Origin of the sequence: Rahnella sp. BCC 1045 (assembly GCF_019049615.1) — a bacterium.
GTDB lineage: Bacteria > Pseudomonadota > Gammaproteobacteria > Enterobacterales > Enterobacteriaceae > Rahnella > Rahnella contaminans.
Window position 1 is genome coordinate 1 of sequence record NZ_JAFMOZ010000135.1, and the last position, 115343, is coordinate 115343.

At 50.8% G+C, this 115343-nt stretch carries 103 protein-coding genes, 2 tRNA genes, 1 other RNA gene and 1 other annotated feature (1 of these 107 running past the window's edge); of the genes, 59 read left to right on the forward strand and 47 right to left on the reverse strand.

The features are described 5' to 3' along the window. Nucleotides 1–607: 607 nt before the first annotated feature. Nucleotides 608–1216, reverse strand: a complete 609-nt coding sequence (locus tag J1782_RS17420) for a phosphatase PAP2 family protein (RefSeq protein WP_217153640.1) — start codon at nucleotides 1214–1216, stop codon at nucleotides 608–610. Between the two features lie 262 nt (nucleotides 1217–1478). Here J1782_RS17420 and adhP point away from each other — a divergent pair, with 262 nt between their 5' ends. Then, nucleotides 1479–2492: an alcohol dehydrogenase AdhP gene (gene adhP / locus J1782_RS17425; RefSeq protein WP_217153610.1), complete on the forward strand. Its 1014-nt coding sequence runs from the start codon at nucleotides 1479–1481 to the stop codon at nucleotides 2490–2492. A gap of 361 nt (nucleotides 2493–2853) precedes the next feature. Further along, nucleotides 2854–3552 (forward strand): extensin family protein, encoded by a 699-nt coding sequence (locus tag J1782_RS17430; protein WP_217153611.1) that lies wholly within the window; start codon nucleotides 2854–2856, stop codon nucleotides 3550–3552. Here the strand turns inward: J1782_RS17430 and J1782_RS17435 are convergent, their stop codons facing one another. Together J1782_RS17435 and J1782_RS17440 are read right to left on the reverse strand one after the other, a co-directional pair. Continuing rightward, on the reverse strand, nucleotides 3553–4734 hold the full coding sequence (locus J1782_RS17435; protein ID WP_217153612.1) for a M20 aminoacylase family protein: 1182 nt from the start codon (nucleotides 4732–4734) through the stop codon (nucleotides 3553–3555). A gap of 362 nt (nucleotides 4735–5096) precedes the next feature. After that, entirely contained in the window at nucleotides 5097–5354 is a 258-nt protein-coding gene (locus J1782_RS17440) for a DUF1883 domain-containing protein (protein ID WP_152325668.1), read from the reverse strand. Between the two features lie 516 nt (nucleotides 5355–5870). Between J1782_RS17440 and J1782_RS17445 the strand changes: the two genes are divergently transcribed. From J1782_RS17445 to J1782_RS17460, 4 genes are all read left to right on the forward strand, one after another. Beyond that, nucleotides 5871–8633: a WG repeat-containing protein gene (locus tag J1782_RS17445; RefSeq protein ID WP_217153613.1), complete on the forward strand. Its 2763-nt coding sequence runs from the start codon at nucleotides 5871–5873 to the stop codon at nucleotides 8631–8633. Next, nucleotides 8633–11473: a WG repeat-containing protein gene (locus J1782_RS17450; protein ID WP_217153614.1), complete on the forward strand. Its 2841-nt coding sequence runs from the start codon at nucleotides 8633–8635 to the stop codon at nucleotides 11471–11473. Before J1782_RS17445 ends, J1782_RS17450 begins: the two co-directional genes overlap by 1 nt. A 96-nt stretch (nucleotides 11474–11569) precedes the next feature. Next, nucleotides 11570–11962 carry an ASCH domain-containing protein gene (locus tag J1782_RS17455; protein WP_165056871.1) on the forward strand — a complete coding sequence of 131 codons (393 nt, stop codon included), beginning with the start codon at nucleotides 11570–11572 and terminating at the stop codon, nucleotides 11960–11962. A 93-nt stretch (nucleotides 11963–12055) separates the two neighbouring features. Beyond that, nucleotides 12056–12706 (forward strand): C39 family peptidase, encoded by a 651-nt coding sequence (locus J1782_RS17460; protein ID WP_152325672.1) that lies wholly within the window; start codon nucleotides 12056–12058, stop codon nucleotides 12704–12706. Nucleotides 12707–12749: 43 nt separating this feature from the next. On the opposite strand, the gene J1782_RS17465 is transcribed toward J1782_RS17460, so the two are convergent. The 5 genes from J1782_RS17465 to yebS all read right to left on the reverse strand — a co-directional run bounded on the left by J1782_RS17465 (nucleotide 12750) and on the right by yebS (nucleotide 20749). Beyond that, nucleotides 12750–12992 (reverse strand): YebV family protein, encoded by a 243-nt coding sequence (locus tag J1782_RS17465; protein WP_152325673.1) that lies wholly within the window; start codon nucleotides 12990–12992, stop codon nucleotides 12750–12752. A gap of 216 nt (nucleotides 12993–13208) precedes the next feature. Further along, nucleotides 13209–14930: a diguanylate cyclase gene (locus J1782_RS17470; RefSeq protein ID WP_152325674.1), complete on the reverse strand. Its 1722-nt coding sequence runs from the start codon at nucleotides 14928–14930 to the stop codon at nucleotides 13209–13211. 362 nt (nucleotides 14931–15292) lie between these two features. Continuing rightward, a complete protein-coding gene (gene rsmF / locus J1782_RS17475; RefSeq protein ID WP_165056873.1) occupies nucleotides 15293–16819 on the reverse strand; it encodes a 16S rRNA (cytosine(1407)-C(5))-methyltransferase RsmF in 1527 nt (508 codons plus the stop codon). 83 nt (nucleotides 16820–16902) lie between these two features. Next, entirely contained in the window at nucleotides 16903–19533 is a 2631-nt protein-coding gene (locus J1782_RS17480) for a PqiB family protein (RefSeq protein ID WP_217153615.1), read from the reverse strand. Next, entirely contained in the window at nucleotides 19502–20749 is a 1248-nt protein-coding gene (gene yebS / locus J1782_RS17485; protein WP_152325677.1) for a membrane integrity lipid transport subunit YebS, read from the reverse strand. The genes J1782_RS17480 and yebS overlap by 32 nt, the downstream gene beginning before the upstream one ends. Nucleotides 20750–21006: 257 nt before the next feature. On the opposite strand from yebS, the gene J1782_RS17490 reads away from it, so the two are divergent. The 4 genes from J1782_RS17490 (at nucleotide 21007) to htpX (ending at nucleotide 25544) form a co-directional block, all read left to right on the forward strand. Next, nucleotides 21007–21504: a GAF domain-containing protein gene (locus tag J1782_RS17490; protein WP_152325678.1), complete on the forward strand. Its 498-nt coding sequence runs from the start codon at nucleotides 21007–21009 to the stop codon at nucleotides 21502–21504. A gap of 95 nt (nucleotides 21505–21599) precedes the next feature. Next, the gene (proQ, locus tag J1782_RS17495) at nucleotides 21600–22289 is read left to right on the forward strand and encodes an RNA chaperone ProQ (RefSeq protein ID WP_152325679.1); all 690 of its coding nucleotides are present in this window, start codon (nucleotides 21600–21602) and stop codon (nucleotides 22287–22289) included. 19 nt (nucleotides 22290–22308) lie between these two features. Further along, entirely contained in the window at nucleotides 22309–24381 is a 2073-nt protein-coding gene (gene prc, locus J1782_RS17500; RefSeq protein ID WP_165056876.1) for a carboxy terminal-processing peptidase, read from the forward strand. Nucleotides 24382–24665: 284 nt separating this feature from the next. Then, on the forward strand, nucleotides 24666–25544 hold the full coding sequence (gene htpX, locus J1782_RS17505; protein ID WP_152325681.1) for a protease HtpX: 879 nt from the start codon (nucleotides 24666–24668) through the stop codon (nucleotides 25542–25544). Nucleotides 25545–25607: 63 nt separating this feature from the next. Here the strand turns inward: htpX and J1782_RS17510 are convergent, their stop codons facing one another. Then, nucleotides 25608–27005 (reverse strand): MFS transporter, encoded by a 1398-nt coding sequence (locus J1782_RS17510; protein WP_217153616.1) that lies wholly within the window; start codon nucleotides 27003–27005, stop codon nucleotides 25608–25610. Between the two features lie 239 nt (nucleotides 27006–27244). Between J1782_RS17510 and kdgR the strand changes: the two genes are divergently transcribed. Further along, a complete protein-coding gene (gene kdgR, locus J1782_RS17515; protein WP_152325683.1) occupies nucleotides 27245–28036 on the forward strand; it encodes a DNA-binding transcriptional regulator KdgR in 792 nt (263 codons plus the stop codon). A 75-nt stretch (nucleotides 28037–28111) separates the two neighbouring features. Here kdgR and J1782_RS17520 read toward each other — a convergent pair whose 3' ends face one another. The 5 genes from J1782_RS17520 to hxpB all read right to left on the reverse strand — a co-directional run bounded on the left by J1782_RS17520 (nucleotide 28112) and on the right by hxpB (nucleotide 33048). After that, nucleotides 28112–29503 carry an L-cystine transporter gene (locus J1782_RS17520; RefSeq protein ID WP_217153617.1) on the reverse strand — a complete coding sequence of 464 codons (1392 nt, stop codon included), beginning with the start codon at nucleotides 29501–29503 and terminating at the stop codon, nucleotides 28112–28114. A 187-nt stretch (nucleotides 29504–29690) separates the two neighbouring features. After that, nucleotides 29691–30248 (reverse strand): metal-dependent hydrolase, encoded by a 558-nt coding sequence (locus J1782_RS17525; protein WP_104922575.1) that lies wholly within the window; start codon nucleotides 30246–30248, stop codon nucleotides 29691–29693. A gap of 152 nt (nucleotides 30249–30400) precedes the next feature. Then, nucleotides 30401–31162, reverse strand: coding sequence for a 2-dehydro-3-deoxy-D-gluconate 5-dehydrogenase KduD (gene kduD / locus J1782_RS17530; RefSeq protein WP_217153618.1), 762 nt, complete (start codon nucleotides 31160–31162; stop codon nucleotides 30401–30403). Nucleotides 31163–31239: 77 nt separating this feature from the next. After that, nucleotides 31240–32076, reverse strand: a complete 837-nt coding sequence (gene kduI, locus J1782_RS17535; RefSeq protein WP_152325686.1) for a 5-dehydro-4-deoxy-D-glucuronate isomerase — start codon at nucleotides 32074–32076, stop codon at nucleotides 31240–31242. Between the two features lie 306 nt (nucleotides 32077–32382). Beyond that, nucleotides 32383–33048 carry a hexitol phosphatase HxpB gene (gene hxpB, locus J1782_RS17540; protein ID WP_217153619.1) on the reverse strand — a complete coding sequence of 222 codons (666 nt, stop codon included), beginning with the start codon at nucleotides 33046–33048 and terminating at the stop codon, nucleotides 32383–32385. A 206-nt stretch (nucleotides 33049–33254) separates the two neighbouring features. On the opposite strand from hxpB, the gene J1782_RS17545 reads away from it, so the two are divergent. Then, a complete protein-coding gene (locus J1782_RS17545; RefSeq protein ID WP_152325688.1) occupies nucleotides 33255–33806 on the forward strand; it encodes a YniB family protein in 552 nt (183 codons plus the stop codon). 106 nt (nucleotides 33807–33912) lie between these two features. Here J1782_RS17545 and J1782_RS17550 read toward each other — a convergent pair whose 3' ends face one another. Further along, entirely contained in the window at nucleotides 33913–34782 is an 870-nt protein-coding gene (locus J1782_RS17550) for a fructosamine kinase family protein (protein ID WP_217153620.1), read from the reverse strand. 322 nt (nucleotides 34783–35104) lie between these two features. Here J1782_RS17550 and J1782_RS17555 point away from each other — a divergent pair, with 322 nt between their 5' ends. Continuing rightward, nucleotides 35105–35740, forward strand: a complete 636-nt coding sequence (locus J1782_RS17555) for a transglycosylase SLT domain-containing protein (RefSeq protein ID WP_152326331.1) — start codon at nucleotides 35105–35107, stop codon at nucleotides 35738–35740. 24 nt (nucleotides 35741–35764) lie between these two features. Here J1782_RS17555 and J1782_RS17560 read toward each other — a convergent pair whose 3' ends face one another. Beyond that, entirely contained in the window at nucleotides 35765–36448 is a 684-nt protein-coding gene (locus J1782_RS17560; protein WP_152325690.1) for a MarC family NAAT transporter, read from the reverse strand. A 289-nt stretch (nucleotides 36449–36737) separates the two neighbouring features. On the opposite strand from J1782_RS17560, the gene thrS reads away from it, so the two are divergent. From thrS to ihfA, 8 genes are all read left to right on the forward strand, one after another. Continuing rightward, the gene (gene thrS / locus J1782_RS17565; protein WP_101077102.1) at nucleotides 36738–38666 is read left to right on the forward strand and encodes a threonine--tRNA ligase; all 1929 of its coding nucleotides are present in this window, start codon (nucleotides 36738–36740) and stop codon (nucleotides 38664–38666) included. Nucleotides 38667–38669: 3 nt separating this feature from the next. Next, a complete protein-coding gene (infC, locus tag J1782_RS17570; protein WP_013576136.1) occupies nucleotides 38670–39221 on the forward strand; it encodes a translation initiation factor IF-3 in 552 nt (183 codons plus the stop codon). Between the two features lie 95 nt (nucleotides 39222–39316). After that, nucleotides 39317–39514 carry a 50S ribosomal protein L35 gene (gene rpmI / locus J1782_RS17575; protein ID WP_013576135.1) on the forward strand — a complete coding sequence of 66 codons (198 nt, stop codon included), beginning with the start codon at nucleotides 39317–39319 and terminating at the stop codon, nucleotides 39512–39514. 42 nt (nucleotides 39515–39556) lie between these two features. Continuing rightward, nucleotides 39557–39913 carry a 50S ribosomal protein L20 gene (gene rplT / locus J1782_RS17580; RefSeq protein ID WP_056773451.1) on the forward strand — a complete coding sequence of 119 codons (357 nt, stop codon included), beginning with the start codon at nucleotides 39557–39559 and terminating at the stop codon, nucleotides 39911–39913. A gap of 125 nt (nucleotides 39914–40038) precedes the next feature. Beyond that, nucleotides 40039–40163 (forward strand) — a sequence feature (Phe leader region). Beyond that, a complete protein-coding gene (gene pheM, locus J1782_RS17585) occupies nucleotides 40044–40088 on the forward strand; it encodes a pheST operon leader peptide PheM (RefSeq protein ID WP_106120997.1) in 45 nt (14 codons plus the stop codon). (Overlaps the previous feature by 45 nt.) 99 nt (nucleotides 40164–40262) lie before the next feature. Then, the gene (gene pheS, locus J1782_RS17590) at nucleotides 40263–41246 is read left to right on the forward strand and encodes a phenylalanine--tRNA ligase subunit alpha (RefSeq protein WP_152325692.1); all 984 of its coding nucleotides are present in this window, start codon (nucleotides 40263–40265) and stop codon (nucleotides 41244–41246) included. A 14-nt stretch (nucleotides 41247–41260) separates the two neighbouring features. Further along, nucleotides 41261–43648: a phenylalanine--tRNA ligase subunit beta gene (gene pheT / locus J1782_RS17595; RefSeq protein ID WP_217153621.1), complete on the forward strand. Its 2388-nt coding sequence runs from the start codon at nucleotides 41261–41263 to the stop codon at nucleotides 43646–43648. 4 nt (nucleotides 43649–43652) lie between these two features. After that, entirely contained in the window at nucleotides 43653–43949 is a 297-nt protein-coding gene (gene ihfA, locus J1782_RS17600; RefSeq protein WP_004089944.1) for an integration host factor subunit alpha, read from the forward strand. Between the two features lie 339 nt (nucleotides 43950–44288). Here ihfA and J1782_RS17605 read toward each other — a convergent pair whose 3' ends face one another. Continuing rightward, the gene (locus J1782_RS17605) at nucleotides 44289–44444 is read right to left on the reverse strand and encodes a hypothetical protein (protein WP_165056879.1); all 156 of its coding nucleotides are present in this window, start codon (nucleotides 44442–44444) and stop codon (nucleotides 44289–44291) included. A gap of 271 nt (nucleotides 44445–44715) precedes the next feature. Here J1782_RS17605 and J1782_RS17610 point away from each other — a divergent pair, with 271 nt between their 5' ends. The 15 genes from J1782_RS17610 (at nucleotide 44716) to J1782_RS17680 (ending at nucleotide 60135) form a co-directional block, all read left to right on the forward strand. Further along, nucleotides 44716–45159 (forward strand): DUF2502 domain-containing protein, encoded by a 444-nt coding sequence (locus J1782_RS17610; protein ID WP_152325694.1) that lies wholly within the window; start codon nucleotides 44716–44718, stop codon nucleotides 45157–45159. Nucleotides 45160–45308: 149 nt separating this feature from the next. After that, nucleotides 45309–46316: a vitamin B12 ABC transporter permease BtuC gene (gene btuC, locus J1782_RS17615; protein WP_152325695.1), complete on the forward strand. Its 1008-nt coding sequence runs from the start codon at nucleotides 45309–45311 to the stop codon at nucleotides 46314–46316. Between the two features lie 62 nt (nucleotides 46317–46378). Next, nucleotides 46379–46930, forward strand: coding sequence for a glutathione peroxidase (locus J1782_RS17620; protein ID WP_152325696.1), 552 nt, complete (start codon nucleotides 46379–46381; stop codon nucleotides 46928–46930). 31 nt (nucleotides 46931–46961) lie between these two features. Then, entirely contained in the window at nucleotides 46962–47723 is a 762-nt protein-coding gene (btuD, locus tag J1782_RS17625) for a vitamin B12 ABC transporter ATP-binding protein BtuD (RefSeq protein WP_217153622.1), read from the forward strand. A 348-nt stretch (nucleotides 47724–48071) separates the two neighbouring features. Continuing rightward, nucleotides 48072–49214, forward strand: a complete 1143-nt coding sequence (arnB, locus tag J1782_RS17630) for a UDP-4-amino-4-deoxy-L-arabinose aminotransferase (protein WP_165056881.1) — start codon at nucleotides 48072–48074, stop codon at nucleotides 49212–49214. After that, nucleotides 49214–50194, forward strand: a complete 981-nt coding sequence (arnC, locus tag J1782_RS17635) for an undecaprenyl-phosphate 4-deoxy-4-formamido-L-arabinose transferase (RefSeq protein ID WP_152325699.1) — start codon at nucleotides 49214–49216, stop codon at nucleotides 50192–50194. The genes arnB and arnC overlap by 1 nt, the downstream gene beginning before the upstream one ends. Further along, nucleotides 50194–52176: a bifunctional UDP-4-amino-4-deoxy-L-arabinose formyltransferase/UDP-glucuronic acid oxidase ArnA gene (arnA, locus tag J1782_RS17640; protein WP_217153623.1), complete on the forward strand. Its 1983-nt coding sequence runs from the start codon at nucleotides 50194–50196 to the stop codon at nucleotides 52174–52176. Before arnC ends, arnA begins: the two co-directional genes overlap by 1 nt. A gap of 13 nt (nucleotides 52177–52189) precedes the next feature. Then, nucleotides 52190–53089 carry a 4-deoxy-4-formamido-L-arabinose-phosphoundecaprenol deformylase gene (arnD, locus tag J1782_RS17645; protein ID WP_152325701.1) on the forward strand — a complete coding sequence of 300 codons (900 nt, stop codon included), beginning with the start codon at nucleotides 52190–52192 and terminating at the stop codon, nucleotides 53087–53089. Then, nucleotides 53089–54759: a lipid IV(A) 4-amino-4-deoxy-L-arabinosyltransferase gene (gene arnT / locus J1782_RS17650; protein ID WP_152325702.1), complete on the forward strand. Its 1671-nt coding sequence runs from the start codon at nucleotides 53089–53091 to the stop codon at nucleotides 54757–54759. Before arnD ends, arnT begins: the two co-directional genes overlap by 1 nt. Continuing rightward, complete coding sequence (arnE, locus tag J1782_RS17655; protein ID WP_152325703.1) at nucleotides 54756–55088, forward strand: 4-amino-4-deoxy-L-arabinose-phosphoundecaprenol flippase subunit ArnE; 333 nt, start codon at nucleotides 54756–54758, stop codon at nucleotides 55086–55088. The genes arnT and arnE overlap by 4 nt, the downstream gene beginning before the upstream one ends. After that, nucleotides 55085–55474: a 4-amino-4-deoxy-L-arabinose-phosphoundecaprenol flippase subunit ArnF gene (arnF, locus tag J1782_RS17660; RefSeq protein WP_165056884.1), complete on the forward strand. Its 390-nt coding sequence runs from the start codon at nucleotides 55085–55087 to the stop codon at nucleotides 55472–55474. The genes arnE and arnF overlap by 4 nt, the downstream gene beginning before the upstream one ends. Before the next feature lie 153 nt (nucleotides 55475–55627). Then, the gene (locus J1782_RS17665) at nucleotides 55628–56107 is read left to right on the forward strand and encodes an NlpC/P60 family protein (RefSeq protein ID WP_082465713.1); all 480 of its coding nucleotides are present in this window, start codon (nucleotides 55628–55630) and stop codon (nucleotides 56105–56107) included. 98 nt (nucleotides 56108–56205) lie between these two features. After that, the gene (locus J1782_RS17670) at nucleotides 56206–57219 is read left to right on the forward strand and encodes a lipoate--protein ligase A (RefSeq protein ID WP_217153624.1); all 1014 of its coding nucleotides are present in this window, start codon (nucleotides 56206–56208) and stop codon (nucleotides 57217–57219) included. Between the two features lie 533 nt (nucleotides 57220–57752). After that, nucleotides 57753–58538 carry an EAL domain-containing protein gene (locus J1782_RS17675; protein WP_244370549.1) on the forward strand — a complete coding sequence of 262 codons (786 nt, stop codon included), beginning with the start codon at nucleotides 57753–57755 and terminating at the stop codon, nucleotides 58536–58538. A gap of 142 nt (nucleotides 58539–58680) precedes the next feature. Further along, complete coding sequence (locus J1782_RS17680) at nucleotides 58681–60135, forward strand: YdiU family protein (RefSeq protein ID WP_208951068.1); 1455 nt, start codon at nucleotides 58681–58683, stop codon at nucleotides 60133–60135. Nucleotides 60136–60199: 64 nt separating this feature from the next. Here J1782_RS17680 and J1782_RS17685 read toward each other — a convergent pair whose 3' ends face one another. The 6 genes from J1782_RS17685 to J1782_RS17710 form a co-directional block, all read right to left on the reverse strand. After that, the gene (locus J1782_RS17685) at nucleotides 60200–60988 is read right to left on the reverse strand and encodes a heme ABC transporter ATP-binding protein (protein ID WP_152325707.1); all 789 of its coding nucleotides are present in this window, start codon (nucleotides 60986–60988) and stop codon (nucleotides 60200–60202) included. Beyond that, entirely contained in the window at nucleotides 60981–62009 is a 1029-nt protein-coding gene (locus tag J1782_RS17690) for an iron ABC transporter permease (protein WP_165056888.1), read from the reverse strand. Before J1782_RS17690 ends, J1782_RS17685 begins: the two co-directional genes overlap by 8 nt. Next, nucleotides 62006–62836, reverse strand: coding sequence for a hemin ABC transporter substrate-binding protein (locus tag J1782_RS17695; protein ID WP_217153625.1), 831 nt, complete (start codon nucleotides 62834–62836; stop codon nucleotides 62006–62008). Before J1782_RS17695 ends, J1782_RS17690 begins: the two co-directional genes overlap by 4 nt. Beyond that, a complete protein-coding gene (locus tag J1782_RS17700) occupies nucleotides 62833–63867 on the reverse strand; it encodes a hemin-degrading factor (RefSeq protein WP_217153626.1) in 1035 nt (344 codons plus the stop codon). Before J1782_RS17700 ends, J1782_RS17695 begins: the two co-directional genes overlap by 4 nt. Nucleotides 63868–64208: 341 nt before the next feature. Further along, on the reverse strand, nucleotides 64209–65255 hold the full coding sequence (locus tag J1782_RS17705; protein WP_152325710.1) for a 3-deoxy-7-phosphoheptulonate synthase: 1047 nt from the start codon (nucleotides 65253–65255) through the stop codon (nucleotides 64209–64211). 127 nt (nucleotides 65256–65382) lie between these two features. Continuing rightward, nucleotides 65383–66204, reverse strand: a complete 822-nt coding sequence (locus tag J1782_RS17710; RefSeq protein WP_101077080.1) for a pyruvate, water dikinase regulatory protein — start codon at nucleotides 66202–66204, stop codon at nucleotides 65383–65385. A gap of 508 nt (nucleotides 66205–66712) precedes the next feature. Between J1782_RS17710 and ppsA the strand changes: the two genes are divergently transcribed. Continuing rightward, nucleotides 66713–69088: a phosphoenolpyruvate synthase gene (gene ppsA, locus J1782_RS17715; RefSeq protein WP_217153627.1), complete on the forward strand. Its 2376-nt coding sequence runs from the start codon at nucleotides 66713–66715 to the stop codon at nucleotides 69086–69088. Between the two features lie 122 nt (nucleotides 69089–69210). Here ppsA and rprA read toward each other — a convergent pair. Together rprA and ydiK are read right to left on the reverse strand one after the other, a co-directional pair. Then, nucleotides 69211–69321, reverse strand: an RNA gene (gene rprA / locus J1782_RS17720) — antisense sRNA RprA. Nucleotides 69322–69509: 188 nt separating this feature from the next. Continuing rightward, nucleotides 69510–70607 carry an AI-2E family transporter YdiK gene (gene ydiK / locus J1782_RS17725; RefSeq protein WP_152325712.1) on the reverse strand — a complete coding sequence of 366 codons (1098 nt, stop codon included), beginning with the start codon at nucleotides 70605–70607 and terminating at the stop codon, nucleotides 69510–69512. A 326-nt stretch (nucleotides 70608–70933) separates the two neighbouring features. Here ydiK and J1782_RS17730 point away from each other — a divergent pair, with 326 nt between their 5' ends. Together J1782_RS17730 and J1782_RS17735 are read left to right on the forward strand one after the other, a co-directional pair. After that, nucleotides 70934–73990: an FAD-binding and (Fe-S)-binding domain-containing protein gene (locus tag J1782_RS17730; RefSeq protein ID WP_217153628.1), complete on the forward strand. Its 3057-nt coding sequence runs from the start codon at nucleotides 70934–70936 to the stop codon at nucleotides 73988–73990. Between the two features lie 16 nt (nucleotides 73991–74006). After that, nucleotides 74007–74426 carry a hotdog fold thioesterase gene (locus tag J1782_RS17735; RefSeq protein WP_165056894.1) on the forward strand — a complete coding sequence of 140 codons (420 nt, stop codon included), beginning with the start codon at nucleotides 74007–74009 and terminating at the stop codon, nucleotides 74424–74426. A 129-nt stretch (nucleotides 74427–74555) separates the two neighbouring features. Here the strand turns inward: J1782_RS17735 and J1782_RS17740 are convergent, their stop codons facing one another. Beyond that, entirely contained in the window at nucleotides 74556–74960 is a 405-nt protein-coding gene (locus J1782_RS17740; RefSeq protein ID WP_152325715.1) for a hypothetical protein, read from the reverse strand. 458 nt (nucleotides 74961–75418) lie between these two features. Here J1782_RS17740 and sufA point away from each other — a divergent pair, with 458 nt between their 5' ends. The 7 genes from sufA to J1782_RS17775 all read left to right on the forward strand — a co-directional run bounded on the left by sufA (nucleotide 75419) and on the right by J1782_RS17775 (nucleotide 82450). Then, nucleotides 75419–75790, forward strand: coding sequence for a Fe-S cluster assembly scaffold SufA (sufA, locus tag J1782_RS17745; RefSeq protein WP_217153629.1), 372 nt, complete (start codon nucleotides 75419–75421; stop codon nucleotides 75788–75790). A 54-nt stretch (nucleotides 75791–75844) separates the two neighbouring features. Then, nucleotides 75845–77368 carry a Fe-S cluster assembly protein SufB gene (sufB, locus tag J1782_RS17750; protein WP_152325716.1) on the forward strand — a complete coding sequence of 508 codons (1524 nt, stop codon included), beginning with the start codon at nucleotides 75845–75847 and terminating at the stop codon, nucleotides 77366–77368. Nucleotides 77369–77491: 123 nt separating this feature from the next. Then, nucleotides 77492–78238: a Fe-S cluster assembly ATPase SufC gene (sufC, locus tag J1782_RS17755; RefSeq protein ID WP_165056895.1), complete on the forward strand. Its 747-nt coding sequence runs from the start codon at nucleotides 77492–77494 to the stop codon at nucleotides 78236–78238. After that, entirely contained in the window at nucleotides 78213–79514 is a 1302-nt protein-coding gene (gene sufD, locus J1782_RS17760) for a Fe-S cluster assembly protein SufD (RefSeq protein WP_152325718.1), read from the forward strand. Before sufC ends, sufD begins: the two co-directional genes overlap by 26 nt. After that, nucleotides 79514–80734 (forward strand): cysteine desulfurase SufS, encoded by a 1221-nt coding sequence (gene sufS / locus J1782_RS17765; RefSeq protein WP_165056898.1) that lies wholly within the window; start codon nucleotides 79514–79516, stop codon nucleotides 80732–80734. Before sufD ends, sufS begins: the two co-directional genes overlap by 1 nt. A 28-nt stretch (nucleotides 80735–80762) precedes the next feature. Further along, nucleotides 80763–81176 carry a cysteine desulfuration protein SufE gene (gene sufE / locus J1782_RS17770; protein ID WP_217153630.1) on the forward strand — a complete coding sequence of 138 codons (414 nt, stop codon included), beginning with the start codon at nucleotides 80763–80765 and terminating at the stop codon, nucleotides 81174–81176. 260 nt (nucleotides 81177–81436) lie between these two features. Further along, nucleotides 81437–82450 (forward strand): L,D-transpeptidase family protein, encoded by a 1014-nt coding sequence (locus J1782_RS17775; protein ID WP_152325721.1) that lies wholly within the window; start codon nucleotides 81437–81439, stop codon nucleotides 82448–82450. 218 nt (nucleotides 82451–82668) lie between these two features. Here J1782_RS17775 and J1782_RS17780 read toward each other — a convergent pair whose 3' ends face one another. From J1782_RS17780 to J1782_RS17800, 5 genes are all read right to left on the reverse strand, one after another. Further along, entirely contained in the window at nucleotides 82669–82905 is a 237-nt protein-coding gene (locus tag J1782_RS17780) for a major outer membrane lipoprotein (protein ID WP_013576093.1), read from the reverse strand. 293 nt (nucleotides 82906–83198) lie between these two features. Then, on the reverse strand, nucleotides 83199–84611 hold the full coding sequence (pykF, locus tag J1782_RS17785) for a pyruvate kinase PykF (RefSeq protein WP_015697801.1): 1413 nt from the start codon (nucleotides 84609–84611) through the stop codon (nucleotides 83199–83201). A gap of 569 nt (nucleotides 84612–85180) precedes the next feature. Next, a tRNA-Val gene (locus J1782_RS17790) sits at nucleotides 85181–85257 on the reverse strand. Nucleotides 85258–85289: 32 nt separating this feature from the next. Continuing rightward, nucleotides 85290–85366: transfer RNA gene (locus J1782_RS17795), tRNA-Val, on the reverse strand. A gap of 232 nt (nucleotides 85367–85598) precedes the next feature. Beyond that, a complete protein-coding gene (locus J1782_RS17800; protein WP_208951306.1) occupies nucleotides 85599–86972 on the reverse strand; it encodes an MATE family efflux transporter in 1374 nt (457 codons plus the stop codon). 254 nt (nucleotides 86973–87226) lie between these two features. On the opposite strand from J1782_RS17800, the gene J1782_RS17805 reads away from it, so the two are divergent. Beyond that, the gene (locus J1782_RS17805) at nucleotides 87227–87880 is read left to right on the forward strand and encodes a riboflavin synthase subunit alpha (RefSeq protein WP_152325723.1); all 654 of its coding nucleotides are present in this window, start codon (nucleotides 87227–87229) and stop codon (nucleotides 87878–87880) included. Nucleotides 87881–87988: 108 nt separating this feature from the next. Here J1782_RS17805 and cfa read toward each other — a convergent pair whose 3' ends face one another. Then, complete coding sequence (gene cfa / locus J1782_RS17810; RefSeq protein WP_165056904.1) at nucleotides 87989–89140, reverse strand: cyclopropane fatty acyl phospholipid synthase; 1152 nt, start codon at nucleotides 89138–89140, stop codon at nucleotides 87989–87991. A gap of 360 nt (nucleotides 89141–89500) precedes the next feature. Continuing rightward, on the reverse strand, nucleotides 89501–90712 hold the full coding sequence (gene punC / locus J1782_RS17815; RefSeq protein ID WP_217153631.1) for a purine nucleoside transporter PunC: 1212 nt from the start codon (nucleotides 90710–90712) through the stop codon (nucleotides 89501–89503). Between the two features lie 136 nt (nucleotides 90713–90848). On the opposite strand from punC, the gene punR reads away from it, so the two are divergent. Continuing rightward, nucleotides 90849–91754, forward strand: a complete 906-nt coding sequence (gene punR / locus J1782_RS17820) for a DNA-binding transcriptional activator PunR (protein ID WP_165056908.1) — start codon at nucleotides 90849–90851, stop codon at nucleotides 91752–91754. A gap of 36 nt (nucleotides 91755–91790) precedes the next feature. Here the strand turns inward: punR and purR are convergent, their stop codons facing one another. Continuing rightward, nucleotides 91791–92816, reverse strand: coding sequence for an HTH-type transcriptional repressor PurR (purR, locus tag J1782_RS17825; RefSeq protein WP_104922527.1), 1026 nt, complete (start codon nucleotides 92814–92816; stop codon nucleotides 91791–91793). 333 nt (nucleotides 92817–93149) lie between these two features. On the opposite strand from purR, the gene J1782_RS26565 reads away from it, so the two are divergent. Further along, complete coding sequence (locus J1782_RS26565; RefSeq protein ID WP_104922526.1) at nucleotides 93150–93239, forward strand: YnhF family membrane protein; 90 nt, start codon at nucleotides 93150–93152, stop codon at nucleotides 93237–93239. A 164-nt stretch (nucleotides 93240–93403) separates the two neighbouring features. Here J1782_RS26565 and J1782_RS17835 read toward each other — a convergent pair whose 3' ends face one another. Further along, nucleotides 93404–94306 (reverse strand): C40 family peptidase, encoded by a 903-nt coding sequence (locus J1782_RS17835; protein ID WP_165058649.1) that lies wholly within the window; start codon nucleotides 94304–94306, stop codon nucleotides 93404–93406. 463 nt (nucleotides 94307–94769) lie between these two features. Between J1782_RS17835 and J1782_RS17840 the strand changes: the two genes are divergently transcribed. Beyond that, on the forward strand, nucleotides 94770–95111 hold the full coding sequence (locus J1782_RS17840; protein ID WP_015697793.1) for a Grx4 family monothiol glutaredoxin: 342 nt from the start codon (nucleotides 94770–94772) through the stop codon (nucleotides 95109–95111). 112 nt (nucleotides 95112–95223) lie between these two features. Here the strand turns inward: J1782_RS17840 and rnt are convergent, their stop codons facing one another. The 3 genes from rnt to J1782_RS17855 all read right to left on the reverse strand — a co-directional run bounded on the left by rnt (nucleotide 95224) and on the right by J1782_RS17855 (nucleotide 97705). Beyond that, nucleotides 95224–95907, reverse strand: a complete 684-nt coding sequence (rnt, locus tag J1782_RS17845) for a ribonuclease T (RefSeq protein ID WP_152325727.1) — start codon at nucleotides 95905–95907, stop codon at nucleotides 95224–95226. Nucleotides 95908–96043: 136 nt separating this feature from the next. Then, on the reverse strand, nucleotides 96044–96451 hold the full coding sequence (gene gloA / locus J1782_RS17850; RefSeq protein ID WP_152325728.1) for a lactoylglutathione lyase: 408 nt from the start codon (nucleotides 96449–96451) through the stop codon (nucleotides 96044–96046). 162 nt (nucleotides 96452–96613) lie between these two features. Then, entirely contained in the window at nucleotides 96614–97705 is a 1092-nt protein-coding gene (locus tag J1782_RS17855; RefSeq protein ID WP_217153632.1) for an alkene reductase, read from the reverse strand. Nucleotides 97706–98107: 402 nt separating this feature from the next. Between J1782_RS17855 and J1782_RS17860 the strand changes: the two genes are divergently transcribed. Both J1782_RS17860 and J1782_RS17865 read left to right on the forward strand, forming a co-directional pair. Continuing rightward, a complete protein-coding gene (locus tag J1782_RS17860) occupies nucleotides 98108–98347 on the forward strand; it encodes a DUF1289 domain-containing protein (RefSeq protein WP_152325730.1) in 240 nt (79 codons plus the stop codon). Nucleotides 98348–98479: 132 nt separating this feature from the next. Next, the gene (locus J1782_RS17865; RefSeq protein ID WP_165056910.1) at nucleotides 98480–99376 is read left to right on the forward strand and encodes an aldo/keto reductase family oxidoreductase; all 897 of its coding nucleotides are present in this window, start codon (nucleotides 98480–98482) and stop codon (nucleotides 99374–99376) included. Between the two features lie 20 nt (nucleotides 99377–99396). On the opposite strand, the gene J1782_RS17870 is transcribed toward J1782_RS17865, so the two are convergent. From J1782_RS17870 to J1782_RS17880, 3 genes are read right to left on the reverse strand one after another with little or no spacing between them, the layout of a single operon-like run. After that, nucleotides 99397–101448 carry an FUSC family protein gene (locus J1782_RS17870; protein ID WP_152325732.1) on the reverse strand — a complete coding sequence of 684 codons (2052 nt, stop codon included), beginning with the start codon at nucleotides 101446–101448 and terminating at the stop codon, nucleotides 99397–99399. A gap of 9 nt (nucleotides 101449–101457) precedes the next feature. Continuing rightward, a complete protein-coding gene (locus J1782_RS17875) occupies nucleotides 101458–102315 on the reverse strand; it encodes an HlyD family secretion protein (RefSeq protein ID WP_165056914.1) in 858 nt (285 codons plus the stop codon). A gap of 2 nt (nucleotides 102316–102317) precedes the next feature. Next, nucleotides 102318–102542, reverse strand: coding sequence for a DUF1656 domain-containing protein (locus J1782_RS17880; RefSeq protein WP_152326335.1), 225 nt, complete (start codon nucleotides 102540–102542; stop codon nucleotides 102318–102320). A gap of 194 nt (nucleotides 102543–102736) precedes the next feature. Here J1782_RS17880 and slyA point away from each other — a divergent pair, with 194 nt between their 5' ends. After that, nucleotides 102737–103171, forward strand: a complete 435-nt coding sequence (slyA, locus tag J1782_RS17885; RefSeq protein WP_152325734.1) for a transcriptional regulator SlyA — start codon at nucleotides 102737–102739, stop codon at nucleotides 103169–103171. Between the two features lie 112 nt (nucleotides 103172–103283). On the opposite strand, the gene J1782_RS17890 is transcribed toward slyA, so the two are convergent. Continuing rightward, the gene (locus tag J1782_RS17890) at nucleotides 103284–103754 is read right to left on the reverse strand and encodes a glycine zipper 2TM domain-containing protein (RefSeq protein ID WP_152325735.1); all 471 of its coding nucleotides are present in this window, start codon (nucleotides 103752–103754) and stop codon (nucleotides 103284–103286) included. 396 nt (nucleotides 103755–104150) lie between these two features. Here J1782_RS17890 and anmK point away from each other — a divergent pair, with 396 nt between their 5' ends. From anmK to pdxY, 5 genes are all read left to right on the forward strand, one after another. Further along, a complete protein-coding gene (gene anmK / locus J1782_RS17895; RefSeq protein ID WP_165058651.1) occupies nucleotides 104151–105269 on the forward strand; it encodes an anhydro-N-acetylmuramic acid kinase in 1119 nt (372 codons plus the stop codon). Between the two features lie 84 nt (nucleotides 105270–105353). Then, entirely contained in the window at nucleotides 105354–105665 is a 312-nt protein-coding gene (locus J1782_RS17900; protein ID WP_152325736.1) for an MliC family protein, read from the forward strand. 103 nt (nucleotides 105666–105768) lie between these two features. Continuing rightward, nucleotides 105769–106434, forward strand: coding sequence for a pyridoxamine 5'-phosphate oxidase (gene pdxH, locus J1782_RS17905; protein WP_217153633.1), 666 nt, complete (start codon nucleotides 105769–105771; stop codon nucleotides 106432–106434). A 162-nt stretch (nucleotides 106435–106596) separates the two neighbouring features. Then, on the forward strand, nucleotides 106597–107871 hold the full coding sequence (gene tyrS, locus J1782_RS17910; protein WP_152325738.1) for a tyrosine--tRNA ligase: 1275 nt from the start codon (nucleotides 106597–106599) through the stop codon (nucleotides 107869–107871). A gap of 101 nt (nucleotides 107872–107972) precedes the next feature. Then, a complete protein-coding gene (gene pdxY, locus J1782_RS17915; RefSeq protein ID WP_152325739.1) occupies nucleotides 107973–108833 on the forward strand; it encodes a pyridoxal kinase PdxY in 861 nt (286 codons plus the stop codon). Between the two features lie 101 nt (nucleotides 108834–108934). Here the strand turns inward: pdxY and gstA are convergent, their stop codons facing one another. The 5 genes from gstA to J1782_RS17940 form a co-directional block, all read right to left on the reverse strand. After that, the gene (gstA, locus tag J1782_RS17920) at nucleotides 108935–109540 is read right to left on the reverse strand and encodes a glutathione transferase GstA (protein ID WP_152325740.1); all 606 of its coding nucleotides are present in this window, start codon (nucleotides 109538–109540) and stop codon (nucleotides 108935–108937) included. A gap of 199 nt (nucleotides 109541–109739) precedes the next feature. After that, the gene (gene dapA / locus J1782_RS17925; protein ID WP_165056918.1) at nucleotides 109740–110606 is read right to left on the reverse strand and encodes a 4-hydroxy-tetrahydrodipicolinate synthase; all 867 of its coding nucleotides are present in this window, start codon (nucleotides 110604–110606) and stop codon (nucleotides 109740–109742) included. 124 nt (nucleotides 110607–110730) lie between these two features. Continuing rightward, on the reverse strand, nucleotides 110731–112404 hold the full coding sequence (locus tag J1782_RS17930; RefSeq protein WP_217153634.1) for a bifunctional diguanylate cyclase/phosphodiesterase: 1674 nt from the start codon (nucleotides 112402–112404) through the stop codon (nucleotides 110731–110733). Nucleotides 112405–112594: 190 nt separating this feature from the next. Next, nucleotides 112595–113728: a diguanylate cyclase gene (locus J1782_RS17935; RefSeq protein WP_152325743.1), complete on the reverse strand. Its 1134-nt coding sequence runs from the start codon at nucleotides 113726–113728 to the stop codon at nucleotides 112595–112597. A 142-nt stretch (nucleotides 113729–113870) separates the two neighbouring features. Further along, entirely contained in the window at nucleotides 113871–114140 is a 270-nt protein-coding gene (locus tag J1782_RS17940) for a hypothetical protein (protein WP_152325744.1), read from the reverse strand. Between the two features lie 305 nt (nucleotides 114141–114445). Between J1782_RS17940 and J1782_RS17945 the strand changes: the two genes are divergently transcribed. Further along, nucleotides 114446–115343, forward strand: partial view of an AraC family transcriptional regulator gene (locus J1782_RS17945; protein WP_152325745.1) — the 5' portion only. The gene runs 134 nt beyond the window's last position; only the first 898 of its 1032 coding nucleotides appear in the window; its start codon is at nucleotides 114446–114448; its stop codon lies beyond the right edge, outside the window.

Sequence of the window (115343 nt, forward strand, 5' to 3'; positions counted from 1 at the left end):
ATTGGAGTAAGTCAAGGAGTTCGTCATTTTTCTTAGCAGTATTTTTGTATAGTAGCTGTGTTTACTACCGACCAAATAATCTACAAAATCGGAATTATTCCATACACCACATTAATAGAGCAGACTGGAAGAATTTCAGATTTGCTGTTGTGAGAACAGGCAAAGATTGTCAACTGCAGAGCTTTACCGACCTAATCCTTGAACTTAAAGATGAATCCGTGTTGTTTTGGGAAAATATTCAGCTTTAACGTGCTTTCTCTCGAAATCATATCTCGGATTGAGAGCGTTACTATCTAAATCGAATGCCCTAAATGCTGCCCATCACTTTGATCTGATTTCTTCGGAATTGGTACGAATTGAACAGGCTTCTTTCTATTCAACTATTTGCGAAATAGGTATCAATTTGAATATTCTTACTACTTATTAGCTTTGAATCGCCAATTCATAGCCAATTTTGTATGTAACTCATTGATAATATGTTACTTAAAAAGTATTCGGTCTTTTTTTTGCCTGTTTTTTAAATCAGTAAGTTACACCTCTTCCTGCTTTTTCCATAACTGCAAATGAGCTCTTTTAGCCGTAGCCTATTCCCAGTGGATTTCGCCAGTCATTCAAGCAGTTTTGCACGCGTCCAGGGTTGTTTACCTGTGATTTGCGTGGCGATATGTTCGATGAATTGCTGCGTGGATGCTTTCTTGCCAAAGCTCATCAGGGACAGAGGAAGAATAAGAAGAATAACTAATGGAGTGAATGTGAAATAGTGCATGTCACGGCTGCGTTGTGTATACAAAAAGATTCCGCTGCAAAGACTGCCGAGGATTAACCCTGAGATCACTTCACTGACGGAATGAGCATGCAGTGCGATCCGGCTGATACCCACCATAATGGCAATGAAATACCCAACAGCAATCATCAGCCTGCGTCTGTCAGATTGAAAACGTTGGCTTATCAGCCAGAACATCACCGGCCATAAAGTGGCAGACATCGTGGTATGTCCGCTGAAGCCTGTAAAATTAAATGTACTGCTGCCAATGCCCCAGGCGAGAAACAGTAGTTTTGAAATGCTCACTGCAAGACCCGAAATCCCCAGAGTAATCAGCCAAATTAATGCCGTGGCCGGGCCATCAGCTTTCCACAGCATAAATAAAGCGAGGGTTATTCCGGTCGGTAAAATGAGCATACTGTCGCCAAAATAGGTCAGGATATTCCAAAGCAAGACGTAGCCCTCGACGATAAATAATAAATTCTTCAAAAGAATCAATCGGAAAGTGTATCAGCAGAGGGTTTTTAACCAAAAGGGATTAGCTTCTCTCACTCCATTTTCAGACTGCAACCCGATTTTTACAGGATTACACACTTTGTAAACCTGGTAATACAGTCCTAATTTATTGTATTACTTGAAATAATTATTGTTTATATTGCAGTTAGGGAGTGACAGTTTTAACTTTGATATTCCACCACAATGAGAGGAAAGGAAAATGAAAGCTGCTGTTGTCAATAAAGACCATTCTGTTGATGTCGTTGAGAAAACTCTGCGTGCATTGGAGCATGGTGAAGCACTTTTACAGATGGAGTGCTGTGGTGTTTGTCATACGGATTTACATGTAAAAAATGGGGATTTTGGTGACAAGACTGGCGTGATCCTTGGCCATGAAGGCATTGGTATCGTTAAGAAAATTGGTCCGGGTGTGACTGCGCTGAAAGTGGGTGATCGCGCGAGCGTCGCCTGGTTCTTTAAAGGCTGCGGACATTGCGAGTACTGTACCACCGGCAATGAAACACTCTGTCGTGAGGCTGTGAATGCGGGTTATACCGCGGACGGTGGCATGGCTGAAGAATGTATCGTTTCAGCAGATTATGCAGTGAAAGTGCCGGATGGTCTGGAATCCGCTGCAGCCAGCAGTGTGACTTGCGCAGGCGTAACAACGTATAAAGCTGTGAAAGTTTCAGGTATCCAACCGGGTAAATGGATTGCCATTTATGGATTGGGTGGCCTGGGAAATCTGGCGTTGCAATATGCTAAGAATGTGTTTAATGCAAAAGTTATTGCAATTGATGTGAACGATCTGCAATTAGAGTTTGCTGCCGAAATGGGCGCAGATTTGACCATCAATATGCTAAAAGACGATGCTGCAAAAATCATTCAGGAAAAAGTGGGGGGTGCTCACGCCGCAGTTGTCACGGCTACAGCGAAATCGGCATTCAATTCTGCCGTTGATGCCATGCGTGCCGGTGGACGTATCGTCGCAGTGGGGTTGCCTCCTGAATCCATGAGTCTGAACATTCCGCGTCTGGTTCTGGACGGTATTCAGGTTGTCGGTTCGCTGGTTGGCACACGTGAGGATTTGGCGGAAGCATTCCAGTTTGCCGCAGAAGGTAAAGTCGTACCAAAAGTCACTAAACGTCCATTGGGTGATATCAATGCTATTTTCCGCGAAATGGAACAAGGCAAAATTAAAGGCAGAATGGTGATCGATTTTACGCATAAGTAAAATTTCCATCATGTGAGTGGCGCTGCTGGAAATACTACGGCGTCACTCATGGCATATCATCGTGATAATGTCAGTGATTCAGCAGATAAAAAAAAGCCCGCTCGGGGCGGGCTGAAAGGGGTATTACGAGGGTCTTACACACTATGAAGGACAGTTCATAGTGGACACAGGAGAAGGAATGTCTTCCTCGGGAATAAAGGTAACAAACCTAATGTCGATTTATGTCAAACCAGAGTAAGTTTACTCTGCAACATGTAACTCCCACCAATACAGGTTTACATAAAACGTTATACTCAACCCTGACATTTCTGCGCCATCAAGCGAGATACAGCCACCAGAGCCCTGCATGACAAGGAGCTTTATGAAATATTGGTTAGGTTCTGTCGTCATTATGCTGATTATTGTAATCAACGGTCCGTGGATAAACCGTCATATTCCCGCTGAATATAATCCGTTCGCGCCAATTGCCCTTAATGACCCACCAACGTTAATTACCCGCTATAAAATGTGGAAACTGGACAAGAACCCGCAGGCTTGTATGGCGGTACTGGAGAGGGTTCAGCAAGATGGCGGATTAATATTCAGTAATCCAGGCAAGATGAGCGGTAAATGCCCTTTGGATAATCCAGTAAGAGTTAGGGCATTGGGTGGTGTCGCTTTAAGTTCGAGCTTTCTGGCGAGTTGTCGCCTTGCGCTGAGTAGCGCGATGTTTGTCTCGCAGGTCGCAAAACCGCTGGCGCAGCAAAAACTGGGAACGCTGTTAATTCGTATCGAGCATCTGGGCAGCTATGCCTGTCGTAACATGTATAACAAACCGGATGCCCGTTTGAGCGAACACGCTACGGCAGAAGCACTGGATGTTTCCGGATTCCAGCTGATGGATGGACGGCATTTGACTGTGCTGAAACAGTGGCCTCAGGAGGGCGCGGAAGCGGACTATATGCATACCATATTTGCTGAAAGCTGCGGATATTTTGGCAATTCCATCGGACCCGAATATAACGCAGCGCATGCCAATCACTTTCACTTTGGCATGCGCTTGTTTGGTTTTTGCCGCTAGTTATTCATCGGCTAAATAACGTTCGGCGAGACGTGCCCAGTACGCAGCACCGAAACTCAAGCTTTCATCATTAAAGTTGTAGGCAGGGTTATGGAGAACGGCGCTGTCGCCATTCCCAAGGCGCAGGAAGCAGCCGGGTTTTTGTTGAAGGAAATACGCAAAATCTTCACTGCCGGAAATAGGGGCCAGATTTTCGACCACATTCTCTTCACCGACCAGCTCTTTTGCGACCTCCAGTGCGAACGCCGTTTCTTTATCATGATTAACCAGCACCGGATATCCTGGTACATATTCAATCTCAGCACGTGCTCCATAGGCTGCGGCATGGTTAGATACCAGGGTGCGAATACGTTCCTCCAGTATTTTTCGTACACCTGCATCAAATGAACGAACGCTCATTTCAAGGCGAGCTGTTTCTGGGATCACGTTGGCCGCATGCCCTGAATGTAAAGAGCCGATGGTGACAACGGCTGTTTCATTGGGATCTATGTTCCGGGAAATAATGGATTGGAGCGTCACAACCAGGCTGCTGGCGACTAGAATCGGGTCGACGGTCATATGAGGGCGCGCAGCATGACCGCCTTTGCCGTGGATCGTGATATTTACCGTATCGCAGGCCGCCATAAACGAGCCTGAACGGAACATCATTTTTCCAACCGGATAACCGGGGTGATTGTGCAGGCCGTATACCGCGTCACAGGGAAAACGCTCGAACAATTGCTCGGCCAGCATGCGTTCTGCGCCACTGTTAAAACCAATTTCTTCAGCGGGTTGGAAAATCAGGTTCACAGTGCCTGAGAAATTTTTGCTGCGCGCCAGTTGCTCGGCGGCTCCCAGCAGCATGGCGGTATGGCCATCGTGGCCGCAGGCGTGCATTTTCCCCGGTGACTTACTCGCATAACTGACACCTGTCAGTTCAGTGATAGGCAGGGCGTCCATATCAGCACGGATACCGATACTGCGTTTACCCGTCCCCAGAGTCATTGAACCGATAACCCCGTGACCACCGACGCCGGACGTGACTTTAAACCCCAGAGACTGCAGCTTCTCAGCGACTAAAGCAGCAGTGTCGGATTCTTCATTAGAAAGCTCAGGATTCTGATGCAGGTGTTGACGAACTTCGCGCAGCCCCGGAACAAGGTCGGCCACGTCAGCGATGGTGCAAAATGATTTATTATTCATTATGAGGATCTGTTTTTGCCAGGAAGATATCCGGCCTTAAGACCGGTGCCGCGTCATTACAGGGAACAGAATGCAATGCGAGAACCCGGCTGGCAATCAATTAATCAGTGAGAAAACTGGATTTTTGAAATTATGGAATGTTCAATTCAATCACGGTATGTAATTGATGTAAAAAGCTAAAGTTTTTACGAGATGTTGCGCAATTAATGATTTTGACTCTGGACGCTCCGACGCCACATCTATACCGTTGTATTTGTTTGTACCGGCACAGACAGATTTTAAAAAATATCAGGCAAATGCTATGCATCCGCCTGATATGACGTCTCAAGATAATGAAGGTGTCTGAGAGGAGATAAAGAGGATTAAGCGGGCATATAGCTAATGGAATGCTCCAGAGAATCGCACTGGGAATCGATAAGTACATTCCAGATCCCTTTATAAGGGATGCCAACATAGGCCGTATTTTGATCGTTAACCGTCAAAATATCGCCGAAACCTGAGTGGCGTCCATTTCGCTCAATATCATTTTCACACATCAGATGGATGTGGCATTTTTCTGAACAACGAATGACGACTGTGTCGCCACCAAACAGACTGAGTCTGGCTCGAACGATAGGCATGACTTTCCCCCAATGAAGATAAAGCACCTGAAATACGCTGTAACCGAACACTGCCAGGTTTTACGTCACCCAGACCAGGAGTGATTTTGGTCACATAACGCTCTTTAACCTATAAAACCAGAGTAAAGCAGGGGGAATAATGACTTTAATCAAAACTTGTAAGACTCTTCTGAAGATTAATTATTCGTCAGTCATGCAGCTGTAAATGAAAATGACCATACTTTTAACAATGCAGGGTGAATGTAGGTACGCGGTTAATGTCCGGTGAGAAATTCAATTGGATGCTAACATCCAGAGATTATCTTTCTATGCAGTGATGAAGTGTATTCATTCGTTACAGGGTAATAAATTAGCTGCTTTTTCTTTCACAAGCTGACACCCTATAGGTGTATAGCATGTGCGTGCGCTTGAAATTGATTATTATCGGATTTTTTACCGTCTCACACGCGCACAATGCGGGTGATGAAAAAAACGTGCGCTACACTTTCTTATTTTCTCCAGTTATAAGGGCATCGGATGATTTGCTCCGAAAAATTCAAATATTTCAGAAACTTCAGCGCATTAGCCCTGGTTCTGAATGCGACTTTTAGCCTGCCGGTACACGCGGATGACTCGCAGTTACGGGCATGTGGCAATGCAAAAACGGCCAAAGACTGCCAGTTACCTTTTCAACAGGGGTTTTCGGCTGTTCAGGTAGGCTTATCACGTGAGCCACTATGGGGCTATCTTGATACCACCGGGCACATGGCAATCAAACCTGATTTCAGCGACGCGCGCGGATTTGTTCATGATCTCGCCGTTGTTAAAAAAGGTGATCAATACGGTTACATCGATAAGAAAGGCCACTGGGTCATTGAGCCGCGTTTTACCCGCGCAACCGATTTCAATGCACAGGGTACTGCGCTGGTCGTCACGGATAACCGTCTGGCATTAATTGACCGCAAAGGTGCCATTGTGAAAACTCTGCCGTTTGCTGTTTCTCTCGACACCCATGGTTTTGCGGGCGGACAGGCGCTGGCAAGCGTCCAAACTCAGGTTTCCCCTACGCTGTGGAATGCTGCAACCGATCGCTCCCTTTCTCTGCCTGACGATGTGATGGCGCTCGATCTGCCGCAGTCCGGGCTTATCCCCGCTAAAAAGCGTGATTCCGCAAATGACGGTTACTGGGGGTATCTGGACGAAAACGGTGAATGGGCAATTGACCCGATGATCCTGAAAGCGCGCGATGAGCCTCAGCTTAGCGGCGACGTGGTTGCTGTCAAAATCAAAAACGGGTGGAGTTTCGTTGATCGTCAGGGCGTTTCATTAAATAAAGAACAGTATAAATCTGTACGTCCTCTCTCTTCCGGTAACTGGCTGGTTACCGGCAACGATAATTCCAGGCAGTTGCTCAGCAGCAAACTGGAAAAAGTGCAGGATATTCCTGCCGATCAGTCCGAAAATATTATCGTCTGGGGTAAGGCAACGCTGGCTACGGGCAGCAAAGGTATTGTCATCGTTGGGGCCGATAACCAGGTTGTTTCCCTGAAAGTGAATAAACCTCAGTTCCTGCAACAGGGCAACCGCCTTTGGGTCATGCAAACTGAAGGGAAAGCACCGCAGGTAGTACAGGTTTATGACAACAATGGCGTTGCATTACTCAATGATGCCACACTCGCTGCGCTGAAAGATTATCAGGTGAAGCCATTGGGTACGTCTGTACTGACCGATGATATCGCCACATTGCCGGAAGTCACTGCGGATGTAGCGCACACACTGCCATGGGCGGCTCTGGCGCCTGCAGACACCACAAAACCACCGGCAATCCTGACCTCGCAGGGCAACGTTCTTTCGGATCCTCAGTGGGCTGCTATCGATGGCGATGCGTCTCAGGCTCCGCTGATTGTCCATACGCAAACCCAAAAAGTGGGTGCGGTAGACGGCGCGGGCAAATGGGTTATTCAGCCGGTTTATCAGCAGATCAGCGCGTTTTCCGGTGACTACACCTGGGCTGTCGAAAACAGTAATAATACCGATACCAAACGCTTAATAGACCGCAATGGCAGCGTAACGGATGTGCCATCGGATATCTTGCAAAACGCCCAGCGTCTTTCCGGCGGTTTGTTGTATTACACCGAAGGCGTTAATGATGCCCGTCGCTGGGGCTTATGGGATATTGCGAGCAAGAGCGTTAAAGCAGCCCCTCAGTTTACTCAAATCGAATCCTTCAATGAGGGGTTCGCTCTGGCGAAAGCCGATGCCGGATGGGGTGTTATCGGCACCAACGGTGTATGGGCAATTGCGCCGGATCCAAGCCGTAGCGGGAAATTCCAGTATATTGGCCAGGGCGTTTTCACCCTGTCTGATAACGATCAGCCGGGCGAACGCAGTGATCTTTCGAGTCATTTCAGCCTGTACAGCGCAAACAGCGGTCAGGCTATTGCCGAAGACCTGCTGGCAAGACCACAATCAGTCGGGCAGGGGCACTGGCTGGTCCAGCCTTCCGAAGGGGGCGTCGCGCTGTTAGACAGCGCTGGCCGCTATCCAGTCAGCAAAGCCATTGCAGCTTCATCAAGCTCAGTGCAGGGCGACTGGGTAATGCTCAGTTTCTCTCCTCACTTTGGTGCCATTAATGCGCAGGGTAATTGGCAGATTCAGCCTTTTTACACCGAAGAATTCAATTTCATTTCGCCTTTGAACTGGAGCCGTGCCGTCAGTGACGGGCATACCACGCTAATAAACGATCACGGTGCTGTTCCGCTGGATGGTTTCGAGCAAGCTCAACCACTGAATTCACTGATGCGACTGACTATGAATGATGATGTAACCGGCGAAACGGTGCTGTATGACAATGACGGCAATGAGATCCAACGTTTCGCCGGGCTCGACAGCTTGCAGGCAGATAAAGCCAGTGCCGGTGTAATCCCGTTACGCGACAGCAAAGGGCTTTATGGTTTCGTTGATCAACAAGGTAAGAAACTGATCGGTTCTTATTTTGATCAGGTTGGCGCAATGAATAATAACTTTGCCACAGCCATGAAGAAATCGACTTACGGCAACCTCTTTGGTTATATCAGCACGACCGGCCGTTTCGCTATCTTGCCTAAATTCGATTGGGCCGATAATTTCAGCGAAAAACACGCATGGGCGGGCGGCAAAGGTGTCGTCAGCTTGCTGAACGCGGAAGGTGCCGTTCAGGCGAAAATTCAGGTGCGTTGTAATCAGCGCGTAATCGTGGACGCAAAAGGCGCTTATCTCTGGCCTGCAAAAGCGCCTTCATGCGGTACCGGGAGTAACTAATGATTGTCAGCAAACCTTCAAGGCTACGGAAAGCACTTCTTTGCGCATTGAACACCAGCAGCGCACTGGCCTTATTGACGCTGACAGCTTCTGCAAATGCGGCTGAACCTTCCGGTTGTTTTGCTCCGTTGCCAGCTTCGCAAAACGATGTACAACGGCGTAACGCGTTGCCAGCTGTTCAAAACTTGTGTATCCGTGATGTTCATGAAGGGCGCGCGGCTGTGCTTTTACCGGCTGCTGACGCAGCCAGAGAGCGCTGGGGCTTTCTGGATAATCAAGGGCAACTGGTTATAAAACCTGTCTTTGAAGATGTCGGTGATTATCATTACGGCGTTGCAGCCGCTAAACAACAGGGGAAGTGGGGGTTTATTGATACTACCGGGAACTGGCTGATTCAGCCTGGTTTCGATGCGGTACAACCTTTTACTGAATCCGGTTTAGCCGTTGTGACAGTGGCCGGGAAGTCGCAGATTATCGATCGCAAAGGCGCGCAGGTTGGAAAAGCGCTGGATGATTTAGTGGACGAGGCCATTCTGAGTAATGGCCTCCCCGCCCGTTTGCAGCTGTCGTTTAACAGCGTGCTGCTTTCCCCAGATGGTGTTCGCCATGTAGCAACAGACAAAATGGAAGTTGCGGAACCTTTTGGGACTCAGGGATTGTTCATCGCCTTCGATGCCAGCAAAGGTTATGGCATCGTGGATGAAAATCTGGGCTGGCGCATTGCACCACAGTATGCCGCCATTACGCTTGATCCGCGTAATCCGGCAGTGGCACTCGCGAAAAATTCCGACGGAATTACGTTAATTCGTGCAGACGGCGTTCAGGATGAGCAAAAGTACTTGTCAGTCAGTGAAGAAACCGGTGCTTTCTGGCTGGCGAAAACGGCTGATGGTGTGAAGTTACTGGATAACTCCGCCGTTGTGATTGCAACGTTTAGCGATTCTGATGCCGCCGCTCTGCGGGTTTCGGGGGACTATGTCCTTAACCCGACTTCGAAAGAAAATCTCATCGTATTTGTTCCCGGCCGTAAACAACCTCTGACATTGCCTGCCGCCAGCGAGCCGTGGGGGCAGACTACCGGTGAGTTTCTGGTGACCACCCGCGGTGAGCAGAAAAAAGTGAACGCGATAATTGCACCTTCAGGCGGAATGATTGGTGGTGCTCAGAATGTCGGCTGGCTGGCGCAAATTTCCAGTGCGGAAGTGATCAATCACCGTCTGTGGCTGCGTAATGATCAGGGCGATGTCGTGAATGTTGTTGATTCGACCGGAAAGGCGTTGCTGAACCCGAAGACGATCAGTGCGCTTGAAAATAGCCGGATTGAACCGCTCAATGCTGGCGATGACCACGTTACCACGCAGTCGCCATTGGCTCTTATCCGCCCTGAGGCAGGAACCAGCAAAACAGGTGCTGGTTTCCTGAAACCGGACGGTTCTCTGCAAATTGATAACAAATGGCAGGATATTGAATCAGCGGACAGCAGCGAAGATATCGGGCAATTTATTGTCAGAACGGCTGATGGCACCGGCGTGATTGATGCGCAAGGGAAAGTGGTTATTCCTCTGACAGAAGACAACATATCTCCGTTTGTAAAAGGCTATGCGCTGGATTATCTGGATGGAAAGCTGACGGCGCTCGACCACGCCGGCAAGCATTATAATTTGCCGGATGTGTTTGATCTGGAGTCGGTCGGTAACGGCTGGTTCCGTTACCACGAAACGGCAGCTGAAGGGGCATTGTGGGGAATTTACGATGCCATTAACCAGAAAATGGTCATTCAGCCTTCCTACCAGGATGTGGGTGATTATGCCAACAATCAGGTTGCCGTTCAGACGCCAAAAGGCCTTTGGGGGATCCTCGACGGTCAGGGTAAAACGATGGTGGAAGCTAAATACGCCAAAGTTAAGCGCATCAATTCTGCTTTATGGCTGCTGACACAACCGGCAACGGACGATCAGCCAGAGTCCCGTGTGATTGCAGAAATCATTGGCAATGATACGAAAACCCGGATTGCGCCGACGGCCGGTCTGGCGGTAAATCAGTTTAGTGATGGGCGCATTCTGGCAACGTCTGCCGCCGGGCAATCCTGGCTTCTGGACGCCAAAGGCAATATTCAGCTTCACGAGCAGCAAACCCGAATCAGCGCACTGGGCGACTGGGTGAAACTATCCCGCCAGCCGCAGGAAGGTTATTTGTCGGCGCAGGGTGACTGGCAGATCCAACCCGCTATCGATACCCGGGGCTCCGCCTTTGCACAGGGTCGCGCATTACGTTCTACAACTGCAGGATTTGAGCTGATTGACGACAAAGGGACGCGTGTCGCCGCGATGCCTGAAGGGACATGGAACCTGCCTTTGGGGAGTACGTTGTCTGTTTCTTATGATCCGCAAAACAGTGAGGTCGCAACCCGCTATGTCGATAATACCGGCAAACTGGTTCTGACTGTGGCAGGTTTCGCCAGCCGTATGGTTGACGGACATGCTGTTCTGACACGTGCTGATGGTACAAAAACCTGGATTGACGGGCAGGGGAAAGCCGCTGATGCTGTCTCTTACGCCGATCTCGGTTTGCCTCATGACGGTCTGGCGTTCGCTAAAACGGATACTACCTACGGTTTTGTAGATGCGCAGGGTAACTACGTGATCGCGCCTGTTTATAGCGCAGTTTCACCGTTTGACGGGGGGGTTGCGATTGTCTCGACGCCCGCAATGTCGATGATGATCGATAAGACAGGCAAGCCACTCGCGCGGTTGAATAAAGAGTGCGGCATTTCTGTTTTATACGGCGCGGGCAGTTCGCGCCAGTGGCCACAGAAAATGCCGGATAATTGCAAACCCTGAGCCTGATGCTTGCGTTCAAAACCCGCTGCGGCGGGTTTTTTTGTGCTAATGTTTAACTGTAATGGCAGTGAACTATCTCAATTGAAAGGATAAATTATGATCCCGCAGATCCCGCTTAAATACAGGGACGCAGAACGCTGGTCTTTTGGTGATACTGAATCGTCAGCAGATGAACTGGCCAAACGTGTCATGGCCGGTACCAAAACAGCGACCTGCTCAAATCTCGATGATGATCCTGAACCTGAGCCGGGCGAAGTGTTCGTTGTGGTCGACGGCCGCAACAACCCGGTTTGTGCGGTACAACTGACCGAAGTGAAACAGGTTCCGTTTGATCAGGTAACAGAGCAGCATGCCTGGGAAGAAGGTGAAGGTGACCGCACGCTGGCTTACTGGCGTAAGGAACACCAGCGTTTCTTCGAAGAGTATGAAATGTTTGAACCGACGATGCCTCTGTTGCTCATGAAGTTCCGGATGATCGAAAAGTTCTAACTTTATCATGTGGCCTGAGAAGGAAAATCAGGCCAAAAACCTCAAGGCATAAGATCTACCTGATGTTGTTGATCTGTCGTTCGGGAATGAGTCATGTCCGCCAATTCAGTAAATCCTCATACGTTTTCACCCCTTTCCCGAATACCGTATTTCAGCCAGTGGGAAGATCCGTCCTGCGCTGCGGGCATTATCGCCGGTGATATTGCGCTCAGCGATATCCGCCTCTGGCGTCAGTCTGGCGCGGCTTCTCAGGAAGAATTTATCGAATGGGCCAATCATGTCTGCGGAATGTGTTGCCTGAAAATGGTGCTGGCGGCAGTTTCCGGAACTGTCGTACCCATTCTCGAACTGACCCGGCGCAGCCAGACGTACGGCGCTTATGTCCGTGAAGGGAATAATATTAAAGGGCTGATTTACGCGCCGTTTGTAGAGTACGTCCGTCAGGAGTTAGGGCTGAGCGCACAGGTCAAAGTGAATATTTCTGCGCAAGATATTGCTTCACAGCTCGATGTTCACCGGTTTTTCATTGCTTCGGTGCATCCGTCGATTCGTATCCCTGAATCTGTTCCGCCGGCTAAGGGCGGACATCTGGTTCTGGTCACGCGCGCTGATGTCGGATCTGTGACCTTCCATAACCCGTCGGGTCACGATATTTCCTCGCAGCAGGATGTCACTCTGCCGGTTGAAACTTTTGCCCGCTTTTTTGCCGGGCGCGGAATAGCTCTGGTGTCTGACAGTAACTGACCGCAAGCGGCATGGCGAACACAATTCCGTTCGCCATGCAGTGTTACTCCAGTCGCATGATCCACTCATCTTTCTGCTTATCGTACTTCTCTTTATACAACACAGAATGACGGCCATCGACAACCGCCGGGACGCTGGTGTGATCATCCCACGCATCAAGTTGCATACACAAATCAGGGTCTGATTTGCACGGAATATGCACTTTATCGCCGCCTTTTGCCTCAGGCGTAGAGAGATGTGCATCGTCAATTTCATAACTGCCAATTCTGATACTCGATTTTCCCATCAGGTACTCCTTGCCAGGATGACGCCAGTGATTTCAGTAACATCAGGTACGACCAGTTGGTCGCCCTGATCTCAGAATAGTCGACAGCACAAAAAGTGCCACTGGATTTTTTTCATGGCAGCGAAGAAACGAATTTTTAGAGGGAAAACCAAAGTTCGGAAGGAAAGGAATAAGGAGCCGGTGTTTGATAATCGAATTGGCCCCTTTGATTTGCTTTCAGAGTGGATTAAATCTGATGGAAACCGGCATTGCGTTGATCTGATTACGGCCATTATTTTTGGAAAGATACAACGCTTCGTCCGCCGCGCTGACAATGTCTGACTGATCTTCGATATCCGGGTCCTGATCTGGCCGGTAAGTTGCAATGCCCTGGCTGATGGTCACGCGGTTAAACTCGCTGAAGCTGTGTTTGATGCCCAGCGTTTCGATCGATTCCATAATGTGCTGGGCGACAATCCATGCACCTTTCAAATCAGTATCCGGTAAAATAGCGGCAAATTCTTCACCGCCAAAACGGGTGACCACATCGGTGCTGCGTTTCAGCGATTTCCGCAATGTTCTTGCCACAAGACGCAGGCAGGCATCGCCCGAAAGATGGCCGTAGTGGTCGTTGAAATGTTTGAAATAATCGATGTCGATCATAACGACCGTCAGCGGTGTACGGTTACGTTTGGCGCGCATATATTCGTGACTGAGCACTTTTTTAAATTCGCGACGGTTTGGCAGTTTGGTCAGTGAATCGGTACGGGCCTGAATTTCCAGGCGACGGTTGGCCTTAACCAGTTTCAGTTCCAGCAATTTGCGTTCGTGAACGTCTTCAGCGGTGCCGTACCAGCGCTGAATTGAGCCGTCCGTCGCATAACTGGCCGCCGCGCGGATACGCATCCAGTTCCAGCCGCGGTCAACGTGGCAGAAGCGAACTTCGATATCCAGAGGCGCGCCGGTTTTAAGGCATTGTTCCCAGGTCTGAACCGCGGCCCGGCGGTCTTCAACATGCATACTCTGGATCCATTTATCTGCCAGAATATCCTGACGCGTCATGCCGGTGATACGTTGAAAACGCGAGCTGACGTCATTGAGCATGCCGCGCGGGTCAGCGGTCCATGGGATTTGCGGGTTCAGCTCCACCATGTTGCGGTAATGCTCCTGGCTTTCGCGCAGTGCCCGTTCCATACGCTTGAGGCTGGTGATATCTGTCATTGCCACAGAAAGCCCGTTCAGCTGATTTTGTGCGTCGTAAGCCGCTTTTATGCGTACGAAGAAAACCTGATTTTTACCGGGAACTGAAAATTCACGGTCGGGCGTCGTTTCGTTACGCTGCGCCATCTCCAGTGCGTTATTGAGCAAAGGTGAAAGGCCGGGCAGGAAAACCCCGATTTTGCGGCCAATCGCTTCGTACGGTTGCAGACCAATGATATTGGCCATCGCATCATTAACGGTGACATAACGCATTTGCAGATCGATAAAGCACAGGCCAACAGGGGCGTTGGAATAAATGGTTTCGAGCTGGAAAAGACGCTGTCCGGGAGCCTGATCCAGACTGGTCAGATTACGGTCGATGCCACGATAGCCACGGAAATTGCCGTCGTTATCAAACAGCGGAACACCGCTGGTTTCGAGAATAACTTCGCTGCCATCCGGGCGGATATTACGGTTAAGTAATCCGCCAAAAGGGGCGCGGCGTTCAACAATCGCAGCGAACTGCTCACCCACGCGTTTGGCTTCGTCAGGCGGCATGAAGTCAAAAGGCGTTTTGCCTAAAACTTGTTCGGGCGGAATGCCAAGAAACTCGATGCATTTATTTGAGGAAAAGACGTAACGTCCTTGTGCATCGACTTCCCAGATCCAGTCAGAATTGTTATCGATAATATCCCGCAGACTGGCCATTTGCTGTAACAGCAGGCCATCTGCTGATTCGAGTTTCATTTCATCCGACATGATACTTCTCCGACTGGCAGGTCTTTACTCAACATCAGGCACTATGATTTATATCTAAAAATGATATATCACTGGCAATGTTATCTTGAGGGCAATAATACATGTCAGGCTAGGATTATTCCTACTTATAATTCCATTAACCTATATGGATAAAATAAAAGGATATCCAATATATGTAGCACAAAATTTTTCACAGTCATTTGTTCCATGCAGTTTGTCACCTTGATTTCACCTAAAAATGTACCGGAGCAGAATCGGGTTAAAAGCATAGCAGACTTATTTTTTATCGAATTTAAGAAAGGATTATTAGAATTTTCTGCGCCAACAGGAGGATCCTGTGGCACAGAAAATTACGAAAAGAGTTAAATTAATTTATCGTTCGAAAACGTCTGGTGCCGCGTTGCCCCGTCCCTGACCAGTTCGCGGGGCAGGCTATTTTTAATCCGGCTGCCGATTTTTTTTGCCAGCCCTAGCGGCTGATTTGACCAGGTCACCAGACATTCATCCGTCACCGGCGTGTTTTCAGGATAAATATCGACGCCGCGCAACCAGTTCTGTGCCAGTTCATCATTAATTTCAAACCGGTTGCTGGCGTCATTAACGCTGAAAGCAACAACGGCTTCATGCTGCCAGCGGAAACCTTTTGGAAAGCGTTCAGCCAGGCGGACGCCAATACGCGAAAATCTGACCTTGCCGAATAAGTGTTCCAGCACGGCAGGGAAGATCCAGATTTCTTTGTCGCGCTGCCACAATGTGTATTGTTTTTCAGGCCATGAAAGCCCGGAGCTGGCGGCGGCTTTGATTATTTCCGCGCTGTCCTGACGTGAAAGTGGCGTGAACGGGAAGCGGCCAACTTTATATCCGGGAACCGGCAAACGCGGTACAGAGTCTGTTTTACGAAAACGAGCAACGAAGAAACCTTCGCTGTCATAAATCTGCGGGAATACGTGGAGATAACCTTCCTGTGTCACCGCTTTTTGCGCACCATCGAATAAATCTTCCAGAGATTCTGTTTCCACCGCACCGGCGTAGGTCTCCAGCAGCCACTGGCAAACCTGCTGATTTTCCTGCGCATTGAGCGTGCAGGTGGAATACACCAGAACGCCGCCTGGCTTTAAGGCGTGAAATGCGCTGTCGATAAGCTCGCGTTGCGTGGTGGCAATTTCAGCCACGCTGGCTTCTGACCAGTTGCTCATGGCATCGGGATCTTTTCGAATCACGCCTTCACCGGAGCAGGGCGCATCCAGCAGAATTGCATCGAACGTTTCGGGTAACGCGGCACCGAACACGCGCCCGTCGAAATGGGTCAGTGCGGTATTGCTCACGCCGCAGCGGCTGATGTTGGCATGCAGCACTTTCACGCGGCTGGCGGAATATTCATTGGCAACGATGCCCCCGCGGTTTTCCATCTGTGCGGCAATCTGCGTCGTTTTTGAGCCCGGTGCAGCAGCAACGTCCATCACCAGCGCAGGTTGTGTGTCGTGTGCAAACAGGGCTGTGACGGGGAGCATGGAACTGGCTTCCTGAATGTAAAAAAGCCCGGCGAGATGGGCCAGCGCGTTACCTAAGCGTGAATCATCCAGGGCGTGACGGTTGATCCAAAAGCCTTCTGCGCACCAGGGCACTGGCTCTAAATCCCACTGAAATCCTGACGCCATTTCGAGAAAATCAGTCACGCTGATTTTCAGGGTATTGACCCGCAGACTTGGGCGCAGAGGGCGCTGGCATATCGCAATAAAATCTTCCATGGTCAGGCTGGCTGGCATGATTGCGCGCGTCGCATCCAGAAAGGCGGCAGGTAATTTATCAGCGAAATCGCTGGCAGTGGTGAGCTTTGACAAGAGTTGGGTTCCAGTACTGAAGGTATTTTCTGCCGCGGAGTTTAGCATATTTGCCGGCAGATGAAGGCGTGGGTGTTGGCCGAATGCAATGAAAAGGCCACCTGAAGGTGGCCTCTGAAAGCGCGGGATAGTTAATTCCTTGGGATCGCCGTTCCCCATTTTTGCCAGTCTTTCGGCGCTTCCGGATTGAGCAGGAAGTGGTTGCCGTTGGCGGCTTTTGGTGCCAGCGGTGTGGTCGGCGGCGTTGCGAAGGCAATACCGCCGCGGATGAACTGCTGGAATGTTCCGCTTTTAAATACACCCCCGGTAAGACCGAACTGTAAATCATAGCCGGAGGCCAGCCAGAACACGGAGTTTTCACGTACCAGATACTGGTACTTTTTACTGACGCGCAATGTCACGTTCACGCGGTCAGCCATCGCGCCCAGATAGAAGCCTGAAACCGTACCCACTTCAATGCCGCGGAACAGCACCGGCGTGCCGATTTGCAGTGAGCCGACTTCTGCTGCATCAACCACAATGCCCAGACCGTCGGTGTAACGCGAATCGGTAATCGTGGATTCCTGCAAATCAAAGTTACGCGCAGGAACGCCTTTACCGGCTTCAACGTTGATGTACGGCTGAAGTAAGGTATCAAGATTGCTGACACCACCGGCCGAAATCTCCGGCGAAACGATTGAGAAACGTGTGCCACGGCGGGCAAAATTGTCGACGTATTCCGGATACAGCACGGCTTTGGCGGAAACCTGATTGAGCTGAGGATCCAGTTTCAGGGATTCTACCTGGCCGATGGTAATCCCCAGATAACGGATTGGCATGCCCGCGGAAAGTTTGCTGGCATCGTAGGTATTGAGCGTGATCTGGCTGCCCACGGCGCGTGCGGAGGTTTCGGAATCATAAAGAATACGCTTGGTGCCTTTGCTGGTCAGCACGCCTTCAAAGTTATCGAAGCTGATCGCTCCTTTCAGTGCGCGATCCAGCGGCGATGCCTGAACGGTCAGCCCGCTGCCGTTCAGCTGAACTTTGGCTCCGCCTTCTGCCCAGAAAATAGTTTTTTCGGTCAGCAGGTTGCGGTATTGGGGCAGGATGTAGACATCCACGTCAAACTCGTTGGCTTTCGGGCGCACGTTAACAATCTGGCCCACCTGGAATTTACGGTAAAGCACCACGGAACCGGCTTGAATGTCTGGCAGGCTTTTTGCCGTCAGCGTCAGCGTCGCACCTGGTTGATCACCCTGAATGCCTTCAGCGGCTTTTTCCGCATTGCTGTACAGCGGATATTTTTGCGCGGGTTCGCCTTTTCCGCCCGGAATAATGCGGATGCCGCCATCTACCCATTCCTGCGCGCTGGCGCCCAGCACTTCCATACCATCGATACCCAGCTTCACATCAACGCGGCTGTTCACCACAAACTTGCTGTCTTTATGCAGTAAGTTTTTGTATTCCGGCTTGATAGCGGCATTAAACAAGATGCCTTCATCAGTCAGTGTGCGGTCGATGATCTGACCAACAGTAATGCCATACAGTTTGATTGGCTGGCCCGCATCAATGCCATAACTTTGCGGCGCGACCAGCTGAATTCTGCTGGTGGCCGGATCCTGAAGCAGACGCTGGTTGCTGTCGAGGACGGTAAAACGCTTCTGCGCATCGCCGTCGCCCGGGATCAGTTCCAGCGTATTGCCGGTCAGCAACTGGCTGATATTGGCATTATTCAGGCTGAGTTTCGGGCTGTTCATTTCGATGCGCGTCCCGGTGCGCATCATATCCAGCACAGAAGGGTCGACGGTCAGTTTGCCGGTGACTTTGTTATCGGGCTGCAAGGTGATTTTTGTCAGCGTCCCGACCTGCAAACCCTGATACATCAGCGGTGTCTGGCCTTCGGACAGTCCATTGCCATTTGGCAAATCCAGGTCGATTTCAACGCCGCGCTGGCTTTGCGCCAGATCAGGGTAAAGCACGTAAGACTGGTCGGCCTTGGCGGGTTTTCCGTCGTCCGGAGAATCCATCGAGATCGCACCGTTAACCAGCGCTGCCAGACTTTCCATCTGAACTTTTGCACCGCTCAGGCTGAAATCGCCTTTAAAGCCGGAAACATTCCAGAACCGGGTGTTGTCTTTGACCAGACTGGCAAAGCGTTTGTCGATCAGTAAATCAATCGTCACACCGTTGTTGCCGCTTTCGATGTCGTAATCGTAAACTTTGCCGATCGGGATTTTACGGTAATACACCAGTGAACCGGTGCTCAGAGAGCCCAGGTCTTTGGCGTGCAGATGCACCATTAGTTCGCCGGTATTGAGGCGGAATTTAGGTTGCGTATCCAGCGCGACAAAGTGGTCTTTTTCTTTTCCGGGCCCTGGCATCATGCCAATGTAGTTACCGCCAACCAGGGCATCAAGGCCGGACACGCCCGCCAGCGATGCTTTCGGCGTCACCAGCCAGAACTGAGTGCCTTCGCGCAACGCGTCAGACAGATCGCTTTTAATGCTGACTTTTACCTGAATGGTGCGCAGATCTTTGCTCAGGCTGATGGATTCGACCGACCCGACTTCAACGCCCTGATAACGCACAGGCGTACGGCCCGCAACGATGCCCGCTGCTGACTGGAAATCGATTGTGACAGTCGTCCCGCGCTCCTCGTAGTTGCTGTAAATGAGCCATCCGGCAATCAGTAAAGCAATAAACGGCAGAAGCCAGAAGGGTGAAATCCGGCGCCTGTGTTTTATCCGTGCTTCAGTCGGTGTATTCGGCGTTTCCTGTTGCATGTGCATCCCAAATCAAGCGGCTATCAAGCCATTCAACGGCAAGAATGGTGAGGATCACGGCAGAGCCAAAGTAAAAGGCAGCCGGTCCCATTGTAAATGACAAAAGCTGGTCACGATTTACCAGCGACATCATCAATGAAATTACAAACAAATCGAGCATAGACCAGCGTCCGATCCAGGTCACCAGCCGTAAGAGGCGAATACGCGTTTTCAATCCCTGAATCGCTTTGAAATGGATGCTGATCAGTAACGTCAGCATCACGATAACTTTTGTGAAAGGTACCAGAACGCTGGCGATAAACACGATGGCGGCAATCGGTACGTTGCCTGACGTGGCTAGCGACACGACGCCGGAGAAAATGGTGTCTTTGAGCTGTTGTCCGTTGGCATAAATAATCGAAATCGGCAGCAGGTTCGCAGGGATCAGGAAGATGATTGCTGCAATAAGCGCCGCCCAGGTTTTTTGCAAACTGTGTTTATAACGCAGCCGCATTGGTACATGACAACGTGGGCAACGGCCCCGTTCATCCGGTTGTCCGGTAAATTTGCAGGCCAGACACAAGCGCAGCGAAGAGGGCACGCCTTTGGGCTGACGCTGCGGATAAAACTCTTCCCACAGCTGTTCGATATTCAGGTTAATCATCGTCAGCGTGACCATGACGGTCATCATCAGGTACGCCGCCAGCGCAATGCCGACATTGATGTCGGCATACTCTTTGACCTTAATACTGGCGACGGCCATGCCAATCAGATAGATATCGAGCATTACCCAGTCTTTCAGGCGGTCGAGCATCAGCAGCACGGGTTTCAGGTTCATGCCCAGTTTGCTGCCAAAATGCAGGTAAAGAATGGAGAGCGCCAGCGTCAGCGGCGCACCGATAGTGCAAAACGCGACCATACTGGCGGTGACCGGATCACCCTGACGCGACATTTGCCAGATTCCTTCCAGCAGACTGGCGTCAATACGCGTGCCCAGAAGGCGGATGCTGATAAGGGGCTCGGTATAGGCAAACGGCATCAGCAGCAAAATGCTGATGGCAATCGTGATCAGACGCGGCAGGGAACAAACCCGACCCTTTTCGACTTTGGCGTTACAACGCGGACAGTGCGCCGTTTGCGTCCGCAACAGTGCGGGAAGCGCAAAAAGGTAGTCACATTCACTGCACCGCTGGTAGCGAATATGCGGTAGCTGGGCTGAAATTGTGTGTATTTTCATAGTACCTGGAATAGTAAAGAATACCTGTTGTTACAATTACGCATCCCCCTTAGGGGTCAGGCGAGGCCATTGAGCCAATATCAGCCAGGTTTTTTTGACAAAATAACGTATTATGCGGTCGGCAAACAGTTATTGTAGGTGAGTCTTTTTGATGTCACACAGGATTAACCTTGTTCATATGGGCATTTAATGCTTATTTTATAGAGGTTAAGCACACCAGAACGGCTCAGTGCCCTTAGGTTATTATTGGTTACTACATGAATAAAGAAGCATTCTACACGGAATTAAAACGTGATTTGAGCGCGTTGATCGCCGGAGAAAACAATTTTATTGCGACTCTGTCGAACGCCAGTGCCTTACTTTTTGAGCGTCTTGACGGCGTGAATTGGGTAGGTTTTTATCTGATGGATGGCACATCACTGGTGCTGGGGCCATTCCAGGGTAAAATTGCCTGCGTGCGTATTCCGGTAGGGAAAGGCGTCTGCGGTACCGCTGTTGCAGAAAATGCCGTACAGCGTGTTGGTGATGTTCATGCCTTCCCGGGCCACATCGCCTGTGACGCTGCAAGTAATGCCGAAATTGTCCTTCCCATCACGGTGAAAGGCACAGTTATTGGCGTATTAGACATTGATAGCACCGTTTATCAGCGCTTCGATGAAGCCGATGAACAGGGGCTGACAGAGTTAGTCAGCGGGCTTTGCCAGCATCTCGAAAACTGCGATGCTGAAAAATATGTCAATCTGATCGTAAGTTGATCGTCGGATAACGTGGCATTTAATAATGGCGTCATTATAATGGCGCCTGTTCATGCCTGCGCCGGTTGGCAAACCCGTTGTAATCAGGAAATTTCATGGAAAATCAACCTAAGTTGAACAGTAGTAAAGAAGTCATCGCCTTTTTGGCTGAGCGGTTCCCGCTCTGTTTTACCGCCGAAGGCGAAGCACGCCCATTAAAGATCGGTATCTTTGCGGATTTGGTCGAGCGCGTGCAAGGTGAAGAGAATCTGAGCAAAACTCAGTTACGCTCTGCTCTGCGTCTGTATACCTCAAGCTGGCGCTATCTGTATGGCGTTAAAGTTGGCGCAGAACGCGTTGACCTTGATGGTAATTCATGTGGCGTTCTCGAAGAGCAGCACGTCGAACATGCCCGTAAACAGTTGGAAGAAGCAAAAGCCCGCGTTCAGGCACAACGTGCAGAACAACAGGCTAAACGTCGTGAAGCCGGTGAAACCACTGAGCCACGTCGTCCACGTCCGGCCGCTAAAAAACCTGCGCCGCGTCGTGAAAATGCGCCCGCAGCTGTGGCTGGTCAGGAAAATCGCAAACCACGTTCACCTCGCCCACCGCGTGAGGAAAAACGTGAACCGCGTCAGGTGCCAGTAACAGACATTTCAAAACTGCAAATTGGCCAGGAAATCAAAGTCAGAGCAGGACAGAGTGCGATGGATGCAACCGTTTTGGAAATTGCCAAAGACGGTGTTCGCGTTCAGCTCTCTTCGGGTCTGGCGATGATTGTGCGCGCAGAACACTTGCAGTTCTGATACGGAGGCCAACTCAGGCATGAACAAATTTGTCAGATTAAGCGTTATCGCGGGTCTGTTAATGGCAGGGGCAGGGCTGGTGAATACCAGCTTTGCAGCGAACGAGAGTGCACCGGTGACTCTCGCTCAACTCCCTAATTTGACTCAAGATCCGCAAGATGCAACGGTAAGCGAGCGTGTGACCGCACGCTTTACCCGTTCACATTATCGTCAGTTCGACCTTAATGCAGATTTCTCAGCGAAAATCTTCGACCGTTACCTCAACATGCTCGATTATGGCCATAACGTACTCATGGCTTCCGACGTGGCGCAGTTTACTGACAAACGTGCCACTTTGGGTGAGGAACTGAAATCCGGTCAGTTAACTACGCCTTATGCCTTATTTAATCTGGCGCAAAAACGTCGCTTTGAACGCTATGACTACGCGTTGAAAGTGCTTGAGCGTCCGATGGATTTCACTGGCAACGACACTATTGAGCTTGATCGCAGTAAAGCACCGTGGCCGAAAGACCGCGCTGAGCTGGATAAGTTGTGGGATGCGAAAGTCAAATATGACGAGCTGAACCTTAAACTGACCGGCAAAAACGATCAGGAAATCCGCGATGTGCTCTCCAAACGTTATCATTTTGCGATGAAACGTCTGACGCAGAGCAACAGCGAAGATGTGTTCCAGCTGGTGATGAATGCCTTTGCGCATGAAATTGACCCGCACACCAATTATCTCTCTCCCCGCAGCACCGAGCAGTTCAATACCGAAATGAGCTTGTCTCTGGAAGGTATAGGCGCCGTCTTGCAGGGTGACGATGATTATACCGTCATCAATTCAATGGTAGCTGGAGGCCCGGCGGCCAAGAGTAAAGCCATTGCGGTTGGCGACCGTATTGTGGGTGTGGGCCAGGTTCAGGCCGGCAAACAAACCCCAATTGTTGATGTGATCGGCTGGCGTCTTGATGACGTCGTTGCGCTCATCAAAGGGCCTAAAGGCAGCAAAGTGCGCCTGCAGATCCTGCCTGCGGGCAAAAATGCTAAAAACCATGTTATTACCCTGACACGCGAAAAAATCCGTCTGGAAGATCGCGCAGTCAAAATGACCATCAAAAATGTCGGCAATCAGAAAGTGGCCGTGATGGACATTCCGGGTTTCTATGTGGGGCTTACGGACGATGTTAAAGTCCAGCTACAGAAAATGGCGAAGCAAAACGTCAACAGCCTGGTTATCGATCTTCGTACCAACGGCGGCGGTGCCCTGACTGAAGCGGTTTCTCTGTCAGGTCTGTTTATCCCAAGTGGCCCTGTTGTGCAGGTTCGCGATAACAACGGTCGTATCCGTCAGGACAGCGATACCGATGGCGTCGTGTACTACAAAGGTCCGCTGGTGGTTCTGGTTGACCGCTTCAGTGCGTCAGCATCAGAAATCTTTGCAGCCGCAATGCAGGATTATGGCCGTGCGCTGATTGTCGGTGAGCCGACCTTCGGTAAAGGGACCGTGCAGCAATACCGTTCACTGAACCGCATCTATGATCAGATGCTGCGTCCGGAATGGCCTGCGCTAGGCTCCGTACAGTACACAATCCAGAAATTCTATCGTATCAACGGCGGCAGCACTCAGCGTAAAGGGGTTACCCCGGATATTCTGATGCCAACCGGTATTGAATCGATTGAGACGGGTGAGAAGTTCGAAGATAACGCGCTTCCGTGGGATAGCATCAACGCGGCGACTTACACCAAAATGGGCGACATGAAACCGTTCCTGCCTGACTTGCTGAAAGATCATGAAGCACGTATTGCGAAGGATCCTGAGTTCCAGTACATCCAGCAGGATATCGCCCGTTATAAAGCACTGAAGGACAAACGTGATACCGCCTCCCTTAATTACGCACAGCGTGATAAAGAGGACAAAGAGGACGATGCATTACGTCTGAGCCGTCTGAACGAACGCTTCAAACGTGAAGGTAAGAAACCGCTGAAATCTCTCGACGACTTGCCGAAAGATTATGTGGCACCGGACCCTTATCTCGATGAAGCTGACCACATTGCCGTTGACCTGGGCAATCTGGAAAAAGCTCAGGGCGACCAGACCGCGGCGAAATAATTCCTCACCCGGTGGTCAGATGAAAAAGCGCACTCCGGTGCGCTTTTTTTATGCGCTAAACCGGGCATGAAAGCTCGCGGGGGCATGTGAACTCCATAGATTTCAGCGACGGATGTGAAATAAAACGCTTCAAAATGTAAAGTATTGTGATTTTAGGTCTTTAGCGGGCAGGGACTCTTGAATCTGTGCTAGAAGCCCATAGGATCAGTACAGCCGGGCAGGCTATGTGCCGGTGGTGTGACTCAATCAATAACAACGAAGTAACAATGAGGAAGTAAAATTTTATGATGCGTATAGCGTTGTTCCTGCTGACTAACCTGGCGGTTATGCTGGTCTTTGGGCTGGTGTTAAGCCTGACGGGCATTCAGTCCAGCAGCGTGCCGGGGCTGATGATCATGGCCGGGCTGTTTGGCTTCGGTGGTGCTTTTGTCTCGTTGCTGATGTCTAAGTGGATGGCGTTGCGTTCGGTGGGTGGTGAAGTTATTGAGCAGCCACGAAATGAAACTGAGCGCTGGTTGATGGAAACGGTTCGTCGCCAGTCTCAGCAGGCAGGCATTGCCATGCCGCAGGTCGCGATTTATCACGCGCCAGATATTAATGCTTTCGCAACCGGAGCGCGCCGTGATGCCTCGCTGGTAGCGGTGAGCACAGGTTTGCTGCAAAGTATGAATCAGGATGAAGCCGAAGCGGTTATTGCCCATGAAATCAGCCACATTGCGAATGGTGATATGGTGACCATGACGCTGATTCAGGGGATCGTGAACACCTTCGTGATTTTCATTTCGCGTCTGATTGCGCAGGTGGCTTCTGGTTTCCTTTCCGGAAACCGTGATGGCGAAGAAAGTAACGGCAATCCGATGATTTATTTTGCCGTGGCGACGGTGCTTGAACTGGTCTTTGGTATTCTGGCGAGCATTATCACCATGTGGTTCTCGCGTCACCGCGAGTTCTACGCAGATGCCGGTTCAGCGAAACTGGTAGGGCGTGAAAAAATGATTGCAGCGTTGCAACGTCTGAAAACCAGCCATGAACCGCAGGAAGCGGGCAGCATGATGGCGTTTTGTATAAACGGCAAATCGAAGTCTTTCAGCGAGCTGTTTATGTCTCACCCGCCGCTGGACAAACGTATCGAAGCGCTGCGCAGCGGTCAGTACATCAAATAAATGTCCGTTCGTTTATGTGTAAAAAAATGCCTGGCTTATGCCAGGCATTTTGCTTTCCGAAACTTACGGTTTAGTACTCTCAGCGGCTTGCTGGCTGCTGGTTTTTTGCGTCATTCTCATCAGACTGACCAGCGCGCCTGCACCGGCGAGTGTCCCGGCCATAATTAACGAAGCATGCGTCCCGTGTGACGGGAACAGGTTAAACATCAGGGCAACCATTGCTGCACCGGTCGTCTGGCCTAAAAGACGGGCAGTTCCCAGCAAGCCACTGGCGCCACCGCTGCGGTTACGCGGTGCGGAACTGATGATTGTGTGATTGTTCGGTGACTGGAATAAACCAAAGCCCGCACCGCACAGAAGCATGCGCCAGATAATGTTCAGATGTGAAGGTTCTGGCGGCAGCAGTGAGAGCGAAAACAGCCCGAATGAAAAGATAATCAACCCGATCCCGCCCAGCATTCCGGGATGGAAACGCTCGACCAGACGGCCGGCGATTGGTGCCATCACCATCGTTGCCAGTGGCCACGGCGTCAGCAGCAGGCCGGTATCTACAGAGTTCAGCCCCAGCGTATTTTGCAGGAAGAAGGGCAGTGAAACGAATGCCAGCATTTGGGCACTGAAAGAGCACAACGACGTACCCAGCGACAGGCTGAAAATCGGGATGCGCAGCAAATCCACCGGCAGCAACGGGAAAGGTTTCGATAACTGGCGGCGGACAAAGAACCAGCCAATAATCAGCAGCGCGATCACTTCGCCCAAAATTAGCAGATGGTTCAGACCCTGCGCGAAACCGCTGATTGCACTGATGAGCAGGCCAAACGTCAGCGCATTCATCACGCTGCTGGTGATATCAAAACGCTGCCCCTGACTGCGTGTTGAGTTGGCCGGAAGAAATTTCAGGCCCAGAATCAGCGCGACAATACCAATCGGAACATTCACCGCAAACAACCACTGCCACGACGCGACGGACAAAATCCCTGCTGCAATAGTCGGCCCTGCGGCGGACGAAACGGCAACAATCAGCGCATTAATCCCGACGCCCCGACCCAGAAAACGTTGCGGATAAATAATGCGTATCAGCGCGGTATTGACGCTCATGATCGCCGCAGCCCCGAACCCCTGCAATACGCGCGCGACGGTCAGCGTCAGCAGCGAATCGGAAAGGGCGCAGAAGAGCGACGTAATGCTGAATACCAGCAGGCCGGTCTGATAGATGCGGCGATAGCCAAAAATATCACCGAGAGACGCCAGAGAGAGCAATGAAATGGTTATTGCCAGTTGGTAGGCATTCACGACCCAGATTGAGGCCGCCGGGCTGGCATGAAAATCATTGGCAATAGTGGGTAACGCCACATTCGCGATTGCGCCATCAAGCACCGAAACGGTAATACCCAGAGCGATTGCAAGGATCGCACCGTAGCGCTGTGGAACGGGAAGCCCGTCGTTGGGTGTAGGTGTCATGAGTTATGTCAGTGCGTAGTCATCAGAGAGGGGAATATTACTACGCTAATGAAGCTAAAGTGACAATTGTCACATGATGTAATGAATTTTTTACTGTTCTCTCAGTTCTGAAACTGGCTTAACAGTTCTTACATTCTCACGCATCGGGTAGATTGCTTCTCGTCGATGCTTACCACTATAATAAAAACTACGTTCTATTTTTTTTGAAACAAAACTCACGCGAGCAGGTAATTCATCCTATGGCTATCGCAGATCTTGATAAGCAACCCGATTCTGTTTCTTCCGTTCTGAAAGTTTTTGGCATTTTGCAGGCCCTGGGCGAAGAGCGGGAGATTGGTATTACTGAACTTTCTCAGCGCGTTATGATGTCCAAAAGTACCGTCTACCGTTTTTTACAGACGATGAAATCTTTGGGATACGTGGCGCAGGAAGGGGAATCTGAGAAGTATTCGCTCACTTTGAAGTTATTCGAGTTAGGGGCGAAAGCACTGCAAAATGTGGATCTGATCCGCAGTGCTGATATTCAAATGCGTGAACTGTCCCGTCTGACCCGCGAAACGATCCACCTTGGCGCACTGGATGAAGACGGTATTGTCTATATCCATAAAATCGATTCGATGTACAACCTGCGCATGCATTCACGTATTGGCCGCCGTAATCCGCTGCACACTACGGCGATCGGTAAAGTGCTTCTGGCCTGGGGCGATAAAGCGGAAGTCAGCGCCCTGTTGCAGGAAATCGAATTTACCCGCAGCACTGAAAACACCATTATGAATGCCGCCGATTTGCAGACTGCGCTTAATCAGGTGCGCGTGCAGGGTTATGGCGAAGATAACGAAGAGCAGGAACAGGGGCTTCGTTGCATAGCGGTTCCTGTGTTTGACCGCTTTGGTGTGGTGATTGCTGGCCTGAGTATTTCGTTCCCGACTATCCGTTTCTCAGAAGAAAGCAAAGCGCACTACGTTGAAATGCTGCATACCGCCGCGCGCAACATTTCTGAGCAGATTGGTTTTCACGACTACCCGTTCTGAGTCTTTGCATAAGTAATGCAGATATAAAAAAACCGAAGCCATTGGCTTCGGTTTTTTGTTTTCAGCGAACCGGGATCAGCGATGAGCCAGTTCAGCGGCTTCTTCAGAATCCATCACTGCTTTGTCTGTCTGTTTTAAAAGCTGGCTGGTGATTGTACCGGCAGTCATTGAACCACTTACGTTCAGGGCAGTACGGCCCATATCAATCAGCGGCTCGACGGAGATCAACAGCGCGACCAGCGTGACAGGCAGACCCATCGCCGGTAATACGATAAGAGCCGCGAAAGTCGCACCGCCGCCCACACCGGCAACACCGGCGGAGCTCAGTGTGACAATGCCGACCAGCGTGGCAATCCAGACCGGATCAAACGGGTTGATGCCCACGGTTGGCGCAACCATGACGGCCAGCATTGTCGGATACAAACCGGCACAACCATTCTGGCCGATAGTGGCCCCAAAGGATGCTGCGAAGCTGGCAATCGATTCCGGGATACCGAGACGACGAGTTTGTACTTCAACGCTCAGCGGAATAGTGGCAGCGCTGGAACGGCTGGTGAACGCGAAGGTTAGCACTGGCCAGACTTTACGGAAGAATTTCGCCGGGTTAACGCCGGTGAAAGACAACAGCACAGCGTGAATTACGAACATGATGGCCAGACCGAGATAAGATGCCACCACGAAACTGCCCAGTTTAATGATGTCCTGAATGTTGGAACCGGCAACCACTTTGGTCATTAGTGCCAGAACACCGTATGGAGTCAGTTTCATGACCAAACGAACCAGTTTCATCACCCAGGCTTGCAGGGTATCGATAAAGGCCAGAACGCGCGGGCCTTTATCAGCATCATCTTTAACCAGCTGAAGTGCCGCAACGCCAACGAAAGCTGCGAAAATTACCACGCTGATGATGGACGTCGGACTTGCACCTGTCAGGTCAGCAAACGGGTTCTTAGGAATAAAGGAAAGGATCAGCTGAGGCACGCTCAGGTCAGCCACTTTGCCCACGTAGTTGGACTGGATAGCGGTCAGACGCGCGGTTTCCTGCGTCCCCTGAACCAGCCCATCAGCGGTCAGACCAAACAGACCGGTCACAAAGATACCTACCAGCGAGGCAATCAGCGTGGTGAACAACAGGGTACCGATAGTCAGGAAACTGATTTTGCCCAGCGATGACGCGTTGTGCAGTTTCGCTACCGCGCTCAGAATCGAGACGAAAACCAGCGGCATGACTATCATTTGCAGTAACTGGACGTAGCCGTTACCGACAATATTAAACCAGGTAATAGAGGTTTTCAGTACCGGATCATCGGAACCGTAGATCAGCTGCAAAGCCAGGCCAAACACCACACCCATGGCCAGACCAAGTAAGACTTTTTTTGCCAGACTCCATTGCTTATGGCGGGTTTGCGCCAGCAGCAAAAGGAGGACAACGAAAACCACTACGTTAAGAACGAGCGGAAGATTCATACCGAACTCCAGACTTATAGTTTTGATATTTAAAACGGGTGTTCCCGACAGGGATTGCACCATCCCAAAGCAATGGTGAGCAGGATATCAGTTTGGCACCTGAACATTTATATCCAAAAAGAATGCTTTATAACTTTTAGGTTTGATTCGTACCAAATATCACCAAAATGGCGGTATTTTATGCTTGTCATATGAATAATTTCAGAATGTGATTAAAAATATCCGGATTTATTGCACCAATAATGGGCGTCCAGTCAGGCCAGAATAGCGTCAGACCGACTAGCATCAGACATAACGTACGTTCGAGCTGATTGCCTTTTTGACTGTTGATTAGCGGCAGGCGAAAACGCCAGCGGCATGGCCACAATAATGGAACACCGGCTGGCGTCAGCATATCGGCCAGAATATGGCTCAGATAACCAATTATCATGGCATGAAAGGCATCGATGGGGATCACCCAGTCATGAGGGAAATGGGTGCGTAGCAGGAAAATACCCCCCGCGACGGCAAGCAAGCTGTGTGTGAATCCACGGTGCCCGAATGCCCGCGCGATCGGAGCGGAAATCCATTTCAGGCGCTGGCCAATCAGTGATTTGGGATGATCGATGTCGGGCAGCAGGCACGTCAGCAGCGACCCCGGAATAATATGCCACCAGTCACCGTGCGCCAGTTCCGGAGAGAGCTGTGCCTTTTTCGCAAACACTGCACAGGCAATTGAAAAAATGAGGTGGCCTTCCGCCGTCATGACGCGTCCGAACTGGATAACTGTTATTTTATCCAGTATAAGTGAAACTGTCACAATCTTGGAAGAGACACCCTGTAACTAATTGTCAACGATATGATAAAAAAGAAAAAGGCGTATAAAAATACGCCTTTTTATTGTCACTTATTGGGTTGCTATCGCGCCAGCCATCCACCATCAACGGCAATGGTATAGCCGTTAACGTAATCCGAGGCTTTCGACGCCAGAAATACCACGGGGCCCATGACATCTTCCGGCAAGCCCCAGCGCCCGGCGGGGATGCGATCAAGAATTTCTTTGCTGCGATCTTCATCCGCACGAAGTTGTTCAGTATTGTTGGTCGCCATATAGCCCGGTGCAATGGCGTTAACATTAACATTGTGCTTCGCCCATTCATTAGCCATCAGCCGGGTGATGCCCATGACGGCACTTTTTGATGCCGTATAAGAAGGAACGCGAATGCCGCCCTGATAGGAAAGCATGGACGCAATGTTAATAATTTTACCGCCAGTACCTTGCGTAATGAACTGCTTAGCCACGGCCTGAGACATGAAGAACAGTGTTTTGCTGTTCACGTTCATCACGTCGTCCCAATTCTTCTCGCTGAACTCGATAGCATCTTCCCGGCGAATGATACCGGCGTTGTTTACCAGAATATCGATATGACCAAACTCGCTGACCGCTTTTTGGATGAGTTTGGGAATGCCCGTAATGCTACTCAGGTCAGCGCGAAGGTCGAGGAAACGGCGGCCGGTTGCCGTGATTTTTTCGGCCGTTTCGTTTGGCGCTGAAACGTTAATACCTACGATATCGCAACCGGCTTGTGCCAGTCCCAGCGCCATACCCTGGCCCAGTCCGGTGTTACAACCGGTCACGATTGCGACTTTGCCGCTTAATTCAAACGCATTGAGGATCATATTCAAAGTCTCTTTTGCACGGCACGTTCGCCATTAATGGATGATTTGCTCCGCTGCCGTGCAACAGAGCACAAGGGTTAGCGCAGTTCGCTGACTTTGACGTGATCCATGTCGTCAAATACCTGGTTTTCGCCAACCATTCCCCAGATGAAGGTGTAGTTTTTCGTGCCTACACCGGAATGAATTGACCAGCTCGGTGAGATGACCGCCTGTTCGTTATGAACGAGCAAATGGCGCGTTTCCTGTGGTTGCCCCATCATGTGAAACACGGCGGTTTCTTCCTCCATATTGAAGTAGAAATACACTTCCATACGACGCTCGTGGGTATGGCAAGGCATGGTGTTCCACAGGCTGCCTTCTTCGAGTTTCGTCAAGCCCATCGTCAGCTGGCAGGTTTCTAAAACGTCAGGAACGATGAATTTATTGATGGTGCGGCGGTTGCTGGTGGCCGCGTCGCCAATAGTTTGAGGAGACGCTTCGGCCAGCGTGATTTTTTTGTTAGGGAACGTCGTGTGCGCAGGGGCGCTGTTGTAGTAGAATTTGGCGGGTTTTGCGGCATCAACGCTGCTGAATTCAACGTGCTTCCCGCCTTTGCCGACGTACAGCGCTTCTTCATGACCAATCTCATAAGTTGTTCCGTCAACCACAATAAGCCCCGGCCCGCCGATGTTGATCACGCCAAGCTCGCGGCGTTCGAGGAAATAACTCACGCCGAGTTGTTTACCAACGTCATCACCTATCGAAACTGATTTTTCAGCGGGCATAACACCGCCGACGATAATGCGATCGATGTGGCTGTAGGTCATGGTGCAGGCGTTTTTCTCGAAGATTTTCTCGATGAGGAATTCGCGGCGTAATTGTGCGGTATCCAGCGTTTTGGCGTGGTCGCTGTGGATGCTTTGACGAACTTGCATGTCGGTGCCTCTCATAGGATTGCAATAAAGGGGGACGTGCCGGGCGAGTCTGACCGTTGCGTGGCAGTGACAGCGTACAGAAGCAGGAGAGTTCCCGGCTCGTCCTTGTTAAACGCAGCATAGGTTCATTGGCATATGAATTCAATAAAAATGAAATAACGTTTTATTTATTTTATGAGGCAGTTCATGGTTCGCGAAATTAAACGCTGTCCGGGGAAATGTGGCAGGGAAAATGCGAAGTCAGGTTGAAGCAGGGAACGGCACAGAAGCGGGGTGGCTTTGCGCCGGTTTACCCAGGAATAGGTCTCAGAGGATATGTGCTGGCTCTAAAGCTTCAAGGGTCGCGAGTTTCGTGTCGGCAAGCGCCCAACGCGGATCTTCGCGATACTCACTGGCGGGAACAACAATCGAGCGCATGCGTGCGGCTTTCGTGGCAATCATCCCGTTAAAGGAATCTTCCAGCGTGACGCAGTTCAGAGGGTCAACCTGCAATTCACCGGCTGCGAGCAGATAAACTTCCGGGTGCGGTTTACTGAAAGGCAGGTTTTCTGCCGAAGTGATCACCTGAAAATAGGATTGCAGGCTGAACATCTCAAGAACCGCCCTGAGCATAAATAAAGGAGAAGCGGACGCGAGGCCAATTTTCAGACCGCTGTCACGACACAGCTCAAGTGCCTGGTTCACACCCGGCAGCAAAGGGCGTGTTTGTTCCACCAGTTCGACGGTGCGCGTGATGATCATTTTAGACACTTCGTCCTGCGTCGGCCCTTGCCATGGCAGCGTTTGATACCACATTCTGACCACCTGATCGACGCGCAAGCCCAGCGTATCCTGCAGTAAATGTCGCTGAGAAATATCGACGCCGAGGCTACCAAAAACGTCCAGTTCTGCCTGAACCCAAAGTGGTTCAGAATCAATTAACAGACCATCCATATCGAAAATTGCTGCATTAACAGGGCGAACATAAGCCATGAAAGCGGACTCCGTAAAAGTGAATTAAGGCTTTACTCTAACACCGCCGGTTCTGAGGGTGAAATGCGATATAGGGACGGTCAGGAAAACCGTCAGGAACGCTGTTTCAGGCAGGCAACGCCAGTAACTGATTAAAACATTGGGCGCAAAATACTTTCTGTGGGTAAACTTACGTGTTGCTTTAGGTGTCCTAACAAGGGGAATTCATGACGTATCAACAAGCCGGACGCGTGGCAGTGATTAAACGGATTGCAGGATGGATTATTTTTATCCCTGCGCTGCTTTCAACACTGATTTCATTGCTTAATTTTATTAATGAACACACTAAAACTGAGCAGGGCATCAATGCCGTTATGCTGGATTTCGTCCACGTGATGGTCGATATGGTGAAGTTCAACACCTCGTTTCTTAACGTTTTCTGGTACAACTCCCCCGTACCCGCTTTGGGGCAGGGCGTGACCACCGCCAACATCGTATTCTTTATTATCTACTGGCTGATTTTTGTCGGTCTTGCGTTACAGGCATCCGGCGCAAGAATGTCCCGTCAGGTGAAACATATCCGTGAAGGGATCCAGGATCAACTGATCCTTGAGCAGGCGAAAGGTGCAGAAGGGCGTACACGACCACAGATTGAAGAACGGATTGTCATCCCGAGACATACGATTCTGGTGCAGTATTTTCCGCTCTATATTCTGCCCATCGTTATTGCAGTCGTTGCGTATTTCATTTTGAAATTATTAGGTTTAATTGCAGGTTGATCTGAGATTACTTTCTGTAAGATCTGATTTATCATTCTCATAAATAAGGCCTGAATATCTTCATTATTCAGGCCTTATTTGTTTATGCAGTAAAACATTTACCAGGCTAATTAATATCGTCGTGGAGAAGTCTTTCAATAGCGCGCTGAGCAACAACGAGGTGCTGCCCTCCGAATAAATTACTGCGATTTAGCAGGTAATATAACTGGTAGATTGGCTGTCTTGAAATGAAGTCATCCGGAAGCGGCGTTCTGCTTTGATAACCGTCATATAATTGTGGCGGAACATTAGGATACAGCGGAAGCATAGCCAGATCGCATTCCCTGTCGCCCCAGTAACAGGCGGGGTCGAAAATGACCGGTCCGTGTTCGGAAAGGCCACAGTTGTGCGGCCATAAATCGCCGTGTAATAAAGAAGGCTGAGGCTGATGGTTCTGTAAGCGGGCATGAACCATTGCTGTGATATCTTCGATATTGCCGAACGTCATTCCTTTTTCCGCCGCCAGTTGCAACTGCCACCCGATACGCTGTTCGGCAAAGAATGTCGCCCAGCGCCGCTGCCAGCTGTTGGGTTGCGGTAGGGTCGCCAGCTCATTATCGAAATCAAGACCGAATTGCAGTTGCTCGCTCCACTGATGTAACGCGGCAAGTTGCTGCCCTAAAATGTAGGCGTTATGGGCATCCAGAGGCTTTTGCGGGATATATTCCAGCAGCAGGAAACTGTAGTCACGATCGCTGCCAACACCATAAACCTCTGGCACGCGAACCGTCTGACTTCGGGCAAGCAGTGCGAGCTGATCGGCTTCAGCCGCGAAAATAGGGAGCATTTCGCGCGCATTGCACTTCACGAATACATCCCTGTCACCGTAGCTCAACCGCCAGGCCGAGTGAATTTCTCCTCCCGGCAGTTCAACACGTTCGCGGATTTCAGCACTGCCCAGGTGTTCACTCAACAAACGATTGACGGCTTGCCACATGGTATCACCCCTTCTGACTGGCCCGATAATTCATTAAGTTAGCGTTTTTTGTGGTTCAAAAACCCGATCCCGCGCACGGCTGAATCAGATGATGCTGTTAATTTATGCGAATTGTGTCGTGACTGAACTGAGAGTGTAATCAATGAATCTGTTAATTTCAGAATATGTGACGCAAAAGAGGTTTTATATGCAGAATTGTCTTATCGACATGTGTCTAACCCCCTTGTTTAACAAAACAATAATAATAATAGACTAAAAATATATTCAGGTGTGGGAAGAAGATGTATATGCTAGCCCTCGTCCCAGTCGCGAGAGAGAAAACGTGAAACCAAAAATTCTTTATTTGATGGCCGCGCTTTTACTGGCGGGTTGCGCTAAAGAAACACCGGTTAAAACCACGCATTTTTTGAATCCATCGCCACCCATACAAAGCGAAACTTCATTAATGCATCCGGGGCCTTATGGTGATGTTATTCACCAGGCGGCAAATACTTACGGCGTCGACGAAACACTTGTTAAAGCAATCATTCAGGTTGAATCTGGATATAACCCAACCGTTGTCAGTAAATCGAATGCGATTGGGTTAATGCAGCTAAAGGCCTCAACGGCAGGACGCGATGCCTACCGGATGAAAGGACGTTACGGGCAGCCCAGCGCTCATGAACTGAAAGATCCCGCGATGAATATCGACTTGGGCACGGCGTATCTGAGTATCCTCCAGCAGCAGCTGGCGGGGATCAGTAATCCGGAAACCCGTCGTTATGCAACGACGGTGGCCTACGTTAACGGGGCTGGAGCATTACTGAGAACTTTCGCGAAAGATAAAACATACGCAATTGCGAAAATTAATCAGATGTCTCCGCAAGAGTTTTACCAGCATGTGCAGCAGAAACATCCGGCGCCTCAGGCTCCGCGTTATCTGTGGAAAGTGAACAGCGCCTATCTGGCGATGCGTTAAGTTCCGTTTCCCGTCAGTAGCGAATCAGGCTGCTGGCGGGAAATGAGAAATAATTTCAGTCACGCCGTTAATCACAAACTGCACGCCCATACAGACCAGCAAGAATCCCATCAGCCGCGAAATTGCTTCAATCCCGCTTTTCCCAACCAGACGCATAATGCCGCCCGCACTGCGCAATGTGAGCCATAAAATCAGGCTGACCAGAAAGAAAATCAGCACCGGCGCCACTAAAATTACCCAGTGAGGAAAATCTGAACCTTCTCTTATGGTTGATGCGCTGCTGATAATCATCGCAATAGTACCCGGACCCGCGGTGCTGGGCATCGCCAGCGGCACAAACGCGATATTCGGTGAATCCTGTCGTTTCATCTCCTCGGTTTTATTCTCCATCAGTACTTTCTCTTCAACGTGTTGCTGAGGGAAAAGCATTCGGAAACCGATAAATGTGACAATCAGACCGCCCGCAATACGCAAGCCGGGAATTGAAATCCCGAAGGTATTCATCACCAGTTGTCCGGCGTAGTAGGCGACCATCATGATAATGAAAACATATACCGAGGCCATCAGTGACTGCTGATTTCGCTCCTGAGCTGTCATGTTTCCGGATAGCCCAAGCAAAAGGGCAACGGTGGTTAACGGATTTGCCAGCGGAAGAATCACCACTAAACCCAATCCGATGGCCTGGAATAACAGGCTGACTTCTGACATAAATTTCCCTTTAAAAAGCGTTTATGTTTACCTTAGCGTGTCCGGAGGGGATTACACGAAAAATATCCATCTTAAGCAACACAGGTTGCTGGAAATTCGCACTTTACGGGTGGTAAACTCGCTGTCTGTTTTCACGTCGCATCCCGATACAATTACGTGATGTATTCCAGGGTGCCTATATTTGGCAAAGTAAAGCTGAATAGCGTGAATAACTACATGAAATTAAACTCAAATATTTTTCTAGATGTGCTCTGTCGTGTGGGGCACCACTGTAGATTAAGGAATTAACATGCCTGTCATTACTCTTCCTGATGGAAGCCAGCGCGTTTTTGATCGCCCCGTTTCACCTCTTGATGTTGCTCTCGATATCGGTCCTGGTCTGGCGAAAGCCTGTATCGCTGGTCGTGTTAACGGCGAACTGGTTGATGCAACCGATCTGATTGAAACCGACGCGCAACTGGCGATCATCACCGCTAAAGACGAAGCCGGTCTTGAAATTTTGCGTCACTCCTGTGCGCACCTTTTGGGTCATGCCATCAAACAATTGTGGCCAGACACCAAAATGGCTATCGGCCCGGTTATCGATAATGGCTTCTATTATGACGTCGATTTAGATCGTACGCTCACTCAGGAAGACATTGAACTGCTTGAAAAGCGCATGCACGAACTGGCTGAAAAGAATTACGACGTTATTAAAAAGAAAGTCAGCTGGCAGGAAGCGCGCGATACCTTTGCAAGCCGTGGTGAAGAATATAAAGTCGCGATTCTGGATGAAAACATCAGCCATGATGATCGTCCGGGCCTGTATCATCATGAAGAATACGTCGATATGTGCCGCGGCCCGCACGTACCGAACATGCGTTTCTGCCATCATTTCAAACTGCAGAAAACATCCGGTGCTTACTGGCGTGGCAACAGCGACAATAAAATGTTGCAACGTATCTACGGCACTGCCTGGGCAGACAAAAAGCAACTTAATGCCTACATTCAGCGTCTGGAAGAAGCCGGCAAGCGCGATCACCGTAAAATCGGTAAGCAACTCGACCTGTATCACATGCAGGAAGAAGCGCCGGGCATGGTGTTCTGGCACAACGACGGCTGGACTATTTTCCGTGAGCTCGAAGCCTTCGTACGTATGAAACTGAAGTCTTATGACTATCAGGAAGTCAAAGGTCCGTTCATGATGGACCGCGTACTGTGGGAAAAAACAGGTCACTGGGAAAACTACAAAGAAGCGATGTTCACCACGTCTTCTGAAAACCGTGAATACTGCATCAAACCGATGAACTGTCCGGGTCACGTTCAGATCTTCAACCAGGGTCTGAAGTCCTACCGAGACCTGCCGCTGCGTATGGCCGAGTTCGGCAGCTGTCACCGTAATGAGCCATCGGGCGCATTGCATGGCCTGATGCGTGTTCGTGGTTTCACTCAGGACGACGCCCACATCTTCTGTACTGAAGAGCAGGTTCGTGACGAAGTGAACAGCTGTATTCGCATGGTCTACGACATGTACAGCACTTTTGGTTTCGAAAAGATCGTGGTGAAACTGTCCACCCGTCCTGAGAAGCGCATTGGTACTGACGAAATGTGGACTAAGGCAGAAGATGACCTGGCCGCAGCACTGACCGAAAACAAGATTGAATTCGAATATCAGCCGGGTGAAGGTGCGTTCTACGGTCCGAAAATTGAATTTACCTTGCACGATTGTTTGGATCGTGCGTGGCAGTGTGGTACCGTGCAGCTCGACTTTTCATTACCAGGTCGCTTGAACGCCTCCTATATTGGCGAAAGCAACGACCGTCAGGTCCCGGTAATGATTCACCGTGCTATTCTGGGTTCCATGGAGCGCTTCATCGGTATTCTGACCGAAGAATACGCCGGGTTCTTCCCGACCTGGATGGCGCCGGTGCAAGTTGTGATCATGAACATTACTGATTCACAAGCGCCGTATGTCGAAGAATTAACTAAAAAACTGCAAGATGCAGGCATTCGCGTTAAAGCCGACTTGAGAAATGAGAAGATTGGCTTTAAAATCCGCGAACACACGCTGCGCCGTGTTCCTTACATGTTAGTTTGTGGCGATAAAGAGGTCGAATCAGGCAAAGTTGCTGTTCGTACCCGCCGCGGCAAAGACTTAGGAAGCATGGATGTTAGCGAAGTCGTTGACAAACTGCTGGCGGAAATCCGCAGCAGAAGTCTTCATCAACTGGAGGAATAAAGTATTAAAGGCGGAAAACGAGTTCAACCGGCGCGTCCTAATCGCATTAACAAAGAGATTCGCGCGCAAGAAGTTCGCCTCACCGGCGTCGATGGCGAGCAGATTGGTATTGTCAGTCTGAATGAAGCTCTTGAAAAAGCTGAGGAAGCGGGCGTCGATTTAGTAGAAATCAGTCCGAATGCCGAGCCGCCAGTTTGTCGAATCATGGATTACGGCAAATTCCTCTACGAGAAGAGCAAGTCGACCAAAGAGCAGAAAAAGAAACAAAAAGTTATTCAGGTTAAGGAAATCAAATTCCGACCTGGTACCGATGATGGCGACTATCAGGTCAAACTACGCAACCTGATTCGCTTTCTGGAAGATGGCGATAAAGCTAAAATCACCCTGCGTTTCCGTGGGCGTGAAATGGCGCACCAACAGATCGGTATGGAAGTGCTTAACCGCGTCCGTAAAGACCTGTGTGAAGATTCTGAACTGGCCGTTGTCGAATCCTTCCCTACGAAGATCGAAGGTCGTCAGATGATCATGGTGCTCGCACCTAAGAAGAAACAGTAAGGCTTCCAAGTAATCCTGCTACGCGGTGTTCGCACCGCGTATGCTGGATTCGCCTTTCTGATTCATGTTAATAACAATGCGAAGTGGAATTTAAAATGCCAAAGATCAAAACAGTACGCGGCGCCGCTAAACGCTTCAAAAAAACCGCCAACGGTGGTTTTAAGCGTAAGCACGCAAACCTGCGTCATATTCTGACCAAAAAAGCTACTAAGCGTAAACGTCACTTGCGTCCAAAAGGCCTGGTATCCAAGAACGATTTGGGTCTGGTCTCTGCATGTCTGCCGTACGCATAAATACACTTTTTTTAATCTAGAATATAAAACTCAGGAGAGCATATGGCTCGCGTAAAACGTGGTGTGATTGCACGTGCACGTCACAAGAAAATCTTAAAACAGGCGAAAGGTTACTACGGTGCCCGTTCTCGCGTATATCGTGTTGCATTCCAGGCTGTTATCAAAGCTGGTCAATACGCTTACCGTGACCGTCGTCAAAAGAAACGTCAGTTCCGTCAGCTGTGGATCGCGCGTATCAACGCAGCAGCTCGTCAGAACGACATGTCTTACAGCAAATTCATTAACGGCTTGAAAAAAGCTTCTATTGAAATTGACCGTAAGATCTTGGCTGACATCGCAGTATTCGACAAAGTGGTATTTGCCGCTCTGGTCGAAAAAGCGAAAGCAGCACTGGCGTAAGTCAGGTGAAAGAGGGAGCTTGCTCCCTCTTTTATATTTTGTGTTTAAAAACAGGCTGATTCGTTGTTTAATACTGACAGTCCCGTTTACGTCCATGCACAAGAAAGACAATCATTAAGGTAACGCAAGCATGAATGCTGCTATTTTCCGTTTCTTTTTTTACTTTAGCGCCTGACTCAGGAAGGCTTTCGCGCGTAAGAGAAGAAACGAAAAGTAGCGCCTAAGCCTCCCTTGTGGAGGCTTTTTTGTATCTGTGCTTTATACACTAAGGTTCAGGGTCAAAATCGCGCCCCTGATTAATAACGGTTATTTTACATCGGGCCATATTGGCCAGAAGAAGAGGAAAGCAATGCCACATCTCGCAGAGCTGGTTGCCAATGCCAAGGCAGCCGTAGAGAGTGCTCAGGATATCGCCGCGCTGGATAACGTGCGTGTCGAATATCTGGGTAAGAAAGGCCACCTGACACTCCAGATGACGACCCTCCGTGAATTGCCAGCGGAAGAACGTCCGGCAGCAGGCGCAGTGATCAACGAAGCGAAAACGCAGGTTCAGGAAGCCCTGAATGCGCGGAAAAATACGCTGGAATCCGCTGTGCTGAATGCGCGTCTTGCAGAAGAAACGATTGATGTTTCCCTGCCAGGCCGTCGTATCGAAAACGGCGGTTTGCATCCGGTGACCCGTACTATCGACCGCATTGAAACTTTCTTCGGCGAACTCGGCTTTACCGTGGAAACCGGTCCGGAAATTGAAGATGACTATCATAACTTCGATGCTCTGAATATCCCCGGCCACCACCCGGCCCGTGCTGACCACGACACTTTCTGGTTTGACGCTAAGCGCCTGCTGCGTACTCAGACGTCCGGCGTTCAGATCCGCACGATGAAAGATCAGCAACCGCCAATCCGTATTATCGCGCCGGGCCGCGTTTATCGTAACGATTACGACCAGACTCACACCCCGATGTTCCATCAGATGGAAGGCCTGATTGTTGATAAAGACATCAGCTTCTCCAACCTGAAAGGCACGCTGCACGATTTCCTTAACAACTTCTTTGAAGCTGATTTGCAGATCCGTTTCCGTCCTTCTTATTTCCCGTTCACCGAGCCTTCTGCGGAAGTTGACGTTATGGGCAAAAACGGGAAATGGCTGGAAGTGCTGGGTTGCGGCATGGTGCACCCGAACGTATTGCGTAACGTCGGTATTGATCCGGAAGTGTATTCTGGTTTTGCCTTCGGTATGGGGATGGAGCGTCTGACCATGCTGCGTTATGGCGTGACCGATCTGCGTGCATTCTTCGAAAACGATCTGCGTTTCCTCAAACAGTTTAAGTAAGGCGGGAATATCACATGAAATTCAGTGAACTCTGGTTGCGTGAGTGGGTAAACCCAGCCATCAGCAGCGAAGCATTATCAGACCAGATCACCATGGCTGGCCTGGAAGTCGATGGCGTTGAACCTGTCGCGGGCGCTTTTAACGGCGTCGTAGTGGGTGAAGTGGTCGAATGTGGTCAGCATCCGAATGCAGACAAACTGCGCGTAACAAAAGTAAACGTCGGCGGCGACCGTCTGCTGGACATCGTTTGTGGTGCACCAAACTGCCGTCAGGGCCTTAAAGTTGCTGTCGCCACCGTGGGCGCGGTATTGCCGGGTGATTTCAAAATCAAGGCAGCCAAACTGCGTGGCGAACCGTCTGAAGGCATGCTGTGTTCATTCTCTGAACTGGCGATTTCAGATGATCACGATGGCATCATCGAGTTACCGCTGGATGCGCCTGTTGGCACCGATATTCGTGAATTCCTGAAACTGGACGACACGACTATTGAAATCAGCGTGACGCCAAACCGTGCGGATTGCCTGGGTATTCTGGGCGTGGCGCGTGACGTTGCGGTGATTAACCAGCTCCCGCTGGTTGAGCCGGAAATGAATCCGGTTAAAGCCACTATTGATACTGCTATTTCTATCGATGTTCAGGCTCCTCAGGCTTGTCCGCGTTATCTGGGCCGCGTAGTCAAAGGCATCAACGTTAAGGCGCCTACGCCATTGTGGATGCGTGAAAAACTGCGCCGCTGTGGGACGCGTTCAATCGATGCCGTCGTCGATATCACAAACTATGTGCTGCTTGAACTCGGTCAGCCAATGCACGCCTTCGACCTGAACCGTATCGACGGTGGTATCGTTGTGCGTATGGCGAAAAAAGATGAAGCGCTGACTCTGCTTGATGGCACTGAAGCTAAACTGAACGAAGACACGTTGGTGATCGCCGATCACGGTAAAGCACTGGCGATGGCTGGGATTTTCGGTGGTGAACATTCTGGTGTGAACGATGAAACTCAGGACGTGCTGCTGGAATCTGCATTCTTTGCTCCGCTGTCTGTCACCGGCCGCGCGCGCCGTCAGGGTCTGCACACCGACGCTTCGCACCGTTATGAACGTGGCGTTGACCCACAACTGCAATTCAAAGCCATCGAACGTGCAACCGCGTTACTGCTGAGCATTTGTGGTGGCGAAGCGGGTCCGGTTATCGACGTAACGTCAGAAGCTGACTTGCCGAAAGCTGCAACCATTACCCTGCGTCGCGAAAAATTGGATCGCCTGATTGGGCATCACGTTGAAGATGCGCAGGTAACGGACATTCTGACCCGTCTGGGCTGTCAGGTTCAGCATCATGGCGATCACTGGGTCGCTGTCGCGCCAAGCTGGCGTTTCGATATGCAAATTGAAGAAGACCTGGTGGAAGAAGTGGCGCGTGTTTACGGCTACAACAACATTCCAGATGTCCCGGTGAAAGCCAGCCTGGTGATGACTAAACACCGTGAAGCGAATTTGTCACTCAAACGTGTGAAAAATCTGCTGGTTGACCGTGGTTTCCAGGAAGCGATCACCTATAGTTTTGTTGATCCAAAAGTTCAGGCTCTGCTGCATCCGGGTGAAGACGCGCTGATTCTGCCAAGCCCGATCTCGGTAGAAATGTCGGCAATGCGTCTTTCTCTGTGGTCTGGTCTGCTGAGTGCGGTAGTCAATAACCAAAATCGTCAGCAAAGTCGCGTGCGCTTATTTGAAAGCGGCCTGCGCTTTGTGCCTGATACACAAGCCGATTTGGGTATCCGTCAGGACGTCATGCTGTCCGGTGTGATCTCCGGTACGAAAAATGAAGAGCATTGGGATCTGGCGCGTCAGGCAGTTGACTACTACGATTTGAAAGGTGATCTTGAGGCTATTCTTGAGCTTACCGGCAAAATGAACGATGTACAGTTCAAGGTTGAAGCAAATCCTGCACTGCACCCTGGGCAGAGCGCAGCGATTTATTTACACGGCGAACGTATTGGTTTCATTGGTGTAGTACACCCGGAACTGGAACGTAAACTCGATCTCAATGGCCGTACTGTTGTCTTCGAACTGTTATGGAATAAGGTCGCAGACCGCGTACTGCCTGATGCGAAAGAGATTTCCCGCTTCCCGGCGAACCGTCGTGACATCGCTGTTGTTGTGGCTGAAAACGTGCCCGCAGACGATATTTTGGCAGAGTGCAAGAAAGTTGGCGCAAATCAGGTAGTTGGCGTAAACTTGTTTGATGTGTACCGTGGCAAGGGCGTAGCTGAGGGTTATAAGAGCCTGGCTATCAGTCTGGTGTTGCAGGATACCGCCCGTACACTGGAAGAAGAGGAGATCGCCGCTACCGTTGCAAAATGCGTAGAGGCTCTAAAACAGCGATTCCAAGCATCCTTGAGGGATTGAACCTATGGCGCTTACTAAAGCTGAAATGTCAGAACACCTGTTTGAGAAGCTCGGGCTGAGCAAACGGGATGCCAAAGACCTTGTTGAAATATTTTTCGAAGAAGTCCGTCGTGCTTTGGAAAATGGCGAGCAAGTAAAACTGTCTGGCTTTGGCAACTTTGATCTGCGTGACAAAAACCAACGTCCGGGACGTAACCCGAAAACCGGCGAAGATATTCCGATCACGGCGCGTCGTGTGGTGACTTTCCGTCCGGGACAGAAATTGAAAAGTCGTGTTGAGAATGCCACTCCGAAAGAATAAGTAAAATCATCAAAAAGGTCGCGAAAGCGGCCTTTTTTTTACCTATTTTTTGTGATCATCCTCACGTAAGTTCGGCGGGGGATTTTACGCTTTTAAGTTATTAGCACAGAAAGTGAAAAGATAGTGTTAAAGGGGTGGGCGCTTCAGGATTAGTCTGATAGATTAAATTTCAAGTCTGGAATGGAACGTAATTATCAATTGATGTGTAAGTGATGATAATTAAAAAAGGAGCCGAAGCCCCTTAAGTTAAATAGCTCAATATGTTCAGGTTAAAATGCGCACGCATTTATTCTCCCGACGAGTGACCTGAAAATATACGAGTCAGATTAGAAAGTTAAATTAATGGTTGTAGAACATACGCGGTCCACCAGGGCCACCGCCGCCATGACCACCACCGTGACCGCCACCACCAGGGCCCCAGAACGGCGGGAATAAACAGCCACTGAGGCTGACGACGACCAGAGCTACGCTAAATAAAGCTAAAATACGACGCATATGAGACATCCTTTATTTGAATAAACAAGGCGAGTATAAAGAGATCGCAACAACGTTGTTGTCAGACTTACGTTAAGATTTGTTAGAGTCGTAATAAGATTTGAATAGATAATAATCTTCATCCTGTTGAGTTATTTCAATCAGGATATATTTGTATTTTTATTGTAAGGGCTCGGCAAGTTATCCGAAAATACGCTTATTTCTCATGTTCACTTCTTTTGCCTGCTGATATAAAAAACACGTCATAAAAAATAAAGAAGGCGTGACCATCGTGAAAAAATCTCTCTTATTGCTTTGTTGTGCACTGGCATTGCCTGTGATCGCGCAGGCAAATGTTTCTATTGACGTTAATGTCCCTGGCGTAACGCTCCACCTCGGGGATCAGGATCAGCGCGGCTACTACTGGGATGGCTATGACTGGCGTCCGCCGCAGTGGTGGCACGAGCATCAGGGCCATCATTACGGTGACCGTAATGAGCATGGCATGTACTGGCATGGCGATCGCTGGGATTCCAAGCCGCCACAGCGCAGGCATTCGAATCCACCGCCAAGACCGCAGCCACATGATCAGGGCCGTCCAAACGGCGGCGATCACCATGGCAACAACAACGGTCATCCTGGCGGCAACGGCCAGCAGGGCGGTCATAACGATCAACATAATGATCAACACGGGAACGGTCAGCCGATCCCGCCGGACGGTCATCAGGGGCATTAATCGCCCGGTGAACGAAAAATACTTCCTAAGCCGGTGCTCAGTCACCGGCTTTTTTCATTTCTGCTTCCCTGTTGTGGAGCTAACTGCCTAATATCGGTAGGATAGTAAAATTCCAGCCACCGGAATTCAGCCTCAGGAATCCGATATTCATGCCTATCCCGCAGACTTTTTCTGCTCTCGAACACCAACAAAAATCACGCGACCGTCTCTGGCTCTCCGGGCTGAGCGTATTGCTGCTGCTGATTGGTGTGCTCAGCCTGAGTGCGGGTGAGCGCTGGCTCTGGCCGGATCAATGGCTGAGCAGCGAGGCGCGTCTTTTCGTCTGGCAGTTGCGTCTGCCCCGGGCGATTGCGGTGATTCTGGTCGGCGCAAGCCTGGCTGTTGCCGGATCGGTTATGCAGTCGCTGTTTGAAAACCCGCTTGCAGAACCCGGTTTGCTTGGTGTTGCAAACGGCGCTGGCGTGGCGCTGGTTTTTTGTGTGATGCTCAGTCACGGATTTATGCCGGTCTGGGCCATGAGTATCGCAGCCGTCGCGGGCGCGCTGATTGTGACGGCTTTTCTTTTGTATGTTGCGCGAAAACGCCTGTTGACCAATGCGCGGATGCTGCTGGTTGGTGTTGCGATTGGGATTGTGTGCAGTGCGCTCATGACGTGGGCGATTTATTTCAGCGACAACCTCGATCTGCGCCAGCTGATGTACTGGATGATGGGCGGATTTGGCGGCGTGGACTGGAATCAGATCTGGCTGGGCGCGATGCTGCTGCCGGTTCTCCTGTGGCTTATCTTTCAGGGAAAGTCGCTCAATTTACTTTCCCTGGGTACGCAACAGGCACAGCAACTGGGGATATCCCTCCGCGCCTGGCGGTTTATTCTGGTACTTTCGGTCGGCTGGATGGTGGGCATCAGCGTGGCGCTGGCCGGAGTGATCGGTTTTATCGGGCTGGTTATTCCACATATTCTCCGGCTTTGCGGGATCACCGATCAGCGCCGTTTGCTGCCGGCCTGCGCCCTGAGCGGAGCGGCAGTGTTGCTGCTGGCCGATGTTATCGCGCGCATTGGTTTATATGCGGCGGAGCTGCCCGTCGGCGTCGTGACCGCCACGCTCGGCGCACCGGTGTTTATCTGGCTGCTGGTCAGAAACGGACAAATCCGCTGATCCTTTCTGAAGGGTCGGCTATGCTCTTCCTTTACCTAACCCACAAAACTCAGGACTAAACGATGAGTAACACTATTTTTGATATTTCCCTGAAAACCATCGACGGCGAAACAACAACGTTGGGCGCTTACAAAGGTTCGGTACTTCTGGTTGTTAACGTGGCGTCGCAGTGTGGCCTGACCAAGCAGTACGAAGGGCTGGAAAGCCTTTATCAGGAATTACATCCGGAAGGTTTTGAAGTTCTCGGGTTCCCGTGCAACGAGTTTGGTGCGCAGGAACCGGGTACAGAAGATGAAATCAAAACCTTCTGTACCACGAATTTTGGCGTGAAATTCCCGATGTTCAGCAAAATTGACGTTAACGGCGAGCACCGGCATCCGCTGTATTCCGCGCTGGTCGCTGCCCGTCCGGAAGCGCTTAAACCGAAAGACAGCGCGTTTTACGAACGTCTGGCCAGCAAAGGTCGTGAACCTGTTAAGCCGGAAAATATCCTGTGGAATTTTGAAAAATTCCTGATTGGGCGCGACGGCACGGTGCTCGGGCGTTTCGCGCCGGACATGACGCCGGAAGATCCGCTGCTGACTGATGCCATTAAAGCCGCACTGGCGAAATAGTCCATTTTTGATAAAAGAGCAGGGAACGCAGATGCTGGAATGTCGTGAGGTGAGCGTTAGCGGGCGTCTTCGTGCGTTTAGCGCCCGGGTTTCGTCCGGCAGCCGGATCCACCTTATCGGCCCGAACGGGGCGGGGAAAAGTACCCTGCTGGCCCGGCTGGCGGGGATTTCCGGTTCTGACGGTGACGTTTTTATCGGCAAGGAAAACCTGACAGAAATCTCAGGACCGCGTCTGGCACGTCTGCGTGCGTGGCTCTGTCAGCAACTGACGCCAGCGTCGCTGATGCCGGTCTTTCAGTATCTGTCATTGCATCAGCCGCCGGGCGTCTCACCGGCTCTTTTAGAAAATACGATTGGCCGGTTGTGTGATGCGTTACAGCTCAGCGATAAACTTTCACGGCCTGTAACGCATCTCTCCGGTGGAGAGTGGCAGCGCGTCAGGCTGGCGGCGGTATTATTGCAGGTCTGGCCGGAAGTGAATCCCGACAGTCGGTTACTGTTTCTCGATGAACCGGCAAACAGTCTGGATGTTGCACAACAGCAGGCACTTGATCAGCTTCTGAATGAGTTTTGTGCCGCCGGACGTTCCCTTATCGTCAGTGACCATGATCTGAACCATACCTTGCATCACGCGCATCAGGTCTGGTTAATGTCGGCGGGCGAAGTGGTCGCCGCAGGTGAATGTTCGGAGGTTATGCAGGCTGAAGCACTTTCTACTGTATATAAAGTTCCCTTTCAGATACATGCTCTGGCGGGGCGTCGCTGGATAATGACAACACCGACATTAATCTGAGTTTAATGAATAGCGTTTTAATTATATATTTATTGAGTTTTCAACATTGGCGGCGTGCTTATATTGTTCATAAAAAATACAGTGGTCAGTTTTTTTCCATAAAGTTCATTTTTTTAATTGAGAAATGAATAATGTAACTTTCTGTTATTGAAAGGTTTTGTTGTTTCCTGTTTGTTTATTTCCACTCCATTTACTTTCTGTTTAACTTCACAAAACTGGAAAATCCTTAAGGTTAAATTAAGCTTAAACCGACATCATAAGAGTCATAATTTCAGGGCAGCGTTTACTTACGGTTAAATAAATGCGGTCTAAAGTCGGTATGAGTTAATTACCTTTTGGGATAGCGTAATGGAAAACTTTTTGCCTTTCTCCCGCCCGTCGATGGGTGATGAAGAGATTGAGGCTGTGGGGCAGGTTTTGCGCTCCGGTTGGATCACCACCGGGCCGCAGACACACCAGCTCGAACAGGATTTTTCTGCAGCTTTCGGTTGTAAGCACGCAATAGCGGTCAGTTCCGCGACCGGCGGTATGCACGTAACGTTGATGGCGCTGGGTATTGGCCCCGGCGATGAAGTCATTACTCCTTCCCAGACCTGGGTTTCCACCATAAACATGATTGTTCTGCTTGGTGCAGAACCGGTCATGATTGATGTGGATCCCGATACCCTGATGGTCAGTGCAGAAGCCGTTGCGGCGGCCATCACGCCGAAAACCAAAGCGATTATTCCTGTCCACTACGCGGGCGCGCCTTTGGATCTTGATCCGATTTATGCCGTGGCAAATCAGCACGGTATCCGTGTGATTGAAGATGCCGCGCACGCGGCAGGCACGCGTTACCGTGACCGCTGGATTGGCGCGCAGGGGACTGCTATTTTTTCTTTCCACGCCATCAAGAATATGACCTGCGCCGAAGGCGGTCTGATAGCGACCGATGACGACGCGCTGGCTGATAAAGTCCGCGCACTGAAATTCCACGGTCTGGCTGTTGATGCGTTTGACCGTCAGGTTCAGGGCCGCAAACCGCAGGCTGAAGTGATTGAGCCAGGTTTCAAATACAACCTTTCCGATATTCACGCCTCTATTGCTGTCGTCCAGCTTAAGCGTCTGACGGAAATCAACGCACGCCGTACCGAACTGGCGCAACGTTATCTCGATAAATTGCAGGGTTCTCCTTTCCTGCCGATGGGTATTCCGGCGTATCCTCATCTGCATGCGTGGCATTTATTCATGATCCGCGTGGATAAAGAACGCTGCGGGATCACCCGTGATGCGCTGATGGAACGCCTGAAAGAGCAGGGCATCGGAACGGGTTTGCATTTCCGTGCTGCCCATACTCAAAAATATTACCGCGAACGCTATCCTGACCTGAGCTTGCCAAACAGCGAATGGAATACCGATCGTTTATGCAGTCTGCCGCTGTTCCCGGACATGCAGGACAGCGACGTTGACCGTGTTGTCGCGGCTCTTTTTTCCCTTCTGGAGGCGCAGTAGTGGCGCAATATGAACCTATTCGTAAAGTCTCGGTAGTTATCCCGGTCTATAACGAAGAAGAAAGTCTGCCGGCGTTGCTGTCCCGGACGCAGGCCGCATGTAAACAATTAACGCAACAATACGAAATCATTCTGGTCGATGACGGGAGTGCGGATCGTTCCGCCGATATGCTCACCGTCGCTGCGGAAGAAGCGGACAGCCATATTATTGCGGTTTTGCTTAACCGCAATTACGGTCAGCACTCTGCAATCATGGCTGGTTTCAGTCATGTGACGGGGGATCTGGTAATTACGCTGGACGCTGACCTGCAAAACCCGCCGGAAGAAATTCCACGTCTCGTGGCGAAAGCTGACGAAGGTTACGACGTTGTCGGTACTGTTCGTGCAAACCGTCGCGATTCCTGGTTCCGCAAAACTGCTTCCAAGATGATCAACATGATGATCCAGCGTGCGACCGGGAAATCGATGGGCGATTACGGTTGTATGCTTCGCGCTTACCGCCGTCACATCATTGAAGCCATGTTGCACTGCCATGAGCGCAGCACGTTTATTCCTATTCTGGCGAATACCTTCGCCCGCAAAACGGTCGAAATTCCGGTTCAGCATTCCGAACGCGAATTTGGTGATTCCAAATACAGCCTGATGAAACTGATCAACCTGATGTATGACCTGATCACCTGTCTGACCACAACACCGCTGCGCATGCTCAGCGTAGTGGGCAGCGTGATTGCCATCTTCGGTTTCCTTCTGGCCGTGTTCCTGATTTTAATGCGCCTCATCAACGGCCCTGAATGGGCGGCAGAAGGTGTGTTCACGCTATTTGCATTGTTATTCATGTTTATCGGTGCGCAGTTTGTCGGTATGGGTTTACTCGGTGAATACATCGGGCGTATCTACAACGATGTTCGTGCACGTCCCCGTTATTTCGTTCAAAAAGTCGTCGGAGTTCGTTCCGAAGAAAACAGTCAGGAAGAAGAGTGATGAAAGCGATTGTATTTGCCTACCATGATATTGGTTGCGTTGGTTTACAGGCTTTGGTTGATGCAGGCTACGACGTACAGGCAGTCTTTACCCATACTGATGCCCCGAATGAAAATCAGTTTTTCTCTTCAGTTGCCCGCGTAGGTGCTGATCTCAATCTGCCAGTTTATGCACCGGAAGATGTTAACCATCCGCTGTGGGTGGACCGCATTCGTGCCTTGCAGCCTGATGTGATTTTCTCTTTCTACTACCGCAACATGCTGAGCGAGGAGATTTTATCTCTCGCGCCGCGCGGTGGGTTCAACCTGCATGGTTCTTTGTTACCACGCTATCGTGGCCGCGCTCCGGTGAACTGGGCGCTGCTCAATGGCGAAACGGAAACCGGCGTTACCCTGCACAAAATGGTGAAACGTCCTGACGCGGGCGACATCGTTGGCCAGCAGAAAGTCACGATTACCGCGGATGATACGGCGCTGAAACTGCACGCCAAGGTGCGTGAAGCGGCGAAAGAGTTGCTGACCAAACTGCTGCCGGAAATGAAAGCAGGTAAAATCAGCCTGACGCCGCAAGACGAAACGCAGGCGAGCTATTTTGGTCGTCGCACCGCAGCTGACGGTGAAATTCACTGGCACAAATCTGCGACAGAAATTAACAACCTGATCCGCGCCGTGACCGAACCTTATCCGGGGGCATTCTCTTATCTGGGTCAGCGTAAACTGACTATATGGCGTGCGCGTCCGCTGGCGACTCAGCATGACAAACAGCCGGGCACCGTGCTTTCTTCTGATCCGCTGACCATCGCCTGTGGCGAAGGTGCGCTGGAAGTGCTGGCAGGGCAGAGCGAAAACGGTCTGTATGTTCAGGGTTCCCGTCTGGCGCTTGAACTGGGCATTATGCCGGACATGCGTGTCGCCACTCTGCCAACGGCTGTGATGAAACGCCGTACCCGCGTTCTGATTCTGGGTGTGAACGGTTTTATCGGTAACCACCTGAGCGAACGTCTGCTACGTGAAGATCGTTATGAAATTTACGGTCTGGATATCAGCTCTGACGCGGTCAGCCGCTTCATGGATAATCCGCACTTCCACTTTGTTGAAGGCGATATCAGCATCCATTCCGAGTGGATCGAATATCACATTAAAAAATGTGACGTCGTGTTGCCGCTGGTGGCCATCGCAACGCCAATCGAATATACCCGCAACCCGCTGCGCGTATTCGAACTGGATTTTGAAGAAAACCTGAAGATTGTCCGCGACTGCGTGAAATACAAAAAACGCATTATCTTCCCGTCCACGTCTGAAGTTTATGGCATGTGTGATGACAAAGAGTTTGATGAAGATAACTCCCGTCTGATCGTCGGCCCGATCAACAAACAGCGCTGGATTTACTCTGTGTCCAAGCAACTGCTGGATCGCGTAATCTGGGCTTACGGCGCGAAAGAAGGGCTGAAATTCACCCTGTTCCGTCCGTTTAACTGGATGGGACCTCGTCTCGATAACCTGGATGCGGCACGTATCGGCAGTTCTCGAGCCATCACTCAGCTGATCCTCAACCTGGTTGAAGGCTCACCGATTAAGCTGGTGGACGGCGGCGAGCAGAAACGCTGCTTCACTGATATCAACGACGGTATCGAAGCGCTGTTCCGCATTATCGAAAACCGCGACAACCTGTGCGACGGCCAGATCATCAACATCGGTAATCCAACCAACGAAGCAAGCATTCGTGAGCTGGCCGAAATGTTGCTGAGCAGCTTCGAAGCCCACCCGTTGCGCGCACAGTTCCCGCCTTTTGCCGGTTTCAATCTGGTCGAAAGCAGCACGTATTACGGCAAAGGCTATCAGGACGTTGAGCACCGCACGCCAAGCATCAAAAATGCGCGCCGTCTGCTGAACTGGAAACCGGAAATCGGCATGGATAAAACCGTCGCTGATACGCTGGATTTCTTCCTGCGTTCTGTCAATCCTGATGCTGACAAAGCCTGAAACGGTGTCTGTGATGAAGAAAGTGGGTCTGCGCATTGATGTAGATACCTGGAGTGGCACCCGCGAGGGTGTCCCTCAGCTTCTGCAAGTCCTTTCGAAACATAACATTACTGCCAGTTTCTTCTTCAGCGTTGGGCCGGATAACATGGGGCGTCACTTGTGGCGCCTGCTTAAACCGCGCTTTTTGTGGAAGATGCTTCGCTCCAATGCCGCCTCGCTTTACGGCTGGGATATCCTTCTGGCAGGTACCGCGTGGCCGGGAAAACTCATCGCCCGCGATCTGGGTTATCTGATGAAGGAAGCTGCCAGGCGCGGTCATGAAGTCGGTTTACACGCCTGGGATCATCAGGGCTGGCAGGCGAAAGTCGGTAAATGGTCTGAGCAGCAGCTTGAACAGCAAATTAAGCTGGGGCTGGATGCACTGGAAAAAAGCCTGGGTCACGATGTGGAATGTTCAGCCGTTGCTGGCTGGCGCGCCGATGAACGCGTGATTGAGGTCAAAGAACGGTTCCATTTTTATTACAACAGCGACTGTCGTGGGAAATATCCTTTCCTGCCGGTGCTGGAAAACGGCACGCTGGGCACGGTGCAGATTCCGGTGACGTTACCCACTTACGATGAAGTGGCAGGTGGCGAAATCAATGCGGACAACTTCAATGATTTTATCCTCAACGCCATTATTGAGGATCAGGGTGTGCCGGTTTACACCATTCATGCAGAAGTTGAAGGTATGTCACTGGCTGCTCAGTTCGATGAGTTATTAATTCGGGCTGCCGCACAGGGGATTCAGTTCTGTGCGTTGGGCGATTTGTTGCCTCAAGATCTCAGCACGTTGCCAAAAGGCAAAGTGGTTCGTGCCAGTTTCCCAGGCCGGGAAGGCTGGTTAGGCTGTCAGCAAGAAGGTTTTTCCTGATGTCTAAATCCCTTAAAGGCGTATGGAGCACCTTAATTTTGGTGTTCTTTGCCCTGGTTTATCTTGTTCCTCTTAATTCCCGCCTGTTATGGCAGCCCGATGAAACCCGTTATGCCGAGATCAGCCGTGAAATGTTACAGCGCGGCGACTGGGTTGTGCCGCATCTTCTGGGTTTACGCTATTTTGAAAAACCGGTGGCCGGTTACTGGTTTAACAACATCAGCCAGATGATTTTTGGTGACAGCAATTTCGCTGTTCGCTTTGGTTCCGTGTTCAGCACCTTACTGAGTGCCTTGCTGGTCTTCTGGCTGGCAAACCTGATGTGGCGTAACCGCCAGACGGCGTACATTGCCACGCTGATTTACCTTTCCTTCACACTGGTATTCAGTATCGGTACGTACAGCGTGATGGATCCGATGATCACGTTGTGGATGACCGCCGCGATGGTCGCCAGCTATTTCTGCATGCGGGTTTCCGGAACACGGCAAAAAGCGCTGAGCTGGATTGCGCTGGGGCTGGCCTGCGGCATGGGCTTCATGACCAAAGGTTTTCTGGCGCTGGCGTTACCGGTGATTGCAGTTCTGCCGATTGTCTGGCGTGAGAAACGGTTCAAAACCCTGTTTGGCTGGGGCCCGCTGGCGATTGTTGCTGCGGTGGTGCTCAGCCTGCCATGGGTGCTGGCCATCGCACGCGAGGCACCGGATTTCTGGCGTTACTTCTTCTGGGTTGAGCATATTCAGCGTTTTGCCGAATCCAATGCGCAACATAAAGCGCCATTCTGGTACTACGTGCCGGTCTTGTTGCTCGGGGCTTTGCCATGGCTTGGGCTGCTGCCGGGCGCTTTACGCGATGGCTGGACGAAACGTGTGCTGCGTCCTGAATTATTCTTCCTGCTGAGCTGGACGATCATGCCGCTGATTTTTTTCAGCGTAGCGAAGGGTAAATTACCGACGTACATATTGCCGTGTTTCGCACCTCTGGCTTTGCTGATGGCCGATCATTTGGATCAGATCCGTCAGTCAGGAAAATTACGGGCGCTAAAAGCCAATGGCACCATTAACATCGTTTTTGGCGTGCTGATGGCGGTCGCGGTTCTGGTGATCTCCGGTATTTTACCGTTGCATGTCAAAGCCGTGTTCACCCGCGCTGAATTGCCCCGCGCGCTGATTGGTATCCTGTGCTTTGCCGTTTGGGCACTGGCCGGAGCGATGTCACTGACTGATGTGAAAAAACGCTGGTACTGGGCGGCTGCGTGTCCGTTGGTGCTGGCGCTTCTGGTCGGGCAGGCGATCCCGCAAAAAGTCATGGACTCCAAGCAACCACAAGGTTTCATCGGCGAAAATGTTGCAATGTTGCAGGACAGTCGTTTTGTGCTGTCAGATAATGTGGGGATTGCAACCGGTTTAGCCTGGGTTCTGAAGCGCGACGATATCATCATGTTTGGTGAAAAGGGTGAGCTGGAATATGGCCTGAGTTATCCTGATGCGAAGTCAAAATTTGTCGATTCCGCGGATTTCCCGGAATGGTTACAAAAAGCACGTCAGGAAGGAAATGTTTCTGTGATCCTCAGACTTGATAGAAATGCAGGTATCTCTGGCAAACTCCCACCGGCTGACCAGACGGTGCAGATTGAACGCCAGGCGCTGTTGTTCTACAAAAAACTTCCATGACCGGATTCCTTCTGGTTCTTGCCGTAAGCATCATCACCTGTGCCGGTCAGCTTTGTCAGAAGCAGGCCGCACAGGTCGCGGGTGACGGTCTTGCCCGCGTCTTACGCTGGCTGGGGCTGGCGGTATTGTTGCTCGGCATCGCGATGTTGTTATGGTTGCGCGTGTTGCAGCTTCTGCCGCTGAGCCTGGCTTACCCGATGCTCAGCCTGAATTTTGTTCTGATCACGCTCAGTGCACGCTGGTTTTTCAGGGAGTACGTTGACGGCCGCCACTGGTGTGGTGTGGCGCTGATCATGGCCGGTATCGCACTGATGAGTGTCAGCTTATGAAAGGGTATCTTTGGGGCGGGGCGAGCGTTCTGCTGGTGACGGCGGCGCAGTTGCTGATGAAATGGGGCATGGTGCAGATCCCGTGGGTTTCACTGGCTGAGCTTAATATTACTTTTATTATCAGCCATTTAAAACCGCTGGTAGCCGTGTTTCTGGGGCTGTGCGGGTATGCGTTTTCGATGGGCTGCTGGTTCTTTGCATTACGTTATTTGCCGCTGAACCGGGCGTATACCTTACTGAGTTTGAGCTATGCGCTGGTGTATATCGCGGCGGTCACATTGCCGTGGTTCAATGAAAGCATCAGCTTAACCAAAACGCTAGGGGGACTGCTGATCTTATCCGGTGTCTGGTTAATTCACAGCAAACCGGTAAAAGACGTCCATTAAAACGGCTTTAAACGATAAAAAACATTATTAAATATTGGATGACGGATAAAATAGCGCTAAATTCTATTAGTTCTTAGATAACGGCGACTTATCCGGTCCGCGCAAATTCCCGCGTCTGACCCTGCCGTGATGCAATTCAAAAAGGAATGCACTATGCGCTGGTCATCCGTATCCATGTATTCCCTGCTGGCTGTTGCTGCGCTGATTCTTAACGGTTGTAGCAGCCACGCGCCACCGCCAAGCGGACGTTTCGCCGATTCAATTACTGTTGTCGCAGAGCTTAACGATCAGCTCAGTCAGTGGCACGGCGCGCCTTATCGCTACGGCGGATTGCAGCCCAGTGGCGTAGACTGTTCCGGCTTTGTTTTCCGCACCTATCGAGACCGGTTTGGTGTCGTTCTGCCGCGTACCACGGCCGATCAAACCAAAATCGGCACCAAAGTTTCCCGCGATGAACTCCTTCCAGGTGATCTGGTTTTCTTTAAAACCGGTAGCGGCGAAAATGGATTACATGTCGGTATTTATGATACTGCCGACCAGTTTATTCACGCTTCGACCAGCCAGGGTGTAACGCGTTCCTCGCTCGATAATGTTTACTGGCGCAAAGTTTACTGGCAGGCACGACGCATCTGACGCCCCGTATCAAATAAACTATCCCCTGATTCCACTGCGTATTTCATCCTGATTTTTGCTGTTATTATCTGAACAGACTTTTTCAGGATGAATATGCAATGAAACCTCTCAGACTCTTACTTTCCGACTCTTACGATCCCTGGTTCAATCTGGCCGTGGAAGACTGTATTTTTCGTGAGATGACGACGCAGCGTGTTCTTTTCTTATGGCGAAATGCCGAAACCGTGGTTATTGGTCAGGCGCAAAATCCGTGGAAAGAATGCAATACGCGCAGGATGGAAGAAGACGGCATTCGTCTGGCGCGCCGCAGCAGCGGTGGCGGGGCGGTCTTCCACGATCTGGGCAATACCTGTTTTACGTTTATGGCAGGTAAACCGGAATACGATAAAAGCGTCTCGACGGGTATTATTCTTAATGCGCTAAAAAGCATGGGCATTAATGCCAGCGCATCCGGCCGCAACGATTTGGTTGTTCAGACTGCCGAAGGTGAAAGAAAAATTTCCGGATCGGCTTACCGTGAAACGGCCGATCGCGGATTCCACCACGGCACACTGCTGCTTAATGCTGACCTGAGCCGTCTGGCAAACTACCTCAATCCGGATGTTAAAAAGCTACAGGCAAAAGGCATCACGTCTGTCCGTTCGCGGGTTGCAAACCTCAATGAATTTGTTCCGGATATTAATCACGAGCAAATCAGTCAGGCCGTGACAGCCGCATTTTTCGAATGGTATGGCACGAGTGTCGAACCTGAAATTATTTCTCCTGACGTTTTCCCGGATATTCCCGGTTTTCCGGAACGGTTTGCAAAACAAAGCAGCTGGGAATGGAATTTCGGCAAAGCGCCGGCGTTCAGTCATTTACTCAATGAACGCTTTGTCTGGGGTGGAGTGGACATCCATTTTGACGTAGAAAAAGGCGCCATCAGCCGGGCGCAGATTTTCACAGACAGCCTGAATCCTGCGCCTATGCTGGCGCTGGCCGATGCGCTGGTGGGAACGCGTTACCATGCGAAGGATGTCGCAATGACCTGTCAGGAAATCACCGCACAATACCCGGCAATGCAGGCTGAACTTGGTGAACTGCAAATCTGGCTGGCGCGCTGTATCCGCTGAATCCAATCACCGGAACCCGTTTCTTCCGCAAAAAAAGGGTTCCGGTAAACAAGTCCATGTCTCTTATGTCCCTTCTTTTAACCATGATGCAGCAGACATATTTGAAATAATCTCTGGTTTATTATTACGTTAGAAAAGCAGCCGGAATACCAAACCGCACGTTATTCTTGCTGCTGATACTTGCGCAACATTTCATAAGCCACTATAACCATTAGATAAAATATTAAGTGACATGCTTGATTGTGCGATTGCACAATTAATAATCAAAATTTTGTCAAAATATGTCTGATAGCGCTCACAGACTGTGTTGCGCGTTTGCACCACTGACGATAAGATTAGTCCGAAAGCCCCTTTCTGACCGAAAGACGCCTCAAAACGAAGGCGCAAAAGGGACATACATTCTTACATTTTTTGATCTCTCTGCCGTTTGCGAGATCAGCACTCAACCCTTGAATCCGGCTAGGTTCTTTCTTGATATCAATTTCTCTAATATTTCGGTGACGCCTCGGGGCTCCGGTATCTTTATGATCTGATTGATAGTCAAAAAAGTTATTAATCAATTCGCAGTGCCGTTGATGTTTTGGACAAAAATGAAAATACAATTCGATACGGCGTTTAACAGCAACTATCTGTGCCAGCCGGTTTACTCAATCGAAGGGAAGTTACTCGCGATAGAATTAGTGTGTCGTTTTTCCAGCGCAGACAGCAAGCTAATCATGCCAACAGAGCTTGTGCTGAATTTGCTCACTCAGACGCAGCTGCAACGTTTTCTTAATGAGCAACAAATTTGGGCTAATGAACATGCCCGTTGGTTTTGTGATAACCAGGTCATTTTAAATATCGGCGTGGAAGAAAAACAGGTGGCGTTACTGCTCGAGGATGAAACCCTTCGCGATGCTTTTAAGGCACATCCTTTTATTCATCTGAATCTGAGCGAATCTTTCCCGCAACTTTCTGAGGGCCGGAAAAACCCGCAACTGATGGCGCTCAAGCAACATTTTCCCTTATGGCTGGACAATTTTGGCTCAGGGAATGTCACGATGGCACCCGTTTTCGATCACCTTTTTCAATGGGTGAAACTGGATAAAAATCTGTTCTGGCAGCTTTTCGAGGGCGAGCATTTTGCCATTGTGATGCCGTCGCTCCTGAGAAATGTTAACCGGTTTTGTCGCAATATTGTGGTGGATGGTCTGGACAGTCAGGCCTACTTTGATGCGCTGCGTAAGACCGATGTACAGGGGATGAAAGGTTTGCTTTGGCCGGGTGTGGACCCCGCAGAGCTGGACAATCTGCTTGTCCGGCCCGGCCAATTTCATTAATCGGTAACTCCAGTTCTGGTGCCATTATCCCGGTCAGCGCCTGCTGCACCGGGATTTTTCATTTCCGCGCTCCGCAATCTCCCTGTTATTACTCCGTGTTAATCACCGCGATGCCGCCCTACACTAAAGAAAAGGGGGATTTATGCCGCAATTCGAACATCATTACGCAGACCAGTTACCCGGTTTTTATACCGCGCTTCAGCCCACGCCGCTGAAAGGCGCGCGCCTTCTGTACCACAGTGAACCGCTGGCCCGCCAGCTTGGGCTGGATGACACTCTCTTTGATGCTGAGCACCGGGAGTTCTGGTGCGGTGAAAAATTCTTCCCGGGCATGTTGCCGCTGGCGCAGGTTTACAGCGGACATCAGTTTGGGCAATGGGCCGGACAACTGGGCGACGGCCGCGGGATTTTACTCGGTGAACAGGTTTTGCCTTCAGGACAACGCTTTGACTGGCATCTGAAAGGCGCGGGTCTGACGCCTTATTCACGCATGGGCGATGGCCGGGCCGTGCTGCGCTCGGTGATCCGTGAGTTCCTGGCGTCCGAAGCGCTTCATCATTTATCGGTGCCGACGACCCGCGCGTTGTCGATCGTGACCAGCGACGAACCTGTTTTTCGTGAACAGCCGGAACGCGGCGCAATGCTGATGCGCGTGGCTGAAAGTCATATCCGCTTCGGCCATTTCGAGCATTTTTATTACCGTAAACAGCCCGAACAGGTGAAACAACTGGCGGATTACGTAATCGCCCATCACTGGCCTCAGTTGCCGGAAAGCGAGCCGGACGCGACGCGGCGTTACCAGCAATGGTTCTCCGATGTGGTTGAGCGAACCGCCGCGCTGATTGCGCAGTGGCAAAGTATCGGGTTTGCGCACGGCGTAATGAACACCGATAACATGTCGGTTCTCGGCCTGACCATTGATTTCGGTCCCTACGGTTTTCTGGACGACTACCAGCCGGGCTACATTTGCAATCATTCCGATCATCAGGGACGCTACAGCTACGATAACCAGCCTGCGGTGGCGTACTGGAACCTTCACCGGCTGGCTCAAACGCTGTCCGGCCTGATGAGCAACGAACAATTACAGGCAGCGCTGGATTGTTACGAACCGGCGTTAATGAAAGCCTACGGCACGCTGATGCGCGGCAAGCTGGGCTTCTTCACGGAAGATAAACGGGATAACGATTTGCTGACCGGATTGCTCAGCCTGATGGCGAAAGAAGGCAGGGATTTCACGCAGACTTTCCGACTGCTCAGCCATGTGGAACAGCAACAGGCGCAATCCCCGTTACGCGATGAATTCATTGATCGCCCGGCGTTTGACAGCTGGTATCAGGCCTATCGCGAGCGTTTGCAGACGGAGAATATCGACGATGAGACCCGTCAGCAGGCGATGAAGCAAAGTAATCCGCGGATCATTTTGCGTAATTATCTGGCGCAGCAGGCGATTGAAAAGGCGGAAAAAGACGATATCAGTGCGCTGACACAGCTACATGAGGCGCTTCTCGACCCTTACAGCGATGCTCCGCAATACGATGCGATGGCGGCATTACCGCCGGACTGGGGAAAACATTTGGAAATTTCCTGCTCCAGCTAACGCGCAGTTAAAAAATGCCACATACCCGAAACGGTGTTGTGGCATTTTTGTTTTGAGGCCGTGTTTACTGACGCAGGAAAACCTGCGGTAAAGCGGTTTCCGGATGCGCGCAGACGTTCAGATCGGCCTGATACCAGCGGCTCAGCGTTTCTTCGCTCAGCACTTCAGCCGGTGTTCCGCTGGCAACAACTTTACCGCTGTGCAGCAAAATTATCCTGTCAGCATACAGCGCCGCCAGATTGAGATCGTGCAGCACGCAGCATACCGACAATGGCGTTTTCAGGGTCAGCTCGCGCAACAGGCGCAATGCATGTTGCTGATGGTATAAATCGAGCGCCGACGTCGGTTCATCCAGAAAAAGCCAGCGCGGAGCAGGGGCAGGTTGCCAGAGCTGAATCAGCACGCGTGCAAGCTGCACCCGCTGCTGCTCGCCGCCTGACAAATGGCGATAATCGCGTTCTGCCAGCGTCATACAACCGGTCTGCTGCATCACTTCGTTCATCGCATGTTGCATATTTTGCTGGCCGTGCGGTGAGCGTCCGAGCGTCAGCACTTCACGCACGCTGAAACCGAACGCCATCGTACTGTTCTGGCGCATCACCGCGCGGGTGCGGGCAAGATCCTTCGATGTCCAGTCGGCCAGCCGTTTTCCCTGTAATGTACAATGCCCGGACTGCGGCGTCAGATAACCTGTCAGCATGCGCATCAGCGTGGATTTCCCCGCGCCGTTTGGTCCGATCAGCGCGACCATTTCGCCGCTTTTCAGGCTGAGTGATACGTCGTCAATTAAGCGACGACCTCCGGCGGAATAGGACAAATTTTCCGCAACCAGCAATGAAGTGAGATCAGACATTGCGCGGCACTCCGGGCCGTAAAATTAACCATAAGAAATACGGGCCACCCAGAAGACTGGTCAGCAGGCCCACCGGCATTTCAGCCGGTGCGACCAGCGTTCTTGCCAGCGTGTCTGCCAGTAATAACAGGCAGGCTCCGGCCATGGCTGATCCCGGTAATAACCAGCGATGATCTGCACCCAGCCGCATGCGCAGCAGGTGAGGAATGACCAGACCGATAAAGCCGATAACACCGGAAACTGCGACCGCAGCGCCCACCAGCAGCGCACTCAGCAGCAATAATTGCAACTGCGTGCGGCGAACGTTAACGCCAAGGTAATGCGCATCTTCCTCACCGAGCTGCAAAATATTCAGGCGACGCGCCATGAATAATGTCGCCACGCAGGCGGGCAGAATTAACGATGCGGCAACCGCCAGCGTTGGCCATTGCGCCTGTCCGAGGCTGCCCATGCTCCACAAAGAAAACTGGCGCAGCTGCTGGTCATCGCTGACGTAAGTCAGAACGCCAACGGCTGCGCCACACAGGGCGTTTATGGCAATGCCGGCGAGAAGTAAACGCGACAACCCGCCATGCCCGAAACGGCTCAGCGCGAAGACGATGGCCGAAATTGCCAGGCTTCCCGCAAAGGCGCTGAACATGTGACCGTAGAGTGCCAGAACCGGCGGTAGCGACAGCGGCATGACAATAGTCAGTGCCACTGCCAGCGCCGCGCCGCTGCTGATCCCAAGCAAACCCGGATCCGCCAGCGGGTTGCGAAACAAACCCTGCATCACAGCACCGGAACAGGCCAGCGCGCAGCCGACCACTACGGCCAGCAGCACGCGGGGCAGACGAACTGTCAGCCAGATTTGCCATAACCCGTCGTCAAAAGGCCGCATTAACAAGGTACGCAGTGACAACGCCATCGCCCCGGTATTGGCTGCCAGAATAGCCAGTACCAGCAGAGCACCACCGAGGCCGATCAGCGCCCAGACAGGAGAACGGCGTCGGGACGGCATTGGGGGGCTCATGCTGCTCATTTCGCTTGTTCCGCCGCCTGACGCAGTTGTGCCATAACGACCGGCGTTTGCAGGCCAAAGCCCAGCAGCGACATATCATCAAGCACTAAAACGCGCTTATTTTTGCCTGCCGGCGTCATGGCAACCCCCGGTAATTTCCAGACCTGATCCATGCCGCCCAGCGTTTTCACGCCGTCGGAGGTCAGCAATAAAATGTCCGGAGCGCTGGCAATGACGCCTTCCTGCGAAAGAGGGCGATAACGGCTGAACCCCTGCATAGCATTTTTCGCACCTACGGACGTGATCATCGCGTCAGCCGCCGTATTCTGGCCTGCTGCCATAGACGACATTCCGCCGTGGCTCATGACAAACAGAATTTTTACCGGCAAAGCATTGTGATGGATGGCATCAAGCTGAGAACGGTACGTGGCAATCAGCTTTGCGCCTTCCGCCTGACGGTTGAGCGCGTCTGCAATCACTTCAATCTTTTTAGGTACGGTATCGACAGAAGCCGTGCCCGGCACGCGAATGACCTTCACGCCGTTTTGTGCCAGTTGCTGTAAAACCAGTGAAGGTTCTGCCAGCTCGCTGCTCAGCACCATCGAAGGGCGCATGGACAGGATCCCTTCGGTGTTGAGCTGGCGCATATAACCGACATCCGGCAGTTTCAGTACCGCCTGCGGACGCAGGCTGGTGCTGTCGCGTGCCACCATTTCATCGCCTGCCCCAAGGGCGTAGACAATTTCGGTCACATCGCCGCCGATACTGACCAGTTTCTCTGCGGCGTGGAGCACGGGTGCAGACAAAATTGCCGCAGCGGCAATCAGCGCTTTCAGAGGTGTTTTCATGCGGCAACGCCTTCGCTGCTCAGTTGTGCCAGTTGTTCGCGCCACCGGGTCTGTTCTGCCGTGCCTTCAGTACGCTGGCCGTACAGTTGTGCAATTTGCGTGCCGTCTGCGGCAAATAATTCCAGGCTGGTGACAAAGCCGTCTTTGGTCGGTTTACGGGTGATCCAGCTTTCTGCGATGGCGCTTTCCACCAGATGAAGGGTGAAGCGTTCGTTGAAAACGTTAATCCATTCACCGTGTGGCATCACTTTTTCAATCTGGCCGGTGAAGATTTGCACGCAACCGCGGTTGCCAACGAAAATCATAATTTCATTCTGATCATCTTTTGCGATGTTCAGCAAACGGGTCAGTGAACCGTTTTCGACACGCCATGCCAGATCGTCGCCTACTGCTTTGAAAGCCTGCTGGCGGGTGACATCATGGCGTTTGAGAAGCTGGAAGAACTGGTGAACATCTGTCATTGCACGCCAGTCAGCATCGATGCTGCTGGTATCAGAAACGCTGGCCGGAGCCACAGGCGCGACCGGTTCAATCTGCAGCGGAGGATTGACATCAGTTTTGTACTGGGCAATCAGCGCGTCCCAGGCTGCCATGTCGGTTTCGTCGGTGTTATACACTTTATGAACCGCGTCGCCGTGTGCATCAAAGAACTGAATACTGTGGCGCACGCCGCGGGCTGTGTTTTCAGACATGCTGAAAACGTGCAGCCAGTGCTGAAGGAAAAGACGTAAATCCAGCGCGCGCGGATTCAGGATTAACCCCGCATGGCCGCTGAGATGCTGGTTTTCATAGCGACCCTGCTGTTCGTGAACAGCATAATCATTGCGGGTGATGGATTTTGTCCCGCCCACATTTTCCAGTGCGGCCAGCAATGTACGGGCATCGACATCCAGTTTCACTGCATCATGCGAAACGCGTAAAGAGGTTAACTCGGCTTCACTGATACCTAAAATTCCCGCCAGATCGCGGGCATATTTACCGGGATTGGCTTCTTTGGCCTGTAAATAGTCCTGATAGTGAACTGAATGCATTGCTGTCTCCTCGTTGTCTTAATGTCATCTGCCATCAGGCAGATAAAAAATCGCGTTGTTATGTGAATGATTTGTAAAAATATTTGGACCAGAGACCAGCAAATTCCATTGCTGGTAATAGGAATTAATATCAATTTGATAATCATTATCAAATCATTGCACAAACACATCAAGAAAATTTTTGTTGATGGAATGTAATTATTCACTGATAACCCCTTAATTTACGGAGGATAAGCCGCGGGGAAAGTCACTGGAAGCGTTTGAAGGGAAGGAGAATTGCGCTGGAGCGGGCATTAAAAAGGGCAACATATGTTGCCCTTAAGAAGATGACTTCGGGGTATTCAGAATCTTGAATTGGTCGCTTCAGCCAGCATCGACAGAAGGGTTTCAGTGTCAGCCCAGCTCAGGCAAGGGTCGGTAATGGATTTGCCGTAAACCAGCGGTTTGCCGGGAACAATAGGTTGCGTGCCTTCTGCCAGGAAACTCTCGGCCATAATACCCGCGACGGCGGTTGAGCCATTGCGGATTTGCTGGCAGATGTCTTCGGCGACGTCCAGCTGGCGGCGATGTTGCTTCTGACAATTTCCATGACTGAAATCGATTACCAGACGTTGCGGCAGGTCAAACTCAGACAAACTCAGGCAGGCCTGTTCAAGATCATCGGCGTGATAATTAGGCTTTTTGCCGCCGCGCATAATCACGTGGCCGTAAGGATTGCCCGCTGTGCGATAAATGGTCATCTGACCGTTCTTATCCGGCGACAGAAACATGTGGCTGGTGCGTGACGAGCGGATGGCATCAATGGCGATACGCGTATTGCCGTCAGTACCATTTTTAAAACCGACCGGGCAAGACAGCGCAGAAGCCATTTCACGGTGGATCTGGCTTTCCGTAGTGCGCGCACCGATTGCGCCCCAGCTGATAAGGTCGGCGATATACTGGCCGATAACCATATCCAGGAACTCAGTGGCCGTTGGAATTCCTAACTGATTGATGGCCAGCAAGACTTTACGCGCCAGTTCAATTCCGTCATTCACGCGGCAGGAACCGTTAAGTTCCGGGTCAGAAATTAAGCCTTTCCAGCCCACGACGGTTCGCGGTTTTTCAAAATAGGTGCGCATCACGATCTCTAAACGATCCTGATATTTTTCGCGTAATACGCTGAGCTGACCAGCGTAATCAATTGCAGCTTCAATATCGTGAATAGAGCAGGGACCAACAATCACCAGAAGGCGTGGGTCTTCGCCGCTGATGATTTTTTCAATACGTTTGCGTGATTCCATTACATGCTGTGCGACCGACGGGGAGATTGGCAATTTGTCTGCCAGTGCCTGAGGCGTAATCAGGCTGTCGATGCGCGTCGTACGCAGTTCATCTGTTTGTGACATGGTGTTCTCGAAAATTTGTTTCTTCGCTGCGGCAGGAATACCGGGAAGTGATGGCGATCACAATAACGCAAAAACAGATGATTTCAATCACTCTCGGCACGTTCTGCCATCCAAATCATTAAATGAATCAGAACATGCGGCGACTCATACCAAAGCTGTCCATAATCTTCGCCGAAATTTCCTCAACGGAATAATTTGTACTGTTGAGATAACGAATTTGATTTTTGCGAAATAATGCTTCGACTTCAGACACTTCCATCCGGCACTGGCGTAATGACGCATAGCGGCTGTTTTCCACCCGTTCCTGACGGATAGCGGTCAGCCTTTCCGGGTCAATCGTCAGCCCGAAAAGCTTGTGCATGTGCGGTTTCAGCGCGGCGGGAAGCTGAATATTATCCATATCATCGGCGGTAAACGGATAGTTTGCCGCGCGGATCCCAAACTGTAATGCAAGGTAAAGGCTGGTGGGTGTTTTACCGCAGCGCGAAACGCCCAGCAAAATAACTTGTGCCTGATCGAGATTACGCAGGGATATACCGTCATCGTGCGCCAGCGTGTAATCGATAGCCGCAATACGGGCATCATATTTGCTGATATTGCTGGCGGTCAGACCGTGCGTACGGTTTGCCACCGGTGTCGGTTCAACGCCAAGCTCATTCTGAAGAGGTGCGACCAGGGACTGAACGATGTCCTGACAGAATCCTTCGCTGCTTTCAATAATCTGACGGATCTTCGGCGCAATAATGGAGTAGAACACCAGCGGACGCGCGCCCGTTTTTTCGAAAATCTCATTGATCTGGCGGCTGACGGCCTGAGCCCGTTCTTCGCTTTCAACAAAGGGCAATGAGTAGGTCGTCGAATTGACCGGGAATTGTGAAAGCACGGCATGGCCTACCACTTCAGCGGTAATCGCCGTGCCATCGGAAATATAAAACACGCATCTGTCCACTCATTGCTCCTAAATTTATATCAGTTCACTTTCCCTTGTCGGGACTCCGTAAGTAATAACCAGAATTTCAGGAAATAAAAAGGATAATTCTTCTTAACCATTACCTTCCTTTAATCCCTGCGAGACAGTGCGCAAAATGGCTGTAATAAATGAAATGGCATTTTAAATTTTCCGCGATATCTCGCAGCTTTATGAATTGCGTCAGCAATACTTCAGCAACTTTGTTATGGTTAATTTACTTGCGAAACTAATACGCACTTCTCACTGATTCATAAGGGATTATGTTGTTGTCGTGTTGCTGAAGAATTTTAGCGTTCTGGAATTTTCCTAAACGAAAATAGTTTAATTTGCTGGATCGATTCACCTGTCTATGTCTTATGGATCATTATGCTAGTCTCGAAATGACAACGTTGCTTATTGGCATCCAATTGCCTCAGGCAACGATTGCACGACCGGTTTTACACTCCTACTGACTTTTACTGTGAATAAATTAAGAAAGGATTGTTTCATGGCTCATCTCGATCCCGATTTACGCAATGTTATCTGGTACAACCAACTGGGTATGAACGACGTTGATAAAGTCGGGGGTAAGAACGCATCCCTCGGGGAAATGATCACTAATCTGTCTGATCTGGGTGTTTCCGTGCCTAACGGTTTTGCCACTACGTCTCAGGCTTTTAATGATTTTCTTGATCAAAGCGGCGTTAACCATCGGATCCACGAATTACTGGACAAAACAGATGTGGATGATATCGGGCAACTGACCCAGGCGGGCACGCAAATCCGCCAGTGGATCATTGATACGCCATTCCAGCCTGAGCTGGAACAGTCCATCCGTGAAGCTTATCAGCAGCTTTCTGAAGGTGAGCCGGATGCGTCCTTTGCTGTGCGTTCCTCTGCCACCGCGGAAGATATGCCCGACGCTTCTTTTGCCGGGCAGCAGGAAACCTTCCTGAACGTTCAGGGGTTTGATGCAGTTCTTATCGCTGTGAAACATGTTTACGCCTCCTTATTTAACGATCGCGCAATCTCTTATCGCGTACATCAGGGCTACGACCACCGCGGCGTTGCGTTGTCTGCGGGTGTTCAGCGCATGGTTCGCTCTGATCTCGCGGCGGCGGGCGTGATGTTCACCATCGATACGGAGTCGGGTTTTGATCAGGTGGTCTTCATCACCTCCGCGTATGGTCTGGGCGAAATGGTGGTGCAGGGCGCGGTGAACCCGGATGAGTTCTACGTGCATAAACCGACGCTGGCCAAAAATAAGCCTGCGATTGTGCGCCGTACCATGGGCTCAAAGAAAATCCGCATGATTTATGCGCCAAGCCAGGAACACGGTAAACAGGTACAAATTGAAGACGTGCCGGCTGAACTGAGCACCCGTTTCTCGCTGACCGATGACGAAGTGCAGGCTCTGGCACGTCAGGCATTATTGATTGAAAAGCACTACGGCCGCCCGATGGATATTGAGTGGGCGAAAGATGGTAATAACGGCAAGTTATATATTGTGCAGGCACGTCCTGAGACCGTACGTTCAAACGGTCAGGTAATGGAACGTTATCAGCTCAATGGCAGCAGCAAAGTTCTGGTTGAAGGCCGGGCCATTGGGCATCGTATCGGTGCCGGGCCGGTGAAAATCATCCATGACATCAGTGAAATGCATCATGTGAAAGCGGGTGACATTCTGGTTACTGACATGACGGACCCTGACTGGGAACCGATCATGAAAAAGGCCTCAGCCATTGTGACTAACCGTGGCGGCCGAACCTGCCATGCGGCAATCATTGCCCGTGAACTGGGGATCCCTGCCGTTGTCGGTTGTGGCGATGCGACTGAAAAACTGAAAGAAAATCAGAAAGTGACGGTGTCCTGTTCTGAGGGCGATACCGGTTATGTCTACCAGGACGAACTGGACTTCACGGTGCAAAGCTCAGAAGTCGATGAGCTGCCCAAGTTGCCGCTGAAAATCATGATGAATATCGGTAATCCGGACCGGGCTTTTGATTTTGCCTGTCTGCCAAATGAAGGCGTCGGGCTCGCGCGTTTAGAATTCATTATCAACCGCATGATCGGCGTCCATCCAAAAGCGCTGCTGGAGTTCGATACTCAGACGCCGGAATTACGGGAACAAATTAAGAAACTGATTCAGGGCTACGACAGTCCGCGTGAATACTATGTTGCCCGTCTGACGGAAGGGATCGCGACACTGGGCGCAGCGTTCTGGCCAAAACGTGTGATTGTGCGTTTATCCGATTTTAAATCGAATGAATACGCCAATCTGGTGGGCGGCGAGAAGTATGAGCCGCACGAAGAGAACCCGATGCTGGGCTTCCGCGGTGCCGGGCGTTACGTTTCAGACAGCTTCCGCGATTGTTTCGCGCTGGAGTGTGAGGCGATGAAACGGGTTCGTAACGATATGGGGCTGACCAACGTTGAAGTTATGATCCCATTTGTCCGAACTGTGGCGCAGGCTGAGGCTGTGGTGAAGGAACTGGCAAATCAGGGGCTGAAGCGCGGAGAGAATGGCCTTAAGGTCATTATGATGTGTGAAATTCCATCGAATGCATTACTTGCCGATCAGTTCCTTGAGCATTTTGATGGTTTCTCAATCGGTTCAAATGACATGACTCAGCTGGCGCTGGGGCTGGATCGTGATTCCGGCGTGGTGTCTGAACTCTTTGATGAGCGCAACGAAGCGGTTAAAGCTTTGCTTTCAATGGCAATCAAAGCAGCTAAGAAACAGGGTAAATATGTTGGAATCTGCGGGCAGGGTCCGTCTGACCATCAGGATTTTGCACAATGGCTGATGGAAGAAGGCATCGACAGTCTGTCGCTGAACCCGGATACCGTGGTGCAGACCTGGCTGGCGCTGGCTGAAAAGTAAATAAATACTTCAGGTTTGAATAAATGAAATAAAGGCTGTTGCTTTCGGGCAATGGCCTTTTTTTTGAAAAATTAAATCAGGTAAATGGAGGTGCCGTAATTAATCTCCAGGGGAGAAAAAAATAAAAAAAAAGCCCGTCATTGGAGACAGGCAAAGACTACACACAGCAATTTGGGGTATACCGGCTCAGGGGAAAGCCTGTATATAAATCAGTGGGTTGAAATCCGAACTGTTAATAATACTAGATTTCTCGAGATATTTAGTCTGTAAGAATCGTCCTAATAGATATTATTCTCATACTAATAGATGAGAAGGATTGTTTTGAAGGTTTCAAAATAGGAAGAAGAAATGAGGAATAAAGAAGAGGGCGTTGCCTTTTAAGATCCAAGACAACGCCGGATGAAATTATTTCGCGGAACAATTACTCATCGAGTGCTTTCAGCGCTTCTTCCGGATCGGCATCCGGTTCTGGCGCTTCGTGAACCCACAGCGAAATCAGGCGATAAGATACCGCCAGAACGACAGGGCCGATAAACAGGCCAATCATCCCGAACGCGAACAGACCGCCAATAACACCGGATAAAATCAGCAGCATAGGCAAATCTGCACCCATACGGATAAGCACCGGGCGTAAAACGTTATCCAGCGAGCCCACGACGCAACTCCAAACCAGCAGAACCGTACCCCAGGTATTATCACCCGACCAGTAAAGCCAGATGATGGCCGGGATAAGCACCAGCAAAGGTCCGATTTGTGCGACGCAACAAACAAACATCACCACGGTTAAAACCGTTGCATACGGGATACCGGCTATTGCCAGGCCGATGCCGCCCAGCACTGACTGAACAATCGCTGTGACCACCACGCCCAGCGCAACGGCGCGAATTGCCTGGCCGGCGAGAATAACCGCAGCATCGCCACGTTCTGCCGCCAGACGCACGGCGAAATGGCGGATGCCCATCGCGACCTGCTCGCCACGACTATAAAGAAGCGCGCTGAACAGCAACATCAGAGAACAGTGGACGATAAAACGGCCCAGATGCCCGGCCTGCGTGACAAACCAGGAAGCGGTTTGCCCGACATAAGGCTGGACTTTGCTCATCAGGGCATTACCGCCGCCGTTAATGAGGGCATGCCAGCCGCTGTAAAGTTTATGGCCGACCAGAGGAATAGAGTTTAGCCAGTGAAAATCCGGCATATGAAGGGTCGACGGATTGGTGGCGATCCCCACCAGCGGCGCGCCATTTTCAATTGCGCTGCTGACCAGCAAGGCAATCGGCAAAACGAACAACAGGATCAGCAACAGCGTCATCACGATGACGGCCAGGAAACGCCGTCCCCACAGAATTCGCTGTAATTTAATCATCAGCGGCCAGGTTGCAATCACCACCATCCCCGCCCAGGCAAAGCCCAGAATAAAAGGCTGAACAATCCAGATACTGGCGATGGTCATCAGTGCTATGAACAATACCCCGAACATAATCTGGGGCAAATCGTAACGTTTAATTGGGAGATTCATTCATGTTTCTCATTTGGATAAACGAAGTAAGGCACGCGCCTTGTGCCTTAAAAACTACAGCTACATTGGGATAGCGATAAATAAGCATGGGACATCAGGCTGCTTTTGGATAGCGCCGCACACAATTAGTTGCAACACGTTGTTGCCAGTCGTGCTTTTTGCGGCGTGTCATGAAACAAATGCAACAAAGGCGAACCAGACGGAGCGCTTAAAAACGAAGTATGTTAGTTTTTATTCTGGGTAAATAACAGGGTGGATCTGCCTCGCAGATCCGGCAGGTCGCCTCGGGCCCGCCAGGCATACAACAAAGACAGAGTCATAATTCAATGATCCCACAGATTTCTCAGGCGCCGGGTGTCATCCAGCTGGTGCTCGATTTTTTGGAAGCGCTTAAAAGTAACGGTTTTACAGGTGATGCCACGACGACTTATGCGGACCGCCTGACGATGGCAACTGATAACAGCGTTTATCAGCTGTTGCCGGATGCTGTCTTATTCCCTATCGCCACGTCTGATGTTGCACTGATTGCGCGTCTTGCCGGGCAGGAGCGTTTTAAAACGCTGGTCTTTACGCCGCGTGGTGGCGGTACCGGTACCAACGGTCAGTCGCTGAACCGCGGAATTGTGGTTGATATGTCCCGTCATATGAACCGCATCCTGGATATCAACGTTGAACAAGGCTGGGTCAAGGTCGAAGCCGGTGTCATTAAAGACCAGCTCAATGATTATCTGCGTCCTTTTGGTTATTTCTTTTCTCCGGAGCTGTCGACCAGCAACCGTGCAACGCTCGGTGGCATGATTAACACCGATGCGTCCGGACAGGGTTCGCTGGTTTACGGTAAGACGTCAGATCACGTTCTCGGGGTTCGTGCGATTGTGCTCGGCGGCGAGATGCTCGATACCGTTGCAGTGCCGGTGGCGCTGGCGGATAAACTCGGTGAAGAAGATTCGGTTATCGGGCGGATTTACCGTACGGTGCTGGACAGTTGCCGCGATAACCGTGCGCTGGTCATTGAAAAATTCCCGAAATTAAACCGCTTCCTGACGGGCTATGACTTACGCCATGTCCTGAGTGATGACCTGCAAACCTTCGATCTGACCCGCATCCTCACGGGCTCTGAAGGGTCGCTGGCCTTTATTACTGAAGCGCGTCTGAATATCACGCCAATTCCCAAAGTGCGGCGTCTGGTGAATATCAAATATGATTCTTTCAACTCCGCGCTGCGTAATGCCCCTTTCATGGTGGAAGCCAAAGCGTTGTCGGTTGAAACCGTTGACTCCAAAGTCCTGAATCTGGCCCGTGAAGATATCGTCTGGCACAGCGTGCGTGATTACATCACCGACGTTGAAGGTAAGGATATGCAGGGACTCAACATTGTTGAGTTTGCGGGCGATGATGCCGACCTCATTGAAGGTCAGGTCAGTGCGCTATGTGAGCGTCTTGACGGGCTGATGAGCGACAAAGAAGGTGGCGTTATTGGCTACCAGATTTGCGCGGATCTGCCTGGGATTGAGCGCATCTATAATATGCGTAAGAAAGCCGTCGGCCTGCTGGGGAATGCGAAAGGGCAGGCTAAGCCGTTGCCGTTTGCAGAAGATACCTGCGTGCCGCCGCAGCATCTGGCCGATTATATCGTTGAATTCCGCGCGTTGCTCGACAGCCATAACCTGAGTTACGGCATGTTTGGGCACGTGGACGCCGGTGTTTTGCACGTTCGCCCTGCGCTGGACATGTGTGACCCACAACAGGAAATGCTGCTGAAGCAGATATCGGATGAAGTCGTTGCCCTCACGGCCAAATACGGTGGTTTGCTGTGGGGAGAACACGGTAAAGGTTTCCGCGCCGAATACAGCCCGGCTTTCTTCGGAGAAGCGCTGTTCCATGAATTACGCCGGATCAAAACGGTTTTTGACCCGGATAACCGTCTTAATCCGGGCAAAATTTGCGCGCCGCTGGAATGCGATGAGCCAATGATGAAGGTCGATGCGCCGAAACGCGGCACCCTTGATCGCCGGATCCCGCTGGAAGTGCGCCAGTCATTCCGCGGCGCTCTGGAGTGTAACGGCAACGGTCTGTGCTTTAACTTTGATGCGAAAAGCCCGATGTGTCCGTCGATGAAAATTACCGGCAGCCGTATCCATTCGCCGAAAGGGCGTGCTGGTCTGGTGCGGGAATGGTTGCGCTTACTGTCAGAACAAGGTGTCGATCCGCTGGCGCTGGAAAATGCACTGCCGGAAAAAGGCCTGAGTTTCCGCAGCCTGATCGACCGTAACCGTAATACCTGGCATGCCAGCAAAGGCGAATATGATTTCTCCCATGAAGTAAAAGAAGCGATGTCGGGTTGTCTGGCCTGTAAGGCGTGTTCGACACAGTGCCCGATCAAAATTGATGTTCCCGGTTTCCGCTCGCGCTTCCTCCAGCTTTATCACACCCGCTATCTGCGCCCGGCGCGTGACCATTTCGTGGCAAGTGTCGAAAGCTATGCACCAATAATGGCGAAAGCGCCAAAGCTGTTTAACTTCTTCCTCAGGCAGCCCTGGGTACGGGAAATGAGCCGCAAAAGTATTGGCATGGTGGATTTGCCTTTGCTGTCTTCCCCGACGTTACGCGAGCAGTTGCTGGGGCACCGCGCCAGTAAAATGACGCTTGAACAGCTGGAAAAAATCCCTCCGGCACAGCGCGGCGAATACGTTCTGGTGGTGCAGGATCCTTTCACCAGTTTCTATGATGCGCAGGTCGTGGCTGATTTTGTACGGTTAATTGAAAAACTGGGTCTCAAACCGGTGCTATTGCCTTTCTCTCCAAACGGAAAAGCGCAGCACATCAAAGGATTCCTGACGCGTTTCGCGAAAACGGCACGCAAGACGTCGGTATTTCTCAACCGTGTGGCGCAGTTAGGTATGCCGCTTGTCGGTGTCGATCCGGCGCTGGTGCTGTGTTATCGCGATGAGTACAAAGAAATCCTTGGCGAATCACGTGGCTCGTTCCAGGTTCAGCTTGTACATGAATGGCTGGATAACTGGTTGGGCGAACGACCGGCACAGCAGCAAAGCGGAGAGTCCTGGTATCTGTTCGGCCATTGCACTGAAAGCACGGCATTACCCAACAGCAGCAAACAGTGGGGGGATATCTTTGCCCGCTATGGCGCGAAGCTGGAAAATGTCAGTGTGGGATGTTGCGGTATGGCGGGAACCTACGGACATGAAAGTAAAAACCTTGAAAATTCGCTGGGGATTTACGAGCTGTCCTGGCATACCTCTTTACAGCGGTTGCCGCGCCAGCGCTGCCTGGCGACTGGTTACTCCTGCCGCAGCCAGGTAAAACGCATTGAAGGCAACGGGGTTCGCCATCCGTTGCAGGCATTACTGGATATCATCCCTTAACCAATAAGGAGGCTCGATGTCATTCTGGAAAAGGAACGCAAACCTTGAAGCACTGAACCAGCGCAGTCAGGGATGTATGGTTGGACATGTGGGGATTGTTTTCACCAGGCTGGGCGAAGATTTTCTTGAAGCGACGATGCCAGTAGATGAGCGAACGACTCAGCCGTTTGGCCTCTTACACGGAGGCGCCTCGGTGGTTCTGGCGGAAACTATGGGATCGATGGCCGGTTATCTGTGCACTGAAGGTCATCAGACGGTCGTTGGGGTTGAAATAAATGCCAGTCACATGAAGTCCGCGAGGGAAGGGGTTGTGCGCGGGGTTTGCCGTGCTCTGCGAACCGGGAAACGGAGCCAGGTCTGGCAGATTGAGATTTTCGATGAGCAGGGTGGTCTGTGTTGTGTTTCCAGACTGACCACAATGGTCATTGATCATTAAATTCAGGCCATCAGATTAGCGCGTTTTTTCAACGTAATATCCCTAAGCTGAATGCAAAAGGCGGAGTCACAGTTAATGTGTCCGCCTTTTTATTTGCCTGAGATCTTTCTCTGGCACGTTGAAAACTGACTAAAGTTGGAAGGGAACGCGCTTGGCAAAATCAGTTTGAAATGCCGTTGCTTTTTCCCAGATGCCCATCATGGCATAATACTGACAAATGAGTTTTAGCGTGTGTCTGGCAAAGTGATAGCTCTGTACACGGAAAAGTTCACAACGCACAACGCTGTTGATTTCAAGGATCAGCCGGTTGTGAAGCTTGCACAAAGCATGCAGATAACTGTGGTCGTCCCCGTTTTGCAGGCAAAGATTGGCCATATCAAGGCAAATGCTGTTAAAGCGTTTGAGCTGGCAAAGATGCGCGTCCGGGCGTCGTAAGGCGGCATCCGCCATATAGAAATCCACGGTGGCATCGCGGACACTCGATTTGTAGTCGTCTATCTTGCCCTGCAACCACGCATTTACCGATTGAGCCATTCTCAGTATTCCGGGTTATCTGAATGATAATCATTATCAAAGAATAAGTATCATATTGGCAAAAAATCGCCGGATCAACGTTTTCATCCGGTTTTTTTGATTTTGTTGCGCCAGAGCAGGTAAGCAAAAAGAGCTTTAATTATTTTGATTGTGGCGAATTCATAAATAGGCATTTCCGATGAATGTTTTATAATAGACACAATGAAAGCTATTAAGCCACACAAAATATAAGGTTAATTTTAATTTTTAACAAAAAATTGACAACTTATTCAATCAGTTGATGGTTGCGGTGTTCAAGACCCGCCAGCAGCCAGATGTAAACCCGATGCACATTGAGCGACTTTCCTCATGCGCAATCGCTATACCCTCTTAAAACAAGAGGTTGAAGTGATAAATCTTATCACTAGAATAGAGACAATAGGTCTTCTCTATGACCGTAAAAATATGAGGTAAGACAGATGCAAACTGAAACTGTCGGCTCTTTCTCTTTAGACGACAACGTATGGCAAGGTGTGATGCTGACTGATTCTGCAGCCAAACAGGTGAAGAACCTGATGGAGCAGGATCCAGAAGTCAAAGGTCTCCAGCTTTCGGTAAAACAATCGGGCTGCGCCGGCTTTGGCTACGTTCTGGATTTAACCAAACAACCGGCCAGCGATGACCTGGTGTTTGAACATGACGGCGCTTTGCTGTTTGTTCCGCTGAAGGCGATGCCTTTCATTGACGGAACCGAGGTAGATTTTGTCCGCGAAGGGCTGAATCAGATATTTAAATTCAATAATCCAAAAGCTCAGCATGCCTGCGGGTGTGGTGAAAGTTTCGGCCTGTAAGTCAGCCGGGCAAACAGTCTTTAAGATTATTGTAAACAAAGCGATGTAACCAACATGTCACGAAGCAACGTAGAAATTCCAGATGATGTGCAGTCTTGGGTCGGCGAGGAGACGAACTATAAGGAAGGGTTCTTCACCCAGCTGGCAACCGATGAATTAGCATCAGGCATCAACGAAGATGTCGTGCGTGCCATTTCCGCAAAGCGCAATGAGCCGGAGTGGATGCTGGAGTTCCGTCTGCAGGCTTATCATGCCTGGTTGAAAATGGAAGAACCTCACTGGTTGAAAGCGTATTACACGCCTCTCGACTATCAGGATTACAGCTATTACTCCGCACCTTCATGCGGCAGCTGTGATGATACCTGTGGTTCTCAGCCTGGTGCCACGCAGCAACCTCCTGAAAATTCTCACAGCATTCCTGCGCTTGACGGTAAAAATTACCTGACCAGCGAAGTGGAGAAAGCGTTTGAACAGCTGGGTGTTCCTGTGCGTGAAGGGAAAGAAGTGGCGGTTGATGCCATTTTCGACTCCGTTTCCGTTTCTACCACGTACCGTGAAAAGCTGGCTGAATCAGGCGTTATCTTCTGCTCATTCGGCGAAGCCATTCACGAATACCCGGACCTGGTGCGTAAATACCTCGGTACCGTTGTGCCTGCGCAGGATAACTTCTTTGCAGCGCTGAATGCGGCGGTCGCGTCCGACGGTACTTTCGTGTATGTCCCTAAAGGCGTCCGTTGCCCGATGGAACTGTCTACGTATTTCCGGATTAACGCAGCGAAAACCGGTCAGTTCGAACGTACAATCCTGATTGCAGACGAAGGCAGTTACGTCAGCTATATCGAAGGCTGTTCCGCACCGGTTCGTGATACCTATCAGCTTCACGCGGCCGTGGTTGAAGTCATTCTGCATAAAGATGCGGAAGTGAAATATTCCACCGTGCAGAACTGGTTCTCCGGCAGTAAAGATAGCAGCGGCGGGATCCTGAACTTCGTGACCAAACGTGCATTGTGCGAAGGCGCGGGCTCGAAAATGTCCTGGACGCAGTCTGAAACCGGCTCAGCGATTACCTGGAAATACCCGAGCGTTATCCTGAAGGGCGATAACTCAATCGGTGAATTCTTCTCAGTTGCACTGACCAGCGGGAAACAGCAGGCAGATACCGGCACCAAGATGATCCACATTGGTAAAAACACCAAATCGACCATCATCTCCAAAGGTATTTCCGCAGGTCACAGCCAGAACAGCTATCGCGGGCTGGTGAAGATCCTGCCAAGTGCTGAAAATGCCCGTAACTTTACCCAGTGTGACTCCATGCTGATTGGTGCGGACAGCGCTGCGCATACTTTCCCGTATGTGGAAGTGCGTAACAACACAGCTCAGCTGGAGCATGAAGCCACGACCTCAAAAATCGGCGATGACCAGCTGTTCTACTGTCTGCAACGTGGTATCAGCGAAGATGACGCGATTTCCATGATTGTTAACGGTTTCTGTAAAGATGTCTTTTCCGAGCTGCCGCTGGAGTTTGCTGTCGAAGCGCAGAAACTGCTGGCGATCAGCCTTGAACACAGCGTCGGTTAATCTTCCGAACGCTTTTCCTCCCGCCGCCGCGTGGTGTGACGCCGGCGCCGGGCAGGTTTGAGTTCAGCACAGTCAAAGCATAAACAGAATTATGAGCGCGCAGGCGCAAACTCAAGGATACGTATGTTAAGCATTAAGAATTTGAAGGTCCGTGTCGAAGAAAAGGAAATTCTGAAAGGACTTGATCTCGAGATCAAGCCGGGTGAAGTACACGCCATCATGGGTCCGAACGGCTCAGGTAAAAGTACACTCTCCGCGACACTGGCTGGCCGTGAAGATTACGAAGTGACCGAAGGCTCCGTAATGTTCAACGGTAAAGATTTGCTGGAGCTTGCCCCGGAAGATCGTGCCGGAGAAGGCGTGTTTATGGCCTTTCAGTATCCGGTAGAAATTCCTGGCGTGACCAACCATTTCTTCCTGCAAACTGCCGTAAACGCTGTACGTAAGTACCGCGAACAGGCTCCGATGGATCGCTTTGATTTCGCCGATTTTATCGAAGAAAAGATTGCCATGCTGAAAATGCCTGCGGATTTGCTGACCCGTTCAGTCAACGTAGGTTTCTCCGGCGGTGAGAAAAAGCGTAACGACATTCTGCAAATGGCGGCCCTTGAGCCAAGCTTGTGCATTCTGGATGAAACCGACTCCGGTCTGGACATCGATGCGCTGAAAATCGTCTCTAACGGTGTTAATGCACTGCGTGACGGCAAACGCTCATTTGTAATTGTGACCCACTATCAGCGTATCCTCGACTATATCAAGCCTGACTACGTGCATGTTCTGTATCAGGGCCGCATTGTTAAATCCGGCGATTTCACCTTGGTTAAACAGTTAGAGGAGCAGGGCTATGGCTGGCTTACCGACGAAGAGTAATGCGCCTGCGGCGGGCAGTTCCCACGCCATGCAGCAGCTTTACCGTCTTTTTGAAAGCCGTGGTGGTGAACAATCTGCTCACGCGCACGCACACTGGCAACAAGTGCTTCGCCTTGGTTTTCCACACGCAAAACTGGAAGACTGGAAATACACGCCAGTTTCTTCACTGCTGGGCAATCAGTTCTTCGCCCCGCAGCAGCAGGCGCTGACAGTTGAGAATGTTAAATCACTGGCTTTGCCGCTTGATTGCTATCGTCTGGTTTTCGTAGATGGCCGTTTTGATGCGAGCCTGAGTGATGAAAACACCGGCGCATTTGAAATTGAAAAACTGAACGCGGCTGCGCAGCAAACGCTGCCTGACCCGATTCAGTCTGAAGTCTTTTTGCACCTGACAGAAAGTCTGGCGCAGGATTCTTTTGCTGTGCGTTTGGCTGCCGGTAAACAGGCTGATAAGCCGTTGTATTTACTGCATCTGAGCAGCGGTCGTGATCAGTCACGCGAAATGAACACGGTTCACCACCGTTATCATGTCGAGATTGAAAACGGTGCCAGCGCAGAAGTCATTGAACATTACCTAAGCCTTAACGATCACGGTCATTTCACCGGTGCACGTATGACGGTAAAAGTGGGCGATAATGCCGGTTTCACGCATTATAAACTGGCCTTCGAAAGCCAGGCCAGCTTCCACTTTTCGCACAACGATCTGGTAATCGGGCGTGATTCCCGTGTTTCCAGCCACAGTTTCCTGCTCGGTGCGGGCCTGACCCGTAATAACACCAGTGCGCAACTGAACGGTGAAAACAGCGATCTGAACATCAACAGTCTGGTATTGCCTGTTGATTCTGAAATTGCTGATACCCGTACTTACCTGGAACACAACAAAGGTTATTGCAATAGTAATCAGTTGCATAAAGTGATCGTGAACGATCGTGCAAAAGCGATTTTCAACGGCATGATCAAGGTGGCGCAGCACGCTCTGAAAACCGACGGCAAAATGACCAACAACAACCTGTTGCTGGGCAAGCACACTGAAGTTGATACCAAACCTCAGCTTGAAATATATGCCGATGACGTGAAATGTAGCCATGGTGCCACTGTGGGTCGTATCGACGACGAACAGCTTTTCTATCTGCGTACCCGTGGGATCAGCGGCCAGGATGCTCAGCAAATGATCATCTTTGCGTTTGCTGCTGAACTGACGGAAGCCATTGAGAATGAAACCCTGCGTGAAGTCGTGATTGCCCGAATTGCAGGCCGACTCAATCGAGGTGCGTAATGAGTTTTCCACTGGAAAGAGTACGTAGCGATTTCCCTGTGCTGAGCCGTGAAGTTAACGGCCAGCCGCTGGCTTATCTGGACAGTGCGGCCAGCGCACAGAAACCGCGTCAGGTTATTGACCGTGAGATGTCTTTCTTCGAACAGGGTTATGCTGCGGTTCACCGCGGCATTCATACGATGAGTGCGGAAGCGACTGAGCAGATGGAAAACGTCCGCACGCAGGCCGCAAAATTCATGAATGCTGCGTCGGCAGAAGAGATTGTTTTCGTAAAAGGTTCGACGGAAGCCATTAATCTGGTCGCAAATACCTGGGGACGCGAGTTTTTGCAGCCCGGCGACCACATTATTCTGACCGAAATGGAGCACCACGCTAACATCGTTCCCTGGCAGATGCTGGCGAAAGAGCGCGACCTGCATATCGACGTCTGGCACCTGACAGCGGAAGGCGAACTGGATTTATCACAGTTTGAAAAGCTGATTACGCCACGCACTAAACTGCTGACGCTGGCACATGTTTCCAATGTGCTGGGCACCGTTAACCCGATTGAGAAAATCATTCCTCAGGCGAAAGCTGCCGGTCTGACCGTTCTGGTCGATGGCGCACAGGCAGTCATGCACCATGCGGTGGACGTTCAGGCGCTGGGCTGTGATTTCTATGTCTGGTCCGGGCACAAGCTTTACGGGCCAACGGGCATTGGCATTCTTTATGGTCGTAAGGAATTGCTCGATCAGATGCCTCCATGGGAAGGTGGCGGCTCAATGATTAAGCACGTCAGTCTGACCGAAGGAACCACCTTTGCAGCGGCACCGTGGCGCTTTGAAGCGGGCACGCCAAACACCGGCGGTATCATGGGGTTGGGCGCAGCGATGGACTATGTCACCGACCTGGGGCTGGAGAATATCCACGCTTATGAGCAGGAGCTGATGAGCTATGCGCTTGAAGCGATGGCGCAGGTGCCTGACATCCAGATCTACGGCCCGGCAACGCGCGCTGGCGTGATTGCGTTTAATCTCGGTAAACACCATGCCTACGACGTGGGCAGTTTCCTCGACCAATACGGTATTGCAATCCGCACCGGTCATCACTGCGCGATGCCATTAATGTCCTTCTACGGTGTTCCGGCTATGTGCCGCGCCTCACTGGCGATGTACAATACCCGTGAAGAAGTCGACCGGTTGGTCGCAGGATTGCAACGTATTCACCGGCTGTTGGGTTAATCCTGACTGCCCTGAGCAGGACGTCGTTATGGCTTTGCCAGATAAAAATAAGTTAGTCAGAAATTTTGCCCGATGCCCGAATTGGGAAGAAAAGTATCTGTATGTGATTGAACTGGGCGGCCAGCTGGCTGCTATGCCTGAAGAACATCGTCAGGACAAAAATCTGATTGCGGGCTGCCAGAGCCAGGTTTGGATCGTGATGCGCATGGATGAAACGGGCGCGCTGACCTTTGAAGGTGACAGTGATGCCGCTATCGTGAAAGGTCTGGTGGCTATCGTATTCAGCCTGTATCAGGGCTTAACACCGCGTGATGTTGTGGAACTGGATGTGCGTCCGTTCTTCTCTGAGCTTGAGCTCAGCCAGCATCTGACGCCTTCCCGCTCTCAGGGGCTGGAAGCCATGATTCGTTCCATCCGTGCAAAAGCGGCTGAGCTGGCCTAAGCCGGTTCCTGCGCGACACCTTTGCTCATTAGGAATTGTCTGCTAATGAGCAAAGTCATTTCTTCACTTCTCCCTGTCTGAACTCATTTACTCCTGATTTTTCAACCCACTATCTTCTGTGTATTCCCCTGCATTTGCGTAAGGTAACTTTCTGATTTTCTGTGGTTTGATTGCCACCCGATTCTGCGCTGCTAGTATTATCAGACGAGATAATTGTCTTGCTTCAGATGGTCTGAATGCGAGCCGAAAAAGGACTGAGTATGAGACGCGCATTACCCCTTCTGGCAATGTTGGTTGGCACATTTCTGACAACACATTCCATGACCGCAGGTGCAGCAGAATACCCTTTGCCGCCGGACAACAGCCGCCTGATTGGCGAAAACACGACGTATGTCGTGCCCAATGACGGTAAACCTTTAGAAGACGTGGCGGCTAAATACCAAATCGGGCTGATTGCGATGCTGGAAGCGAACCCGGGTACAGACCCGTATTTGCCGAAAGCGGGAACTGTGCTGACCATTCCTTCGCAAATGCTCCTGCCGGATACCAAGCGTGAAGGGATCGTCGTGAACCTCGCAGAACTGCGTCTTTACTACTATCCGAAGGGTGAAGATAAAGTCATTGTTTATCCGATTGGTATTGGCCAGTTAGGCCGTAACACCCCTGAAATGGTGACGTCAGTAAGCCAGAAGATACCGAATCCGACCTGGACGCCAACGGCCAACATCCGCAAAGCCTACCTGAAAGACGGCATCACGTTGCCGGGTATGGTTCCTGCGGGGCCAGATAACCCGATGGGGCTGTTTGCAATGCGTCTTTCTGCCGGTACCGGGCAGTATCTGATCCACGGGACGAATGCTAATTTCGGTATCGGCATGCGCGTCAGTTCCGGTTGTATCCGCTTGCGTCCGGATGATATCGAAGCGCTGTTTAATTCCGTGCCAAAAGGCACCCGCGTCCAGATAGTCAATCAGCCCATCAAGTTTGACGTTGAGCCGGATGGCAAACGTTACATCGAAGTACATCAGCCGTTGTCGCATACCGAGAAGGACGATCCGCAAACTAAACCTATTCTTCTGACGGCTGCGATGAAAAAATTCATCAAAAGCGATGATACCAATGCAGAGATTGTAAAAGAGGCTATCAGGCGCCGTTCAGGGATGCCTGTTGTGGTCAGTGTGGGTGATAAAGCGACGGATATGCCCCCGGCAGCGAATGCGCCGCAAACTGTGTCTGCGGATACACCCGCAGTTACGACGGCAAGTACGCAGTAACGTTATACAGAAACGTTTAAGAAGCGATTTTCCCAAAAGGAGCCAATATGGCTCCTTTATTGTTTCCGAAGCTCAGGAGGAGGCGTACAAGGCGTAAAATGGGAAAGAGAACAGGAGGGGATATTCAGGAAACGGAAAAGGAAGAGTAGGGAACATGCCGGAATGACAGGCAAAAAAAATGGCGCACTGAGTGCGCCATTGAACTAGAGAAGTAAATATTACTTCTTGTAAGCGTGAGCTTGGTTGTCCAGACGTTGGTTAGCGCGAGCTGCATCGTCTTTAGCTGCTTGAACGTCAGAACGGATTGCGTTCACGTCGTTGCTCAGTTGGTCAACTTTAGAGTTCAGAGTAGAAACGTCTGAAGACAGTTGATCGATTTTAGCGTTGCTTGAACAACCAGCCAGCATAGTTGAAGCCAGGATTACAGCGCCCAGTACCAGTTTAGTGCGATTCATTATAAAACCCTCTAGATTAAGTTAATCTCCATGTAGCGTTACAAGTATTACACAAACTATTTTCTAATGAGAATAATTTTTTGCCGGTAAACGCTATATTTTGATCGTTCGCTCAAAGAAGCATCTTTTTTTACGAAAAAGTTAAAAATTGCAGCGAAAACAGCCTTATTCCATGGGACTTATCCCAATTTTGCTGCTACTGCTTTTAGCACTTTTTAAGTAAGAAGAGCCTTTTTGAAGAAATAGACGCTGCATTATGCAACGTCTATTAATGCCTTGGGTCACGTTTCTAATTAAACAACATGCACCGAAGAAGTATTGGTTGTGCCGCTTTGTACCAGCGCGCCAGAAACCATCACAACGATATCGCCTTTCTGAGCCAGACCACTTTCGATCGCAGCTTCTTTACCGATACGGTAGAAATCATCAGTAGAGGCAATTTCTTTTACCAGCTGAGTGACAACACCTTTGGTGAGGATCAACTGACGGGCAGTGATTTCATTAGTGGTCAGAGCCAGGATAGTGGCGTGCGGGAAGTATTTACGCACAGCTTTAGCAGATTTACCACCGCTGGTTGCAACAACGATCAACGGAGCATCCAGTTTTTCTGCGGTTTCTACAGCGCCACGGCAAACAGCTTCGGTGATACGCAGCTTACGGTTTTCATTCTGGCCATCGATACGGCTCTGCATCACACGGTCAGTACGGTCGCAAATGGTAGCCATGATGGTTACAGCTTCCAGCGGGTATTTACCTTTCGCACTTTCACCAGACAGCATAACGGCATCGGTACCGTCGATGATGGCGTTAGCGACGTCGCCGGCTTCTGCGCGGGTAGGGCGTGGGTTTTTGATCATGGAATCGAGCATCTGCGTTGCGGTGATGACCACTTTGCGTGCGCGGTTACATTTTTCAATCATCATCTTCTGCGCGAAGATAACTTCTTCAACAGGGATTTCAACGCCGAGGTCACCACGAGCAACCATGATGCCGTCTGAAGCTTCGAGGATTTCGTCGAAGTTGTTCAGGCCTTCCTGGTTTTCGATTTTGGAGATGATCTGGATGTGTTCGCCACCGTGTGCTTTCAGGTGTTCACGGATTTCCAGAACGTCAGAACGTTTACGGATGAAGGAAGCGGCGACGAAATCAACGCCTTGCTCACAACCGAAGATCAGGTCACGTTTGTCTTTTTCAGCCAGCGCTGGCAGTGCGATAGAAACGCCCGGCAGGTTAACGCCTTTGTTTTCGCCCAGGTCGCCGTTGTTCAGCACTTTACAGGTCACTTCAGTTTCAGTGACGTTAGTGACTTCCATGCCGATCAGACCATCGTCGACCAGAATGGTGTTACCAATTTTCAGGTCAGCAGCGAAACCCTGATAGGTCACAGCAACACGTTCGGTGTTACCAATAACGCTCTGATCGGTAGTGAAGGTATAAGTCTGACCCGCAACCAGGGAAGCGTCTTTGCCGCCTTCCAGTTTCATGGTACGGATTTCTGGACCTTTGGTGTCCAGCAGGATTGCTGCTTTATGACCGGTTTTAGCCATAACATTGCGGATATTCTGGATGCGCTGACCGTGCTCTTCGTAATCACCGTGAGAGAAGTTCAGACGCATAACGTTCATGCCTGCATCAAGCAGTTTGGTCAGCATTTCTTCGGATTCGGTTTTCGGCCCGATGGTACAAACAATTTTGGTCTTTTTCATGACGATTTTATCTACAAGTTGTGATGGATTGGAAAAGTGTTTGCCTGACAGCATGGCTGCCCGCGCGGAATTGAGGTGTTGCCTGGTTGAATCAAATCATTACTAAGCGTAGAAGACTGTGAAAGGAATGGTGTATTAAGTTCAGCCAAAGCATAGCGATTTGTGCGATTTATCATCGCTACTGGAGTGGTCACGCTTTTATAAGTGCGATATCGACAGATCAAGGGGCTGAAACCATTCAATCGAAGAGACGATGCGTATTATAGGGGGGAACGGGGCGGGAAACCAAATAAAAAACGTGATGCTGCGCAAGCTTAGGGCAGATGACAGAGCTTTGTTGCGCAATTATCCAAAGCGGGCAGAGCAAAAACCCGAAGGCATAACAGTTTCGTCACGGTACCTTCGAAAATGCCACATTTGAGAAATAATCTTAAAAAAATACAAACGGATGACGGCGGAGCGATTTAAAACTCAGAAGTATGGTGAACGGATAATTCAAATCAGATTTATTCAGAAAGTGGAGTGTTCAGGGAAAGTTTAAGACAGCAGGAGGAGAGAGAACGTTGCTTTGGTGCGTCCGAGTGGACTCGAACCACCGACCCCCACCATGTCAAGGTGGTGCTCTAACCAACTGAGCTACGGACGCACAATGTGCAACGGTAAAGCTTTGAAGAAGAATGGTGCGTCCGAGTGGACTCGAACCACCGACCCCCACCATGTCAAGGTGGTGCTCTAACCAACTGAGCTACGGACGCATCGTTTTCTTCGGTGTCAGCCAGTGTCGGCGACGGGGACGAATATTAGCGACCTCTCTGAATGCTGGCAAGGGAAAAAAGACATTTTACTGTCATATTGTGAGTGATTGCCGAGCGAATGCGCATTGCGTTGTTTTTTTAGGCATAACGGCCGGTCAGATGACGAAATTTTCCGCGCGCTGCATCACATTTGCCGCGCGCGGAATTTCAAACCATGCAATCCCAAATCAGATCAGCGGCCTGCTTTTTGTAAAATAGTAAATGAGGGTTGTTTTTGTAACCAGCGCATACGAAACGTCATCATGACCGCCGCAAAAGTCAGACCCAGAATGAAGCCGCACCAGAATCCGCTTGGCCCCATTTGCGGCACCAGCAGATCAGTCAGCCCGAGCACATAGCCCACCGGCAATCCCAGCACCCAATACGCGACAAACGTAATATAGAAGATCGAACGCGTATCTTTATATCCGCGCAGTACGCCGCTGCCGATCACCTGAATTGCATCTGAAATCTGGAACAGTGCGGCAAATATCAGCAGGTGAGACGCAAGCGTCACCACTTCGACATTGTCATTATAAAGTGACGCGATATGTTCACGGAAAATGATGGCGGCCATGCTTGTACAACAGGCCATCATAATGCCGGTCAGAATACTGGTGTAAGCCGCCACTTTGGCGCCTTCTACCGAAGATTCACCGAGCCGCGAGCCAACGCGGATCGTCGCAGCAACGCCCAGCGAAAGGGGGATCACAAACATCAGTGAGCCGACATTAAGTGCGATCTGATGGCTGGCGACGGCCACGATACCTAGCGGTGAAACCAGCAGCGCGACAATCGCAAACAGCGTCACTTCAAAGAACAGCGCCAGCGCAATTGGCATCCCGAGCTGAATCAGACGGCGCAGCGTCGGCCAGTCAGGTTTTGCAAAGCGGGAAGGGGCAACGATATCGCGCATCGTATAATTGCGGCGCACGTAAAATCGCATCATGAAGAACATGACCCAGTAAACCGTGCCGGTTGCCACACCACAACCCACGCCGCCGAGGGCCGGCGCGCCAAATTTCCCGTAGATGAAAATGTAGTTAACGGGAATATTCACCAGCAGCCCTATAAACCCGAAGACCATACCGGGTTTTGTTTTTGACAAGCCTTCGCACTGATCGCGCAATACCTGAAAGAATAAATAGCCCGGCGCACCCCACATGATGGCGTGCAAATATCCGACAGCTTTTTCTCTCAGTTCAGGATCGATGTTGTGCATCAGGCCGATGAGATGATCACATTGGGACAAGACGACGATGATCAGCACGGAAACGCCGGAAGCCAGCCAGAATCCCTGCTGGATCTGATGGCCGATTTTTTCGCGGCGACCGGCGCCGTTCAGATGAGCAACCGTGGGCGTCAGTGAAAGTAATAAACCATGGCCGAATAGAATCGCGGGCAGCCAGATGGAGGTGCCGACGGCAACTGCAGCCATATCGGTGGCACTGACTGAACCGGCCATAATGGTATCGACAACGCCCATGGCGGTCTGAGCGACCTGCGCAAGGATGACCGGGATCGCAAGCGCCAACAATACCCGCGCCTCTGCAAGGTACTTCTGCACTGATACACCTTTTTTGTTGATTATATTGAATAAAAAACGCCACGCGTGACGGCATTTAAGAGCGGAAAATAGCCAGAAGATTGTACATCTTCAATATTTTTAAGCAAACAATGCTGTTAATGACCGGTTAAATAATGAAATCCGTCAATACCAGACTATTTTTGTCCGCAGAGATTTGGCTTTCATTTAATTCTGCGGCAAACTGACCTTAGCGTCGTCTTAATACAGCAGATTTAAACATTGAGGAATAGGCTATGTTTACCGGAATAGTTCAGGGAACCGGAACGGTCGTGTCCATTGACGAAAAACCGAATTTCCGTACCCATGTAGTGCGCCTGCCTGAGGATATGCTTGATAACCTCCAGTTGGGGGCTTCTGTCGCGCACAACGGTTGTTGTCTGACTGTCACAGAAGTAAAGGGGAATTTAGTCAGTTTCGATCTGATGAAAGAAACCCTGCGTCTGACCAATCTCGGCGATCTGAATGTTGGCGATCAGGTCAATCTGGAGCGCGCTGCGCGTTTTAATGACGAAATTGGCGGGCATTTAATGTCCGGACATATTATTTGTACTGCCGAAGTGGCGAAGATTTTGACGTCAGAAAATAACCGTCAAATCTGGTTCCGCATGCCGCATGAAGATTTAATGAAATATGTTTTACATAAAGGGTATATCGGGATTGATGGTATCAGCCTGACCATCGGGGAGGTGACCCGCACCCGTTTTTGTGTGCATTTAATTCCTGAAACGCTGCAAAGAACCACGCTGGGCACTAAGCGTCTCGGGGATAAAATTAATATTGAAATTGATCCGCAAACGCAGGCCATCGTCGATACGGTTGAACGTGTGCTGGCCAGCCGCGAAGCCGCAATCGCCACTGCGCAGGCGATGAACGAAAAGGCTGAATAAACATTTTCAGCACGTGCGTTAACAGGAACCAAAAAGAAAAACCAAAAAAAAACCGGACATGAACGTCCGGTTTTTTGCTTTTAAAGCGTGTTAAAAGAATTCAGCGAATTAGCGCGGCACGCGCATCCCGCCATCCACACCTTCAGGGCTGAACACAACTTGCCAGAGCTGAATATCACGGGCTCTGAAAGCACCTGCACAGGCATTCAGATAATAGGTGAACATCCGGTGAAAGCGGTCGCCGTAGCGCTCTGCCAGTTCAGGCCAGTGTTTCTGGAAACGTTCATTCCAGGCCATCAGAGTACGATCATAATCTGCGCCGATATTGTGCCAGTCTTCCATCACAAATAATGATTCGCTGTTTCGAGCAATTTGCTGGACAGACGGCAGGCAGCCGTTTGGAAAGATATATTTATCTATCCACGGATCGACACTCAGATCTGTTTTGTTAGAACCGATGGTGTGCAGCAGGAAAATGCCGTCAGGTTTGATGTTACGTCGGGCGACATTAAAGTAGGTCTCATAATTTTTGGGACCCACATGCTCGAACATACCGACGGAAACAACACGGTCGAACTGATCGTTAAGATCGCGGTAATCCTGAAGCAAAATGGTGACGTCCAGGCCTTCGCAGCGTTTCTGGGCCAGCTTTTGTTGCTCGGCAGAAATCGTAACGCCAACTACGCTGACGCCATAATTGCGGGCTGCAAACTCAGATAATCCACCCCAGCCGCAGCCGATATCGAGCAAACGCTGGCCCGGTTTCAGTTGCAGTTTATCGCAGATCATTTTGAGCTTAGCTTCCTGCGCTTCTTCAAGCGTCGTGGCATCTTTCCAGTAGCCGCAGGAATATTGCATATACGGGTCGAGCATCAGGGTAAATAAATCATTGCCCAAATCGTAATGTTCTTTCCCGACGATCCACGCCCGTTTACGGGACTGCAGATTGGTGAGGCGTGCTGCTGCGATACGTAGTGTGTCTTTAAAATGGTGGGGGAGTTTATTTTCCAAACCGGCACGGAGAACGCGCTGGAAAAATATATCAAGGCGCTCGCATTCCCACCAACCATCCATATAACTTTCACCCAGACCCAAAGAACCTTCCTGTAAAACACGCTTGAAGAAGTCAGTGTTTTTTACTTTAAGGTCGAAAGGGCGATTACCGTTAACCTGGATGTCTGCCGTAGCCAGCATTTCACTGACTATCCGATACCACTGATTGTCCTGAATGCTTTGGTCTTCTATACACGATGAACTCATAGCTTCTCCATCACTTTCTCTTCTGACTTATTAACCTGCCGGGAAAAGCAAAGGCTATTTTTGCAGGTCTTTATGAGAACAGACGACTTGCGCCACGTCCGATATTCGACACCAACAGAGGAAATTAGAAGAACGCCTGCACACAAAATGTGGGCAGGAAAATCATCCTTGAAAAACGAACCAGAATAAATAGTGTGACGCGAACCTCGCGCCGACGCTAACTATGTAATAAAAGTATTGTAAAAATGCTATTTTATTGGGTTCAGTTGAGTATAGGCTCGCTGGCTGGCATTCTCAATAGTTAATCACTACGAATGTAAATGTCCATTAAGTGATTGTTACTTAAAGTCATTATCACTATTAGTTTGCATTCCGTGCCTGCTGTTTCTGCACCGGTTCCTGTTCACCGGATTGCACTTCTTCCTGACGCAGTGACAGCCAGCGGCCTAAAACTACCAACAGTAGTGTAGACAGCATCGTGGTGACTGTCGCCATGAGTGGTTGCACAATAAATGCGGAAACCAGCAAACTCGCGAGGAAACATAGACCCAACTGCAGTGTATTTTGCAACGCCGCGGCCTTACCTGTATTAGCAGGAAATGGCATTAATGCATTTGCGACGACAATGGGATAAATCGCGCCATTCACCAAAGCCATCAGGCAGAACGGAATTAACAGACTCACCAGACTCGCATCAGTAAATATAGCCACGCCGAACAAACCCGCCACACTGACGCCATAACCTGCCAGCAGCCACGGCAGGATCTTATTCCCATCCGTTTTGCTGATCAGCACACGACACCCAAAACCGCCCAGAAGGAAAGCAATGGTCTGTGGAACATAGCTCAGGCCAATCACACCCGGCGAATACCCCATGTCGCTGAGAATAAACGGGGAACCGGTCAGCCACGCGAAAAAGCCGGCAGAGCAGGCGGCATAAATCATCACGTTACCGCTGTAAAACCGGGAAGCGAGAAGTTTCGCGAAACCGGTTTTATCAGCAGGAGCATGAACCTCTGGCGCATTTTCGCGCAGTGTGGACGTGGTGATAAGCAAGATAACGGCTACGGCGGTCAGCAGAACGAAAATCGCTTCCCAGTCAAAATGGTTGAGAACCCAGGCGCCCAGCAAAGGTGCCAGAGCAGGGGAAAGCGCAACCAGTGGCATGATGCTGGCAAAGGTTTTTTTAGCAACATCGGCAGAAAAGCGATCTACCACCAGCGCCTGCCAGGTGACGGCGGCGGCACAGACGCCGACAGCTTGCAGGAAACGCAGCGCCAGCAGGGCGCGGACATTCTCAACCCATAGCACGCCCAGACAACCGACGACAAAGAGCGCTAAGCCAATCAGCAATACCGGCTTGCGGCCAATCTTGTCGGACAATGGCCCCCACAACAGCTGACCGATGGCAAAGCCGCCAAGGAAAATACTCAGGCTGGCGCTGATCATGCCCGGGCTGGTCATCAGGCTGCTTTGCATCGCGCTGAAGGCCGGAAGGTACATATCGGTCGCTAAAAAGCCAAGCATGCTCAGCCCGGCAAGATAGAGCATAAATCCAAGTGAGGGTTTCATTATTGTCTCTTTAATTTATTTATTGCAGATGATTTGACGCGGAAATCGTATCGGATGCGGAGTTTAACGCTTTGATAACAGGCTTGTGAAACGCTAATATTTGCAATCTGCTATCAAAAATATTGAAGGCTAAACGATGTGGTCAGAATATGCTCTTGAAGTGGTCGATGCCGTCGCCCGAACAGGCAGTTTTAGCGCTGCCGCGCAGGACTTGCACCGGGTTCCTTCTGCCATCAGCTACACCGTTCGCCAGCTTGAACAATGGCTGGCCGTTCCGTTGTTTGAACGCAGACATCGCGACGTTATTCTGACTCCTGCCGGTAAAGTTTTTGTCGACGAAGCGCGGGTTCTGACAAAAAAAATGATAGCGACCCGCCGCCAGTGTCAGCAGGTCGCCAATGGCTGGCGCGGAGAATTACGGGTTGCCGTTGACCGTATCGTTAAACCTGCGCGGACACGGCGGCTGGTGCTGGATTTCTATCGCCATTTCCCTGATACCGAACTCATCATTCATTCGGAAGTCTTTAACGGTGTCTGGGACGCGCTGGTCGACGGGCGGGCGGATGTCGCCATCGGCGCGACGCGGGCGATCCCCGTCGGTGGACGGTTCAATTTCCGCGATATGGGTTTTATGGACTGGCATTGTGTGGTCAGCGCGCAACATCCGCTGGCCCAGACGCAGGGAATACTGAGTGACGATCAGTTACGGCCTTATCCGGCGCTTTGCCTGGAAGATACATCGCGTACATTGCCGAAACGCGATACCTGGACGCTGGATAACCAGCGGCGGCTGGTGGTTCCCGACTGGACGTGTGCATTGGAATGTCTGAACGAAGGTTTATGTGTTGGCATGATGCCGGTTCACCGCGTGACACCCTTGATTGAACAGCAAAAATTACAGGTACTGTCGCTGGAAAATACCTTTCCGGACAGCCCGTGCTGCCTGACGTGGGATCAGAGCAATCCGTCGCCTTCGCTGGCGTGGCTGCTGGAATACATGGGAGACACGGAAACGATGAACCGGGAATGGTTGCGCGACTGACAAAAAAACGCCTGTGGCACAGGCGTTTATTGAAAGTTAACGGCGGTAATCGCGGTACGGGCCGTCGGCCACGGAACGGCGCTCAACCAGTTTGGGATGCACTTCAATGGTCTGCGACTCTTCGCGTTTGCTGATAATTCTGTCCAGCAGCATGGTAAAGGCCATTTCGCCCAGACGTTCTTTTGGCTGATGAACTGTCGTCAGTGCCGGTGAGAAATAGCGCGCGTTACGCACGTTATCATAGCCAATCACGGAAATATCCTGCGGTACGCGCAGGCCCAGTTCATCGGCGGCACAGATTGCCCCCATCGCCATCACGTCACCGCCACAGAATACAGCCGTCGGGCGGTTTTTCTGCATCAGAATTTTGTGCATGGCCTGATAGCCCGATTCCGGCTCAAAGTCGCCCTGAACGACCCATTCTTCACGAAGAGGAATATTGGCTTCCGTCAGTGCTTTCACAAAGCCCTGGAAACGGCCGCCGCCGGTGTTTCGCGCCAGTTGCCCAGGGATCACGCCGATATCGCGATGACCGCGTTCAATCAGATAACGTCCGGCCATATAGCCGCCTTCAAACGCGTTATCGATAATGCTGTCGGTGAAATTCTTACGCGCTTCGCCCCAGTCCATCACAACCATCGGGATAGAGCGGTATTCTTCAAGCATATTCAGCAATTCGTCCGGATACTCCGCGCACATCACAAGTAAACCGTCGACGCGTTTTTGCGCCAGCATTTGCAGGTAGGCCTGTTGCTTCTCCAGATTATTGTGTGAGTTACACAAAATCAGCGTATAGCCTTTTGAGAAACAGCTGTTCTCCACGGCCTCAATCACTTCGGCGAAGTAGGGCGCTTCACTGGACGTTGCCAGCAGACCGATTGTTTTGGTGTTATTGACCTTCAGGCTACGTGCCACAGCGCTGGGAGAATAGTGCAACTCTTTGATTGCAAGGAGAACCGCGGCTCGGGTTTCTTCGGCGACGAAACGGGTTTTATTGATGACGTGCGACACGGTTGTGGTGGAAACGCCAGCGCGCTTTGCGACATCTTTAATCGTTGCCATGTAAAAAATGACTCCTGTGCTCACGTGTTTCAGCACGTTAGCATTATGTTAATCGTTTGCTTGCGTGGATTTAACTGCTGACTTCGAAAAGGGCAGTGAAATCGTTGGGTGGATTCTTCAGAGTGAGGCGTGAAATGCTCTCGGGTGAAATCGACCGGCACACAGGCGTGGTAACCGACAATTTTCACTTATAATGCAGGAAAGTGGAAGTAAAATTGTCATGAACCTGGTGTCATTCAGCACAAGATTTTCAATGCGAATTATGAGAAAATGCGTTGGCACACATTCAGTGTGGCTATACGAACGCCACAATTTGATCCGTAAGGGGGTTTAATGGACAGCAACCTGAAATTTTCTTTGATCACTACGGTCTGCGCTTTGCTCGTGATTATTGCTTTCAGTTTCACCGCAGTGATGAACTGATTTGCGCGAAAGCCGCAATAAAAAGGGCGATTACCTATAACAGGAATCGCCCTTTTCAATTTTACGCAGTCACCCATTCCGCCGATACTCTTCCCTGCAGAAACTCTTCGTTAAATGCTATTCAATGGCTGATTAGCGAAACTTCAGACTTAACGAATTGTTTATTATCGGATCGTCTTAGGGGTCATTACCCGTCGTGCGCCTACATAATGATCTTGCCAGTAATCGTCACCCAGTGAGGTGATCTTAATGTCTTCGCCGGTGCGCGGTGACTGGATAAACTTCCCGTTTCCTACGTAAACACCGACATGGTCTGCGGCGCCGCGGTTATTAATCCGGAAGAAAACCAGATCGCCGGATTCTAATTCACCCCGTTTGACCGGGGCCGCATCGCGCAAGTGGTACATTTCATTCGCTGTGCGGGGCATTTTAATACGGATCAAATCTTTGTATGCGTAGTAAACCAGTCCGCTGCAATCGAAACCTGTATTCGGTGACGTTCCGCCCCAGCGGTAAGGTTTGCCGACCTGGTGCATCAGCTTGGTCATCGCGGTTTGTTGTGCGTGCTGATAACGTTTCTTGTGTGTTGCGCTGAGCGTTATCGGTTTACTGTCTTCTTCACGTAACTTTTTGCCTTTGCGGTGGCGGCCATACGCTTCTTTTTTACTGGCCTTTTCACTGCTGTTTTTAGCGAGAGAGCGGTTTTTCGTTTCCTTCCCTGCTTTCGCCTCGGCCCGGGTTGTCTTGAGTGTTTTTTCTTTTTTACTCTCGGCCCGCGTCGTTTTTACTGTTTTTTCAGAAGACGTCTTTCGCTTAACCAGTTCGGTGCTTTTGACTTTCTTCTTCGAATTTTTTTCCTGAGTTTTAGGTTCTGAAACCGGCGCGACTTTGGTTTTCTTGCTGGTTTTCGCGGCTGCCGTTTTTCGCTTTCGGCGTTCTTCCGGCGTGACCTGGTTAACATGACTCTTTCGCTGGTCGGCCGCGACACGAGTCTGTGGCGACGCATGAGCCATATTCAGAAACAGCTGGGTAAAGAGCAGCACAAAAAGCGTGAACAGTAAGCGCATAGCTTCGTTACCATGAGTGGTAGGGTTAAACATCAGGGATGTCAGAGTATTGCCTAAAAGAACGAGACAAAAAAGCACGAATTGCCTCGATTCTAGATCATATTGTGAGAAAAAGTTAATAGCTTTTTTTATGTCGAAATAACCGCCATTTTTAGTCAAAAAAATAACCACTTTTCATCATGTTATTATTTAAGTTAAAGAATGGGATTTTGCAAATCTGACATTATCGTGGAACGGCAAAAATGTTATTCTCGATGAATCTTTAAATATGTGAACCTGAACGCAAGCGCAGAAGATTGTTTAGCGAAATGCCAGTATTGAGAAAGACCCCACAAAAATTGGCGTTTTTATCTGGTGGCAGCCATCGTTACAATAGAAAGCATTGTGATTGCACACCGTCTCTGTGTGCTGCGCGTGAAGAGTAATGACCGTGACAGCCTGTACCGGCTTGAGGAAGCAAGAAATGACCACTCCAACGATTGAAAAAATTCAGAAGCAAGTTTCTGAAAACCCGATTCTGCTGTACATGAAAGGTTCTCCAAAACTGCCAAGCTGCGGTTTTTCAGCACAGGCTGTTCAGGCGCTGTCTGCGTGTGGCGAGCGTTTCGCTTACGTTGATATCCTGCAGAACCCGGATATTCGTGCTGAGATGCCAAAATTTGCTAACTGGCCAACGTTCCCGCAGCTGTGGGTTGATGGTGAGCTGGTTGGCGGTTGCGACATCGTGGTTGAGATGTTCCAGCGCGGTGAACTGCAACAGCTGATCAAAGAAACGGCTGAGAAATACAAATCCTCTGAAGAGTAATTCAGGGCGATTCAGAAATACCGGCAGCCTGACCCGGGGTTACCGGTAAAAAAAGAGCGACATTATGTCGCTCTTTTTATTTGTCATTTCGACTGCATGAAAGCCGCGAAAATTATTGCTGATTTTCTTCCGGTGCTTCTTCCACTTCGTTTTCATCCGCAGACAGTGCCAGCGGCCAGCCGCCGAGGCGTTTCCAGCGATTCACCAGCTCGCAAAACAGTTCTGCTGTGCGTTCAGTGTCGTACAGGGCGGAATGCGCCTGACTGCTGTCAAACACGATACCGGCGCTGATACAGGCCTTCGCCAGCACGGTTTGCCCGAGCACCAGCCCGCTTAACGCGGCGGTATCAAAGGTGGCAAACGGATGGAAAGGATTGCGTTTTAGCCCCGCACGTTCGGCAGCGGCCATCAGGAAACTGTGGTCAAAATTGGCGTTATGCGCCACGATAATCGCCCTGTTACAGTTCTGTTCTTTCATCCCTTTGCGGATAACTTTGAAAATCTCGTGCAGCGCTTCGTATTCACTGACCGCACCACGCAACGGGTTGGTCGGATCAATACCGTTGAAAGCCAGCGCTTCCGGCACCAGCACCGAGCCTTCGAAAGGCTCAACGTGGAAGTGTACGGTCTCGTCGCTTTGCAGCCAGCCGTCCTCATCCATTTTCAGCGTGATCGCGGCAATTTCCAGCAGGGCATCAGTTTTGGCATTAAATCCGGCGGTTTCCACATCAATCACCACGGGATAAAAACCACGAAAACGACCTTTCAGGGCGTTAATGTCACTATTCTCGGCCATTAGCTTCTTAATCTTCATCGAATTCAGCGCGCATTATGACAAATTTTGTCACCCGTTACAGGGGCACGGAGAAATTGGCAATAAAAAAGGGCGCATCAGCGCCCCTGTCAGCGGTTAAGGCCATTATTGCAAAGGATTAATTTCCCAGACCCTGACCGGCATGTTTTGATTCGATCAATTCAATTTTGTAGCCATCCGGATCTTCCACGAACGCGATGATGGTTGAACCGCCTTTAACCGGGCCCGCTTCACGCGTCACTTTACCGCCCGCATTACGGATGTCTTCGCAAGTTTGCGCAACGTTATCTACGCCCAGCGCGATGTGACCATAGGCGGTACCGATGTCGTAGCTGTCTACGCCCCAGTTGTAGGTCAGCTCGATCACGGCGCCTTCACTTTCTTCGGTGTAACCCACGAAGGCCAGTGAATATTTGTACTCTGTATTTTCGCTGGTACGCAGCAGTCGCATGCCTAAAACGTCGGTATAAAAGCTGATTGAACGCGGCAGATCGCCGACGCGAAGCATGGTATGGAGTAAACGCATAATTTCCTCTTTATTCGCAGCATGATGATTATTATTTCAAGCCTAACTGATAGTGACCGTTTTGTCCGTAAAACGGCAATCAGTTGCTGAATGACTGACCAAAAAAAGCGGCAACCGGAGGGCATCGGCTGCCGCAAAGAAGGTGTAAAAATTAATTATTGATTACAGCGTTGGGTAATCGGTATAGCCCTGAGCACCGCCGCCGTAGAAGGTTTCAGGTTTTGGTTCATTGAGTGGCGCATGTGATTTCAGGCGCTCGACCAGATCCGGGTTGGCGATGTAGCTGCGGCCAAACGCCACGGCATCGATGTAACCTTTTTCGATCAGCTCTTCGCCTTTTTCTGCGGTATACGCACCGGCACCGACAATCACGCCCTGATAATGCGCGCGGATCACTTCGCGGAATTCTGTGGTGTAAGGTTTGCCGCCCGCCCAGTCAGGTTCTGAAATGTGCAGGTAGGCCAGTTTACGTTTGTTAAGTTCATCTAGCAGATAGATTGCCGCTTCTTCCTGATCCTGACCGTTGTCGAGGCCGTTGAACGGGCCCATCGGGGAAATACGGATACCGACGCGATCAGCTCCGATGGCGTCAATGGCGGCGTCTACCACTTCGAGCGTCAGGCGCGTACGGTTTTCAATGCTGCCGCCGTACTGGTCTTCACGCAGGTTAGAGGCCGGAGACATGAACTGGTGCAACAGATAACCGTGCGCCGCGTGCAGTTCGATGTAATCAAAACCGGCTTCTGCTGAACAGGCTGCTGCGTGACGGAAATCATTCACAATGCCTGGGATTTCACTCAGATCCAGCGCGCGCGGTGTCGGGCAATCGACGCGAATGGCGTGGCCTTGCTCATCACGCAGGCTGGTACGCGTATTAGGATTGACCGCTGAGGGCGCAACCGGCGTCTGGTTGTCCGGCTGAACGCTGTTGTGCGAAATGCGGCCGGTGTGCCAAAGCTGTACGGCGATGTGGCCGTTTTTCTGATGCACGCCGGCAACAATTTTTTTCCAGGCCGCAACCTGTTCCGGCGTGTGCAGGCCGGGTGCGCCCGCGTAACCTTTCGCCTGGAAGGAAACTTGTGTCGCTTCGGTGATGATAAGGCCGGAGCTGTGGCGCTGTGCGTAATATTCACCCATCAGCGGCGTCGGGATATCACCCGGTTCAATGCTGCGCAGGCGGGTCAGTGGAGCCATAAACACGCGGTTTGGCAGAGTGTTTTTACCAACAACAAGAGGGGTGAAAAGCTTAGTCATTTTGAGTAACTCCGAAATTATGGGATTGATCGGTATGACATTATGGAGCGCACTCCCCGCATACGACCGTTTATTCATGGCTCTTTCTATCGTATCCGGGGCGCTTGTGACTACGCGCACGGTGCCTTTTCGAAAAAACTTACCCTGCGTAGTATCACTGTGCGGGCGAAAAATGAAGAAAAAAGAGCCGGCGGGTGCCGGCTGAGGTGAGGGCAAACATCTGTTTTCTTATCGATGTCGGGGAAACAGTAGGGCTGTTTTCAGACAGAATAAACAGCCACGCGTAAGGTAGCAGCGCCGTGTTGCAGATATTTGAAGATTGAGACATCGGGTGATAAATCATCTTGCGGGATGGCGAGAAAACGTCTTGAATAAAAGTTCACCGTTATTTGCGGAGGGCGTGTGGCCCAGCAGCTTGAGTTTTTCGACATCCCCAGTCCGTGCCGTGGAATTTGTCAGGCCGATGAACGTGGTTATTGCCGTGGTTGCCTGCGCAGCCGCGAAGAACGTTTTGGCTGGATGAAAATGACCGATGCGGAAAAACGCCACGTGCTGCGCTTATGTCAGCAACGCTTAGCGCGGCAGCAACGTGCCGGAAAACAGCCGGACGAACCGCTGCCGGAACAACCCGAACTGTTCTGAATACGTAACGCAGATTGTCAGGGTCGTGATGGCGGTCTGCTTCTTTGCAATTCTTCCGCTTCGCATCAATACAGCATCACAGACGTTGTGTATTCTGTCGCTTGAAAATACGAAAAACTTAAGGGAATCATAATGGAAGCACGTACTCCGATTTCGCCGCAAGGCCCGGTTTTTTCAAAACTGATTTGCGGTTACTGGCGTCTGATGGAATGGAATATGACGCCGCAGCAGGTTCTGGCGTTTATGGAGCAGCATATCGAGCTGGGTATCACGACCGCCGATCATGCGGATATTTATGGCGATTATCAGTGTGAGGCGGCGTTTGGCGCGGCTCTGCGTCTGAAACCGTCGTTGCGCGAAAAAATGCAGCTGGTGAGCAAATGCGGTATCGCGACTAAAGCAAACCCTGACAACAAGATTGGTCACTACATTACCGATCATAAATATATCGTTGAACGCGCTGAGAAATCCCTGAGCAATCTCCATACGGATTCGCTGGATTTACTGCTGATCCACCGCCCTGATCCGCTGATGGATGCCGACGAAGTGGCAGAAGCGTTCACGCAGTTGCATAAAAGCGGCAAAGTGAAACACTTTGGTGTCTCCAATTTTACGCCAGCGCAGTTCAGCCTTTTGCAGTCGCGCCTGCCGTTCTCACTGGTCACCAATCAGGTAGAAATTTCTCCGATTCATCAGCCCGCTATTCTCGACGGAACCTTAGATCTCTGCCAGCAGCTGCGTATCAAACCGATGGCGTGGTCCTGTCTGGGCGGCGGTCGTCTGTTCAGCGAGGCAGAATTCCAGCCGCTGCGTGACGAGCTTCAGGCCGTGGCCAATGAAACCGGTGCAGACACCATTGAACAGGTGGTTTATGCGTGGGTGATGCGTCTGCCTTCACAGCCGTTGCCGATTATCGGTTCGGGCAAAATCGAACGCGTGGCGTCAGCACTGAAATCATTATCGCTTGAGATGACGCGCCAGCAGTGGTTCCGCATCCGTAAAGCGGCTCTGGGTTACGATGTTCCGTAACCCGTTTTGAGTCTTAACGGTCAGGCGGGTTTTGTGGCAGCAAGCGCAGGATCCGCCGGGCCGTCATCCGTTGAAATCGCCTGTTGCAGCTGTGACAGCGAGCAATATAAACGCCAGATCACTCCCGCCAGATCGCGCGCCGCCGGTTCAGGATGATGCGCCAGTGATTCACTCATACGCAGTAATTCAGCCAGCGTACCATCCAGATTTGCATGGCTGACGCCACGCTCCGTCATCACGCCTTTCAGACAATGAATACAGACATCACGTACCGCAGAAAGCGGGTCGGATCGCGTTTCCCATTCGCGTAGCTGCCAGACGATGTGACTGCAATTGAGCAGCACCACCCCCCAGCGCAGCAGCCAGGTACGCGAGATCTGGTCTTTACTCTGATTCAGCTGATTCATCCGGTGGTAAATCAGGGATTCAAACTGGAAATGGCTCAGAGAAGGTTTACGGCTGAGCTGATCCATAAAGTCGCGGCGCAGGGCGCGAATAATGCGACGGCTTTTACGTTTATCCGAACTTGGGCGTAAAACCTGGAACGCGATCCCCGCCAGCATGACGCCCGCAATTTTGGCGACGCCGTCATTCATAAACGATCCGTAATCAAAGTCCGGCGGGTTTGTGACGGCCAGAAACGAGCCCATAAACACGATCATCTGGCCCCACAATCCGGCGTACCTTTTGTATTGCAGCTTCATCATCTGCATGGTCACCAGCATCGGCAGGAAGAATGCGCAGAACACCCAGAAATTATCGATTTGTACCATCAGGCCGAATTTCAGTAAAAAACAGCCAATGAATAACAGGCCGAGCGATTTAATTAACAGCGTGATGCTGCCGATGGGCGATGCGGTTGAGGAATAAAGCACGCAACTCACTGCGGTCAGCGCCACGGCACCGGCACCGGAATCCCATTGCGTGGTCATCCAGAACGCACATCCGATAACAATACACAGGAACGTCCGCAGACCGTTATAAGCAGCTTCAACGGTGTCAGTATGCTGAGCGAGATGGCTGATTCTTGGCGGTTGCAGCATTTCTGCTTCTGCGGCATTGGCATTTTCAACGCGGCGCAACCAGCGTTCACTGCGCAAATAAAGCCAGCAAAAATCACGCAGCCGCTTCCAGAATGCCTGATGGCGAAAATCTGCAGTGTCATGAGGCTTAATGCACTGAAGGATTTTTGATAGCCTATATTTATCGGTGTCCGGTTTGCGTAGTTCATCGAGTAAAACGGTTAATACGTCGGCCAGATTTTCCGGCGGATGGGGCCAGTTCAGCAGCATCCGGCGCAGGCTGGAAATGTAGCTTGTCATGCGCAGTTGCTGATGCAGCAAATAATTGAGTACGTTGTTCTGCCGGCGCAGGCGGTAATGGCTCCAGACAGCCTGAATGCGCAGCAGATTCATGGTCAGGATTTGCCCGATCAATCCTTCATGCGAAGTACGGATCTGCTCATTGATTTCGGCCCGCCACAACAACTGCGCGTGCTCCAGTAACTGTGTGTGCATTTTTCGCAGGGAAGTGAGCAGGGCGTCGCCGTCAGAGGTGCTCGGCAGAACCATCATCATGAAACCGCCGCACAAAATACCGGTGATCACTTCCCCGACGCGTGCCTGAGCGATATCAAAAATCTGCGTCGTGTCGGTCACGTCTACGGTCGAAAACGCGATGATCGCCGCGGTATAACCGGCCAGCGCGAAGGCGTACGAAACGTTATTTTGATAGTGGTTGGAAATATACGTACAGACACCCAGCCAGGCGGCGATAGAAAACGTAAACAGCCACGGCTCATTCAGACAGTGTCCGGCGATAAAAACTGCGCCCACCGCCCCCAGCAGGCTGCCAATAATACGTCCGATACTTTTACTGATAACGCCGCCAACGGTGGGGAAACTCACGACTGCCGCGGAGGTCAGTGCCCAGTAAGGCTCATCCATCTGGAATTCAAAGGCAATATACAGCGCCAGGATCATGGCGATAGAATTGCGCAATGCGTATCGCCATTGGCCGCCGGTCGCTTTGCCCCACGGCGTATTTTTCCACTCGAGCCAGGAAAAGTTCACGGCAGGGCCTTAATCACGGATGGAAATAGTGCAGGTGGTACCCGCCACCAGAACGACATGTTCCGGGACATTTTCCAGCTTAATCCGCACCGGAACGCGCTGTGCAAGACGAACCCACGGCACATTAGGTTTCACGTTCATCAGTAAATCCGACGGCGTATCCAGGCTCTGGTCATAAATGGCGCGGCCAATACTTTCGACGCGCCCCTGAAGCGGAATATTCCCGTTAAATAAAGTGATATCAGCCTGGCTGCCTTCGCGAATACTTTTTAGTTTCGTCTCTTCGAAATAGCCGAGTACGTAAAAAGAATGAATATCTACCAGCCCCACCAGCGGAGTGCCCGTGGTGGCGTAATTCCCTTTGCGGGTTTGCAGGTTGGTTATATAACCGTCAGTCGGCGCGACAATATTGGTTTTACTCAGATTCCATTTTGCCTGTTCTAAGGACGCCTGCGCAGCCTGATAAGCAGCCTGCATAGCTTTGGCACTGATATTCGATTCATCCAGCGACTCGGCAGAAATAACGTTAGTGCCCAGACCGCGACGGCGCGTTGCCTCATGCTCTGCTTTGGCTAGATCTGCCGCCGCTTTTGCCAGCGCCGCCTGTGCATTATCGACAGCGATCCTGAAAGGAACCGGATCCAGGCTGAACAGTGGGTCTCCACTTTTTACGAACTGATTATCATGGATATTGATGTCGATAATCCGTCCGGAAACCTCAGGCGTGATGTCGACAATTTCGGCGCGAACTTTGCCGTCTCGCGTCCACGGCGATTGCATATAGTAATTCCACATCCACCAGCCCGCACATATAGCGACCGCAAAAACCAGCACGGTAGAGAAATATTTGAGTGTCTTAAATTTCATTTTTAGATGTTCACCATAAGCATCAGTGCGGCACAAATAGAGATAACAAAAAGGGATAAATCCATCAGGGTGGGATGCCACACTTCACCAGAATAAATCCAATCACGCAGAACCCGGTGTATCAGAAGCCAGAAAACCAGCCCCAGTAAAAATGCTTTGAACATTGGGGGGAAATAAAGTGAGGCACCCAGGACCAGATCCGGTAAGGGGAAGCCTGAGTGAAACATTTGCGCATTCACAATATTAATCTCTGCCAGTGATTGTGTTATAAACAAGTTTACCTTTGGAAGCAGGCGACCCGCTTCCGGATGCAATAGTACCTACCATTATATATAGAATTGTAATTTCTCGATTAAAGTTCCTAAAACTAAGCTAAACTCTGGGGAGTTATCTTAGCATGCTAATTATAAGGAGGGGATAATTGGAATCGAATCTGGGGTCAGATCTAGCACGATTAGTTCGTGCCTGGCGTGCGTTGATTGACGATCGGCTAAAACCATTGGAACTCACGCAAACACATTGGGTAACACTGCACAATATCAATATGTTACCTCCTGAACAGTCTCAAATTCAGCTCGCAAAAGCCATTGGGATTGAACAACCTTCTCTGGTCCGCACGCTGGATCAGCTCGAAGAAAAGAAACTGATTACCCGTCAGACTTGTGCCAGCGATCGCCGTGCTAAACGCATCAAGCTGACTGAAGAAGCGGAACCTATCATCAGTGAAATGGAGTCGGTGATTGATTCCACGCGCAAAGAAATTTTGTCAGGGATGTCGTCTGCAGAAATTGAACAACTGGGCGGAATGCTGTCCCGGCTGGAAAAAAATATCGCTTCCCTGCAAAGCAAATCATAAGAATTGAGTTTTTTTACGTCACACAGCGTTGTATTTGCTCTGCCGGAAAAGCAGGGCGCATAAAAAAAACCGAAGCCATTGGCTTCGGTTTTTTGTTTTGCGGGGAAAGCTATCAGGCACCAGGAGAGACAGTAATGGTGCTGCCGCTGCTTGCCATGCTCACACGCTGACCGACGCTGAATTTGGTCGGTCCGGCTTTCTGAACAACCTGGATTGTGCTGCCGTCATCGCGACGGATTTGTAGTTCCACACCGTTTGAACGGTTAAGAGAACTTTGAACGCCCTGACCGGCTACACCACCGGCAACAGCACCAGCGGCGGTTGCCAGGCTGCGGCCAGTACCGCCACCGACAGTGTTACCCAGGAAGCCACCGAGCACCGCTCCGCCCAAAGCGCCGACGATGTTCGCATCATCTCCGCCCTGAATCTGTACTGGACGTGCAGAAACGATAGTCCCGTAGGTAACTTGTTGAATTTGCTTAGCCTGAGATGCGGAGTAAACATCGCCAGACAGAGAATTATCGTTGACGCAGCCAGCAAGGGTTGCACCGGCAAGGGCGACGACGAGTAAACGCTTAATCATAAAGAGCTCCTTTTTTTATGCTACTGCACATCTTTCAGAGTAGCGGCAGCAACAGAGAAAAAACAGTACACAGTTCAACATCAGTGTCGAGGGTGTCATAACAGAAATTCACTTCACTATCTCCAGTATACAGGAGAGGGACTCAACTAATAATAAACGCAGGTTTAAGTTTTAGACAGCCATCCGTTAAATCAAAATTTCTGGCTTAATGTTGTTATTGGCGATTATTGCAGCGCACCTATTTTTAAAAATAAAAAACCGTAACAAGAAAAACACGAAGTCATCACACGACGTAATAAAAAATTCAGTAACTCATGGCGCTGCTCTCTAAATACCGATTACTCTGTGGCTATTACTTTGTCGGACGTTTTTCCTGAGGAGTTGGGGATGTTATCTATGAAGTCAGGTCGCTATATCGGGGTGATGTCCGGCACCAGTCTCGATGGTGTTGATGTTGTGCTGGCCGCCATTGACGAACGCATGGTGGCGCAGCAGGCGAGCTATTCTCATCCCATTCCTCTGGCGCTAAAAAATGCCATTTTGGGGATGTGCCAGGGGCAACAGGTGACGCTTGAACAGGTCGGCGAGCTCGATACTCAGCTGGGAATTTTATTCGGCGAAGCGGTTTTAGGCTTACTGAAAAGTGCCAACATCTCTGCGGACGAAGTCACAGCGATCGGCTGCCACGGGCAGACCGTCTGGCATCAGCCTAAAGGCAAAACCACTTTTTCGATGCAGCTTGGCGACAACAACCGTATTGCGGCCATGACCGGTATTACTACCGTGGGCGATTTCCGCCGCCGCGATATGGCGTGGGGCGGGCAGGGCGCACCGCTGGTTCCGGCGTTTCATCAGGCATTACTGTCTGACGCTGCTGAGCGCAGGATGATCCTGAACATAGGCGGCATTGCGAATCTCTCTATGCTTTTGCCGGGACAACCGGTGCGCGGGTATGACACCGGGCCGGGCAATATGCTGATGGATGCGTGGATCTGGCGTCATAAAGCCCGGCCTTACGATAAAGGTGCGGAATGGGCTGGTCAGGGGCGGGTCAATTTGCGTCTGCTTCAGCAGATGCTCTCGGATCCCTATTTTGCGGAGCCTGCGCCGAAAAGCACCGGGCGTGAATATTTCAATATGGCGTGGCTGGAAAAACAGCTCGCGCGATCACCGGAAATTGCCCCCGCAGATGTTCAGGCCACGCTGGCCGAACTGACGGCAGTAAGCATCGCCGAACAGGTTCAGCTGACCGGCGGCTGCGATCGCCTGATGGTGTGCGGTGGTGGCGCACGTAATCCGTTACTGATGGCGCGGCTTTCAGCGATGTTGCCGGGCACTGAAGTCTGCACTACGGATTCCTGTGGTATCAGCGGTGATGATATGGAAGCGCTGGCGTTTGCGTGGCTGGCATTCAGAACGTTATCCGGCCAGCCGGGTAATTTGCCGTCCGTGACCGGTGCCAGCCGCGAAACTGTGCTTGGCGCGATTTATCCGGTGGTTTCAAGCCGTCCCTGATGCGTTCTCGGTTTTATCTCAATGTGCTGCGCCATCTGGCGTGGTACATAACGGAGGTAAACCAGAACCTACAGGGAGCACCACATGAAAAAGGCGATTATCGCTTCGTTAGCCGGATTAACGCTGGCAGGATGCAGCCAGTTCAGTCATCAGGCTGAAAGCCCGACGGAAGAATTACATTATCAGTGCGGCACGTTGCCACTGACCGTCACGCTGGATAAACCGGCACAGCAGGTAAGCATGGTGCTGGATGGCGAGCAGCTGAAACTCAAACAGGTCGAAGCCGCCTCAGGAACCCGTTACAGCGATGGCCGCTATACCTTCTGGTCAAAAGGCAATCAGGCCTTCGTCCAGCGCGGGGATAACGTCATTATCGACGATTGCGTCCAGAAATAGCCTCGCTTTCCGCTTTCCAAAACCCTGCGTCAGGAACGTTGAGATCCTGACGCGTCGGGTGCACAATGCGTTTTACCTTCCTCAGAGACGCATTTGAATCCATATGGCTGATAACAAAGAATTTGATATTGCGGACTCGCGCCGTGAATACACGCGCGGCGGGTTGCGTCGCGCAGATCTAACTTCCGAACCGCTTCCTTTGTTTGAACACTGGCTGAAGCAGGCCTGCGATGCGCGTCTGGCGGATCCGACGGCGATGGTTGTGGCGACCGTTGACGAACGCGGGCAACCGTTTCAACGTATCGTTCTTTTAAAGCACTATGACGAAAAAGGGCTGGTGTTCTACACCAATCTGGGCAGCCGCAAAGCGCAGCAGTTAGCGAACAATTCCCGCATCAGCCTGCTGTTCCCGTGGCATATGCTGGACAGACAAGTCATCGTCCTCGGTCAGGCAGAACGCCTCTCGACGCTGGAAGTCATGAAATATTTCACCAGCCGCCCGAAAGACAGCCAGATCGGCGCCTGGGTATCGCAGCAGTCGAGCCGTATCTCCGCGCGCGGCGTGCTGGAAAGCAAATTCCTCGAACTCAAACAAAAATTCAGCAACGGCGAAGTCCCGCTTCCCAGCTTCTGGGGCGGTTTTCGCGTGAAAGTGGATTCGATGGAATTCTGGCAGGGCGGCGAACATCGTCTGCACGACCGGTTTATCTATCAGCGCGATGAAGCAGAAACAGAAACTGGCTGGAAAATAGACCGCCTCGCCCCCTAACCATGAAAAAATACGCGATTCCCTAGCGCTCGGACGACGAGCGCTTTATTCTATGTCGTTCCCCGTAAAGGTGAGAGAAAAGGCACATGCTCGGCATGATGTCAGACATGAATCTGCACACATTCAGTACATAATTTTCAGTACATACAAACGGAGTCTTTGATGGCGAGCAGCAACCTGATTAAACAATTGCAAGAGCGGGGCCTCGTTGCCCAGGTAACGGATGAAGAAGCGTTAGCTGAGCAACTGGCGCAAGGGCCAATTGCACTCTATTGCGGTTTCGATCCTACCGCAGACAGCTTGCATTTGGGTCATCTGGTGCCATTGCTGTGCCTGAAACGCTTCCAGCTGAATGGCCACAAACCTGTGGCGCTGGTCGGCGGTGCGACCGGCCTTATCGGCGATCCGAGCTTTAAAGCCACTGAACGTAAACTGAATACCAATGAAACGGTCAACGAGTGGGTTGAGAAAATCCGCCAACAGGTTTCTCCGTTCCTGGATTTCAACTGTGGCGAAAACAGCGCCATTACCGCGAACAACTACGACTGGTTTGGCGGCATGAACGTGCTGACTTTCCTGCGTGATATCGGTAAACACTTCTCCGTTAATCAGATGATCAACAAAGAAGCGGTGAAACAGCGCCTGAACCGTGATGACAGCGGCATCTCCTTCACCGAATTCTCATATAACCTGTTGCAGGGTTACGATTTCTCCGAGCTGTACAACCGCCATCAGGTGGTCCTGCAGATTGGTGGTTCCGACCAGTGGGGCAACATTACGTCCGGTATTGATTTAACCCGTCGTATGCACCAGAAACAGGTCTTCGGCCTGACCGTTCCGCTTATCACCAAAGCTGACGGTACCAAATTCGGTAAAACCGAAGGCGGCGCAGTCTGGCTGGATCCGAAGAAAACCAGCCCGTACAAATTCTACCAATTCTGGATCAACACAGCGGATGCCGACGTTTACCGCTTCCTGAAATTCTTCACCTTCATGAGCATCGAAGACATCAATGCCCTGGAAGAAGAAGATAAAAACAGCGGTAAAGCCCCGCGTGCACAATACGTTCTGGCCGAAGAAGTGACCAGCATGGTTCATGGCGCAGAAGGTCTGGCTGCCGCGAAACGTATCACGCAAAGCCTGTTCTCCGGTTCCCTGAGCGAAATGACCGAAGTCGATTTCGGCCAGCTGGCGCAGGACGGCCTGGAGCTGTTTGAAGTCCCGCGTGATACCGACCTGCAACAGGCGCTGGTGATCGCCGGTATGGCGCCGTCTAAAGGTCAGGCGCGTACGATGATTTCGTCAAACGCCGTGTCCGTTAACGGTGAAAAACAGACTGACACCGAGTACAGTTTTACTGACAGTGACCGCCTGTTTGGCCGCTACACCTTGCTGCGTCGCGGTAAAAAGAACTACACCCTGCTGCTCTGGGCATAAGTTTTACGACCGGCACGACGGGGAGCGAAATGCTCCCCGTTTTGACCTGTGATCTCAGCTATTCCGCCATCCACCGATGACGCTGCTATCGGAAATTCCTCATGAAAAGCATTCTTTCTATCCAGTCTCATACTGTTTTTGGGCACGCCGGCAACAGCGCGGCTGAATTCCCTATGCGTCGTATGGGCGCAAACGTTTGGCCGCTGAATACGGTTCAGTTTTCCAACCACACCCAGTACGGACACTGGACAGGCTGTGTGATGCCCGCCAGCCATCTGACCGAAATTGCGCAAGGTATTGCGGAAATCGATCGCCTGAAAGACTGCGACGCCGTGCTGAGCGGTTATATCGGCTCGCCGGAGCAGGGGCAAAGCATTCTCGAGATCGTCCGGAAGGTGAAAGCGGCGAATCCCAATGCCTGGTATTTTTGCGATCCGGTTATGGGGCATCCAGAGAAAGGCTGCATCGTGGCGCCGGGCGTGGCGGAATTTCACTGCAATCAGGCGCTGGTGAACTGCGATATCGTTGCGCCAAACCTGCTGGAGCTTGAACTGCTGAGCGGGCATGCGGTGGCAAGCGTTGAAGAAGCCGTTACCACGGCGCGTGAGCTTATCGCGAAAGGCCCGAAAATCGTGCTGGTGAAACATCTGAGCCGGGCGGGATATCACAGCGATCGTTTTGAAATGTTGCTGGTGACGGCGGATGAAGCCTGGCATATCGACCGCCCGCTGGTCGATTTCGGCGTGCGTCAGCCGGTTGGCGTGGGCGACCTGACCAGCGGATTATTGCTGGTGAATCTGCTCAAGGGCGAGGCGCTGGATAAAGCGCTGGAGCATGTGACCGCCGCCGTTTATGAAGTGATGCTGACCACTCATTCGATGGGCGAGTACGAGCTGCAAATCGTCGCTGCGCAGGACAAAATGGTTAAACCGGAGCATCATTTCCCGGCGGTAAAACTGTAACCGGCGTAAGGATCGGATCCGCGTAAACGCGACATCACGGTTCAATAAAAATGCCCCAGACTGATTATTCAGCCGGGGCATTTTTTTAACTCAGGGAATGCTTATTTCAGGCCTTCAGCCTTCATGGCTGCGTCAACAGCCGGACGTGCAGCAACACGCTCCAGATAGGCGTTCAGCTCGCTCAGCGCCGTGAAATCAAACTTCAGCGCTTTTGCCCAGCCCATCACGGTGAACAGATACGCATCGGCTACGCTGAAACGTGTACCCAGCAGGAATGCGTGACCTTTCAGGGATTCATTCACGTACGCAAATTTCTTGCTCAGCGCTTCGCGGGTCAGTGCCTTGAATTCGTCAGGCGTTTTGGGGTTGAACAGCGGCGAGAAACCTTTGTGGAGTTCGGTCGCAATGTAGTTCAGCCATTCCAGCGCATGATAGCGGGCCAGCGTACCTTGTTCCGGCATCAGCTGGCGGTCGGGTTTCTGGTCAGCCAGATACTGAACGATGGCAACGCCCTCGGTCAGAATGCTGCCGTCACTGAGCAGCAGGGTTGGGATTTGCCCTTTCGGGTTCACTGTCAGGAAGTCATCACCGGTTTCTGTTTTCTTGGTCGCCAGATCGACTTTCTCAATACTGAAATCCAGACCCGCTTCACGCAGGACGATATGTGGAGAAAGGGAACAGGCACCGGGTTTGTAGTACAGTTTCATAAACACTCCATTGGATGAGCTACCAGCCTGCGCCCGCGAAACATTTCGGCTTCGGGAAACAGCTGCACGGCGATATAAGGTCTGCTTCTATCCTAGAACCGGCGGGAGCAAAAGTCAGTGATTTAATTGTGACGGGGCGTTCAATTGTTCACTTTATACCGCACCGGATGACGGATGTTTTGCCCACCATCCGGTGAAATCAGCGGGAGCGCTGGTTCAGGAAATCACGTACCGCCGTTTCTACATTTTCCGGTGCAGTCAGCATTGGCGAACGCAACTCATTGTCCATCAGCCCGTCGAGTGAAAGAGCGTATTTAATCGCCGCCGGGTTCGGCGCGGAGAACATCAGGCGGATCATCGGCAGAAGGCCAAAGAATGTTTTTCGGGCGGCAACAATGTTCCCCTCTCTGAACTGCTTAATCAGCGCCACAAACTCTTCCGGGAAGATATGTGATGACGCCGCAATCGCGCCTGCTCCGCCGAGACTCAGGGTCGAGAAAATCTGCACATCTTCGCCACACAGAACGTCCAACTCGCCGTCTGCAATCAGTGAAAGCGTCAGGTCGATGCTGCCGCCGCAATCTTTCACCGCAGTAATCTGCGGGTGTTTAGCCAGCTGGCGCAGTGTGTCCAGTTCCATGTGTACACCGGTACGATAAGGGATGTTGTACACCACAACCGGCACCGTCGAGTGGTCGGCAATTTCGGTAAACCAGGTGACCAGCGCGGCCTGAGAGGGGCGAATATAGTAAGGCGCGGGGATAAGCAGACCGGCAACAGGACGCTCTGAAATAGCGTCCTGCATGGCGCGGATCACCGGCATATGCGTGCCGGAAAGTCCCATGATCACCTGCTGGCCGGGAACGACTTCCAGTACGGCGTCCAGCACCTGAAGCTGTTCTTCTTTGGTGAGCATTGGCGCTTCACCGGTAGTACCACAGACGACGACGCCGTCCACACCCCGTTTGAGGAGCCGGGTGCACAATGATTTGAGTGCAGTAAAGTCGATCTCACCCTGATGGAACGGCGTGACCAGCGGGACCCAGATACCTGAAAACGATGACATGTTGTAATTCCTTAAACGGCGTGTTTTATCAGCCTCGGATCATGTCAGTAAAACAGGGACGAGCGCCAATTGAATGAATTAATAAGGTGTTTTGAGTTATCTATGGTGCTTATGTTTGCGGGTTTTATGTACCAGCTAACATATCCATTTCGTTACTCAACAAACTATTTAACACTTCGACGGTCACGGGACGCGAAAAAAGATAGCCCTGGAGATGCGAGCAACCTGCTGAAACCAGGAAGGATTTTTGCAGCTGATTTTCCACACCTTCCGCAATCACGTTGAGATGCATTTTATTGCCGAGCTGAGAAACCGCCGTCACGATGGCGGCCGTATCATTCACTTCTGTGACGTACTGCACAAATGAACGGTCGATTTTCACGCTGTCCACGGAGATATCTTTCAGCAAACTCAGGCTGGAATAGCCTGTGCCAAAATCGTCCAGAGAGATTTTAACGCCCAGTTTACGCAGTTTCGCCAGCTGACTGAGGCTGTTCGCATTGGCGTTCATGACTGACGTTTCGGTCAGTTCCAGCTCAAGCCGCGAAGGCGGGAAATCCTCTTCTTCCAGCACGGTCAGAAAACGCGGCCCGAAATCCGGCTCTCCGAGCTGTACGGCAGAAACGTTAATTGCCAGATTGAGCTGCTCAAAGTTTTTGATATCCCGGCAAGCCTGTCGCAGGACGATTTCACCCAGCTGAATCACCAGCCCGGTTTCTTCCGCAAGCGCAATAAACTGCACCGGTGAAACCTGCCCGAGCACGCCGTGGTTCCAGCGGGCGAGGGCTTCGACGCACACCACTTTTTCGTCGCGGCTGCGCAAAATCGGCTGATAGACGCAGGACAAATCCCCGTCTTTTGCCAGCGATTCAGCCAGCGCTTTCACCATAATGCGTTTACTCACGCTGCTGGCATCGAGCAGTTCAGAATAGAACGAGAACATATTTTTGCCGCGCTGCTTGGCTTCCAGCAAGGCGGTATTGCCCCGGCGCATAATTTCACCAGCGGTAATATTCTCGGCACCAAACATCACAATGCCGAAAGAAATGGTGATCATCGGATTGGCGCGCGTCAGCGTAAACGGCTGGCGCATCATCACCAGGATTTCGAGGGCCAGATTATTGGCCATTTCGCTGGTCGGGCTGTTACGCAAAATAATGGAAAACTCGTCGCCACCAATCCGGGAAACCGTACCGTTATTACCGACTTCGTTACGCAGACGCTGGCCAAATTCACATAAAATTGCGTCTCCGGCCTGATAGCCGTAGGTATCGTTGATGTAATTAAAGTCGTTAAGATTTAACAGGAAAAGGGCGCAAGGCTCGGGGCGGTACATTCGCTGTGCGGCAATCTGGCTCAGTTCTTCACTCAGGGCGGTCCGGTTCGGCAAACCGGTTAACACATCGTGGCGGGCAAGATAACGGATCTGCGCTTCTGAACTGCGCAACAGGGAAATGTCCATAATGGACGTCAGAATAAAATGGCGGGTCTCCAGCGTAACGCGGGACTTTCGCACCAGAACACTACGACGCTTACCGGAAGGATCCACCAGCGTTTCTTCGTTTACCGTCTTTTCGCCGGTGACCAGCACTTCAATATCCCGCTCACGCTGACGGGCTGCCTGCTCAGGATCGGTAAAAAACGAGACGTCCTGGCCGATCAGTTCTTCACGTGTGCGGCCATAGAACTCACCGGCTTTTTGATTCAAAAATACCAGTTTGCGTTCGTCGTCTTTAAGTACCGTCGCTTCGGGAAGAGCATCAAGAACTGCCTGGCATATCGCAATATCAGTAAGCATGAGTTAAATACCCCGAGCAGGAAATGAGTGTGTTCTGGCAACATTTTTTAGCCAGTAACCTCATCAGGTTGTTTTTGCAATTATTACTCACATTTTGATGAGATTATTACCGTTGTTATTAAATTTGAAAATTCAATTGGTTATCACGCCCTAAGTAAGGTATTCGATATAATGTTCGGGTGAATAACGATCAACTCAGTTCAATCCGGTTCTTACCCGCAGATTTAGCCCGATACAAAGCATGATCTGCCTGAATCAATAAGTGAGAAATCGTGTCCTGATTAAGATCGCTGAACGCAATACCGACGCTGACCGTCATTGGAATATTATGCTGTGAACTTTGTGCCAGCCGGAAACGAATCGTTTCTGCCATTTTTATTGCCTGTTCTTTAGGCTGACTTGTCAGGCAGGCAAATTCTTCACCGCCGATGCGGGCAAATACATCTTTCTTTTCCAGCAGGGAATTAACGATGCTGCAAAAGAAAATAAGCGCGGAATCACCGCCTGCATGACCGTACTGGTCATTCAGTTTTTTAAAATTATCCAAATCAAATAACATCAATTGCAGCGGTAAGGTGCAGTTTTTACGCTTTCTGATCAATTCGTTACCAAATTCCAGAAACGCGCGACGGTTTCCAACTCCAGTGAGCGGATCCCGCAGCGAAGCCAGTTTGTAGCTCAGCTGTCCGCGTTCATACACCATGGCAAGAATGATAAAAGTCAGGCAGATGGCGTAAAGAATCGCTTCGAAAATGAGTATAGCGAAGAACCCGCTGCTGTGACGTCCGGCCATTTCGGCGTAAGGTAAGCCGTCATCAAACACCGGCCGCATCAGATAGAATCCCGCATGAAACAGGCTAAGCGGCAGTGCAGGCCAGAACGTAACGTTCAGCTGTCTGCGGACATGCCACAGCTCCACGGTGGTCATCAGCGTATACGCGGCGGTCAGTATGGATGTCAGCAAAATCCGCTGAGAAAGGCTGTGATAGAAATCCGGAGAAAGGCAGAAAAATGCCCAAATCAGTGGCCCGGCAAGTACGCCAGGCAGGATAATACGGCGGCCCGTAAATACCCTGACAGCTGACCACATAATGCCATAACAAAGCAATATCAGCAGGTTACTGAACAAAACCGGAATAATATCGTTCACATCTGAGCGCATACTACTGAGCTGTGTTCCCGCCGTAGCGAAAGCCAGCATGAGCGCCATCAGTCCGAGCGTCGGATCCCTGCGGCCGCCGATCCACGCAAAAAGCATGACGCCGGTCAGCAGAATGAGAATATAAAGTTCGAAAATAAATAACGTGTAAACGTCGAGATGCATAAATTGTATGAGTTGTTATTTGCGGGTATGCCAAATGTTATTTTGGCCGATTATCAGGCCGGAACAGAAACACTTTCGTTAAAATTAGGAATTTCTTTATGAAAGGAATAAAGGAAGAACAGCTAAAACCGACGAAACAGGTTCAGAGCTGCTTTTTTGTGCCGAATTTGGCGTCCCACTCGCGCCGGTAGCTACGGGATTGTTTTCTGCCTTTCAGCCATAAATAGGTACATACCACGCAAACACCCGCTGAGAACACGATATTACGCATGTCCTGATCGTAGAAAATGACCAGTACACAATCGAGTGCCGCCACAATAGCGAACCATTTATGCATGTGCACCTGCCGGCGGGTTTCTGCATTCAGGCGTTTTAGCTGACGTCCTTCATCCAGGACTTTTCGTTTATCCATCGCAATTTCCTGGTGGGAGTAAGTGAAAAGCGTTGTCGTGCATCTTAAAAGAATAGCAAATCACAAAAATGAAAAGCTTCAAGGCGATATTAACTGATTCGAAAATAATTATCGCGGAGTAAACACTGGAGCAATCGAACGAATAACCACGCTTATTGACTGATTTCACAGTCTTTTGCCTGGACCTGTCGGACGCAGAAAATAGACGTTTTTGGTGAAAAAGTATTACCAATTGCTGCTGAGCATTGATTTCTCAGTATGACGTAGATTATCGTTTCGGAATAATCTTAATTTTCGGTGAGATAATGAGCGATTCATCATCACGAAAGATCGTTGACGGTGCCAACATTTATCAGGACTTCGAAACCCGTTTTTACGAATGGGAAGACGGGATGTCCAGCGCCGGCTTTAAACTGGAATTGCCGGATCGTCACCGCGAAGAGTTTGACTGGGGCGTCACCGGCTACAATTTCGGCCGCGTCATCGGCGGCGTACTGACGGTCAGCGAGCACGACATCAACCGGCAGTATGGAAACTTGTTTTCGATGCCGGATCACATCGTAATCTTTATCGTGATTGCCGGCGGGATGTCGTGCCAGTGTTTTGGTGAACGTTTCGAATTAATTCAGGGCGATATCCTGATTCAGGATATGTCGCAGCCCATCAAGATCCACGTTTATCCTGGTGAAAGTAAGCCGCGTCTGGGCTCGTATCAGTACATTATTATGCCCAAGCACAGCCTGCACTTTAATGTTGATATAGCCTCGCTGCATGGCAAGCGTATTCCTGCGGCCTCGCCGGTAAACATCATTTTGCGTAACCACTTTGCGACGATGGTGCAGGTTTTTGATCAGATGACGGAACAGGAAGTACTGAGTACCGGAGAAGGCGCTGCCTCGGTGTTTTTACAAACGCTGCATCTGGTGGCGGGTAAAAAAGTCGAGCATCCGTTTGAGCAAAGTGCGCGGCTGGAAAGGATCTGCCTCTACATTGAGAAGCATCTTAACAAGCCCATCAGCATCGACGTCTTATGTAAAAACTTCGCCATTTCACGATCCGGGTTGTACCGGTTATTTGAGCCGCTTGGCGGTATTGCGCAATTTATCCGCAGCCGTCGTCTTCTGCTGGCAAAACGTTTATTACGCACATCTTCGATGTCGGACCAAAGCCTGGCGGCCATTGCACGCCATTGCGGTCTTGAAC

Bases quoted from the DNA above. Each gene is read 5' to 3' on its own strand.
- adhP (WP_217153610.1), top strand. From the start codon at position 1,479: ATGAAAGCTGCTGTTGTCAATAAAGACCATTCTGTTGATGTCGTTGAG.
- J1782_RS17430 (WP_217153611.1), top strand. From the start codon at position 2,854: ATGAAATATTGGTTAGGTTCTGTCGTCATTATGCTGATTATTGTAATC.
- J1782_RS17435 (WP_217153612.1), bottom strand. From the start codon at position 4,734: ATGAATAATAAATCATTTTGCACCATCGCTGACGTGGCCGACCTTGTT.
- J1782_RS17440 (WP_152325668.1), bottom strand. From the start codon at position 5,354: ATGCCTATCGTTCGAGCCAGACTCAGTCTGTTTGGTGGCGACACAGTC.
- J1782_RS17445 (WP_217153613.1), top strand. From the start codon at position 5,871: ATGATTTGCTCCGAAAAATTCAAATATTTCAGAAACTTCAGCGCATTA.
- J1782_RS17450 (WP_217153614.1), top strand. From the start codon at position 8,633: ATGATTGTCAGCAAACCTTCAAGGCTACGGAAAGCACTTCTTTGCGCA.
- J1782_RS17455 (WP_165056871.1), top strand. From the start codon at position 11,570: ATGATCCCGCAGATCCCGCTTAAATACAGGGACGCAGAACGCTGGTCT.
- J1782_RS17460 (WP_152325672.1), top strand. From the start codon at position 12,056: ATGTCCGCCAATTCAGTAAATCCTCATACGTTTTCACCCCTTTCCCGA.
- J1782_RS17465 (WP_152325673.1), bottom strand. From the start codon at position 12,992: ATGGGAAAATCGAGTATCAGAATTGGCAGTTATGAAATTGACGATGCA.
- J1782_RS17470 (WP_152325674.1), bottom strand. From the start codon at position 14,930: ATGTCGGATGAAATGAAACTCGAATCAGCAGATGGCCTGCTGTTACAG.
- rsmF (WP_165056873.1), bottom strand. From the start codon at position 16,819: ATGCTAAACTCCGCGGCAGAAAATACCTTCAGTACTGGAACCCAACTC.
- J1782_RS17480 (WP_217153615.1), bottom strand. From the start codon at position 19,533: ATGCAACAGGAAACGCCGAATACACCGACTGAAGCACGGATAAAACAC.
- yebS (WP_152325677.1), bottom strand. From the start codon at position 20,749: ATGAAAATACACACAATTTCAGCCCAGCTACCGCATATTCGCTACCAG.
- J1782_RS17490 (WP_152325678.1), top strand. From the start codon at position 21,007: ATGAATAAAGAAGCATTCTACACGGAATTAAAACGTGATTTGAGCGCG.
- proQ (WP_152325679.1), top strand. From the start codon at position 21,600: ATGGAAAATCAACCTAAGTTGAACAGTAGTAAAGAAGTCATCGCCTTT.
- prc (WP_165056876.1), top strand. From the start codon at position 22,309: ATGAACAAATTTGTCAGATTAAGCGTTATCGCGGGTCTGTTAATGGCA.
- htpX (WP_152325681.1), top strand. From the start codon at position 24,666: ATGATGCGTATAGCGTTGTTCCTGCTGACTAACCTGGCGGTTATGCTG.
- J1782_RS17510 (WP_217153616.1), bottom strand. From the start codon at position 27,005: ATGACACCTACACCCAACGACGGGCTTCCCGTTCCACAGCGCTACGGT.
- kdgR (WP_152325683.1), top strand. From the start codon at position 27,245: ATGGCTATCGCAGATCTTGATAAGCAACCCGATTCTGTTTCTTCCGTT.
- J1782_RS17520 (WP_217153617.1), bottom strand. From the start codon at position 29,503: ATGAATCTTCCGCTCGTTCTTAACGTAGTGGTTTTCGTTGTCCTCCTT.
- J1782_RS17525 (WP_104922575.1), bottom strand. From the start codon at position 30,248: ATGACGGCGGAAGGCCACCTCATTTTTTCAATTGCCTGTGCAGTGTTT.
- kduD (WP_217153618.1), bottom strand. From the start codon at position 31,162: ATGATCCTCAATGCGTTTGAATTAAGCGGCAAAGTCGCAATCGTGACC.
- kduI (WP_152325686.1), bottom strand. From the start codon at position 32,076: ATGCAAGTTCGTCAAAGCATCCACAGCGACCACGCCAAAACGCTGGAT.
- hxpB (WP_217153619.1), bottom strand. From the start codon at position 33,048: ATGGCTTATGTTCGCCCTGTTAATGCAGCAATTTTCGATATGGATGGT.
- J1782_RS17545 (WP_152325688.1), top strand. From the start codon at position 33,255: ATGACGTATCAACAAGCCGGACGCGTGGCAGTGATTAAACGGATTGCA.
- J1782_RS17550 (WP_217153620.1), bottom strand. From the start codon at position 34,782: ATGTGGCAAGCCGTCAATCGTTTGTTGAGTGAACACCTGGGCAGTGCT.
- J1782_RS17560 (WP_152325690.1), bottom strand. From the start codon at position 36,448: ATGTCAGAAGTCAGCCTGTTATTCCAGGCCATCGGATTGGGTTTAGTG.
- thrS (WP_101077102.1), top strand. From the start codon at position 36,738: ATGCCTGTCATTACTCTTCCTGATGGAAGCCAGCGCGTTTTTGATCGC.
- rpmI (WP_013576135.1), top strand. From the start codon at position 39,317: ATGCCAAAGATCAAAACAGTACGCGGCGCCGCTAAACGCTTCAAAAAA.
- rplT (WP_056773451.1), top strand. From the start codon at position 39,557: ATGGCTCGCGTAAAACGTGGTGTGATTGCACGTGCACGTCACAAGAAA.
- pheS (WP_152325692.1), top strand. From the start codon at position 40,263: ATGCCACATCTCGCAGAGCTGGTTGCCAATGCCAAGGCAGCCGTAGAG.
- pheT (WP_217153621.1), top strand. From the start codon at position 41,261: ATGAAATTCAGTGAACTCTGGTTGCGTGAGTGGGTAAACCCAGCCATC.
- ihfA (WP_004089944.1), top strand. From the start codon at position 43,653: ATGGCGCTTACTAAAGCTGAAATGTCAGAACACCTGTTTGAGAAGCTC.
- J1782_RS17605 (WP_165056879.1), bottom strand. From the start codon at position 44,444: ATGCGTCGTATTTTAGCTTTATTTAGCGTAGCTCTGGTCGTCGTCAGC.
- btuC (WP_152325695.1), top strand. From the start codon at position 45,309: ATGCCTATCCCGCAGACTTTTTCTGCTCTCGAACACCAACAAAAATCA.
- J1782_RS17620 (WP_152325696.1), top strand. From the start codon at position 46,379: ATGAGTAACACTATTTTTGATATTTCCCTGAAAACCATCGACGGCGAA.
- btuD (WP_217153622.1), top strand. From the start codon at position 46,962: ATGCTGGAATGTCGTGAGGTGAGCGTTAGCGGGCGTCTTCGTGCGTTT.
- arnB (WP_165056881.1), top strand. From the start codon at position 48,072: ATGGAAAACTTTTTGCCTTTCTCCCGCCCGTCGATGGGTGATGAAGAG.
- arnA (WP_217153623.1), top strand. From the start codon at position 50,194: ATGAAAGCGATTGTATTTGCCTACCATGATATTGGTTGCGTTGGTTTA.
- arnD (WP_152325701.1), top strand. From the start codon at position 52,190: ATGAAGAAAGTGGGTCTGCGCATTGATGTAGATACCTGGAGTGGCACC.
- arnT (WP_152325702.1), top strand. From the start codon at position 53,089: ATGTCTAAATCCCTTAAAGGCGTATGGAGCACCTTAATTTTGGTGTTC.
- arnE (WP_152325703.1), top strand. From the start codon at position 54,756: ATGACCGGATTCCTTCTGGTTCTTGCCGTAAGCATCATCACCTGTGCC.
- arnF (WP_165056884.1), top strand. From the start codon at position 55,085: ATGAAAGGGTATCTTTGGGGCGGGGCGAGCGTTCTGCTGGTGACGGCG.
- J1782_RS17665 (WP_082465713.1), top strand. From the start codon at position 55,628: ATGCGCTGGTCATCCGTATCCATGTATTCCCTGCTGGCTGTTGCTGCG.
- J1782_RS17670 (WP_217153624.1), top strand. From the start codon at position 56,206: ATGAAACCTCTCAGACTCTTACTTTCCGACTCTTACGATCCCTGGTTC.
- J1782_RS17680 (WP_208951068.1), top strand. From the start codon at position 58,681: ATGCCGCAATTCGAACATCATTACGCAGACCAGTTACCCGGTTTTTAT.
- J1782_RS17685 (WP_152325707.1), bottom strand. From the start codon at position 60,988: ATGTCTGATCTCACTTCATTGCTGGTTGCGGAAAATTTGTCCTATTCC.
- J1782_RS17690 (WP_165056888.1), bottom strand. From the start codon at position 62,009: ATGAGCAGCATGAGCCCCCCAATGCCGTCCCGACGCCGTTCTCCTGTC.
- J1782_RS17695 (WP_217153625.1), bottom strand. From the start codon at position 62,836: ATGAAAACACCTCTGAAAGCGCTGATTGCCGCTGCGGCAATTTTGTCT.
- J1782_RS17700 (WP_217153626.1), bottom strand. From the start codon at position 63,867: ATGCATTCAGTTCACTATCAGGACTATTTACAGGCCAAAGAAGCCAAT.
- J1782_RS17705 (WP_152325710.1), bottom strand. From the start codon at position 65,255: ATGTCACAAACAGATGAACTGCGTACGACGCGCATCGACAGCCTGATT.
- ppsA (WP_217153627.1), top strand. From the start codon at position 66,713: ATGGCTCATCTCGATCCCGATTTACGCAATGTTATCTGGTACAACCAA.
- ydiK (WP_152325712.1), bottom strand. From the start codon at position 70,607: ATGAATCTCCCAATTAAACGTTACGATTTGCCCCAGATTATGTTCGGG.
- J1782_RS17730 (WP_217153628.1), top strand. From the start codon at position 70,934: ATGATCCCACAGATTTCTCAGGCGCCGGGTGTCATCCAGCTGGTGCTC.
- J1782_RS17735 (WP_165056894.1), top strand. From the start codon at position 74,007: ATGTCATTCTGGAAAAGGAACGCAAACCTTGAAGCACTGAACCAGCGC.
- J1782_RS17740 (WP_152325715.1), bottom strand. From the start codon at position 74,960: ATGGCTCAATCGGTAAATGCGTGGTTGCAGGGCAAGATAGACGACTAC.
- sufA (WP_217153629.1), top strand. From the start codon at position 75,419: ATGCAAACTGAAACTGTCGGCTCTTTCTCTTTAGACGACAACGTATGG.
- sufB (WP_152325716.1), top strand. From the start codon at position 75,845: ATGTCACGAAGCAACGTAGAAATTCCAGATGATGTGCAGTCTTGGGTC.
- sufC (WP_165056895.1), top strand. From the start codon at position 77,492: ATGTTAAGCATTAAGAATTTGAAGGTCCGTGTCGAAGAAAAGGAAATT.
- sufD (WP_152325718.1), top strand. From the start codon at position 78,213: ATGGCTGGCTTACCGACGAAGAGTAATGCGCCTGCGGCGGGCAGTTCC.
- sufS (WP_165056898.1), top strand. From the start codon at position 79,514: ATGAGTTTTCCACTGGAAAGAGTACGTAGCGATTTCCCTGTGCTGAGC.
- sufE (WP_217153630.1), top strand. From the start codon at position 80,763: ATGGCTTTGCCAGATAAAAATAAGTTAGTCAGAAATTTTGCCCGATGC.
- J1782_RS17775 (WP_152325721.1), top strand. From the start codon at position 81,437: ATGAGACGCGCATTACCCCTTCTGGCAATGTTGGTTGGCACATTTCTG.
- J1782_RS17780 (WP_013576093.1), bottom strand. From the start codon at position 82,905: ATGAATCGCACTAAACTGGTACTGGGCGCTGTAATCCTGGCTTCAACT.
- pykF (WP_015697801.1), bottom strand. From the start codon at position 84,611: ATGAAAAAGACCAAAATTGTTTGTACCATCGGGCCGAAAACCGAATCC.
- J1782_RS17805 (WP_152325723.1), top strand. From the start codon at position 87,227: ATGTTTACCGGAATAGTTCAGGGAACCGGAACGGTCGTGTCCATTGAC.
- cfa (WP_165056904.1), bottom strand. From the start codon at position 89,140: ATGAGTTCATCGTGTATAGAAGACCAAAGCATTCAGGACAATCAGTGG.
- punC (WP_217153631.1), bottom strand. From the start codon at position 90,712: ATGAAACCCTCACTTGGATTTATGCTCTATCTTGCCGGGCTGAGCATG.
- punR (WP_165056908.1), top strand. From the start codon at position 90,849: ATGTGGTCAGAATATGCTCTTGAAGTGGTCGATGCCGTCGCCCGAACA.
- purR (WP_104922527.1), bottom strand. From the start codon at position 92,816: ATGGCAACGATTAAAGATGTCGCAAAGCGCGCTGGCGTTTCCACCACA.
- J1782_RS26565 (WP_104922526.1), top strand. From the start codon at position 93,150: ATGGACAGCAACCTGAAATTTTCTTTGATCACTACGGTCTGCGCTTTG.
- J1782_RS17835 (WP_165058649.1), bottom strand. From the start codon at position 94,306: ATGCGCTTACTGTTCACGCTTTTTGTGCTGCTCTTTACCCAGCTGTTT.
- J1782_RS17840 (WP_015697793.1), top strand. From the start codon at position 94,770: ATGACCACTCCAACGATTGAAAAAATTCAGAAGCAAGTTTCTGAAAAC.
- rnt (WP_152325727.1), bottom strand. From the start codon at position 95,907: ATGGCCGAGAATAGTGACATTAACGCCCTGAAAGGTCGTTTTCGTGGT.
- gloA (WP_152325728.1), bottom strand. From the start codon at position 96,451: ATGCGTTTACTCCATACCATGCTTCGCGTCGGCGATCTGCCGCGTTCA.
- J1782_RS17855 (WP_217153632.1), bottom strand. From the start codon at position 97,705: ATGACTAAGCTTTTCACCCCTCTTGTTGTTGGTAAAAACACTCTGCCA.
- J1782_RS17865 (WP_165056910.1), top strand. From the start codon at position 98,480: ATGGAAGCACGTACTCCGATTTCGCCGCAAGGCCCGGTTTTTTCAAAA.
- J1782_RS17875 (WP_165056914.1), bottom strand. From the start codon at position 102,315: ATGAAATTTAAGACACTCAAATATTTCTCTACCGTGCTGGTTTTTGCG.
- J1782_RS17880 (WP_152326335.1), bottom strand. From the start codon at position 102,542: ATGTTTCACTCAGGCTTCCCCTTACCGGATCTGGTCCTGGGTGCCTCA.
- J1782_RS17890 (WP_152325735.1), bottom strand. From the start codon at position 103,754: ATGATTAAGCGTTTACTCGTCGTCGCCCTTGCCGGTGCAACCCTTGCT.
- anmK (WP_165058651.1), top strand. From the start codon at position 104,151: ATGAAGTCAGGTCGCTATATCGGGGTGATGTCCGGCACCAGTCTCGAT.
- J1782_RS17900 (WP_152325736.1), top strand. From the start codon at position 105,354: ATGAAAAAGGCGATTATCGCTTCGTTAGCCGGATTAACGCTGGCAGGA.
- pdxH (WP_217153633.1), top strand. From the start codon at position 105,769: ATGGCTGATAACAAAGAATTTGATATTGCGGACTCGCGCCGTGAATAC.
- tyrS (WP_152325738.1), top strand. From the start codon at position 106,597: ATGGCGAGCAGCAACCTGATTAAACAATTGCAAGAGCGGGGCCTCGTT.
- pdxY (WP_152325739.1), top strand. From the start codon at position 107,973: ATGAAAAGCATTCTTTCTATCCAGTCTCATACTGTTTTTGGGCACGCC.
- gstA (WP_152325740.1), bottom strand. From the start codon at position 109,540: ATGAAACTGTACTACAAACCCGGTGCCTGTTCCCTTTCTCCACATATC.
- dapA (WP_165056918.1), bottom strand. From the start codon at position 110,606: ATGTCATCGTTTTCAGGTATCTGGGTCCCGCTGGTCACGCCGTTCCAT.
- J1782_RS17930 (WP_217153634.1), bottom strand. From the start codon at position 112,404: ATGCTTACTGATATTGCGATATGCCAGGCAGTTCTTGATGCTCTTCCC.
- J1782_RS17935 (WP_152325743.1), bottom strand. From the start codon at position 113,728: ATGCATCTCGACGTTTACACGTTATTTATTTTCGAACTTTATATTCTC.
- J1782_RS17940 (WP_152325744.1), bottom strand. From the start codon at position 114,140: ATGGATAAACGAAAAGTCCTGGATGAAGGACGTCAGCTAAAACGCCTG.